Origin of the sequence: Kluyvera huaxiensis (assembly GCF_040149365.1) — a bacterium.
GTDB lineage: Bacteria > Pseudomonadota > Gammaproteobacteria > Enterobacterales > Enterobacteriaceae > Kluyvera > Kluyvera intermedia_A.
Genome location: NZ_JBEFLV010000007.1, coordinates 115343 through 230685 on the forward strand (window position 1 = coordinate 115343; position 115343 = coordinate 230685).

A 115343-nucleotide genomic window follows, 5' to 3' on the forward strand; every position below is an offset into this window, starting at 1 on the left:
TCTTAGCATTCCAGGTGGATGCTGCAGCTTCGATTTACCGACCCTGCATATGTGGCTGCACGCCAAGCAGAGCCAGCGCGATACGTTGGTGGAATCCTGGCTGGCAAGCCTTGAGCCGCTTAATCAGGCTCTGGCACTAATTCTCGATCTGGTGCGTAATTCCGCACAGTTCCGTAAGCAAACCAGCCTGAACGGTTTCTATCAGGACAACGGCGATGATGCCGATCTGTTGCGTTTGAAGCTGGAACTGGTATCGCAACTGTATCCGCAAATCTCTGGTCACAAGAGCCGCTTTGCCATCCGCTTTATGCCTCTGGATAGCGAGCACGGTAGCGTACCTGAGCGTCTCGATTTTGAACTGGCATGCTGCTAAGGAGCGATGATGTCTGACGTAATGACGGTAAATTGTCCAACCTGCAACAAACCGGTTATCTGGAACGAGCAAAGTCCATATCGCCCATTTTGTTCCAAACGCTGCCAGCTGATTGACCTCGGCGAATGGGCGGCTGAAGAGAAACGGATCCCAAGCAGCGGCGATCTCTCCGACAGCGATGGCTGGAGCGAAGAACAGCAATAGCCGGTCGCTTGGTTGAAAAAGCCGACGCCGAGATCTTCCCGGCGTCGGCTTTATGTTTTTATCGGTGTGACATTAACCGGCAATTAGCTTTTCGATAATCGGCGCATTGGCCGGTGGAAACTCATCGGCCACTAAATCCTGTTGCGCAATCCAACGCCCCGGCTGCCCTTCTTTACCCCACGGCTCACCTTCCCAACCGTCAACCAGCCAGAACCACAGAGTGATATGGCGATCGGGGAATTGATATTCCAGCTTATCAAACTGCTGCAATGACCTAACGGCAATCCCCACCTCTTCCTGCAGTTCACGAATCACCGCTTGTTCAGCCGATTCATCCGCTTCAATCTTACCGCCGGGAAACTCCCACTTGTTCGCCATGTGTGCGTCGGCAGCGCGCTGGGTGATATAGATTTCACCAGCCGCGTTGCGAATGATGCCGACGGAAATTTGCAGTTTTTTCATATTGTTTCACCCATAAAAAAGGCGCAGTAATCTGCGCCTTTTGTCTTCTTATTTGTCCTTAGCTCAGGCGGCCATGACACTGTTTGAATTTTTTACCGGAACCGCATGGGCATGGATCGTTACGTCCCACTTTGCGTTCGCCAGTTTGTGCAGCCAGGTCTTGTGCGGCGACGGCGTCGTCGCTCTGATGGCTCAACTGCTGCATCTGCGCCAGACGCTCAGCTTCCTGACGGCGCTGCTGTTCCATCTCTTCCACTTCTTCCGGCATACGAACCTGAACCTTGCTCAGGGTGCTGATCACTTCATATTTCAGCGATTCCAGCATTGAGGCAAACATCGCGAAGGACTCACGTTTGTACTCCTGCTTAGGATCTTTCTGCGCATAGCCACGCAGGTGGATACCCTGACGCAGGTAATCCATCGCCGCCAGGTGCTCTTTCCACAGGGAGTCCAGAGTCTGCAACATCACGCCTTTTTCGAAGTGACGCATCATCTCGGTGCCGACCACTTCTTCTTTGCGCTTGTAGACTTCAATCGCGCTTTCCAGAATACGCTCACGCAGCGTCTCTTCATGCAGCTCCGGCTCTTTATCCAGCCATTCGGAGATTGGCAGTTCCAGATCGAAATCGTTTTTCAGACGTTCCTGCAGGCCAGGGATATCCCACATTTCTTCCAGCGACTGCGGAGGAATATGCGCATCGATAGTGGCTTTAAACACATCTTCACGGATGCTATTGATGGTTTCGCTAACGTCGGATACATCGAGCAGTTCGTTGCGCTGAGTATAGATAGCGCGACGCTGGTCATTAGCAACATCATCATATTCCAACAGCTGCTTACGAATATCGAAGTTACGGCTTTCTACTTTACGCTGGGCGTTAGCAATTGCCTTTGTCACCCATGGGTGTTCGATAGCTTCACCTGGTTTCATACCCAGTTTACGCATCATGCCGGACACACGGTCAGAGGCAAAGATACGCATCAGGGCATCTTCCATGGACAGGTAGAAACGGGAAGAACCCGCATCACCCTGACGACCGGAACGGCCGCGCAGCTGGTTATCGATACGACGAGATTCGTGACGCTCGGTACCAATGATGTGCAGGCCACCTGCTGCCAGCACAGCATCATGGCGCACCTGCCAGTCAGCTTTGATCTGCGCGATCTGCTCCGGCGTAGGTTCTTCAAGCTGGGCCACTTCTGCCTGCCAGCTGCCACCGAGCATAATATCGGTACCACGACCCGCCATGTTGGTGGCGATGGTAACTGCGGCTGGGTAGCCCGCTTGCGCAACGATATCCGCTTCGCTGGCGTGGAACTTGGCGTTCAGCACGTTATGCTTGATACCCGCTTTAACAAGTTCATTCGAAACGACTTCCGATTTCTCGATAGAGATTGTCCCCACCAGAACCGGCTGGCCGTTGGCGGTACGTTCTCTGATATCTTCGATGATCGCCTGAATTTTTTCCGCTTCGGTCATGTAGACCAGATCCGGCATATCTTTACGGATCATTGGGCGGTTGGTTGGAACAACGACGGTATCCAGTTTGTAGATAGAGCTAAATTCGAATGCTTCGGTATCAGCAGTACCGGTCATCCCCGCCAGTTTTTCGTACAGACGGAAGTAGTTCTGGAAGGTTATCGATGCCAGCGTCTGGTTTTCGTTCTGAATATCCACGCCTTCTTTGGCTTCAACCGCCTGGTGCAGACCGTCAGACCAGCGACGCCCCTGCATGGTACGACCGGTGTGCTCATCGACGATAATCACTTCGCCATCTTTAACGATGTAGTCAACGTCGCGGGTGAACAGCACGTGCGCGCGCAGTGCGGCCGTCACGTGGTGCATCAGCATAATGTTCGCAGGGGAGTACAGAGACTCGCCCTCTTCCATGATGCCTTCCTGCACCAGCAGTTCTTCCACCAGCACCAGACCACGTTCGGTGATGTTTACCTGGCGTGCTTTTTCATCTACGGAGAAGTGACCTTCACCCTGGAAGGTGTCGGAATCTTCTTTTTCCTGACGCACCAGGTGTGGGATGATTTTGTTCACTTTTTTATACATTTCCGAGCTGTCTTCAGCCGGGCCGGAAATGATCAGCGGAGTACGTGCTTCATCGATGAGGATGGAGTCGACCTCATCCACCAACGCATAGTGCAGTTTACGCTGAACGCGCTCTTCAGGGCTAAACGCCATGTTGTCGCGCAGGTAGTCAAAGCCGTATTCGTTGTTGGTACCGTAGGTAATATCCGCGTTGTAGGCTTCACGCTTAGCAGGAGCCGGAAGGCCAGACATGTTGATGCCGACGGTCATGCCAAGGAATTCGAACAGCGGGCGGTTGTTTTCGGCGTCACGTTGCGCCAGATAGTCGTTGACGGTAACGACGTGTACGCCCTTACCGGACAGCGCATTCAGGTAAGCCGGCAGCGTTGCGGTCAGAGTTTTACCTTCACCAGTACGCATTTCGGCGATGCAGCGGTCGTTCAGAACCATACCGCCCAGTAACTGCACGTCGAAGTGACGCATGCCAAACACACGCTTACTCGCTTCACGCACTACGGCGAATGCTTCTGGAATCAGGCTTTCTACGCTTTCGCCTTTTTCAATGCGCGCGCGGAATTCGTTGGTTTTGGCTTTTAGCTCGTCATCGGAGAGTTTTTCCATCTCCGGTTCCATCGAGTTGATGATGGTGACAGCTTTGCGCATACGACGCAGAGTACGGTCGTTACGACTGCCAAAAACTTTGGTCAATAATTTGATTAACATAATAAAATCTCAAACGCCCCGACATTTCGGAGTCAGAAAAATAAAAGAATAAAAACGGTTATTTTCAGACGAGGCGCTGCGGCCCGGCGCGGATCCCATGCGCCTGGCTTATCCAGGAAGGAATATTAAAAACTAAAGGAGGTAAAGCGGGCAACACCGCCGCCTGTGCAATGACAAGCGACGGCTGGCTCTCTACGTTAAGTAACGCATTTAGCGAATCAAGTAACGCCAGATGCTGCGCCTGCAGCGGCGATGCGGTTTCCGCAACCGGCAGCGCGGTAGGCACCATGGCAAAAGAGAGGTGACGAATAACCGTACGGATAGCATGTTGATGCCAGTAATCGACGTTGAAAGAGGGACGGCGATTGTTTTCCAGCCGTGCCAATTGCGTAAAGTCGATTTTCTGCGACGGGCTATGGTTGCTGGTCGTTGTACGGGCAGGCGAGGCGGTCTCGGTATTATTCGCAAGTGCAGGCAGGCCAAATCCAGCAGCAACCATCCCCAACAGGAGATGCGGCCAGAAGTAGCGTCTACCAAACTGTCGCCAGCGCGTCAGCATTCCACTCACGTAATGTTCCACCTTCGGTTTTACTGTCATTATTCTATTTTAGCGCCCAGATATTACCATTAATGCAGCACTACAGCAGCAGTAATGACGAAATCATCAGCGAAAAATGGTTCAAGAAATCAGCGGTTGCGCAGGAGTGTGATCTTTGCAGAGACACCGATGGCAGAATAGGAAAAAGGATGAGGGCAAAAAGAAAAAACGACTGGTTCCCTGACCGGAGAGAGTGCCAGGTTGCCAGTCGAATTTACGTAATGGTCAGGCTTACGCCAGAACCATTGTCGGTGCTTTGAACGCCAGCGGCAGTTCTGCGTCGTCTTCGAAGGTCACATATTCCCAGGCTTCCTGTTTTGCCAGGACCGCCTGCAGAAGTTTGTTATTCAGCGCATGACCGGATTTAAACGCGGTAAATGCACCAATAATGTTGTGACCACACATGAACAAGTCACCGATAGCATCCAGCATTTTGTGACGAACGAATTCATCTTCAAAACGCAGGCCGTCTTCGTTCAGTACGCGATAATCGTCAACAACGATGGCACAATCGAAGCTGCCGCCCAGGCACAGGCCGCGGGACTGCAGATATTCGATATCACGCATGAAACCGAAAGTACGTGCACGGCTGATCTGGCGCATAAATGCGTCTGCGGAGAAGTTCATCGCATAACGCTGGGTGCTTGCATCAATCGCCGGATGGTTAAAGTCGATGGTAAAGTCCAACGAAAAACCATTGTACGGTTTGAATTCAGCCCATTTATCGCCATCTTCAACACGAACGGTGTCTTTAATCCGGACGAATTTCTTCGCGCAGTTCAGTTCATCAATGCCAGCATCCATCAGCAGATAAACGAATGGCGCAGCACTACCGTCCATGATCGGGATTTCCGGTGCATCAACTTCAATAACGATGTTGTCGATACCCAGACCCGCCAGCGCGGCATTAAGGTGCTCTACGGTCGAAATCCGCACGTCATGCTCGTTGACCAGACAAGTACAGAGCATTGTATCACGCACAGATTTGGCATCGGCCGGAAAATCTACCGGTGGATTCAAGTCGGTGCGACGATAGATGACCCCGGTATTTGCCGGCGCAGGGCGTAGCGTCAGTGTGACTTTTTTGCCGGTATGTAAACCGACGCCAGTCGCCTGAACGATACGTTTAAGTGTCCTTTGTTTGATCATCGTATAATCTCGCCAAATTAACTATCCAACCGAAGTGTACTATACATTCGGTGGGCCAGTTTAGCACAAAGAGCGCAGATTCCCTAATTCCAGCTAATTCTTAATCAGCTTGCTTACGCAGGAACGCAGGGATATCCAGGTAATCCGGTTCTTTGGTGGTCTGCGCCGTATTGTCGTTTACCACTTTAGCGGCCGGTTTCTGCTCTTGCGTCAACGGTGCCATACCGTGCTGCTGATAGCGATCCAGCACCGGTTGTTGCGCCTGTTTGTTAGCGACAAGGGTAATCTCTGGACGTTTGTCCATGCCAATACCGGTCGCAACAACGGTCACGCGCAGTTCGTCGTTCATATCCGGGTCAAGGGAAGTACCGATAACCACGGTCGCGTTATCCGATGCAAATGCACGGATGGTGTTGCCGACGGTTTCGAACTCATCCAGACGCAGGTCGAAGCCAGCGGTAATGTTGACCAGAACGCCGCGAGCGCCGGACAGGTCGATATCTTCCAGCAGCGGAGAAGAGATAGCCATTTCAGCTGCTTCTTCTGCACGGTCTTCACCGCTCGCAATGCCGGAGCCCATCATCGCATAGCCCATTTCGGACATCACGGTACGTACGTCCGCAAAGTCGACGTTCATCAGGCCAGGACGGGTGATCAGTTCGGCGATACCCTGCACCGCGCCTTTCAGCACGTCGTTCGCCGCGCCAAACGCGTCGAGCAGAGAAATACCACGACCCAGCACTTTCAGCAGCTTGTCGTTAGGAATGGTGATCAGGGAATCCACGTGTTTGGACAGCTCGGTGATACCCTGCTCCGCAAACGCCATACGCTTTTTGCCTTCAAAGTTGAAAGGCTTAGTCACGACAGCAACGGTCAGAATACCTAAATCTTTAGCTACTTCAGCAACCACTGGCGCCGCACCGGTACCGGTACCACCACCCATGCCTGCTGCGATGAAGACCATATCTGCACCTTCCAGTGCCGCGCGCAGCGCTTCACGGTCTTCGTCAGCCGCGTTGCGGCCTACTTCCGGGTTAGCTCCAGCACCCAGACCTTTGGTAATACCGTTACCAATCTGGATAGTCTGGCCAACGGCCGTTTTACGCAGTGCCTGCGCATCGGTGTTAACTGCAAAAAACTCAACACCTTCAATGCGTTCGCGCACCATGTGTTCAACGGCATTACCGCCGCCGCCACCGACGCCGATGACTTTAATCACCGCGTCGTTGGTCAGTTCCATAGGTTCAAACATAGTTTCTCTCCGTTTTGTGCCTGTCGCCTGAGACCGCTAACCTGCCCCGGTCTCTTTAAAAATTAAAACTCTTTCCGTAACCAGCTATTCAGTCGTTTGATCCACGATCCAACCGATGCGGTTACGCGCTTTTCTACTTCTGCTTCACCACTTAAGTGGGACTCTTTCCCGTAGTGCAGCAGGCCCACCGCCGTTGAATAATACGGCTCCTGGGCATAGTCCGTCAGACCAGTAATGTTCAGCGGTGCACCGATACGAACCTGCGTATGGAACACGCGCTGTGCGCAGGCAGCTAACCCTTCAATTTGCGCCGCGCCGCCGGTCAATACAATCCCCGCCGCCAGGTGGTGTTTCACCCCTTGCTGACGCAGTTGCTCTTGTAACTGTAAAATCTCTTCATTGACGAGGTTCAAAAGCTCGGTATAACGCGGCTCAATAACCTCAGCCAATGTCTGGCGCTGCAGGCTACGCGGTGGACGTCCACCCACGCTTGGCACTTCAACGCTCTCATCTTTGCCCACAATAGAGCCTAATGCGCAGCCGTGGCGCACTTTAATCGCTTCGGCGTCGCTTGGCGGCGTACCGAAGGCGTAAGCGATATCGCTGGTCACCACGTTCCCTGCATAAGGGATCACTTTGGTGTGACGCAGCGCGCCGCCGGTGTATACCGCGATATCCATTGTACCGCCACCGATATCCACGACGCAGACACCCAGCTCACGTTCGTCTTCCGTCAATACAGAATAACTGGACGCCAGCCCGGCGAAAATCAGCTGATCAACCTTCATACCACAACGTTCAACCGCTTTGACAATGTTTTTTGCCATATCGTTGTGGCAGGTAATCAAATGTACCTTGGCCTGCATGCGCACGCCGGACAAGCCTACCGGGTTTTTGATCCCTTCCTGGTAATCAATGGCGTATTCCTGCGGAATGACGTGCAAAACACGATGCTCATCACGAACGCGAACTGACTTCGCCGTGTGCACCACGTTCTCAACATCTTCCAGCGTGACCTCTTCTTCTGAGATAGGCACCATTCCTATCTCATTTTGACAGCTAATGTGCTTACCGGAAAGCGCCAGATACACAGAAGAGATCTGGCAATCCGCCATTAGTTCGGCCTGGTCGATAGCGCGCTGTACGCATTTCACTACCGACTCAAGGTCGTTCACACCGCCTTTGTCCATCCCTCGGGATGGGCAACTGCCGACCCCAATGATATTAATCACTCCGTCGGGCAGAACTTCCCCTACTAAAGCGGCTACTTTTGCAGTGCCAATCTCCAGTCCAACTACCAGTTTTCTGTCCGTCGCCTTGATCATTGTTATTCTGCCTGTGCCTGATTCTGTTGTTGATTGGTGTCCGCCGCAGGTGCAGGTTCCCAGCCTACTGCCGCCCCTGAGTCATAACGCAAATCAACATAGCTAATCCGATTACCCTCTGTTTGCGCCTGCTGCAACAGAACTGGATACAGTTCCATAAAACGCGCCAGCCGCTTCATCGTATCGCCCCGTCCCAGATTCAGCTTGATACCGTTATCAAGCGTCAACTGCCATGAACGGCGCGCGGTCATCGCCGCAACCTTCAACGAGAATTTCCCTTTCGCGAGCACCGCCCCCATGTCGTGATAACCCTGTAAAACTTCGCTTGCGCTACCTTCAGGGCCATAGAGCATAGGTAAATTTTGCTTGTTGGCGCGATCCGCCGGTACGCTAAAGGCCGTGCCTTCTGCGTCCACCATGTGCTGATCATTCCAACGCGCAATGGGCACATATTCAACCAGATGAATCTTCAATTCGTCCGGCCACTGCTTTCTTACGCTTGCCTGTTTAATCCACGGCAGACGTTCAATCTGGCTCTGAACGATGTTCACGTCCTGAGTCATAAAGGTTCCCGGCGATCCCAGTGCCAGAATGGACTGACGGATATCATCGTTACGCGTGTAATGACGATCGCCCGTTACCACCAGTTTAGAGATAGGCAAACGTTGCGCATCTTCCATCCAGCCCAGCACTACCCAGCCGCTAACAAACACGGTACACAACACGGCCAGCAGGAAGAAAATACCTACTAGCTGTGTTCCATTATTGCGCCGTGAAGAGGCATACTCCTCTTCTTCACGGTTCCGCGTATTCAGCGCAGCCTGCGACATATCACCCCGCCAGGTCCAGAATTCGTACTACCAGCTGCGAGAAGCTCATTCCCGCCTGTCGCGCCGCCATCGGCACCAGACTATGACTGGTCATCCCTGGAGAGGTGTTTGCCTCCAGCAGATAATATTGCCCGTCGTTGTCCTGCATAACGTCAATGCGCCCCCAGCCACGGCAGCCTAATACTTTCCAGGCTTTCAGTACCAGAGACTGCATTGCAGCTTCCTGGCTTGGTTCCTCACAACCAGGGCAGAAATATTTTGTCTCATCAGAGAGATACTTCGCCTCATAATCATAGAAGGTTCCAGCAGGTTGGATGCGAACTGAGGGTAAAATTTCTTCACCGAGCACGGCTACGGTAAATTCCGGCCCACTCAGCCATTTTTCCACCAGAACTTCGTCATCATGTTGAAACGCCTGCGTTAACGCTGCGGCAAGTTGGTCACTCTCAGTGACTTTCGACATGCCGACGCTGGAGCCTTCACGGCTTGGCTTCACGATAAGCGGTAAACCCAGCTCCGCGACCTGCGCTAAAACCTCGTCAGACAGGCCATCAGCAAACATTTCACGCGTTATCGCCACCCACGGCGCAACCGGTAATCCCGCACCCTGCCACAGCAACTTGCTGCGCAGTTTATCCATGGAGATGGCCGATGCCATCACGCCGCTGCCGGTATAAGGCAACGAAATCAGCTCGAGAAGCCCTTGCAGCGTACCATCTTCCCCGCCGCGACCATGCAGCGCAATAAACGCTTTCTTAAAACCCATATTTTTCAGTTGGGTAACATCGGTCTCTTTCGGGTCTACCGCATGTGCGTCAACGCCTGCTTCACGCAGACCTGCCAGCACCGCAGCCCCGGAGTTGAGCGAGACTTCACGTTCGGCTGAGGTTCCCCCCAAAAGAACCGCGATTTTATCAGCCATGGCGCGGTTCCTCCTGAGTTTGCGGCTTGAGTTTGATTTCAGCTAAGTTACGCGCGATTTTACCGATATTTCCCGCGCCCTGAATCAAGACCAGATCATTACCCGTCAGTACCGATGCCAGCATTTCCGGAACCTGGGCCGGATCGGAAATTAAAATCGGGTCAACTTTGCCACGCCCGCGAATGGTACGGCACAGCGAACGGCTGTCCGCGCCAGGGATTGGTGCTTCCCCTGCCGGATAAACATCCAGCATTAGTAGCGCATCCACCTGCGTCAGCACGTGGGCAAAATCATCATACAGATCGCGTGTACGGGTATAGCGGTGCGGCTGGAATACCATCACCAGTTTTTTATCTGGCCAGCCCGCGCGTGCAGCTTTGATTGTCGCATCCACTTCCGTTGGGTGATGACCGTAGTCGTCCACCAGCATTGCGGAGCCGTCTTTACCGTTAACATCAGCCAGCGGGAATTCACCCAGGAAATCAAAGCGGCGACCGGTGCCCTGGAAACTTTCCAGCGCGCGCAGAATCGCGTCGTCTTCAATGCCTTCCTCGGTCGCTACCGCTACCGCCGCCGCCGCATTCAGGGCGTTGTGACGGCCCGGCGCATTCAGCGTTACGCGTAGATTTTCTTTATCCTGGCGCACCAGCGTGAAGTGCCCCTGTGGGCCAATCTGCTGGTAGTCTTCGACGCGTACATCGGCGTCATCGCTAAAACCGTAGGTGGTTGTCTGACGGCCTACGCGCGGCAGCAACTCACGAATCACCGGATCGTCAACACACATCACCGCACGGCCATAAAACGGCAAATTGTGCAGGAAATTAATAAATGTTTGCTTTAAATTTTCGAAGTCGCCCTGGTAGGTGTCCATATGGTCAGCTTCGATATTGGTGACGATAGCCACCATCGGCTGCAAATGCAGGAACGACGCATCGCTCTCATCGGCTTCCGCAATCAGATAACGACTGTGGCCCAGACGCGCATGCACACCCGCCGCCTTCACCAGACCGCCGTTAACAAACGTGGGGTCCAGCCCGGCTTCAGCATAAATACTGGATACCATCGCCGTGGTGGTGGTTTTGCCGTGTGTCCCGGCAATCGCGATACCGTGACGAAAACGCATCAGCTCCGCCAGCATCTCCGCACGACGAATCACCGGAATACGCGCTTCATGTGCCGCAACGATTTCTGGGTTATCGGCAGAAATGGCCGTTGAGACCACAACCACGCTCGCATCGCGAACATTTTCCGGGCGATGGTTGAAATAAATTGTGGCGCCCAATTGAGCCAACTGCTGCGTCACCGGGTTCGGCGCGAGATCGGAACCGCTAATCTGATACCCTTCATTAGCCAATACTTCAGCAATACCGCCCATACCGGCGCCGCCGATGCCAACAAAGTGAATGTGCCGGACGCGACGCATCTCGGGCACGATAGAACGCAGTTTCGCCAGTTGTTGTGTATTCATTCTCTAAACGCCATCACTTCTACAAATTCGGGCGACGCAAATGCGCCGCGATGATTAAGCCTTTGCCGCCAGGCTCACTTCTTTTGCTACCCTCTCGGTAGCGTCCGGGATAGCCGCTGCGCGAGCGCGTTCGGCCATCTCTAATAAGGTTGCGCGATCCCAGCCAGCCAACGTGTCGGCGACCGCTTGCGCGGTAAACTGAGGCTGTTCAAAAATCTTTGCCGCGCCCGCTTTTTCCAGCGGTAATGCATTCCAGTACTGCTGTCGGTCTTTATGCTGGAACGGTACGAAAATCGCCGGCAAACCTGCCGCGGCAATTTCACTGACCGTCAGCGCGCCGGAGCGGCACACCACCACGTCGGCCCATGCATAAGCCGCCGCCATGTCATCAATAAATTCCGTCACTTTGTGCTGCGGCTGGCCGGCATCGGCGTAAGCTTGCTCAACGGTCTGCTGCCCGCCTTTACCGCTCTGATGCCAGATAGTGACTGCATCGCCCAGCAGCGCCGCAACCTGCGGCACGGTCTGGTTTAACACACGTGCTCCCTGCGAACCGCCCACCACCAGCACACGAATCGGACCATCGCGGCCGATCAGACGTTGTTCCGGCAGCGGCAGCGCCAGTACGTCAACGCGTACCGGATTACCGACAACTTCCGCATCGGCAAATGCGCCAGGGAATGCCTGCATCACTTTGCTGGCGATTTTCGCCAGCCATTTGTTGGTCAGGCCAGCAATACCGTTCTGCTCATGCAGCACTACCGGAATACCCAGCGACCACGCCGCCAGGCCACCCGGCCCGGAAACATAACCGCCCATCCCCAGCACCACATCTGGCTTAAAGCGCTTCATGATGGCGCGCGCCTGACGCCAGGCGTTAAAAATACGCATGGGTGCCAACAGCAGCGCCTTCAGACCTTTTCCACGCAGCCCTGAAATATGAATGAAGTCGATCTCGATGCCGTGTTTCGGCACCAGGTCAGCTTCCATACGATCTGCGGTTCCCAGCCAGCGTACCTGCCAGCCTTGATCCATTAAATGGTGCGCAACCGCCAGTCCTGGGAACACATGTCCACCAGTACCGCCTGCCATCACCATTAACCGCTTTGTTTGACCGCTCATCGGGAACCTCGGGTAAACGCCTGCGCTTTCTCCAGACGTGTTTCATAATCAATACGTAATAAGAACGTAATCGCAGTCGACATAATCAGAAGACTGGAGCCACCGTAGCTTATCAACGGCAGGGTCAGACCTTTAGTCGGTAACATACCGGCCGCCGCCCCTACGTTGACCAACGCCTGGAAACTGAACCATACGCCGATTGCGCAAGCCAGGAAGCCAGAAAAACGTTGGTTGATCTCCAGCGCTTTACGGCCGATGGACATGGCGCGGAAAGCGACGAAGAATACCATTAAAAGGGCCAGTACCACACCGATATAACCCAATTCCTCGCCGATGATAGCGAAGATGAAGTCGGTATGTGCCTCCGGCAGATACTCCAGTTTCTGTACCGAGTTGCCGAGGCCCTGCCCCCACATCTCGCCGCGGCCGAAAGCCATCAGCGACTGCGTCAGCTGGTAGCCGCTGCCGAATGGGTCTTCCCACGGGTTCCAGAAGGAGGTCACGCGGCGAATACGGTACGGCTCGGCAAGGATCAGCAGCACCACGGCTGAAATCCCCATGCCGATAATGGCGATGAATTGCCACAGCTTAGCGCCCGCCAGGAACAGCATCGCCAGCGTAGTGACGAACAACACCACTACGGTACCTAAGTCAGGCTGCGCCAGCAGTAAAATAGCCAGTACGAAAATCACGCCCATCGGTTTTAAGAAGCCGCGCAGGTTGTTGCGCACTTCATCGGCTTTACGCACCAAATAGTTGGCGATATAGCAAAACAGCGACAGCTTGGTCAGCTCGGCCGGCTGAATACGCAGCGGGCCGAAAGCAATCCAACGTGATGCCCCGTTAACTGAACTACCGACAACCAATACAATCAATAGCATGGCAATGGAGGCAATCAGCATGAAGGTACTGTGCCTCTGCCAGAACGCCATCGGCAGACGCAAGGTAATCAGCGATAACCCGAGCGCCAACAGCAGATACAGCCCATCACGCTTGGCGAACAGGAAAGGATCGTTCGCCAGACGCTGTCCGACCGGCATTGACGCCGAAGTGACCATGATAAAACCAATTGCCGCAAGGCCCAGCGTCAGCCACAACAGCATGCGGTCGTACATTATCAGGCTGTCGGAATCTTTATCCCGGGACCCCATCACCCAGCCTTTCAGCGCAGCAAACAGCCATGCGAAAATGCGCATGCCCGGCAAACGCGGCAGCCTCAGTTGAGGCAGTCTCAGGCGCGGGAGCGAAACACGCATCAACCTAACTCCTTCGCCAGACGAGCAAACACGTCGCCGCGTTGTTCAAAGCTTTTAAACTGATCGAGGCTGGCGCAGGCAGGTGACAGCAGAACCATATCGCCGTTTTTCACCATCGGTGCGAGCAGACGCATCGCCTGTTCCATGGTTTCAGTCTGCGTCGCGATTTCCGGACGCAGCGCGGCCAGTTCTCCGCCATCACGGCCAAAGCAGTACAGTCGAATGTTGTCGCCGGTCAGGTAACGCTGCAGCGGCGCGAAGTCAGCTGATTTTCCGTCGCCGCCCAGCAGCAGGTGCAATGTCCCTGCCACGTGCAAACCGTTTAACGCCGCTTCGGTACTGCCGACGTTGGTCGCCTTAGAGTCGTTAATCCAGCGTACGCCGTTATGGTCGAGCACAATCTGGAAGCGGTGTGCCAGCCCGGTAAAGGTGGTCAACGCTTTCAGGTTCGTCGCGCGCGGCAGGCCAACGGCATCCGCCAGCGCCAGCGCCGCAAGGGCGTTGCTGTAGTTATGTTGTCCGGTGAGCGGCATCTCTTTGACGTTCAGCACCTTTTCACCCTTCACGCGCAGCCAGGTTTCCCCCTGCTGGCGGTTAAGGTGATAGTCGCCCACGTCAACGCCAAAGCTGACGCAGCGTTCGTCCGCGCCGCGTACCGGCATGGTCAGACCGTCATCGGCATTGACCACGCAAACTTTGGCATTCTCATAGACGCGCAGTTTCGCTGCCCGGTACTGCTGCAAGCCCAGTGGGTAGCGATCCATGTGATCTTCAGTCACGTTGAGGATCGTAGCGGCTGCGGCATGCAGGCTGGAGGTGGTTTCCAGCTGGAAGCTGGAAAGCTCAAGTACATACAGCTCGCGGGATGGGTCCAACAGCATTAATGCTGGCAGGCCTATGTTGCCACCCACGCCAACGTTCACGCCTGCCGCTTTCGCCATTTCCCCGACCAGCGTGGTGACGGTGCTTTTACCGTTCGAGCCGGTAATGGCCACAATCGGTGCCTGCGCTTCACGGCAGAACAATTCGATATCGCCAACGATTTCAATGCCGGCATCCGCTGCGCGGGAAAGCGCCGGGTGCGCCAGGGCGATACCAGGGCTGGCGACGATAAGGTCAGCCGCCATCAGCCAGTCTTCATTCAGGCTACCAACGTAACGCTCTACCGTTTCCGGCAGTTTATCCAGACCGGGTGGCGTCGCTCGGGTGTCCATCACGCGCGGCGTGACGTTCTGCGCAAGGAAGAAATCCACGCAGGAAAGCCCGGTCAATCCAAGACCAATAATGACGACGTTTTTACCCAGATAATCTGCCATGATTAACGTACCTTCAGCGTTGCCAGGCCAATCAGCACCAGCATCAGCGAAATAATCCAGAAGCGCACAATGACGCGCGGTTCCGGCCAGCCTTTCAGTTCATAGTGGTGATGAATCGGTGCCATACGGAAGATGCGCTGTCCGCGCAGCTTGAAGGAGCCGACCTGCAAAATCACCGACAGGGTTTCAACCACGAAGACACCGCCCATGATGACCAGCAGGAACTCCTGACGCAGCAGCACGGCGATAATACCCAGCGCGCCGCCCAGAGCCAGAGAGCCGACATCACCCATGAAGACCTGCGCCGGATAGGTGTTGAACCACAGGAAGCCTAAACCCGCACCGACGATTGCCGTACAGACGATCACCAGCTCACCCGCGTGTCGCAGATAAGGGATATGCAGGTAGCTAGCAAAATTCATGTTCCCGCTCGCCCATGCCACCAGCGCAAAGCCCGCCGCCACGAACACGGTCGGCATAATCGCCAGGCCATCTAAGCCATCGGTCAGGTTGACCGCGTTGCCAGTACCAACGATAACGAAATAGGCAAGCAGGATATAGAACAGGCCCAGCTGCGGCATGACGTCTTTAAAGAATGGCACCACCAGCTCGGTGGCCGGCGTGTCTTTACCCGCAAGGTACAGCGCAAAGGCCACGCCCAGCGCAATCACCGACATCCAGAAATATTTCCAGCGAGCAATCAGACCTTTGGTGTCTTTGCGAACCACTTTGCGGTAGTCATCGACGAAACCGATAATGCCGTAGCCGATAAGCACCGTCAGCACGCACCAGACGTAAGGGTTAGATGGGTAAGCCCAAAGCAGCACGGAAACAACAATCGCGGTGAGGATCATGATCCCGCCCATTGTTGGGGTGCCGCGTTTGCTAAAGTGGGATTCCGGGCCGTCGTTACGCACGACCTGACCAAAGGACATTTTTTGCAGACGGGCGATCATGCGCGGGCCCATCCACAAAGAGATGAACAGCGCGGTCAGCAGGCTGACGATGGCGCGAAACGTCAGGTAGGAAAAGACGTTAAAGCCAGAATAATATTTGACCAGATGTTCGGCCAGCCATACTAACATGTCCCGTTCTCCTGTAATGCGCGTACAACCTCTTCCATGGCGGCACTGCGTGATCCTTTCACCAGAATGGTGATAGTTTTATGTTCTTTAATCAGCGTATTAAGACGAGCAATCGCCGATGCTTTATCGGTAAAGTGCTCCCCTGCCCCGCTGGCGTCACTGATAGCCTGACTTAAATTACCAACGCTCAGTACGCTGTCGATGCCCGCCGTTTTCGCAGCCTCACCAACCTGGACGTGACAAGCTTCGCTTTCCGCACCCAGTTCTGCCATATCGCCGACAACCAGCACACGGTAGCCCGGCATCTCAGACAGCACCTGCACCGCCGCGGTCATTGAACCGACGTTAGCGTTGTAGGAGTCGTCCAGCAGAAGCTGGGTTTCCGACAGATGAACCGGGAACAGACGCCCCGGTACCGCTTTAAGCTGTGACAATCCGGCTTTCACCGCATTTAAGTCAGCACCTACCGCCGTCGCCAGCGCAGTTGCCGCTAGGGCATTGGCGATATTGTGACGGCCCGGCAGCGGCAGGAGAACTTCTGCATTGCCATTTGGCGTGTTCAACGTGAATACGGTGCCTTGCGCGGTAATCCGAATGTCAGACGCGCTAAAATCGCTGTCAGACGCATTCGGCGAAAAGCGCCAAACGGTGCGATCGCCAATAATCTGCTGCCAGTTTTCCCAGTCGTTATTGTCAGCATTGAGGATGGCAATACCGCTGCCCGACAGACCGGAGAAGATTTCCCCTTTGGCCTTCGCCACGCCTGCTAATGAACCAAACCCTTCCAGATGCGCGGCGGCTAAATTATTCACCAGCGCGGCTTCCGGGCGGGTCAGCCCAACGGTCCAGGCGATTTCACCCTGGTGGTTTGCCCCTAACTCAATGACCGCAAACTGATGTTCTGGCGTCAGGCGAAGTAATGTCATCGGCACGCCGATGTCATTATTTAGATTACCCGCGGTATACAGTGTGTTGCCGCACTGCGCCAGAATGGCGGCGGTCATCTCTTTGACTGACGTTTTACCGGATGAACCGGTGAGCGCCACCACGCGAGCAGGAACTTGCTTACGCACCCAGGCCGCCAGTTCGCCAAATGCCAGACGGGTATCATTCACCACTAGCTGTGGCAGGTCGATAGCCAGTTTACGGCTGACCAGCAGCGCACCGGCACCAGCGTCTTTCGCCGTTTGCGCAAAATCATGCGCGTCAAAACGTTCGCCTTTCAGCGCCACAAACAGGCAGCCCGGAGTTATTTTTCGGGTGTCGGTCGTGACTTCGTCAATCAGCAAATCATCACCCTGGAGCTCACCGTTCAGTACGCCGGAAAGCTGGCTAAGCGTTACGCCAATCATGCCACCACTCCCAGCAGACGCGCTGCGGTAATACGGTCTGAGTAATCCAGACGACGGTTGCCTACAATTTGATAATCTTCATGACCTTTACCGGCCAGCAGCACGACATCGTTGTCTTTCGCCTGCATGATGGCGTTAGTGACCGCTTCGGCGCGGCCTTCCATTACCTTCACGTGCCCGGCGTCAACCATGCCAGCCAGAATGTCGTTAATAATGGCTCGCGGCTCTTCGGTACGCGGGTTGTCGTCGGTGACGACCACAATGTCGGAGAACTCTTCGGCAATCGCGCCCATCAGCGGACGTTTACCTTTATCGCGATCTCCGCCGCAGCCAAAGACGCACCACAGCTTGCCGACACAGTGCAGACGCGCTGCCTGCAGCGCTTTTTCCAGCGCATCCGGGGTATGAGCGTAATCCACCACCACCGTTGGTTTACCCGGTGCGCTGAACACTTCCATACGCCCACAAACTGGCTGCAGGCGGGCTGCTGTTTTCAGCAACTCCGCCAGCGGATAGCCCAGCGCCAGCAGCGTGGCTAGCGCCAGCAACAGGTTGCTGACGTTAAATGCGCCCATCAGGCGGCTTTCAATTTCGCCTTCGCCCCAGCTCGACTCGAAGCGAATCGTCGCGCCGCTGTCGTGATAATTCACCTCGACGGCTTTCAGCCATCGCCCGTGACAGTTTGGATTGATATGGTCTTCCATCGATACAGCCACGGCGTCCGGCAGACGACCTAGCCAGCGACGCCCCACTTCATCATCGGCGTTCACAATCGCCTGACCGCAATGGTGAGTGGAGTAAAGCAACCATTTTGCGGCTTCGTAATGTTCCATATCACCATGATAATCAAGGTGATCGCGGCTGAGATTGGTGAACACGGAGGCGGCAAACTTAAGCGCGGCCACGCGATGCTGCACCAGGCCATGGGAAGAAACTTCCATCGCTGCCATGGTCGCGCCTTGCGCCACCAGACCAGACAGCACGTGCTGGACGTCAACCGCCGAACCGGTGGTATTTTCTGTAGGAATCACTTTGTCCAGCAGACCATTACCGACGGTACCCATCACCGCGCTGGTTTCGCCCAGCAGCTGGCACCACTGCGCAATCAGCTGTGTGGTAGTGGTTTTGCCGTTAGTACCGGTCACGCCAATCAGGCGCAGACTATCGGACGGTTCAGCATAAAAACGCCCGGCCAGCGCCGATAAGCGTTCATTTAACTGGCTGAGGTAAATAACCGGCACGCCGTGCATCTCGCGGATTTCACCGTCGGTCGCTTCATCTTTTGCCTCGGCGACAATCGCAGCGACACCCTGCGCAATTGCCTGCGGGATATACCGACGCCCGTCCGCCTGATGACCTACTACCGCTACGAACAGATCGCCCGATGCAGCCACACGGCTGTCGAGCGTCATCTCCCGCAGTACTCGCTCCGGCGCATTTGGCACCCACGGAGCAAGAAGGTCGCGCAAATTACGATCTGCCACCTGAACCCTCGCCTTGATTTGTCACAAATTCACTTTTATCGCCCGTTGCCAGTGCATCCGGTTCAATGTTCATCGTGCGCAGTACGCCGCCCATGATGGCCCCAAAGACCGGCGCGGAAACGGCGCCACCGTAGTATTTACCCGCCTGCGGGTCGTTGATGACCACCACCAGCGCAAAACGCGGCTGGCTGGCTGGCGCAACGCCCGCGGTGTAAGCAATGTATTTATTGATATAGCGCCCGTCCGGACCGACCTTTTTCGCCGTACCGGTTTTAATCGCGATACGGTAGCCTTTAATCGCCGCCTTCACGCCGCCGCCGCCAGGCAGCGCCACGCTTTCCATCATATGAACGACGGTGCGAACGATAGATTCCGGGAAGATGCGCTCGCCGGGTACCGGCGGGTCAACTTTGGTAATCGACAGAGGACGGTAGATGCCGTAGCTGCCAATCGTTGCATAGACTCGCGCTAACTGTAACGGCGTTACCATTAGCCCGTAGCCGAAAGAGAAGGTGGCCCTCTCTATGTCAGACCACCGTTGTTTTTGAGGGTATAAGCCACTGCGTTCCCCGACCAACCCCAAATTGGTCGCTTTTCCCAGTCCAAAACGTGAGTAAGTATCTACTAACGCTGAGGAGGGCATCGCTAACGCCAGCTTGGAGACACCGACGTTACTCGACTTCTGTAGTACCCCGGTTAGGGTCAATTCGCTGTAACGTGCCACGTCTTTGATTTCGTGACCGTTAATTCGATATGGGATGGTGTTCAGTACGGTATTTTCACGCACCACACCGCGCTGTAGCGCGGTCATCACGACCATCGGTTTTACCGTTGAACCCGGCTCGAACACGTCGGTGATCGCCCGGTTACGCATGGTGTCTTTCGCCGTGCCGGTAAAGTTATTCGGGTTGTAAGACGGGCTGTTGGCCATCGCCAGCACTTCGCCGGTGCTGACGTCAACCAGCACGGCACTGCCGGATTCCGCTTTGTTAAACGCCACGGCGTTGTTCAGTTCGCGGTAAACCAGTGCCTGCAGGCGTTCGTCGATGCTCAGCGCAAGGTTGTGCGCTGCCTGGCTATCGGTCGAGGAGATATCCTCGATAACCCGGCCATAGCGGTCTTTACGCACAATACGTTCGCCCGGCTGGCCGGTGAGCCACTTGTCGAAGCTTTTCTCAACCCCTTCAATCCCCTGACTGTCGACGTTGGTAAAACCGATTAAGTGAGCGGTCACTTCGCCAGAAGGATAATAACGGCGAGACTCTTCGCGCAGGTAAATCCCTGGAAGCTTGAGTTTTTTGATGTAGTCGGCCATATCAGGGTTCACCTGACGAGCCAGATAGATGAAGCGCATCCGTGGGTTGGTGTTAATGCGTGATGCCAGCTGATCGAGCGGCATATTGAGCGCATCCGCCAGCGCCTTCCAGCGGTTGTTCAGCACCACACCACCCGCTTCGTGCAGCTCTTTTGGGTCCGCCCAGATGGCTTTTACCGGCACGCTCACCGCCAGGGGGCGACCGGAACGGTCAGTGATCAGCCCGCGAGAAGTGGAGACTTCCTGCACGCGCAGAGAACGCATGTCACCCTGACGCACCAGCATGTCCGGTGCGATGATCTGTAGCCAGGCCACACGGCCCAGCAGGAAACCCAATGCAATCAGAATACAGCCGCAAAGCAACGCAAAACGCCAACTGATAAAGTTGGCCTGTTCTTCCTGACGTTTCGGTTTAAGCGTTTTTGCCGCCGGTTTCATGCGTTGCAATAATCCTTATTTCTGTACAACAATGTTTTCTTTTGACGGATCAACATGTTGCATCTGCAACTTATCTGTAGCGATACGTTCGACACGGCTATGATCGCCAAGAGCATTCTCTTCGAGGATCAGGTTTCGCCATTCAATGTCCAGCGCATCGCGCTCCAGCACCAACTGTTCACGTTGGGCCGTTAACAGGCGAGTATGGTGAGCGGTCGTCACCACCGTTACCGCCGTAACAATAATGCAAATGAACAGACAGAGTGGCAGCTTCCCGTACTGCAAAAGGTCGTCGCGAATAACGCCAGGCAAGGCATGACGTTCGCCATTTCCTAACGACCCGGTAATTTTGCTTAGGGTTTCTGTCACTCTGCCGATCATGCGTTCGTCCTCTCTGCAATACGCAGCACTGAACTACGAGCACGTGGATTCTCAGCCACTTCTTCTTCGCCCGGCATCAACTTGCCTAGCGCTCGTAAATGACGGCCACCCAGTTTCCTGAGTTGCTCTTCAGTCATCGGGATCCCCGCCGGAACCTGAGGACCGCGACTTTGTTCGCGCATAAAGCGTTTCACAATGCGGTCTTCCAGCGAATGGAAGCTGATGATTGACAGCCGCCCACCCGGGGCCAGCACGCCAAGCGAGCTTTTTAGCGCCTGCTCTATCTCTTCCAGCTCACTATTCACCCAAATACGCACCGCCTGGAAGGTACGGGTTGCGGGGTGTTTGAATTTGTCTTTCACCGGCATCGCGGCGGCGATCACTTCCGCCAGCTCTTTGGTCCGCGTCATCGGTTCAATACGGTTGCGATCAACAATCGCGCGGGCAATACGTTTGCCAAAACGCTCTTCGCCGAAGGTTTTAATCACCCAGGCGATATCTGCTTCTTCAGCCGTTTGCAGCCATTCCGCCGCCGACTGACCGCGCGTTGGGTCCATACGCATATCCAGCGGACCGTCGCGCATAAAGGAGAAGCCGCGTTCGGCGTCATCAAGCTGCGGTGAGGAAACGCCAAGATCGAGAAGAATACCGTCGATCTTGCCGACAAGATCGCGCTCGGCGACGTAGTCCGCCAGCGCAGAGAAAGGGCCATGCACGATGGAAAAACGCGGATCGTCAATGGTCTTTGCTACCGCAATCGCTTCAGGATCGCGGTCGATCGCGATAAGGCGTCCCTGCTCGCCAAGCTGCGAGAGAATGAGACGCGAGTGACCACCGCGGCCAAAGGTGCCATCAATATAGATACCATCTGGACGAATATTCAGGCCGTTAACGGCCTCATCCAGCAGTACAGAAGTATGTTTAAAATTTTCCATCATATTTATAAGGACAAATCCTGCAATCGCTCCGACAGCGCCCCTGAAGCAGATTGCTCAGCGTCGATATCTTCCTTGACCCGTTGATACCAGGCCGTTTCATCCCACAGTTCAAATTTGTTGAACTGCCCGACCAGCATCACTTCTTTGGTCAACCCGGCATGTTGCCGTAAAACCGGCGCAATCAATAATCGCCCGGCATTATCCATCTGACATTCGCTGGCATGTCCCAACAGCAACCGCTGTACGCGGCGCTCAACGGGATTCATGCTCGACAAACGCGATAACTTTTGCTCGATAATTTCCCACTCGGGCAGAGGATAAAGCAGCAGGCAGGGGTGATGGATGTCAATGGTACAAACCATTTGACCGGTAGCGCTCTCGAGCAGCATGTCCCGATATCGGACAGGGACGGCTAGACGCCCTTTGCTGTCAAGATTGACTAACGTTGCCCCTCGGAACATGCCAGCCTCTCCCCTAATTACCACTTTGCCCCACAAATTCCCACTTTAAGGAGTTTACGGAGCAGAGGAAAAGCTTGTCAAGCCAGCATGAATGCCAACAGAGTCCAAAATAGCGTTATTTACGGACGACAATAGCCCTGATTAAAATTTATCCAACCGACGAGGCAAATTAACGTCATGAATACCCGCAAGAAAAATACAGACAGATTCACAACGTGTTAACGCGACTTAATATCATCAAAAGAATTTATAAAGTGTCAGTTTGCGACGCGAGCGGCATTTTAGGACATTCTGCGGTTCGTTAACAGTCCTTGTGGCGCGCCCTTGCGAGGATTTCAAATGCGACAGTGACCCCATTCTGGTAGGTCAGCGAAGAAGTGTTTGTTATTTCGGCGATCTGCCGGGAGAATGTAACAAAATAATACACAAATAATATAATTTTACTTTGCGTTCACAATAATAAACGTCTGAAAACCGAAAAAGAGGGGAATTAAATAGAAGGCTAAGAAAAAATAAGGAATTATCTGAATATCCACACTGGAATAATGTTTTGCACGATGAAGGCAGCCTATTGCCACCTTCATCGCGAAATGATTACCGACGGCTCAAACTCCCGCGACGATAAAGATTACGGCGAATACGACTTAATCCAGGCTTTGGTTTACGCGGTTCATCGAGGCTCGCCAGCACAATTTCCAGCACGCGTTCAGCAACATCGCGGTGGCGCTGTGCAACCGCCAGCACCGGGCACTGTAAGAAATCGAGCAGCTCATGATCGCCGAAGGTCGCAATAGCAAGGTCGGTCGGCAACTTGCCTTCACGACGCAGCGTCACATCCATAACCCCCTGCAACAGCGCAAACGAGGTAGTGAATAATGCCTGCGGCATCGGGTGCGTTTCCAGCCACTTCTCAAACAGCACCGCCGACGCTTCGCGTTCGTAGCTGTTGGCGTAGAGGAAATTAACCTCGCGCGGATCGTCTTTCCAGGCAGTACGGAAGCCCTGTTCGCGCAGATAGCTCACCGACAACTCCGGCAACGCGCCAAGATAAAGTACGGTTTCAGCCGGGAAGGTGCGCAGCTCGGCGGCGAGCATTTCCGCATCGTCCTGATCGGCACCCACCACGCTGGTGAAGTGTTCACGATCGAGAGCACGGTCAAGCGCGACGATTGGGAACGTGTCGTTGGCCCAGCGCTGGTAGAAAGGATGTTCCGGCGGCAGAGAGGTAGAAACGATAATGGCATCGACCTGGCGTTGCAGCAGATGCTCGATGCAGCGCATTTCGTTATCCGGCTGGTCTTCCGAACAGGCGATCAGCAGCTGATAACCACGCTGGCGCGCCTGCCGCTCAAGATAGTTGGCGATGCGGGTATAGCTGGTATTCTCCAGGTCTGGAATCACTAAACCAATAGAACGCGTGCGTCCTGCACGCAGACCGGCGGCAACCGCGTTAGGGTGGTAGTTGTGCTCACGCACCACCGCCATCACTTTTTCGACAGTCTTATCGCTCACGCGATACTGTTTCGCTTTGCCGTTAATCACATAGCTGGCGGTGGTTCGGGAAACACCGGCAAGCCGGGCGATCTCATCCAGTTTCACAATTGCCCCTTGCTTTATAAGTATAATCCGTAACATCTAAACGCAGAATGATCTCATCGGCAATAGCTTTTCTTCGCACTTCATGCTGATTTCGCAAAAAAAAGCCCGACGTCTTGCCGGGCTACGATAAAGCGATGAGATCCAGGCTAACGCATAATCTTGTCGCCGCGTGATAATCCCACCACCCCGGAGCGTGCCACTTCCACAATTCTGGCGACGTCACGCAGCGAAGCGAGGAATGCATCCAGCTTGTCGCTGGTACCGACCAACTGCACGGTATAGAGCGATGGCGTAACGTCGATTATCTGCCCACGGAAGATCTCCGTGTTGCGTTTCACCTCGTCACGGCCATAACCACTGGCCTGAACCTTCACCAGCATAATTTCGCGCTCAACGTGCCCGCCCTGCCCAAGCTCAGTGACCCGCAGTACATCCACCAGCTTGTGCAGCTGTTTTTCAATTTGCTCAATGGTCTTTTCATCGCCAACCGTCTGGATGGTCATGCGTGAAAGCGTGGGGTCATCCGTGGGCGCAACCGTCAGACTTTCAATGTTGTAACCACGTTGTGAAAAAAGCCCAATCACGCGCGACAGCGCACCGGACTCGTTTTCCAGCAATACAGATAATATCCGGCGCATAATTAGGTTCTCTCCGTTTTACTCAGCCACATCTCGTCCATCGATCCCCCGCGAATCTGCATAGGGTAGACGTGCTCGCTCCCGTCGACGCAAACGTCAACGAACACCAGGCGATTGTTGTGCACCTGTTCCAGCGCCTCCGCCAACTTGATCTCAAGCTCCGACGGTTCTGTGATACGGATCCCCACATGGCCGTAGGCTTCCGCAAGACGGACAAAATCCGGCAGTGATTGCATATAAGACTGCGAGTGGCGACCAGAATAGATCATGTCCTGCCACTGCTTGACCATCCCCAGATAGCCGTTGTTGAGATTCAGCACCAGCACCGGCAGCTCGTACTGCAACGCAGTAGAGAGTTCCTGAATATTCATCTGAATACTGCCGTCGCCGGTCACGCAAACCACGGTAGCTTCCGGCAGCGCCATTTTGACGCCGAGCGCCGCAGGCAGGCCGAAGCCCATCGTGCCAAGGCCACCGGAGTTTATCCAGCGACGCGGCTTATCAAACGGATAGTACAGCGCGGCAAACATCTGATGCTGGCCGACATCCGAGGTCACGTAGGCATCGCCGTGAGTGAGCTTCCAGATCGTTTCCACCACCGCCTGAGGTTTAATCTGCCCGCTCTGGGTGTCATATTTCAGGCACTGGCGTGCGCGCCACTGTTCAATCTGCTGCCACCAGTCGCGGATATCATCGAGCGGCTGGGCGGCACTCTCTTGATCCAGCAGCTCCAGCATTTGATCGAGAACCCGCCCCGCATCGCCGACTATTGGAATATCCGCCGGTACCGTTTTAGAGATCGAAGTAGGATCGATATCGATATGCAACACGGTGGCATCCGGGCAGTACTTCGCCAGGTTGTTGGTCGTGCGGTCATCAAAACGAACACCGACGGCAAAAATCACATCAGAGTGATGCATGGTCATGTTCGCTTCATAGGTGCCATGCATGCCCAGCATACCCAGCGCCTGTCGATGGGTGGCAGGAAAGCCGCCCAGCCCCATCAGTGATGAAGCGACCGGTAAGTTGAGTTTTTCGATTAACGTGCGCAGTTGTTCATGGCATTCGGCATTCACCACGCCGCCGCCGACGTACACCACCGGTTTTTTCGCCGCGATAAGCGTCTGTAGCGCGCGCTTAATCTGCCCTTTATGCCCTGAGGTGGTTGGATTATAAGAGCGCATACTGACCGCATCCGGCCAGACATAAGGCATTTTATTGGCCGCATTGAGAATATCTTTCGGTAGGTCGACAACCACCGGGCCTGGACGACCGCTGGCCGCTAACCAGAATGCCTTTTTCAGGACGCCGGGGATATCTTCGGTCTGCTTGACCAGGAAACTGTGCTTCACCACCGGGCGTGAAATCCCGACCATGTCGCACTCCTGGAACGCATCGTAGCCAATCAGCGAAGTTGCCACCTGTCCGGATAGCACTACCAACGGAATAGAGTCCATATAGGCCGTCGCAATTCCGGTAATGGCATTCGTCGCGCCTGGGCCGGATGTTACCAGTACGACCCCTACTTCACCCGTCGCTCTCGCCAGGCCATCGGCCATATGCACCGCCGCCTGCTCATGACGCACCAGCACGTGGTCAATACCACCAACCGTATGAAGTGCATCATAAATATCGAGGACCGCGCCTCCCGGGTAGCCAAATACCTGCTTTACGCCCTGATCGATTAACGATCGGACGACCATCTCGGCTCCAGACAACATCTCCATGGTTTGCCTCCAGGCTTGTATTGCGTCTTGATGGTCGAGGAACTCATTTTCCTGCGGCCATGTGCCGACGGCGCGTAACTCATCCGCCAACGCTACATTATCGATAAAGACCTAACATAACCGCTCGCCACAAGGCAGGCAATTCGCACATCCAGAGTAGAACCGGTACTAATAAGTGAAAAAATAAGGGGAAAAGTAAAAATGATGGATGATTGCTTCAGCGATAAGCAAAGAATAGCGTGGATACTCGGGTGAAACGCACCATTACAGCAAAACGTGCATTTTTCACTTTATCGTCGGTCAGGCCGACCTTTAACAACAGAATAATATTTTGCATTACTAAAAATTAGCCAAATAAATAGGATGCCGTGGCACCCTATTTATTTATCCGTCTTACTGCTGACGACAGGCATTAATCAGCAGTTCTTCCATCCACTGATGACCTTTATCCCGGCCAGCGGCCTCATGCCAGGAAAGATAGCAGGTACGGCTATTTAGCTTCATTGGCAACGGTAGAATCTGTAGGCCTAGCTGTTCAGAGAACTCTTCTGCCAGACGGCGCGGAGCAACGGCTACCAGATGCGTTTGAGAAACAACATTCAATACGCTAATTAACGCCATACCCTGATAAGCAATACGATTTTGTTTATCCACCGTGTCATACCACGGCTGGCTGAATGATGCATAGCGATCCAGAGAAACGACTGCATGTTCTTCCTGATAAACGCTGGCTTCTGACACCGGGCCATTAATGCGTGGATGTTTTTTACTGGCGACCAGTACCATTTCATCATTAAATAATGGCACGCAAGCAAACTCAGGTCGGCGGAACTCTTCATAACCCAGAACGAATTCAATTTCCTGGTAGCGAAGCTGATGTTCGGTATTTTGGTTTAACGCTGATTTAAATACCATATGAATATGTGGCGCAACGTTATGTACTTTATTGAGAACAATTGACGTTAAATAATTATCCAGCGGACTGCATACGCAAAGATTAAACACGCGCTCGCTGCTCAGCGGTTCAAAACCAGAGCCAGGAAGTTCATTTTGTACTAACTGCAGCGCCTGGCGAACCGAGCCAAACAGCTGGAATGCACGGGCTGTAGGCTGAATACCGCGTCCGTAACGCACAAATAACTCATCATTAAACATGACCTTAAGACGAGCTACAGCATTACTCACCGCAGGCTGTGACATCCCTAGCACATGCGCCGCACGCGTTATATTTTGTTCCTGCATCACCGCATCAAATACGGTCAGCAAATTTAAATCGACCATCCGGAGCTGCGGCTTCGTCCCTTCATTAGCGGATGCCTGCTTTTGCTCTGGTGCGCTAATTACGCTATCAGACCCCAATGTCATACAAAACTCCCTTTGCAAAATAGCATAAATATATTGTGTCTATATGATTTACCATGCATATGAAATCCAAAGAAGATAATTTAATAAAAATAGGAATATATAAAGATGCAAAAAGCACAGCTTATGAAGGTTAAAGCGGCTCTTATTTATATCACCAAGTTGATAGCACGCAGTTTACCCATAGATCAGACGAATAAACAACATACCGAAATCGGAATGATAAATTTAGATTTATTAAAGTGTTTTATTGGAGAATAGCCATAATTAACATTCTTGTATCAGATAGTTCGCTTTTAACTATACAAAATACGATATATTAAAAATAAATCACATGACTATCATGACGATACAAACAACGTCAGCACATGACAAACTCATGTTTGGATGCAATAAAAGATGTTCAAATGCGACAAAATATTAAAACTATGAATTAGCCTAAAAATGATTCTCTATAAACTGAGACATTCATCAGCACAATTAGCTAATCCAACCGTTTCGTTTACCCATTCATTATGCTTTCTCATCTTCATTCAGGGTTGACATCAGAAGTCATATCCAGTACCACTAATAGCATATCGAATTCATCTGGAGAATGATGACAATGTTTCGTATCACTCGCATCAACGGTCTACTACTACTAAACGCCTCTTCTGTGCGCGGTAGACTGGTGTGCGACGTATTACGTTAAGTCATCATCAGTAAAACGAAAACCCGCGCCGCTGCGCGGGTTTTTTTATGCTCGTAGCAAGGCGCCCAAGTAAACCAAGGACCTAAACCATGAGCCAGCAAGTCATTATTTTTGATACGACCTTACGTGATGGTGAACAGGCATTACAGGCAAGCCTGAGCGTGAAAGAGAAGCTGCAGATTGCCTTCGCCCTCGAACGTATGGGCGTTGACGTAATGGAAGTCGGCTTCCCGGTCTCTTCTCCGGGCGATTTCGAGTCTGTACAGACTATCGCTCGCAATATTAAAAACAGCCGCGTTTGTGCATTGGCGCGCTGCGTCGAGCAGGACATTGATGTTGCCGCCGAGTCGCTGAAGGTCGCTGAAGCATTCCGCATTCATACCTTTATCGCCACCTCACCAATGCATATCGCCACCAAGCTGCGCAGCACGCTGGAAGAAGTGATTGAACGCGCGGTCTATATGGTGAAACGGGCGCGCAATTACACCGACGATGTTGAGTTCTCTTGTGAAGATGCGGGCCGTACGCCAATCGATCAGTTGTCTCGTGTGGTTGAAGCCGCCATCAATGCCGGTGCGACCACCATTAATATTCCCGATACCGTCGGCTACACCCTGCCATTTGAATTCTCCAACATCATCACCGGCCTGTATGAGCGTGTACCGAATATCGACAAAGCAATTATCTCCGTTCACACCCACGACGATTTAGGCATGGCGGTCGGAAACTCGCTGGCGGCAGTTCATGCGGGCGCTCGCCAGGTTGAAGGCGCCATGAACGGCATCGGTGAACGCGCGGGTAACTGTTCTTTAGAAGAAGTCATCATGGCGATTAAAGTGCGCAAAGACATCATGAAAGTGCACACCGCCATCAACCACAATGAAATCTGGCGTACCAGCCAGACCGTTAGCCAGATCTGCAACATGCCGATTCCTGCCAACAAAGCTATCGTCGGCACCGGTGCCTTCGCTCACTCTTCCGGCATCCACCAGGATGGCGTCCTGAAGAACCGCGAAAACTACGAAATCATGACCCCGGAATCCATCGGTCTGAATCAGGTTCAGCTGAACTTGACCTCTCGCTCCGGCCGCGCTGCCGTGAAGCACCGCATGGAAGAGATGGGTTACAAAGACACCGACTACAACATGGACCACCTGTACGACGCCTTCCTGAAGTTGGCGGACAAAAAAGGCCAGGTCTTTGATTACGATTTGGAAGCGCTGGCGTTCATTAACAAGCAGCAGGAAGAACCCGAACATTTCCGTCTGGATTACTTCAGCGTGCAGTCCGGCTCCAGCGATATCGCCACCGCCTCCGTCAAACTGGCCTGCGGCGAAGAGAGCAAAGCCGAAGCCGCTAACGGCAATGGCCCGGTTGACGCGATTTATCAGGCAATTAACCGCATCACCGGCTATGACGTTGAGCTGGTCAAATATGACCTGAATGCCAAAGGCCAGGGGAAAGATGCGCTGGGCCAGGTCGATATCGTCGTGACCTACAACGGTCGTCGTTTCCACGGTGTGGGCCTGGCGACGGATATCGTCGAGTCTTCCGCAAAAGCGATGGTCCACGTTCTGAACAATATCTGGCGCGCCGCCGAAGTCGAAAAAGAATTGCAACGCAAAATTAAGAATAACGAGAACAACAAGGAAACCGTGTAATGTCGAAGAATTATCATATTGCTGTGTTACCAGGTGACGGTATTGGCCCGGAAGTCATGACACAGGCATTGAAAGTACTGGAAGCCGTGCGCCAGCGTTTTGATATGCGTATTACCACCAGCCACTATGATGTCGGCGGTATCGCCATCGACCGTCACGGCGAGCCGTTACCTCAGACAACCGTCGATGGCTGCGATCAGGCTGATGCGATTCTGTTTGGTTCAGTAGGTGGCCCAAAATGGGAAAACCTGCCGCCAGCCCAGCAGCCAGAGCGCGGTGCCCTGCTGCCGCTGCGTAAGCATTTCAAGTTGTTCAGCAACCTGCGTCCAGCGAAGCTGTATCAGGGGCTGGAAGAGTTCTGCCCGCTGCGCGCCGATATCGCCGCTAACGGCTTCGACATTCTGTGCGTCCGCGAACTGACCGGCGGCATCTACTTCGGCCAGCCGAAAGGCCGCGAAGGCAGCGGTCAGCACGAAAAAGCGTTCGATACCGAAGTGTATTACCGTTTCGAAATTGAGCGTATTGCGCGCATTGCCTTTGAATCTGCGCGCAAACGTCGTCACAAAGTGACCTCTATCGACAAATCCAACGTGCTGCAGTCTTCTATTATGTGGCGCGAGATCGTCAGTGAAATCAGCAAAGAGTATCCGGACGTTGCGCTGGCACACATGTACATCGATAACGCCACTATGCAGCTGATTAAAGACCCGTCCCAGTTTGACGTGCTGCTGTGTTCTAACCTGTTCGGCGACATTCTCTCCGACGAATGCGCGATGATCACCGGTTCCATGGGGATGCTGCCGTCCGCCAGCCTGAACGAAGAAGGTTTCGGTCTGTACGAACCGGCCGGTGGCTCCGCCCCGGATATCGCCGGTAAAAATATTGCCAACCCGATCGCGCAAATTCTGTCATTGGCGCTGTTACTGCGCTATAGCCTGGACGCCAACGACGCCGCTTCCGCGATTGAAGCCGCGATCAACCGCGCGCTGGAAGAAGGCGTGCGCACCAGCGATTTAGCCCGCGGCGGCGCGGCTGTCAGTACCGATGAAATGGGCGACATCATTGCCCGCTACGTTGCCGAAGGGGTGTAACCATGGCGAAGACCTTATACGAAAAATTGTTTGATGCTCACGTGGTGTTTGAAGCGCCAAACGAAACGCCGCTGCTGTACATCGATCGCCACCTGGTGCACGAAGTGACTTCACCACAGGCGTTCGACGGCCTGCGCGCGCACAAGCGTCCGGTTCGTCAGCCGGGCAAAACCTTCGCCACCATGGATCACAACGTCTCCACGCAGACCAAAGACATCAACGCCTCCGGCGAGATGGCGCGTATCCAGATGCAGGAGTTGATTAAGAACTGTAACGAGTTCGGCGTTGAACTGTATGACCTGAACCACCCTTATCAGGGCATTGTGCACGTGATGGGGCCGGAACAGGGCGTTACTCTGCCGGGGATGACCATTGTTTGCGGCGACTCCCATACCGCCACTCATGGCGCATTCGGTGCGCTGGCGTTCGGTATCGGCACCTCAGAAGTAGAACACGTGCTGGCGACCCAGACCCTGAAACAGGGTCGCGCGAAAACCATGAAGATTGAAGTTAACGGCAAAGCAGCGCCGGGCATCACCGCCAAAGATATCGTGCTGGCGATTATCGGTAAAACCGGCAGCGCCGGCGGTACCGGCTATGTGGTGGAATTCTGCGGCCAGGCCATTCGTGACCTGACCATGGAAGGCCGTATGACCCTGTGTAACATGGCCATCGAATTAGGCGCAAAAGCGGGCCTGGTGGCGCCTGACGAAACCACCTTCAACTACGTAGAAGGCCGTCTGCACGCGCCGAAAGGCAAAGATTTTGACGACGCGGTGAACTACTGGAAAACCCTGAAGACCGACGACGGTGCGACCTTTGATAATGTTGTCACCCTGCAAGCCGAAGAGATTGCGCCGCAGGTGACCTGGGGCACCAACCCGGGCCAGGTGATTTCGGTGAATGACAATATTCCGGATCCCGCTTCCTTTAGCGATCCGGTCGAGCGCGCCAGCGCCGAGAAAGCGTTGGCCTATATGGGCCTCAAGCCGGGTATTCCGCTGACCGATGTCGCTATCGACAAAGTGTTTATTGGTTCCTGCACCAACTCGCGCATTGAAGATTTACGTGCGGCGGCTGAAATCGCCAAAGGCCGCAAAGTGGCTCCGGGCGTACAGGCGCTGGTTGTGCCAGGCTCCGGTCCGGTGAAAGCGCAGGCGGAAGCGGAAGGTCTGGATAAGATCTTTATTGAAGCCGGTTTTGAATGGCGTCTGCCGGGTTGCTCCATGTGTCTGGCGATGAACAACGACCGTCTGAACCCGGGCGAACGCTGTGCTTCCACCAGCAACCGTAACTTTGAAGGCCGTCAGGGCCGCGGTGGCCGTACTCACCTGGTCAGCCCGGCAATGGCCGCAGCGGCCGCGGTAAGCGGTCATTTCGCCGATATTCGTAGCATGAAATAAGGAAACCATCATGGCAGAGAAATTTACCCAACATACGGGACTGGTGGTGCCTCTGGATGCCGCGAACGTCGATACCGATGCGATTATCCCGAAACAGTTTTTGCAGAAAGTCACCCGTACCGGCTTTGGTGCGCACCTGTTTAACGATTGGCGTTTCCTCGACGATAAAGGCGAGCAGCCAAACCCTGAATTCGTGCTGAACTTCCCTGAGTACAAAGGCGCTTCCATTCTGCTGGCACGTGAAAACTTCGGCTGCGGTTCCTCACGGGAACACGCGCCGTGGGCGCTGACCGACTACGGTTTTAAAGTGGTGATTGCCCCAAGTTTTGCCGACATCTTCTATGGCAACAGCTTTAACAACCAGCTGCTGCCGGTGACGTTGAGCGATGCGCAGGTCGATGAACTGTTTGCCCTGGTGAAGGCAAACCCAGGTATTAAATTTGAAGTGGATCTGGAAGCGCAGATAGTGAAAGCGGGCGATAAGTCTTATAGCTTTAAAATCGACGACTTCCGCCGCCACTGCATGATTAATGGCCTCGATAGCATCGGCCTGACGCTGCAGCACGAAGATTCCATTTCTGCTTATGAGAATAAACAGCCGGCGTTTATGCGTTAACCCCTCATATGCCGGATGCCCTGCGCATCCGGCATTATCATCTCACACGTCCTTCACCCGACAGGTCATTACCAGCGTCACCAGCGATATCCCCGCGATCATCCAGTACACCGAAAAGTGGCCGAAGCTTTGCGCCAGCGCGCCTTGCACAATACCGGCAAGGATCACTCCGGTTGAAATACTATTGGTAAACAGCGTGGTCGCCGCCCCTGCACGTCCCGGCATCAAATCCTGGAACCACAGCATACCAATCCCGGCGACGATACCGATAAACACGGCGTTGAATAGCTGCAATACCAGCAGCGACGTGTGGCTGTGGAAAAAGATAAGCCCCACATAGAACAGAACCCCCGCCGCGACCGCCGTGACCATCATCCGCCGCTTGCCAAAGCGCTTCACGTAGTAGCCCGCAAGGATCATTGCCGGAATTTCTAATCCGGCGGCGGTGCCCATCAGGATCCCCGCCAGACTATCAGGTAGCCCGAGATCGCTGCTGATCCACAGCGGCATATCGATGATATACATGGTGTTGCAGGTCCACATCAACGTCGAGGCGATAAACAGCATGCGGACGTTGCTATCTTTCCAGCCGCTGACCGGATTCTGCTCCGCGTCAGCGGGTTGCTCGACTCGCGCCACCGAAGGCAACGTCAGGGCAATCAGGGCGAGGCTCACGGCAAAAATGCCGGCGGCGATAGAGAACATAGTGGTAAAGCCGTAGTTCAGCGCCAGCATAAAGGCCAGCGGCGGGCCAATGACCCACGCCAGCGAGAGCTGCGCACGCATCACCGAGCTGAACATCACCACTTCACGCGCCGAACTGTCGGCATATTCGCGCGCCAGCGCAAACAGCTGCGGCATGGCGGCGTTGGCAATCGAGGCCAGCAGCACACCGCAGGTAATCAGCGTCAGATAATGGCGATTGAAGGCGAACAATAGCGCGTTGCCTACCGCCATCAGACAGCAGAACATGATGAGCTTACGCCTGTCTCCCCGGCTATCGGATCGCTTTGCCAGCGCAAGGCTAACCACGATCCCGGCGACCGCGTTGACGGTGTAGAACAGGCCAACCCAGAACGGCTGCACGCCGACCTCACGGCTGAGATACAGGCTCAACGTCGGCGCCTGCAGCGCTCCCGCAATCCCCATCATAAACGCCACCATCATAAAGGCGGCATACACACCGTTGAGACGTCGTCCCATCGTCATTAACCAGAGCATCAGAAATCCTTTGTGCACACGAAAGAATAAAAAAAAGCCAGCAGATGATACCTGCTGGCAAATACTCAGTCACACATGATTAGGCGAATTAATGCTCAGAGGTCGGGTTCGTAACTTCCCATTGCATCAGAGCGTTCAGCACTTCAAGCCGCTGCGCGGTTGCCTGACGGGCCAGCCAGGAAACATTTTTGGTAGCAGAAAAATAACGCTGGTAGAACTGATACATAGTGACCTCCTCATCTACCCTATGGATTTCGAGTTGCTGGAAAACCGCAAGCCTGTTAGCCCCCATTCACATACCACGATGTGGTCGGGACGAGCAGGCGCAGCCAATGTATCTGCAACTTGAAAGACGACGGGTAGACACCTCCTCGCTTCATCGAAAGCTATTATTGGCTTAATATAGGGATTAATAAATTGCTGAGTTTTTAGCGGGAGTTCCTCTTTTATGCCTTCAGGTCGACTGCAACAACAATTCATCCGCTTATGGCAGTGCTGCGAAGGGAAATCGCAGGAAACCACGCTGAATAATCTGGCCGAACTGCTGAGCTGTTCCCGCCGCCATATGCGTACCTTATTGAACACGATGGAGGCGCGCGGCTGGCTCACCTGGGAGGCGGAAGTCGGGCGCGGCAAGCGCTCCAGGCTCACCTTCCTCTACACCGGGCTGGCATTGCAGCAGCAACGCGCGGAGGATCTGCTGGAGCAAGACCGGATCGATCAGCTGGTACAACTGGTTGGCGATAAAGCGGCGGTACGCCAGATGCTGGTGTCGCATTTAGGCCGCAGTTTCCGTCAGGGGCGGCATATCTTACGCGTGCTTTACTACCGCCCGATGCACAATTTACTGCCCGGAACGGCACTACGACGCTCGGAAACCCACATTGCACGGCAAATATTTAGCGCGTTGACCCGGGTAAATGAGGCAAATGGGGAACTGGAAGCCGATATTGCGCACCATTGGCAGGCTATTTCCTCATTACACTGGCGGTTTTATTTGCGTCCTGGCATTCATTTCCATCACGGACGCGAACTGGAGATGGACGACGTCATCGCTTCGCTGCACCGCAGCATGACGCTGCCGCTGTTCTCCAATATTGCGCGCATCGACTCCCCGACCGCGTGGACGCTGGATGTGCATCTGCATGAGCCCGACCGCTGGCTGCCTTTGTTGTTAGGCCAGGTATCGGCAATGATCCTGCCGCGCGAGTGGCAATCGCTGCCCGATTTCTCCCGCATACCGGTCGGTACCGGCCCGTATGCAGTGGCACGCAACAACCTGAACCAGCTTAAGATCCACGCCTTTGATGACTACTTTGGCTTCCGTGCTTTAATTGATGAAGTTAACGTCTGGGTGCTACCGGAAATTGGGGAAGAGAATAACTGCGGTCTGACGCTCCAGGGCACCACGCAGAGCGAAAAAGCGATCGAGAGCCGGCTGGAAGAAGGCTGCTACTACCTGTTATTCGATGCCCGCAGCCCACGTGGTAGCAATCCGGCGGTGCGTCAGTGGCTGAGCCACATATTTCACCCCAACAATCTTCTCTACCACGCGGGCGATCAGCACCAAAGCCACTGGTTTCCAGCCTATGGACTGCTGCCGCGCTGGCACCATGCGCGCAGTCAAGCCTGCGAGAAACCGGCCGGACTGGAGTCAGTCACCCTGACCTATTACCGGGAGCACGTCGAACACAAAATCATCGGCCTCATCATGCAGCAGCTGCTGGCGGAACATCAGGTCACGCTGAACATTCAGGAAGTGGAATACGACGAATGGCATCGGGGCGAGGTGGTGAGCGATATCTGGCTTAACAGCGCCAACTTCACCTTGCCGCTGGATTTCTCGTTATTTGCCTATCTGTATGAAGTACCGCTAATTCGCCACTGCATTCCCATCGACTGGGAGCAGGATGCGGCGCGCTGGCGGGCGGACGATCTCCCGCAGGCCGACTGGTGCCAGCAATTGCTGGCAAATCAGTGCGTAGTACCGCTAATTCACCACTGGCTGATGATCCAGGGGCAGCGCAGTATGCGCGGCGTGCGCATGAACACTTTAGGCTGGTTTGACTTTAAGTCGGCCTGGTTTGCTCCCCCGGATCCGTAGAACCGGATAGGATCGCGCTTAAGGCTTTTGATTTATTCACGTAATCATTACAATGTGCCGTTCTCAACGGGGTGCTAAAAAAGCATACACGAAATCATTTGAGTTGCATCAAGGCGGCGAACGAGTGCTGCCAGCAGCTCGAAGGATGAAGTGTATGGGCTGAGATAATACCCGTCGAACCTGATCCGGATAATCCCGGCGAAGGGATTTGAGGCTCACTCAAAATCCTTTGCCACCAATATACTAAAGGTGCAAAGTGTTCAAAAAATTACTCCCCCTGCTGGTGCTGGTTGCCGCTCCGGCCTTCGCTAAACCGGTCCTGACGGTTTATACCTATGACTCCTTTGCTGCCGATTGGGGCCCGGGTCCTGCGGTGAAAAAAGCCTTTGAAGCCGACTGTAACTGCGAACTGAAGTTCGTGGCGCTGGAAGATGGCGTGTCGCTGCTGAACCGTCTGCGAATGGAAGGCAAAAACAGCAAGGCCGACGTGGTGTTAGGGCTGGACAATAACCTGCTGCAGGCCGCTACCGACACCAAACTGTTTGCCAAAAGCAACGTTCCTGCCAGCGCGGTGAGCGTCCCGGGCGGCTGGACTAACGACACCTTCGTGCCGTTCGATTACGGCTACTTCGCCTTCGTCTACGATAAAAACAAGCTGAAAAACCCGCCTAAGAGCCTGAAAGAGCTGGTTGAAAGCGACCAGAAATGGCGCGTGATTTATCAGGACCCGCGCACCAGCACGCCGGGCTTAGGCCTGCTGCTGTGGATGCAAAAAGTCTACGGTGACAAAGCGCCGGAAGCCTGGCAGAAACTGGCAGCCAAAACCGTCACCGTCACCAAAGGCTGGAGCGAAGCCTACGGTCTGTTCCTGAAAGGGGAAAGCGACCTGGTGCTGAGCTACACCACCTCTCCGGCGTATCACATTATCGAAGAGAAGAAAGATAACTACGCGGCAGCGGCCTTTACCGAAGGACATTATCTGCAGGTGGAAGTGGCCGCGAAAACCGCCGCCAGCAAACAGCAGAAACTGGCAGACGAGTTCCTGAACTTTATGGTCTCCCCGGCGTTCCAGAACGCCATCCCGACCGGCAACTGGATGTATCCGGTTACCCAAGTCACGCTGCCCGAAGGCTTTAACAGCCTGGTGAAACCACAAACCGCGCTGGAGTTCACCCCGCAGCAGGTTGCAACCGAACGTCAAAACTGGATTAACGCATGGCTTCGCGCAGCCAGCCGCTAATTCCACGCTGGCTGTACCCAGGGCTCACGGCCACCGCGTTGATGGTGGCCGTCGCCCTGGCGGCGTTTCTAGCGCTGTGGCTCAACGCGCCAGAATTTTCGTGGTCGGCGCTGCTCAGTGATAGCTATCTCTGGCACGTGGTGCGCCTCTCCTTCTGGCAGGCGTTTCTTTCGGCGCTGCTGTCGGTTATCCCAGCCATTTTCCTCGCGCGGGCGCTGTATCGACGCCGCTTCCCAGGCCGACAGCTATTGCTGCGGTTGTGCGCGATGACGCTGATCCTACCGGTACTGGTTGCCGTGTTCGGCATTCTCAGCGTTTACGGGCGCCAGGGTTGGCTGGCGCAGCTTTACGCGTGGCTCGGCTGGCAGTGGAATTTCTCGCCCTACGGCCTACAGGGCATCCTACTGGCGCACGTGTTCTTTAATATGCCGATGGCAACCCGTCTGCTGCTGCAAGCCCTGGAGCAAATTCCCGGCGAGCAGCGTCAGCTTGCCGCCCAGCTAGGCATGCGCGGCTATCCGTTCTTTCGTTACGTCGAATGGCCGTGGATGCGGCGGCAAATTCTGCCCATCGCCACCCTGATTTTTATGCTCTGCTTCGCCAGCTTCGCCACCGTGCTGTCGCTGGGCGGCGGGCCTTCCGCCACCACCATTGAGCTAGCCATTTATCAGGCGCTGAACTTCGATTACGACCCCGCGCGCGCGGCGATGCTGGCGATCATTCAAATGACCTGCTGTCTGGCGCTGGTGCTGTTAAGCCAGCGCTTAAGCCGCGCCATTGCCGTCGGTAATACGCAGGTCCACGGCTGGCGCGATCCCGATGACCGCTGGCACAGTCGGATTAGCGACGCGCTGCTGATTTTTGTCACGCTGTTACTGCTGCTGCCACCGCTGCTGGCGGTGGTGTTTGACGGCATCAACGCCAGCCTGTGGCAGGTGCTACAACAGCCGATTTTATGGCAAGCCATTGGCACCTCGCTGCGTATCGCCCTCGCCGCTGGCGTGCTGTGCGTAATCCTCACCATGATGCTACTGTGGAGCAGCCGCGAACTGCGGGCGCGCAATCGACCGCTGGCCGGGCAGGCGATGGAGCTAAGCGGGATGTTGATTCTGGCGATGCCGGGGATCGTGCTGGCCACCGGCTTCTTTCTGCTGCTGAACAATACCGTTGGCCTGCCGGAATCTGCCGACGGCATCGTGATTTTCACCAACGCGCTGATGGCGGTGCCTTACGCCATCAAAGTGCTGGAAACCCCGATGCGCGACATTACCGCCCGCTACACGATTCTGTGCGAATCGCTGGGACTGGCGGGTTTTAACCGGCTACGCGTGGTCGAACTGCGGGCGCTGAAGCGGCCGCTGGCGCTGGCGCTGGCATTCGCCTGCGTCCTGTCGATTGGTGATTTCGGCGTCGTGGCGCTGTTCGGCAACGAGAATTTCCGCACGCTACCGTTCTATCTCTACCAGCAAATTGGCGCCTATCGCAGCCAGGACGGTGCGGTGACCGCGCTGATTCTGCTGCTGCTGTGCTTTGCCCTGTTTACCGTTATTGAAAAATTACCCGGACGCCATGCTAAAACTCAATGATGTCACCTGGCTGTATCAGCACCTGCCAATGCGCTTCACCACTTCGATCACGCAGGGCGAAAAGGTGGCGATCCTCGGCCCTAGCGGGGCGGGTAAATCCACGCTGCTCAATCTGATCGCCGGTTTTCTGCCGCCAGCCAGCGGGACGATTATGCTGGAAGGCCGCATCCATACGGATACCCCGCCATCTAAGCGACCGGTGTCGATGCTGTTTCAGGAAAATAATCTGTTTAGCCACCTGACGGTGCGTCAAAACATTGCGCTGGGAATGACGCCGCACCTAAAGCTCTCAGCCGATCAACAACGTAAATTGCAGGTTATTGCCGGACAGATGGGCCTTGAGGCCATGTTGGACAGGCTTCCCGGCGAGCTTTCTGGCGGCCAGCGTCAACGCGCGGCGCTGGCGCGCTGTCTGGTGCGGGAACAGCCGATTTTGCTGCTGGATGAGCCCTTTTCCGCACTCGACCCGGCGCTTCGTCAGGAGATGCTGCAATTGGTTGACGATGTCTGTCAGCGCCAGCAATTGACGTTACTGATGGTGTCACACAGCGTAGAAGATGCCGCGCGCATTGCCACGCGGGCGATGGTGATTGCCGATGGGCGCATCGCCTGGGACGGCGACACGCAGGAACTGTTAAGCGGTAACGCCAGCGCTTCCGCCCTGTTGGGCATCACCGCGTGATACCCGCCGGATAAGCCTATGCCTTATCCGGCGCTCCCCTCATTACAGCCCGACCACTTTGCGTAAAATATCGATATACACCGGCATCAGCGGGTGACGAATCACGCTTACCAACGCTACCAGCGCCACGCCTGTCACCAGCGGAGCCAGCAGCAGCAAGCGTTGACGCGGTAAAAATGCACTCAAACGATCCTGACTCTGACTGGCGCTACGCCACAAACGCCAGCACAACCAGCCGCCAACCCACAGTAACAGCGCCGCGGCCAACAGCAGCCATTTAAAGCTCGCACTATTTTCATCGGCGGGAATATCGATAGCCGCCCCGGCCAGAATACCCGGCAGGAAGTACAGCGGCGGCCACAGCACGCAGCCGATGATATTGGGGGTAATAAATTTGGCGACCGGTAGATCAAGCATCCCGGCGACCATCGGTACCAGCGGACGCGTAGGACCGACAAAGCGGCCAATCAGAATGGTAATCATGCTGTGCTGATGCAAAGCGTGCTCGGTTTTATCCAGCAGCGCGCGGTTTTTCTTCATAAATGACCAGCGGTGCAGCGGCTTTTTAAAACGCCATCCCAGCCAGAAGGAGATCCAATCGCCGAGCAGACAGCCAACGATCCCCACCAACCACGCTTGCCAGAAATTCACTTCACCGCTGCCGATGAGCGCACCTAGCCCCGCCATCATCACGGTACCCGGCAGAATCAAGCCGACTAGCGCCAGTGATTCCAGAAACGCAACCAGCGCCACCGCAATCAGCGAATAGGTCGTGGATTGCGTAATAAAGTGTTCCAGCAGTTCTTGCATAGTGTGCCCGGTTTGAAAACGAAGCAGGGATTCTCCGGAGCGCCCCCCGCAACGTCAAGCCTTCAATTGTCTTTAGAGTTTACTGGTAAAGACAAAAGCCGACACAGTGCATTTCCTTTTCTTTACCTTTTATTCACATCCTGCGCGAAATTCACTCGGGCTGGCACCGGTGCATTTTTTAAATACCCGCGAGAAATAAAGCTGATCTTCAAAGCCGACGTTACGCCCTACGCTCGCGATAGGCATTCGCGTGGTGCTCAGCAGCAGCTTCGCCTGGCTGATACGCTGATCCTCGCGCCAGCTCAGCACGCTCACCCCAAGCTGTTGGCGGAACAAGTGCGATAAGCGCGACGGCGACAGGCAGACATGTTGAGCCACGCTGGCGATTTCAAAGTGGTTGTCCGCCAGATGATCGCTGATGTACTGACAGGCGTCGCGCACCCGGTTGTCCATTGGCGGATGCAACGATTCGTTAATCGCTTCCATACGACGCAACAATAATTGCTCCAACAGATTAATAGCCAGCAGCTCTGAGTAACGCCCAACTCCCTGTCCGGCGTCGATAATTTTGCCAAACAGGTTGGCAATCTCCGCCTGATGCGCTTCATCCGGACGATAAAAACCGGTTTGCGCCACGATAGCCGGCCAGTTCAGCCACTCGTGCCAGTAGGCACGCGGACGGAAGTAGACCCATTGGTGATACCACTCGCTGGCATCAGGATGGCGGCCATAATGATGAATTTCGCCCGGCGGAAAAAGCAACATATCGCCCTGACGGCAAACAAACTGCTTGCCCTGATTTTCAATCACTCCTTCACCGCGCACCGTCATATTCAGAATAAAACCCTTCATCCCGAGCGGTCGGTCGATGAAAAAATCCAGGTATCCCCCGGCTTCGATCGGCGTTAATCCCGCGACCAAATGGGCGTTAAACGAATAACCAGGCAGCAGGGGATCGTTTTGCATTTCAGCCATTTCAGCTCACCCTCATTGATATCTCAAGAAACCAATTATCCATACTCGGCTTTTTATCCTCTCGGCTGGTGCGCTAAATCAATAACAGAACCAGAGCCGCTGTCAACCCCGTTATTTCAAGGCACTTAGAGAATTAATCCAGGAATGATATGCGGTCAGGACCACAACTAAAGTGTCTATAAAGACGGCAGAAAAGTCCACATTGATTATTTGCACAGCGTCACACTTTGGCAGGTAACAGCAAGATCATCCATAAGATTAGCGGTTCCTGCCTGACGGTTTTTAGCGGAGATATCTACTGTTTCACTATCACGTTTTCTTTGAGATGGAGTAACACGATGGCAATCGCAATTGGCCTCGATTTTGGCAGTGACTCAGTACGCGCCCTGGCAGTTGATTGCGCGACGGGTGAAGAAATCGCTACCAGCGTCGAATGGTATCCGCGCTGGCAGGAAGGGCGTTTCTGCGACGCGCCGAATAACCGCTTCCGCCACCATCCACGCGACTATATTGAGTCGATGGAAGCCGCGCTGAAAGGCGTGTTGGCCGAACTTTCCAGCGCTCAGCGCGCGGATGTGGTCGGCATTGGCGTCGACAGCACTGGCTCAACGCCCGCCCCGATTGACGCCGACGGTAACGTGCTGGCGCTGAAAGAAGAGTTCGCCGACAACCCGAACGCCATGTTCGTGCTGTGGAAAGACCATACGGCAGTTGAAGAGGCCGAAGCCATCACCCGCCTGTGCCACCAGCCGGGTAAAGAAGACTACTCTCGCTACATTGGCGGCATTTATTCCAGCGAATGGTTCTGGGCCAAAATCCTCCATGTCACCCGCGAAGACCGCGCCGTCGCGCAGGCCGCCGCGTCGTGGATTGAACTCTGCGACTGGGTTCCGGCGCTGCTTTCCGGCACCACTCGCCCGCAGGATATTCGCCGTGGCCGTTGCAGCGCCGGGCACAAATCCCTGTGGCACGAAAGCTGGGGCGGATTGCCGCCAGCGTCATTCTTCGACGAACTTGACCCTATTCTCAATCAGCATCTGCCCTGCCCGTTGTTTAGCGAAACCTGGACGGCGGATGTTCCCGTCGGCACGCTGACCGCCGACTGGGCTGAGCGTCTGGGACTGTCAACCAAAGTGGTTATCTCCGGCGGCGCATTCGACTGCCACATGGGCGCTGTCGGTGCGGGCGCACAGCCCAACGCACTGGTGAAAGTGATTGGCACTTCTACCTGCGACATCCTTATCGCCGACAAATACAGCGTCGGCTCGCGCACGGTGAAAGGTATCTGCGGCCAGGTTGACGGTAGCGTGGTGCCAAACTTTATTGGTATGGAAGCGGGCCAGTCGGCCTTCGGCGATATCTACGCCTGGTTTGGCCGCGTGCTCGGCTGGCCGCTAGAACAGCTTGCCGCCCAGCATCCTGAACTTAAAGAGCAGATCAAAGCCAGCCAGAAACAGCTGCTGCCAGCGCTGACCGAAGCGTGGGCCAACAACCCGTCACTCGACCATCTACCGGTGGTGCTTGACTGGTTTAACGGTCGCCGTACGCCGAACGCTAATCAGCGCCTGAAGGGCGTGATCACCGATTTAAATCTGGCGACCGATGCCCCTGCGCTGTTTGGCGGGCTGATTGCCGCCACTGCGTTCGGCGCACGCGCCATTATGGAGTGCTTCACCGAACAGGGTATCCCGGTGAACAACGTGATGGCGCTGGGCGGCATCGCCCGTAAAAACCGCGTCATCATGCAGGCCTGCTGCGACGTGCTCAACCGTCCGCTGCAGATTGTGGCCTCCGATCAGTGCTGCGCGCTGGGGGCTGCGATTTTTGCCGCCGTCGCCGCTCGCGTTCATGACGATATTCCTGCGGCCCAGCAGCAAATGGCCAGCCGCGTTGAACACACGTTACAGCCGCAGCCTCTGCAAGCTCAACGCTTTGAACAGCTTTACCAGCGCTACCAGCAATGGGCCGTCAGCGCCGAACACCATTATCTTCCTGCTGCTTCGTCGGAAAAATCCGCGACCTCCCCTGCAGCGTTGACTCATTAAAGGATACGACTATGACCGTTTTTGATAATTATGAAGTGTGGTTTGTCATTGGCAGCCAGCATCTGTATGGCGCAGAAACGCTGCGTCAGGTGACACAAAACGCGGAGCACGTGGTTAATGCCTTAAATGCCGAAGCCAAGCTGCCGTGCAAGCTGGTGCTGAAACCGCTGGGGACGCGTCCGGATGAAATCACCGCGATTTGTCGTGATGCCAACTACGATAATAAATGCGCCGGCCTGGTTGTCTGGCTTCACACCTTCTCTCCTGCGAAGATGTGGATAAACGGCCTGATCCAACTCAATAAACCGCTGCTGCAATTCCACACCCAGTTCAACGCGTCCCTGCCGTGGGACAGCATCGACATGGACTTTATGAACCTCAACCAGACCGCACACGGCGGCCGCGAGTTCGGTTTCATCGGCGCCCGTATGCGTCAGCAGCACAGCGTTGTGACCGGCCATTGGCAGGAAAAACGCGCCCAGGAACGCATCGGCGACTGGATGCGCCAGGCCGTTTCTAAACAAGATACCCGCCAGCTGAAAGTGTGCCGCTTTGGCGACAACATGCGTGAAGTTGCCGTCACCGACGGCGATAAAGTTGCAGCGCAGATTAAGTTCGGCTTCTCGGTCAATACCTGGGCGGTGGGCGATCTCGTACAGGTGGTCAACGCCGTGACCGACGGTGAAATCAGCGCACTGGTTGATGAATATGAAAGCAGCTATCGCCTGACGCCTGCCGCGCAGATCCACGGCGACAAACGCCAGAACGTGTTAGACGCCGCGCGCATCGAGCTGGGGATGAAACGCTTCCTCGAAGAAGGCGGCTTCCACGCTTTCACCACCACCTTTGAAGATTTGCACGGCCTGAAGCAGCTCCCAGGCCTCGCCGTGCAGCGCCTGATGCAGCAAGGCTACGGCTTTGCGGGCGAAGGCGACTGGAAAACTGCCGCCCTGCTTCGCATTATGAAAGTGATGTCGACCGGTCTACAGGGCGGCACCTCATTTATGGAAGACTACACCTACCACTTCGACGGTGGGAACGATCTGGTGCTCGGTTCGCACATGCTGGAAGTCTGCCCGTCCATCGCGGTCGAAGACAAGCCGCTGCTCGACGTGCAGCATCTGGGCATCGGCGGCAAGGCCGATCCGGCGCGTCTGATCTTTAACACCCAGACCGGCCCGGCAATCGTCGCGAGCATGATCGATCTTGGCGATCGCTACCGCCTGCTGGTCAATACCATCGAAACGGTGAAAACCCCGCACAACCTGCCGAAACTGCCGGTGGCAAACGCTCTGTGGAAGGCACATCCAAATCTGGAAACCGCTTCTGAGGCGTGGATCATCGCCGGTGGCGCGCACCATACCGTGTTCAGCCACGCGTTGACGCTGGACGATATGCGCCAGTTCGCCGAGCTGCACGATATTGAAATCGCCGTCATTGATAACGACACCCATCTGCCAGCGTTTAAAGACGCGCTGCGCTGGAACGAGATGTATTTCGGTTCTAAACGCTAAGCCGCTTCCCCTCACCCTAACCCTCTCCCAAAGGGAGAGGGTACCGTTGAGTGCATATCCGCCTTTCCTCCTCTCCCTTTGGGAGAGGGCCGGGTGAGGGAAATCCAGACACGGAGCAAACCATGTTAGAAGATCTCAAACGTCAGGTGCTGGAAGCCAATCTGGCGCTTCCCCGGCATAATCTGGTCACGTTAACCTGGGGCAACGTCAGCGCCGTTGACCGCGAGCGCGGCGTGCTGGTGATCAAACCTTCCGGCGTCGACTACAGCGTGATGACCGCTGACGATATGGTGGTGGTGAGCCTCGAAACGGGTGAAGTGGTCGAGGGTAAGAAAAAGCCCTCATCGGATACCCCAACCCACCGCCTGCTGTATCAAGCATTTCCCACGCTCGGCGGTATCGTTCACACCCACTCGCGCCACGCGACCATCTGGGCGCAGGCCGGGCAATCTATTCCAGCAACCGGCACCACCCACGCCGACTATTTCTACGGTGCTGTCCCCTGTACCCGCCTGATGACCGACGCGGAAATCAACGGTGATTACGAATGGGAAACCGGCGCGGTGATCGTCGAAACCTTCCGGCAAAACGGCATTGACCCGGCGCAAATGCCCGGCGTACTGGTTCATTCCCACGGCCCGTTCGCCTGGGGAAAAAACGCCGAAGATGCGGTGCATAACGCCATCGTACTGGAAGAGATTGCCTATATGGGTATCTTCTGCCGCCAGCTAGCGCCAGAGCTACCGGATATGCAGCAGACGCTGCTGGATAAACACTATTTGCGTAAGCACGGGGCAAAGGCTTATTACGGGCAGTAAATTATGGCCGTCAGAGCAGGTTCTGACGGCATAACAATCTATTTTTAAATCCCTTCCCTACCTGATTCCTGGACTTATTTAGCACAGCTAAAGCGTCGTAAAATCAACTTAATATTTAAGTTGTTACGGCATACGCTCGCTTCATATGTCTAAATACTCATATTAAGGTCTCACACATGTCTGAAGTTATGGTCTCGGAAGGAATTATTGAATCTTACTGGCTGCTAAAGGATTATTGGACCCGGGTTCGATTTGCCTATCAAACCGAAAATGGAGGCTGGAGTGATATTGACGTTGTCGCCTACGATCCTGAAACGCGTCACCTGGTTATCGCCGAATCAAAAGTACGCGGCCCTAAAAAAGCTATCTATGCCTACACCGAGCTCACTCAAGACAAATACGGCTCGCTACTTGATTATGATGGCAATAATTACTTCTCCTTCCTTAAGAATCTGCCCCGCATTTGCAGCGATGGGATCCTCTTCAAAAATTTCTCTCGGATGGTAGACAAAATCACCGTTCAATTGGTTTCTAACTACGTTATTGATCAGGATGTTATGGAAGATGCCAAAGCCGCGGTGCTCGCGCAGGTGAAAAGCATTTTGCCCAAAATGAAGTGTGAGATCGAGGTTATGCTCAATTCCACCATGGATATCATGGTGCAGGTAATTGAGCAGGAAAATGAAATGACGAAAGGGCGCCGCTATGGCAATGCCATGCTGGATATTGCCCGCGAAATGAACCGCTATGCGCACCCTGATATCAAATATGCGGGCCGCGGCGACAAAGAGGCGCTAAGAGCACAGATGATTTCTCCCCTCATTGACACATTGAAAAGGAAGTAAATACAGCTTATAACCAACCTATAAATACTGTATATAACCCCATATCCCCTGTGGCATTCATGCTATACTTGGGTAGGGTTTACTGACAAAGAGCAGAGCGTGACGCAGGCACAAGAAGGTTTTCTATTGACCCGTCACTGGCGGGATACACCACAAGGCACAGAGCTGATTTTCTGGCTGGCGACCGATAACGGCCCGCTGCAGGTCACGTTGCCGCCGCAAGAATCCGTGGCGTTTATCCCCGAATCCCAGCGTGCGCAGGTTGAACGTCTGCTACATGGCGAAAATGGCCTGCGTTTCGCTTCGCTCACGCTCAAAGATTTTCATCGTCAGTCGGTTTTCGGCCTTTACTGTCGCGCGCATCGTCAACTGATGCGGCTGGAAAAGCTACTGCGCGAAAACGGCATTACCGTCTATGAAGCCGACGTCCGCCCGCCGGAACGCTTCCTGATGGAGCGCTTTATCACCGCGCCAGTATGGGTTGAAGGCGAAAGGCGCGGCACCTCCCTTCGCCAGGCGCGAATGAAGCCAAACCCGGACTACCGCCCACCGCTGAAATGGGTATCACTGGATATCGAAACCAGCCGTCACGGCGAGCTGTACTGCATCGGCCTTGAAGGCTGTGGCCAGCGCACCGTCTATATGCTCGGTTCCCCCCCGGAGCAGCAGCCACAGGTCGATTTTCATCTCGAATATGTTGCCAGCCGCCCGCTGCTGCTGGAAAAGCTCAACGCCTGGTTTGCCGAGCACGATCCAGATGTGCTGATCGGCTGGAACGTGGTGCAGTTTGATCTTCGCGTGCTGCAAAAAAGCGCCGAACGCTATCAGGTTCCGCTGCGTCTTGGACGCGGCGGCAGCGAACTGGAGTGGCGCGAGCACGGCTTTAAAAATGGCGTCTTCTTCGCCCAGGCCGCCGGGCGGTTAATTATCGATGGTATTGAGGCGCTGAAGTCCGCTTTCTGGAGCTTCTCTTCCTTTTCTCTGGAAAATGTCTCTCGTGAATTATTGGGCGAAGGCAAAGCCATTGATAATCCGTGGGACAGGATGGACGAAATTGACCGCCGTTTCGCCGAAGATAAACCCGCGCTTGCCACCTATAACCTGAAAGACTGCGAGCTGGTGACGCGCATTTTCCATAAAACGGAAATTATGCCGTTCCTGCTGGAGCGCGCCACGGTCAACGGCCTGGCAGTCGACAGACACGGCGGCTCGGTGGCCGCCTTTAGCCACCTCTATTTTCCGCGCATGCATCGCCTCGGCTATGTGGCACCCAACCTTGGCGAAGTCCCTCCGCAGGCCAGCCCCGGCGGCTACGTCATGGACTCGCGCCCCGGACTGTATGATTCAGTGCTGGTGCTCGACTACAAAAGCCTGTATCCGTCGATCATTCGCTCATTCCTGATAGACCCGGTTGGCCTAATTGAAGGGATGGCGCATCCTGAACAGCAACACAGCACGGAAGGCTTTCTCGACGCGTGGTTCTCCCGCGATAAACACTGCCTGCCAGGGATCGTCAGTCAGATTTGGCACGCTCGTGATGAAGCCAAACGCCAGCACAACAAGCCGTTATCGCAGGCGCTGAAGATCATCATGAACGCCTTCTACGGCGTACTGGGCACCAGCGCCTGCCGCTTTTTCGATCCTCGCCTGGCATCGTCGATAACCATGCGCGGGCATGCAATCATGCGCCAGACCAAAGCGCTGATCGAATCACAGGGTTATGACGTCATTTACGGCGATACCGACTCCACCTTCGTCTGGCTTAAACGCGCCCATGATGAAGATAAAGCCGCCGAAATTGGCCGTTCGCTGGTCGCGTTTGTGAACCAGTGGTGGGCCGATGAGCTACAAAAAAGCGGCCTAACCAGCGCGCTGGAGTTGGAATTTGAAACCCACTTTTGCCGCTTTCTGATGCCGACCATTCGTGGGGCCGATACCGGCAGTAAAAAACGCTACGCCGGGATGATTCAGGAAGGTGATAAACAGCGCATGCTGTACAAAGGGCTGGAGACCGTCCGTACCGACTGGACGCCGCTGGCGCAGCAGTTTCAGCAGGTGCTCTATTTACGCATTTTCCGCAATGAGCCGTACCGGGATTTCATTCGCGAAACCATCGATAAGCTGATGGCCGGTGAATTGGACGAACAGCTGGTTTATCGTAAGCAGCTTCGTCGCCCATTAGCGGAGTATCAGCGCAATATCCCACCGCACGTACGCGCCGCTCGCCTGGCTGACGAACACAACGTGCGGCTTGGCCGTCCGCAGCAGTACCAGCAGCGCGGCAGCATCCGCTATGTCTGGACCACTAACGGCCCGGAGCCGCTGGCATATCAGCAATCACCGCTGGATTACGATCACTACCTGACAAAACAATTAGCGCCCGTTGCCGAAGGAATTCTCCCCTTTGTCGACGACGATTTTGCTACAATAGTGACAGGGCAACTGGGTCTATTTTGACAGGTGACTAACGTCTCGCCATCCAGTACCATAGCGCCCTTTCCATTCCTGGACCTCATTCACTCGCCGCCTTCCTTTAGGTGGTGGATGAATATTGCCTGCAATTTATTAAAGATAGAGCCGAACGCATATGCCTTTTACACTTGGTCAACGCTGGATCAGCGATACAGAAAGCGAATTGGGACTTGGTACTGTTGTTGCAATGGATGCACGAACCGTCACCCTACTCTTTTCGGCAACCGGAGAGAACCGTCTGTACGCCCGTAGTGACTCCCCCGTGACCCGCGTGATGTTCAATCCCGGCGACACGATAACAAGCCATGAAGGCTGGCAGTTGCTCGTTGATGAAGTTAAAGAAGAAAATGGTCTGCTGGCGTACATCGGTACCCGTCAGGACACCGAAGAAGAAAACGTGATGCTGCGCGAAGTGCTGCTCGACAGCAAACTGGTGTTTAGCAAACCGCAGGACCGTCTCTTTGCCGGCCAGATTGACCGCATGGATCGTTTCGCGCTGCGCTACCGCGCGCGTAAATATCAAAGCGAACAGTACCGCATGCCGTGGAGCGGCCTGCGCGGCCAGCGCACCAGCCTTATCCCACATCAGCTCAACATCGCCCATGACGTTGGCCGTCGTCACGCCCCGCGCGTACTACTGGCGGACGAAGTTGGCCTGGGTAAAACCATTGAAGCCGGGATGATCCTGCACCAACAGCTGCTGTCCGGTGCGGCACAGCGCGTACTGATTATTGTGCCAGAAACCCTGCAGCATCAGTGGCTGGTTGAAATGCTGCGCCGCTTCAACCTGCGCTTTGCGCTGTTTGATGATGAACGCTACGCCGAAGCCCAGCACGATGCCTATAACCCATTCGAAACCGAACAGCTGGTGATCTGCTCGCTGGACTTCGTGCGCCGTAGCAAACAGCGCCTCGAACACCTGTGTGATGCCGAGTGGGATCTGATGGTGGTCGATGAAGCGCACCACCTGGTGTGGAGCGAAGAGGCGCCAAGCCGCGAGTATCAAGCTATTGAACAGCTGGCCGAGCGCGTGCCGGGCATCCTGCTGCTGACCGCAACGCCGGAGCAGCTGGGTATGGAAAGCCACTTCGCGCGTCTGCGTCTGCTTGACCCGAACCGTTTCCACGATTTCGCGCAGTTTGTTGAAGAACAAAACAATTATCGTCCGGTAGCAGACGCCGTCGCGCTGCTGCTGGCGGGCAACAAACTCAGCAATGATGATCTGAATATGCTGGGCGAACTGATTGGCGAGCAGGATATTGAAGCGCTGCTGCAAACCGCCAACAGCGATCGCGAAGGCGCAGAAGCCGCGCGCCAGGAGCTGGTCTCCATGCTGATGGACCGCCACGGCACCAGCCGCGTGCTGTTCCGTAACACCCGTAACGGGGTGAAAGGCTTCCCGAAACGCGAACTGCACACCATCAAGCTGCCGCTGCCGGCACAGTATCAGACGGCGATTAAAGTCTCCGGCATTATGGGTGCTCGTAAAGGTGCCGAAGAACGCGCTCGCGACATGCTGTATCCGGAGCAGATTTATCAAGAATTTGAAGGCGATACCGGTACCTGGTGGAACTTCGATCCGCGCGTTGAGTGGCTGATGGGCTACCTGACCGCACACCGTTCGCAGAAAGTCCTGGTGATTTGCGCCAAAGCCGCCACTGCGCTGCAGCTGGAGCAGGTTCTGCGCGAACGCGAAGGCATCCGCGCCGCGGTATTCCACGAAGGCATGTCAATTATCGAACGTGACCGCGCCGCCGCCTGGTTTGGCGAAGAAGATAGCGGTGCCCAGGTTCTGCTGTGCTCGGAAATCGGCTCAGAAGGCCGTAACTTCCAGTTCGCCAGCAACCTGGTGATGTTTGACCTGCCATTCAACCCGGACCTGCTGGAGCAGCGTATCGGCCGTCTGGACCGTATCGGTCAGGCGCACGATATTCAGATCCACGTGCCGTTCCTCGAAAAAACCGCCCAGTCGGTGCTGGTTCGCTGGTTCCATGAAGGTCTGGACGCATTCGAGCACACCTGCCCGACCGGCCGTACCATCTACGACAGCGTTCACGGTCAACTGATCAACTACCTGGCGACGCCGGAAAACACCGACGGTTTTGACGACCTGATTAAAGCCTGCCGCGAACAGCATGAAGCGCTGAAAACACAGCTGGAACAGGGCCGCGATCGCCTGCTGGAAATTCACTCCAACGGCGGCGAGAAAGCACAGCTTCTGGCTGAAAGCATCGAAGAGCAGGATGACGATACCAACCTCATCGCCTTTGCCATGAACCTGTTCGATATCGTCGGCATCAACCAGGACGATCGTGGTGAAAACCTGATCGTGTTGACGCCATCCGACCACATGCTGGTGCCAGACTTCCCGGGTCTGCCTGAAGATGGTTGTACCGTGACCTTCGAGCGTGATGTGGCTCTGTCCCGCGAAGATGCGCAGTTCCTCACCTGGGAACACCCGCTGATTCACAACGGTCTGGATCTGATCCTTTCCGGCGATACCGGGAGCAGCACCATTTCACTGTTGAAAAACAAGGCGCTGCCGGTCGGCACCCTGCTGGTTGAGCTGATTTATGTTGTGGAAGCGCAGGCACCAAAACAGCTGCAGCTTAACCGCTTCCTGCCGCCAACGCCGGTGCGTATGCTGCTGGATAAGAACGGTACCAACCTCGCCGCTCAGGTCGAGTTTGAAACCTTCAACCGCCAGCTTAGCGCGGTAAACCGTCACACCGGCAGCAAGCTGGTGAATGCGGTACAACAGGATGTGCACGCAATTCTGCAACTGGGCGAAGGGCAGATTGCCAAAGCTGCGCAGGCGCTGATTGATGGCGCACGTCAGGAAGCCGATGAGAAGCTCAGCGCTGAACTGTCGCGTCTGGAAGCATTGAAAGCGGTGAACCCGAACATTCGCGACGACGAACTCTCGGCGATTGAAAGCAACCGTCAGCAGGTGATGGAAAGCCTGTCACAGGCGGGATGGCGTCTGGACGCACTGCGTCTGATCGTCGTCACTCACCAGTAACAGGAGCCCGCTATGGGAATGGAAAACTATTTTCCGCCACAGGATCCATGGCTGGTCATCCTCTATCAGGATGAGCACATCATGGTGGTCAACAAGCCAAGCGGCTTGTTGTCCGTGCCCGGCCGTCAGGAAGAGCATAAAGACAGCGTCATGACGCGCGTCCAGCGCGACTTTCCGCAGGCGGAGTCGGTACACCGCCTCGATATGGCGACCAGCGGCGTAATCGTAGTGGCCCTGACCAAAGCGGCAGAGCGTGAGTTAAAACGTCAGTTCCGCGAACGCGAGCCAAAGAAACAGTACGTGGCTCGCGTATGGGGACATCCGCAGCCGCAGGAAGGTCTGGTGGACTTACCGCTGATTTGCGACTGGCCGAATCGGCCAAAGCAGAAGGTGTGTTATGAAACCGGGAAATCGGCGCAGACCGAGTATGAAGTGCTGGAGTACGCGGCGGATAACACCGCCCGCGTGCTGCTAAAACCAATTACCGGGCGTTCTCACCAGCTGCGCGTGCATATGCTGGCGCTGGGGCACCCGATTCTGGGCGACCGCTTCTACGCCACACCGGAAGCACTGGCGATGGCACCCCGTTTGCAGCTGCATGCGCAGACATTAACGATTACGCATCCCGAGTTTGGTACCAGCATGACGTTCAAGGCACCGGTCGATTTTTAACGATGCCCTCACCCTAACCCTCTTCCACAGGGAGAGGGGACCATTCGAGAACATTATCAGGGGTAGCGCGGTTTGCTCACTCCCGTCTGGAGAAAGAGAACCGCGCAAAACCATTGTCGAGGTCGGCACGGTTTTCTCCCTCTCCCCTGGGGAGAGGGACCCTGCGCGCAATGGAGCTTACTTAAACCCTTTCTGTTCTTTAATCATTTCGTACGCTTTCTGAATTTCCTGCGCTTTCTGCTTCGCCATTTCCATCATCTCTGGTGGTAGCCCTTTGGCGACCAGTTTATCCGGATGATGCTCACTCATTAACTTACGGTAAGCGCGTTTAATGGTCGTCGCATCGTCGTCAGGCTTCACGCCCAGCACATTGCAGGCATCTTCAAGCGTTGGGCCACGTTGCGCCTGCTGCCATCCGCCGCCGTTGCCGCCCTGCGACTGCTGATGATAGCCACCGCCAAACTGCGCACCGCCCTGCATCATGCGCAAGAACTGATCGAACTGGGCGTTGGAAATACCCAGCTCTTCGGCAATCACGTACAGCACATCGCGCTCGTTCGGATGCAATGAACCGTCGGCAAACGCCGCCTGAATCTGGATCTCAAGGAACATCCGGATCAGGTCAAAACGACCGAAACAGACGCTACGAAACTGACGCATTTTTTCGCGCAGTGGATAATTATCCGCCTTACCTACGCGAAATGCCTGTTGAGCCGCCGTGCGAGATTCACCATGCAGATTCATACGATCCATAAACAAACTGGCAATATGAATATCCGCTTCGGTTACACGCCCTTTCGATTTGGTCAGGTGGCCCATCACTTCAAACGTGGTGGCAAAAAACAGCGACTGACGCTGCTGTTGATTGGCAAACCAGTTCATGCGACGGCTGCGCGCCTTATCAAACATGTGACCCACGAGCAGCCCGAGGACAACGCCCCAAAACCCTCCGCCCATTAATAGAGCGATGGCCACACCAATCACTTTTCCCCAATACTGCATATACTCCCCAAATCGTCATGCCAGCGGCTAAAATATGCATTATCATACCTGTCATTCAATGCCGTGCATAACACCTCTGGCGAGAACGGGCAGGATAAAACTAGCGTGATAACGATGAGTACGTTAGTCTCTGACCGTTTGCAAGCCGCAATGCTATAGATGACGGAACAACAAATACAACGTATGAAAAAACGTATTCCCACTCTCCTCGCGACCATGATCGCCAGCGCCTTGTACAGTCAGCAGGGATTGGCTGCGGATCTCGCATCACAATGTATGCTTGGCGTCCCGAGTTACGATCGCCCGCTGGTAAGCGGCAAGACTAACGAGCAGCCCGTCACCATTACCGCCGATCACGCCGATGGCAACTACCCTGAAAACGCCGTTTTTAAAGGCAACGTTGATATTAATCAGGGCAATAGCCGCTTGCAGGCGGATGAAGTTCAGCTGCATCAGAAGCAGGCCGATGGTCAGCCTACGCCTGTTCGTACCGTTGATGCACTCGGTAACGTCCACTATGACGATAATCAGGTAATTCTGAAAGGGCCTAAAGCCTGGTCAAACCTGAATACCAAAGACACTAACGTCTGGAAAGGTGATTACCAGATGGTTGGCCGTCAGGGCCGTGGCAACGCGGACGTGATGAAGCAGCGCGGCGAAAACCGTTACACCATTCTGGAAAACGGCAGCTTTACCTCCTGTCTGCCAGGTTCTAACACCTGGAGCGTGGTCGGTAGCGAAGTGATCCACGATCGCGAAGAACAGGTCGCGGAAATCTGGAATGCGCGCTTTAAAATTGGCCCGGTGCCGGTTTTCTATAGCCCTTATCTGCAGCTGCCAGTGGGCGACAAGCGTCGCTCAGGTTTTCTGATTCCAAACGCTAAATACGGTAGCTCAAACCACTTTGAGTTCTCACTGCCGTACTATTGGAACATTGCGCCGAACATGGACGCAACCCTGACCCCGCACTATATGGACAAGCGTGGCGGCGTCATGTGGGAGAACGAATTCCGCTATCTGACTCAGGCCGGTGAAGGCCTGTTTGAGCTGGATTATCTGCCATCCGATAAGGTCTATTCAAACGATCACCCGAACGATGAAAACAGCCGTCGCTGGCTGTTCTACTGGCATCATGCCGGGGTCATGGATCAAGTGTGGCGCTTCAACGCCGATTACACCAAAGTCAGCGATCCGGACTATTTTAACGACTTTGACTCCAAATACGGTTCCAGTACCGATGGCTATGCGACGCAGAAGCTGAGCGTCGGCTATGTGGTGCAGAACTTCGATGCGACCGTGTCGTCAAAACAGTTCCAGGTCTTCGACCGCGCCAACAGCAACTCCTATTCTGCTGAGCCGCAGCTGGACGTGAACGCCTATCAGAACGACGTCGGGCCGTTTGATACGCACCTTTATGCGCAGGCGGTTAAGTTCGTCAACAGCAACAGCAGCCTGCCTGAAGCAACGCGTGTGCACATGGAGCCGACCATCAGTCTGCCATTGGGCAACCGTTGGGGTAGCATCAATACCGAAGCGAAGCTGCTGGCGACACACTATAACCAGAGCAATATCGACAGCTACAATCGCGATCCAGACAACGCTAATCAGCTGGCCAGTTCGGTCAACCGCACCATGCCGCAGCTGAAAGTTGACGGCAAAATGGTCTTTGAGCGCGATGTTGAGCTGACTCCGGGCTATACCCAGACTCTCGAACCGCGGATGCAATACCTGTACATCCCGTACCGCGATCAGAGCAAAATCAATAACTACGACTCAACTTTCCTGCAGTCTGACTACTCCGGTCTGTTCCGTGACCGCAGCTACAGCGGCCTTGATCGTATTGCATCAGCAAACCAAATCACGACCGGTGTCACATCACGTATTTATGATGACGCTGCCGTTGAACGTTTTAACGTTTCCGTTGGTCAAATCTACTATTTCACCGAGTCTCGTACCGGTGATGACAACGTAAACTGGGAGAAAGACGACAAAACGGGCTCGCTGGTTTGGGCAGGTGATACCTACTGGCGCATCAGCGACAAGTGGGGTTTACGCGGTGGGATTCAGTACGATACCCGTCTGAACAACATCTCCACCAGCAGTTCAGCAATTGAATACCGCCAGGATGACGAGCGTTTAGTGCAGTTAACCTATCGTTACGCCAGCCCTGAGTATATTCAGGCTACGTTGCCAACCTACTCCACGTCCGAGCAGTATCGGGAAGGGATTTCGCAGGTTGGCGCGACGGCAAGCTGGCCAATCGTCGACCGCTGGTCCGTGGTGGGTGCCTATTACTTTGACACCAACACCCATAGCTCGGCCGATCAGATGCTTGGCGTGCAGTATAACTCCTGCTGCTATGCGATCCGCGTAGGCTACGAGCGTAAGCTCAACGGCTGGGATTACAACAGCAGCAACACTGGCGGTCGGTCCAAATATGATAACTCCATTGGCTTCAGTATTGAGCTGCGTGGTCTGAGCTCTAACTACGGTCTGGGTACCCAGCAGATGCTGCGTTCCAACATCATGCCGTACCAAAGCTCGCTGTAATGTCACTGGTTAGACACATCATCCGCATTGCGGTTAATTGAAATGGAAAAAGTATGAAGAACTGGAAAACGCTGCTTCTCGGTATCGCCTTAGTTGCGAATACCAGCTTCGCTGCCCCGCAGGTTGTCGATAAAGTTGCAGCCGTTGTAAATAATGGCGTCGTACTCGAGAGCGACGTTGATGGCCTGATGCAGTCCGTCAAAATGAACTCTGGTCAGGCTGGCCAACAGCTGCCGGACGACGCAACCCTACGCCACCAGATTCTGGAGCGTCTGATCATGGATCAGATTATCCTGCAGATGGGGCAGAAAATGGGCGTGAAGGTTTCTGACGAGCAGGTCGATCAGGCGATCGCCAATATTGCTAAGCAGAACAACATGACGCTGGATCAGATGCGTAGCCGTCTGGCTTATGATGGGATGAACTACAACACCTATCGCAGCCAGATCCGCAAAGAGATGCTGATTTCCGAAGTGCGTAACAACGAAGTGCGCCGCCGCATTAGCGTGCTGCCGCAGGAAGTTGACGCCCTGGCGAACCAGATTGGCACCCAGAACGATGCCAGCACCGAGCTGAACCTCAGCCACATCCTGGTTCCGCTGCCGGAAAACCCAAGCTCCGATCAGGTCAACGAAGCGCAGAGTCAGGCTGAGTCTATCGTCGAGCAGGCGCGTAACGGCGCTGACTTCGGCAAACTCGCTATCACCTACTCTGCGGATCAGCAGGCGCTGAAAGGCGGCCAGATGGGCTGGGGTCGTATTCAGGAACTGCCAGCTATCTTTGCACAGGCGCTGAGCACGGCGAAAAAAGGCGATATCGTCGGTCCAATCCGTTCCGGCGTTGGTTTCCACATTCTGAAAATCAACGACATGCGCGGCCAGACTCAGAACATCTCTGTGACGGAAACTCATGCTCGCCACATTCTGCTGAAGCCATCGCCAGTCATGACCGACGATCAGGCTCGCGCTAAGCTGGAGCAGGTTGCAGCGGATATCCGCAGCGGCAAAACCACCTTTGAGAAAGCGGCCAAAGAACTGTCTCAGGATCCAGGCTCTGCTAACCAGGGTGGTGACTTAGGCTGGGCGACGCCGGATATCTACGATCCATCATTCCGCGATGCGCTGATGAAGCTGAACAAAGGCCAGATGAGCGGCCCGGTTCACTCTTCCTTCGGCTGGCACCTGATTCAGCTGCTGGATACGCGTAACGTCGACCGCACCGATGCGGCGCAGAAAGATCGTGCCTATCGTATGCTGATGAACCGTAAGTTCTCTGAAGAAGCGGCTACCTGGATGCAGGAACAGCGCGCCAGCGCCTACGTTAAAATTCTGAGCAACTAATGACACAACATCGCGTTGTTATCACTCCCGGCGAACCCGCCGGGATTGGCCCGGATCTCGTTATCCAACTGGCCCAGCGCGACTGGCCGCTCGAACTGGTCGTCTGTGCAGACGGCGGCCTGCTCATCGAGCGGGCCAGGCTCCTTGGCCTTCCCCTCACGCTTTTGCCCTACTCTCCCGACCAACCCGCAACACCACAACGCGCCGGTACGCTCACGCTGCTGCCCGTTGCGCTGCATGCTGACGTCCAGCCCGGCGTGCTGAACGTCGACAACGGGCGTTATGTCGTCGAGACGCTGGCGCGTGCCTGTGATGGCTGTCTGAACGGGGAGTTTGCTGCGCTGGTCACCGGGCCGGTACACAAAGGCATTATTAACGATGCAGGCGTCGCCTTTACCGGCCATACCGAGTTCTTCGAAGAGCGCGCGGGTGCCGAAAAAGTCGTGATGATGCTGGCCACCGAAGAGCTGCGCGTTGCGCTGGCGACCACGCACCTGCCGCTCAAAGCGGTGAGTGACGCCATCACGCCGGATCTGCTGCGGGAAGTCATTACCATCCTGCACGACGATTTACAGAACAAGTTCGGTATTGCCGAGCCCCACGTTCTGGTTTGCGGTCTGAATCCGCACGCTGGAGAAGGCGGCCATATGGGTACCGAAGAGATCGATACCATTATTCCGGTGCTGAATGAGATGCGGGCAAAAGGGATGAACCTAAGCGGGCCGCTGCCTGCCGATACCCTTTTTCAGCCAAAGTATCTGGACCATGCCGATGCCGTACTCGCAATGTTCCACGATCAGGGCCTACCCGTGCTAAAATACCAGGGATTTGGTCGCGGCGTGAATATTACGCTCGGCTTACCCTTTATTCGCACCTCCGTTGACCATGGCACCGCCCTTGAACTGGCTGGCCTTGGGAAAGCGGACGTCGGCAGTTTTATTACGGCGCTTAATCTCGCCATCAAAATGATTGTTAACTCTAATGAATAATCGAGTCCATCAGGGCCACTTAGCCCGTAAACGCTTCGGGCAAAACTTCTTAAACGACCAGTTCGTTATCGACAGCATTGTTGCGGCCATTAATCCGCAAAAAGGCCAGGCGATGGTTGAAATCGGCCCGGGCCTCGCTGCACTGACCGAACCGGTTGGCGAACGTCTTGACGAAATGACCGTTATCGAGCTGGACCGCGACCTCGCGGCACGTTTGCAAACTCACCCGTTCCTGGGGCCGAAGCTGACCATTTATCAGCAGGATGCCATGACCATGAACTTTGGCGAGCTGTCTGAAAAACTGGGTCAGCCGCTGCGCGTGTTCGGCAACCTGCCGTACAACATCTCCACGCCGTTGATGTTCCACCTGTTTAGCTATACTAATGCTATTGCGGACATGCACTTCATGCTGCAAAAAGAGGTGGTTAACCGTCTGGTTGCAGGACCAAACAGTAAAGCCTATGGTCGTTTGACCGTCATGGCACAATACTACTGTAATGTGATCCCGGTTCTTGAAGTTCCGCCGACCGCATTTACGCCACCGCCAAAAGTGGATTCCGCCGTTGTCCGTCTGGTGCCACATACCACCAAACCGCACCCGGTAAAAGATGTCCGCGTACTGAGCCGTATTACGACCGAAGCGTTTAACCAACGTCGTAAAACCATCCGTAACAGCCTGGGCAACCTGTTCAGCGTTGAGCTGTTGACGGAATTAGGTGTCGACCCAGCGATGCGTGCAGAAAATATCTCTGTTGCGCAGTACTGCCGGATGGCCAATTATCTGTCAGAGAATGCGCCCTCCAAGGAGAGCTAGACCATGATTGATTCGCCACGAGTTTGCGTCCAGGTTCAGAGCGTCTACATTGAGACGCACTCCATGCCGGAAGAGGAACGTTACGTTTTCGCTTATACGGTGACCATTCGCAATCTCGGGCGAACTGCGGTTCAGCTTCTTGGGCGTTACTGGGTTATCACCAACGGCCATGGCCGTGAAACCGAAGTACAGGGTGAAGGTGTCGTCGGCGTTCAGCCGCACATCGAACCCGGCGGTGAATATCAGTACACCAGCGGTGCCGTGCTGGAAACGCCGCTAGGCACCATGCAGGGCCACTATGACATGGTCGACGTCGACGGTGTGCCGTTCGCTATCGACATCCCCGTTTTCCGTCTCTTTGTTCCCACGCTGATTCATTAATTATGTCTACATACCTTATTGGCGACATTCACGGTTGCTACGATGAGTTAATTGCCCTGTTGCAACAGGTTGAGTTTACGCCAGGCAAAGATACCCTATGGCTGACGGGAGATTTGGTCGCGCGCGGCTCGGGTTCGTTAGAGGTGCTGCGCTACGTTAAATCGTTAGGCGACTGCGTCAAAATCGTGCTGGGAAATCATGACCTGCACCTGCTGGCCGTCTTCGCGGGTATCAGCCGCAACAAGCCGAAAGATCGCCTTAACCCGCTGCTCGAAGCACCGGATGCCGACGATCTGCTCAACTGGTTACGTCGTCAGCCGCTGATGCAGGTGGATGAAGATAAAAAATTAGTGATGGCGCATGCGGGTATTACGCCGCAGTGGGATATGGAAACTGCCAAACAGTGCGCGCGCGACGTTGAAGCCGTATTGTCCAGCGACTCCTATCCGTTCTTCCTCGACGCGATGTACGGCGATATGCCGAATAACTGGTCGGCGGATCTTAGCGGTCTGGCGCGTCTGCGCTTTATCACCAATGCTTTCACCCGGATGCGCTACTGCTTCCCGAACGGCCAGCTGGATATGTACAGCAAAGAGTCGCCGGAAGACGTACCCGCTCCGCTGAAGCCATGGTTTATGCTGCCAGGCCCGATTACCGAAGAGTACAGCGTGGCCTTTGGTCATTGGGCGTCGCTGGAAGGTAAAGGCACACCGGAAGGGATTTATGCGCTGGACACCGGCTGCTGCTGGGGCGGCGATCTCACCTGCCTGCGCTGGGAAGATAAAATGTACTTCGTGCAGCCATCGAATCGGCGTCTGAATCCGGGCGAGAGTGAGGCGGTTGCTTCGTAGTTTGAGGCATCCCCGGCCACAGGTCGGATACATCATGAAAATAAAAACGCCGGGTCCAACCCGGCGTTTTTGTTTTGGTAGCCCGGCCAAGCGAAGCGCCGCCGGGGAAAAGCTCGGTCTTAACGACGCTCCAACACTTCGAAGCAGTAACTATGGGAGTTCTGCTCATCCGCATCGTGGAATTCGCTGAATACGGATTCCCACTGGTCGGGATCGTAATCCGGGAAATGGGTATCGCCTTCAACTTCCGCATCGATGTGCGTCAGATACAGCTTCTGCGCTTTCGGCAGGAACTGCTCATACACGCGACCACCGCCAATGACCATAATCTCTTCCACATCACCGCAGGCAGCAATGGCTTCATCAACCGATTTCACCCACTGCACGCGATCGTCGGTGCCCGGCTGGCTGCTGATAACGATGTTTTTACGGCCCGGCAGCGGACGACCGATAGATTCCCAGGTCAGGCGTCCCATCACCACGGGTTTGTTTAATGTTGTGCGTTTAAACCAGGCCAGATCGGCCGGCAGGTCCCAGGGCATGGCGTTTTCCATACCGATAACGCGATCTACCGCTAGTGCAGCAATCAGACTGATCATTGAGTGTGTCCCAGATGCGAAAAAAATTGTCGCCACTATACGGAAAGCATAAACTTTCGTCGACTGGCAGCCAGGTAAAGAATAAGAAAATTTTTAGATTTGCTGGCAAGTCCACGAAGCTAAAGTGGACAGCCAGCATTACAGTTCAACCGTGCTTACAGCGTTGGCTTGGCCTCAGGTTCATCCTGTGGATTGCCGCTGTGCTTCCCCTCTTCCGTCCCCTGCCAGCCGTGACGCTGTACCACCGACAGATGATTACGGTCTTCATTGATAATTTCGGTCAGCATGGCGCTGGTGCGTTTAAACGCCGCCGCCCGTGAAGAGGCATCATTTTCCGCCATCATCACCATCTCTTCCATCAGCTGCGTATTGAAACGACGGAACAGATCGGCACGCTCACGGGCTTCATAAGCGCCAAGCCCCAACGATTCCAGCGCCAGTCGGCCAGACTTCAGCGCCCCTTCAAAGGTCTCACGCTCCGGTGCTTCAACCCCGGCTTGACGCAGCTGGATATAGTGCTCAACGTCACGCGCACGGGCAATCACCGTCAGATGCGGGAAATGCTCCTTCGCCAGCTCCGTCAGCTGCAGGCTGGCCTGCGGATCGTCGATAGCGTTAATCAACACTTCCGCTTTCGCCGCCCCGGCGGACTCCAGCAGGTCGACCCGGGTCGCATCGCCGTAGAACACCTTCATATCGAATTTACGCAGCGTATCGACGTGGTCCGGATCGTGATCGAGGATAACCATTTTCACGCCGCTGGAGAGCAGCAGACGGCCAGTAATCTGACCAAAGCGGCCGAAACCGGCGATAATCACCCGCGGCTGCTCTTCATCAATTTCATCCGCTTCACGAGAATCCCCGGAGCTGGCGCGTTTTTCCATACGCGTCAGCAGCACCAGCAGAATCGGTGTTGCCGCCATCGACAGCGCCACCGCCAGGGTTAATGCTTTTGCCCAGTCAGCGTCCAGCACATTCGCCATCTGCGCCGCGCCAAAGACCACGAAGGCAAATTCACTCCCCTGCCCCAGCAACGCCGCAAACCACAGACGCTGCGAACGCGGCACCTGCAACGGCTTGGCGATAAGCCACAGCAGGAACGATTTAATCACCAGGAAACCGACCAGCAGCGTAATAATACGCAGCGGGTTATGGATCAGCGTCCCGAAGTCGATAGACATCCCGACGCCAATAAAGAACAGCCCCAGCAGCAGCCCTTTAAACGGTTCGATATCGCTTTCCAGCGCGTGGCGGTATTCAGAGCTTGCCAGCAGCACCCCGGCCAAAAATGCCCCCATCGCCATCGACAAGCCAACTTCTTCCAGCAGCAGGCCGAAACCAAACACCAGGAACAGGGCCACGGCGCTGAATACCTCACGCAGCCCCGAACGAGCCACGAAACGTAACAGCGGTCGCGTAACATAACGCCCAAGAACTACCACCAGCGCCAGCGCCCCGGCGACCTTCAGCGCGGAGAAAGCAAATGCGCCAAGCGTTGTTGAACCGCCGCTGGTTGCCAGCAGCGGGATCATCGCCACCAGCGGAATTGCCGCGATATCCTGGAACAGCAGCACCGCAAAGGCGCTGCGTCCGACCTGAGTCACCGTCAGGTTACGTTCATTCATCGCCTGCATCGCAATGGCGGTCGAAGAGAGCGCCAGCGTCATACCGATTAATTCCGCCACCTGCCAGCGCAGGCCGAGGAAGATACAGAAAGCGCCAATCAGCGCGCCGCACAGCACCATCTGCAGCAGACCGCCGCCAAACACCGAGGCGCGGAGCTTCCACAGCCGCTGCGGGTCTAGCTCCAGGCCAATCACAAACAGCATCAGCACCACGCCAATTTCCGCGAAATGCAGAATCGCCTCAGCGTCAGTCACCAGCCGCAATCCCCACGGGCCGATAATGCAACCGGCAATCAGGTAGCCAAGCACCGACCCTAATCCCAGGCGAACGGCGATGGGAACAATCAACGCCGCCGATCCGAGATAAATCAGCGCCTGTATGAGCGTATGGCTATCCATTATTGTGCTCCTCCTGCCAGGCCAGCAGCCGTTGTTTATAGTGGCGCGCTTTCGCCTGCAGCGTCTCTTCATCGCAGATAAACGTGCAGTGCACCGCAAACGGCGGCAGCCATTTCATCCCGCAGTATGCAGTGGTCGCCTCCAGCGGTTGTCCCAGCACCTCAAACCCCGGATGCGAGCCAATCTCAAAGTGGCTTTCACCACCGCCGGTCGTTACCGCCCACATCACGCTTTTACCGTGCAGCGCCGTACCGCCGTGACCATATGCCCAACCATGGGACAGCACTTTATCCAGCCACAGCTTGAGCAGCGGCGGCGTGCTGTACCACTGCATCGGATGCTGCAGGATAACCAGATCGGCGCGAGACAGCGCCTCCTGTTCGGCGGCGACATCAATATTAAAATCGGGATAGAGGTGATAGAGGGAGCGGATTTCCACTCCGTCGAGCGTCCTTACCTGCTCAAGCATTCGCTTATTCGCATGCGAATGATGCGGATAAGGATGCGCATAAATAATCAGAATCATGATTCGCCTGTCTTACTTCATTATTTTGAGCCAATCCCAGTAGGCGCAATTGGCGTAGTCAGTTTGGACACGGACAGCGCAAAAAAACCGGAGCGTACACGGAGTACGTGAGGATTTTGAGCACTGCCCAGGGCCAAAGTGACAAGTGAAATAGCCTAGTGGGGTAGGCTCTTATCCCTGAGTTTAGACAGTTAATGACGACACTTACAGGATCAGTTGGCGTAACCGCAGGAATTGGGGGGCGACAAGCGCCCCCAGAGGAGGGTTCAGGAAGGTTGGTTGGCCGGTTTATCCGCCACCGGCGGGACATCAGGCGTATGGCTCAGGTCGCAGTTTTTCGGCAGGAAGAAGGTGATGGTCCCGGCAATGATTAACGAACCGGCTAGCGCACACACCGCCACGTTCTGGCCGTAGAAATAAATCATGACCCCGACCAGATACGGGCCGCAGAAGCCGCCGAGGTTCCCCAGGCCGTTAATCACGCCACGCGCGCTGCCCGCCACTTCCGGCATCGCGATACGTCCCGGAATCGACCAGAACGGGCTGGTTGCCGCTTTCAGGAAGAAACCACAAATCACCAGTGCGATATAGGCGGCGACCACATTGTCCCGCAGTACCACCGAGGCCAGCAGCGCGGCGGCAAAGCCATAGAGCGAGAAACGCACCCACAGGCGGCGCTTGCCGCTGCGATCGCTGAACAATGAAATGATGTAGATCCCGGCAAGGGTAGCGACAAAAGGCAGGATAGCCAGTACGCCGACGCTCGCCATATTGGCCCCGGTCAGGTTTTTCAGGATGGTCGGCAGCCATAGGGTGTAGCCGTAGTCTCCGGTCTGATAGAAGAAGTTCAGCAATACCAGCTTCATCAACCCGGAGTTGCGGAACACTTCTCGCACCGGGGCTTTGCTGACCGGCGCCTCCGAGCGACGAGCCTCCCGCTCGGCGTGGAGCGCCGTCAGCAGGTATTCACGTTCGCGAGCAGGCAGCCAGCGCGCTTCTTCCGGACGGTCGCTAATCATCAACCACCACACCAGCAGCACCACCAGCGACAGCAGACCTTCAATGATAAACAGCCAGCGCCAATCCAGTGCGGCAATAATCGCCCCGGAAACCGGCGCCGTTAACATCCCGCCCAGCGGAGCAAACATCATTACAAAGGCGTTCGCACGGCCAATCTCTTTTTCCGGGAACCAGTTGCTGATCATCGTCAGCACCACCGGTAGCATCCCGCCTTCTGAGACGCCGAGAATAAAGCGCAGCACCAGCAGCTGATATTCGTGGGTGACAAATCCGGTGGCTATCGACACCACCGCCCAGGCCATCAGCGACCAGGCGATAAAGCGTTTACCGCTGCCGTTAACGGCAATACGCCCACCCGGTATTTGCAGGAATAAATAACCAATAAAAAAGATGCCGCTGGCGACACCGGCCATTTGGCTGGTAATACCCAGGTCGGACTCCATACCGCCGGGTAGCGCAAAACTAATATTAACCCGGTCCATAAACGAAATAATGCACGCGATGAGAACAGGCGCAATGATGCGCAGCCAGCGGGTGCCAGGGATTTTCTCATTCATAATTCACACTCTCTATCGAGGGAAGGTCACGTTATTCAATGGCGAGAAAAGGTCACGCTTAATCGATGGCATTCGGTAATGGCGCGTGGTCAAAAAAGGCGGCGACATTATTAAAGACCACTTCGCTCATCCGCTGGCGGGTTTCATGAGTTGCGCTCGCCACATGCGGCTGTAAAACCACGTTATCCAGCGCCATCAGCGCCGACGGTACGTTCGGTTCGTCTTCATAAACGTCCAGCGCCGCCCCGGCAATCACCCCGTTTTGTAACGCGTGAATTAACGCTTTTTCATCCACCAGCGTGCCGCGGGCAATATTAATCAGCCACGCATGTTTCGGCATCACGTTAAACACGCTGGCGTCAATCAGCCCGCGGTTGGCGGCACCGCCCGAGGCGGCAATCACCAGGAAATCACTTTCATGGGCCAGCGTGTGCAGGTCGGCACACCACTGGTAATCGACATGGTTCAGTTTTTTACGGTCGGTGTAGAGAATGTCCATATCAAAGCCGCTGGCACGACGGGCGATGGCCTGGCCGATATTGCCCATGCCGAAAATACCGATTCGCTTACCGCTGACCTGGGTCGCCAGCGCTGGGGCCTGCTTGAGCCATTTGCCTTCGCGGACAAACTTGTCGCCCTGACAGAGCTGACGCGCGCCGGAGAGCAGCAGCCCCATTGCGAGGTCGGCCACATCATTGGTGAGCACGCCGGAGGTGATGGTTACGGCAATCTGATGCGCACGGGTGTAGTCGAGATCGACCGCGTCGGTACCCACGCCAAACACCGCTACCAGGCCCACATTCGGCAGTTGTTCAAGCACCGAACGGGTCACGCCAATATCGCCGCGGGTCACCACCGCCTGAACGTCGCCGCCAATCTGGCGTAAGAACGCCTGCGGGTCAGCCTGTTCATACAGACGATAGACCTGGAAGGCGGAAGAGAGTTTATCCAGCAAGCCGTCAACCACCGGAGCAATCAACAACACAGTATTCGGGTTTGCAGTATTCATCGTTTTACCTGTTTGAGAGTTCGTAGATTCGTTACGCCTATCAAACGGTTTTTCACTGCGTTGTTTTGCGATCTGCATCACGCTGGATCGTGTTAGAAATCCGTGTTACGGATGGCGTGATCGCTAAGGCAAAAGCCCGTGCTGGCGCGGGCTGGATGACAACAATCACGTAACACGAGTCATCAGGAGGGGCGTCGTTAGATGGTTTCACCCATCGACAGGCGATAGTGCAGGTCGACTTTCTCGATAGTCGGTAAACCTTTTATTTTCTTAATTAAAATCTCGGTAGCGACTTTACCCATTTCAAAGCGCGGCGTCAGTACGCTGGCCAGGCGCGGGTTAACTATCTGCCCAATCTCCAGCCCATGGAAGCCCGCAATCGCCATTTCCTGCGGTACCGTGATACCCGAAGCGAGACACTCCTGTAACACTCCAACCGCCAGATCGTCGTTCGTACACAAAATGGCATCCATCTCTTTATACATCTGTCGCGCCAGCGTCATCATCCCGGTGCCAATCGAGACCGAAGAGACTTTGTTCGGCGCAATCCGCCCAACCGTCAAACCGGCCTCTTCCATCGCTTTGCAGTAGCCCGCATAGCGCTGCTCATCGCGGATATCCGACATTGAACCAAAATAGATAATCTGCGTTTTGCCGCTGGCCAGCAGCATATTGGTCATATCGAATCCGGCACGGTAATTATCAAAACCGACGTTAATACGACCGGCGTTATCGGATAACCCCATCACTTCGGCAATCGGTATTTTCGCCGCCTTCAGGTATTTATCCGCGCGTAGCGTATGCACCGATTCAGTTAATAGCAGTGCCTTAACGTTCATCGCCAGTACGGTGGCAATTTGTTCCTCTTCGCGCTGGCTGTCGTAATCATAATTCACTACCAGCGTTTGATAACCGTGTGCAGTCGTCACGGATTCAATGCCTGCCAGTACATCGGCAAAAATTTGGTTATTAAAGGAGGGAATCAGTACGCCAATGCGTGGCGCAATATTACTGCTGATGGCGGGATTATCGGCATCGGGCTGATAGCCCACTTCGGCAATCACGCTGGCAATCCTTTCCGCCGTTTCCGGTTTCACCTTTTCCGGCGTGCGCAGATAACGGCTGACGGTCATTTTGGTTACGCCCGCGAGCGTGGCGATATCATCTAACGTTATCCGTTGTGCTTTCATTAACCCTGTCCGTCATGGCCGAATACTGTCCGGCTATTATGCCTGCTGACGCCCGAAAAGAGAATGCGCTAACGCAGGCAGGAAGCCGCATGCAGCGCGGTTTCCCCGACGATTTCCGCCCCTGGATCACACATGCTGTAACCCCTTTTTGTAACATAGTTGGGAGTGATCTTCATCACAGTTTCACCGCAGTAAAAACCGTGAGATAGACGGCATCTTCCCAGGGCGTATTCAGTCCGTGATACAGGAAACAGCGATGAACAATTTATTCAGCTTACAGGGCAAACGTATTTTAATTACCGGTTCAGGCCAGGGTATCGGCTACGTGATGGCGCAGGGGCTGGCGCAATACGGTGCGGAAATCATCATTAACGATATCTCCGCCGAGCGTGCAGAACAGGCGGCGATGAAATTACGTGATGAAGGCGCCACCGCCCATACCGCGGTCTTTAACGTCACCGACCCGGACTCCGTCGAAGCGGCTATCGCGCAGATTGAAGAGAACATTGGCGCTATCGATGTGCTGTTTAACAACGCCGGGATTCAGCGCCGCCATCCTTTCACCGAGTTTCCGGTCAAAGAGTGGAACGATGTCATTGCCGTGAATCAGACCGCCGTATTTCTCGTCTCGCAGGCCGTCGCCAAACGCATGATGACCCGCCAGTCCGGGAAAATCGTCAATATCTGTTCGATGCAAAGCGAGCTGGGACGCGACACCATCACCCCTTACGCCGCCGCCAAAGGCGCGGTCAAAATGCTGACACGCGGTATGTGCGTGGAGCTGGCACGACACAATATTCAGGTTAACGGCATTGCCCCCGGCTATTTCAAAACGGCGATGACCCAGGCGCTGGTTGACGATAAAGCCTTTACCGACTGGCTGTGCAAACGCACTCCGGCAGCGCGCTGGGGCGATCCGCAGGAGCTGGTTGGCGCGGCGGTCTTCTTATCGTCGAAAGCCTCCGATTTTGTTAACGGGCATTTGCTGTTTGTTGACGGCGGCATGCTGGTTGCGGTGTGAGTAAGGAGCAACTCATGGCAGGGCAATGCATTATTTTAATGGGCGTTTCCGGTACCGGAAAAACCACCGTTGGACTGGCGCTATCGCAGGCGCTAGGGGCAAAATTTATTGACGGTGACGATCTGCACCCGCGCCAAAACATCATCAAGATGGCTTCCGGACAACCGCTGGAAGACAGCGATCGCCAGCCGTGGCTGGAGCGAATTGGCGACGTTATTTTCAGCCTCGGGCAAAAAAATGAGTCCGGCGTACTGGTTTGCTCGGCGCTGAAAAAACGCTATCGCGACCAGCTGCGCGAAGGTAATCCACGTTTACGTTTTCTGTGGCTGACCGGCGATTACGACTGCATTTTGCAGCGTATGCAGGCGCGTAAAGGCCACTTTATGCCGGAAGCGCTGCTGCGTAGCCAGTTTGCGGCACTCGAAGTGCCGGACGCCAGCGAGCCGGATATTCAACCGGTCGATGTCTCAACCGATGTTTCCAGCATTGTCGCCCGCTCGTTAACCCTTTTAGCCCATCAACCCGCACAGGGAGTTCCGGCATGATTATCGATACTCTGACTCGCGCTGAAAAAAACGCGTTTTATCCCGCCGTCATCCGTAAAGCGCTGCGCGCCGTTATCCAGCAGGAGCCGCACTCGCTGCCGCCGGGAAAATACATCGTTGAAGGGGATAACCTGTTCTTTAACGTTGTCGAAGGCGAAACTAAACCGCTTGGCGAACAGCGTCCGGAATATCATCGGCAGTACATTGATATTCATATCGTGCTGGCGGGTGAGGAGATCATTGGCGCGGGTAACAAAGGACTGGAAATTATCGCCGACGGTGCGTTTAACGATGCGCACGATATCAGTTTTTGTACCCAAATCAGCAGCGAAACGCTGATTCACCTGCATCCCGAAGAGATTGCGATTCTGTTCCCAGGCGAACTTCACCGCCCGATGGCGAGCCTGGGTGCGGGAGCACCGCTGCGTAAGATTATCGTCAAAATCGATAGCGCACTGCTTTAAGCGTAATGCGCAGGCCCCGTACGGCTTACTACGGGGCCACATCAGTGTTTAATTATCGAGCTCGTTCATTTCCTTAACCTGATCGCGGTTAATCTGCTCGGTTTTCCCGGTTTCGGCATTTTTGTACGATACCAGGCCGGTGTCCTCATCCACCTGAGGTTTACCGTCGGTCACAATCGTTTTGCCATCGGTGGTTTTTAACGTCTGGTTGGAAGAACACCCGGCCACGGTAAAGAGTGCACCCGCGGTAAGAATCGCTACGGTCAATCGCTTATAGTTGGTCATGTTTCCCTCCTGCTTTTCAGCTAAATTCGTTATCACTCTAACCATTTTAGGTTAGTGGCTAAAAAACGTGAGCGAAACCAGAACACTCCGAAGCGTTGATCCTTGAGCGCGATCCCAACAATGCGGATGACCGTTTCCCACAGCGCCTGGTTTCTATGGTACAAAGTACCGGCTATTTATTTTCAGGGGCTTACCATGTCCGTTTCCATCGACATCATTTCCTGCATTACCGACCGATTTGTCGAACTGACCGCCACCGAGAAACGCATCGCGCAGTTTATTCTCGACGACGTTCAGGCCGCGACCACGTTACCCATCGCCGAAATGGCGCGTCTGACCCAAACCAGCCAGGCGTCAATCACCCGATTCGCACGGGCCATTGGCTGCAAAGACGTGCGTGAGCTGAAGGTCAAGCTGGCGCAGTCGCTGGCGGTAGGACAGCGCTTTATTCTCGATGTACCTGATCTCGAGGGTGTTCAGGGGATCTACGAAACGATCATCAACGTGCTGGAGATCAATCGCAGGGCGCTGAACCCACAGGCGCTGAAAAGCGCCGTCGAATGGCTTAGCGGTGCGCGGCAGATCCTTGCTATCGGGATGGGTGGTGGATCGACGATCTGCGCGCAGGAAGTTCAGTTCCGCCTGTTCCGCTTAGGGTTGCCGGTGGTGAGCCAAAGCGATGGCTTGCTGGTTCGCATGATGTGTTCATCGGTAGCATCCAATGACGTGGTACTCGCGCTATCGCTCGGCGGCTATACGCAAGAAGTGGTGGAAAGCGCAGCGATTGCCCGCCAGTACGGTGCGAAAGTGATTGCGATTACTCCCACCGATACGCCGCTGGCAAACAATGCCGATGTGGTGCTACCGCTTGTCGTGCGTGAAAACGATTATATCTTTAAGCCGAGCACCTCGCGTTACGCAATGCTGGCCATGGTAGACGTGCTGGCAACGGAACTGGCGATGGTGAATAAGACGCAGACTAAAAACCGTCTGCGCCGAATCAAGCTGGCGCTGGATAGCCATCGCGGCGGGATTGACCGGCAACCGCTGGGAGATTAGCGGTTTCCCCTCACCCAGGCTCGCTCCTGTTACTTCGCGCGCTCCGCGTTGTAACAGGTCAAATCAACCTCGACCTTACAGTCCACCACCAGATCCGCCACGCAGCAAACGCGGGCCGGCGGATGGTCGGCAAAGAACTCGCGGAACACTTTGTTGAACGACTGGAAGTAACGCGCATCGGTCAGGTAGACCTTAACGTGCACCACATCAGCCAGCGTATAACCCGCATCCAGCATAATATCGACGCAGTTTTGAATCGCCAGACGTGACTGTTCAATAATACCGCCTTCAACCACCTCACCGTCTTTCATCGGCGTTTGCCCGGAAACATACAGCCAACCACCGGCTTCTACCGCTTTCGCAAACGGCAGCGACTGCCCGCCGGTGCCGGTACTGCCGCCCACGCCATAACGTTTAATGCTCATTGTTGCTCCTTAAGTGTTGCGACCTACCGGCGCAGGAATCGCCCGGCACGCCCGATAACATTGTTAGTCTGACCATAGCTCATCACGCCGTTAACCATCACCGCATCGATACCGGCAGCAGGCTGCTGTGGGTCGCTAAAACTAGCAACATCGCGGACAGTTTGCGGATCAAACAGCACCAGATCGGCGAAATAACCGCATTTTACTAGCCCACGCTCAGCAAGCTGGAAACGTGCCGCCGACATGCCGGTCATCTTGTGTACCGCCTCGGTCAGCGGGAAAAGCTGCTCATCGCGGCTGTAGTGTCCCAGCACGCGCGGGAAAGCGCCCCACAGGCGCGGGTGTGGCATCGGATCGTTGGGTAATCCATCGGAACCGACCATGGTCAATGGGTAGCGCAGCACGCGCTGTACGTCCCGTTCATCCATGTTGTAGTAGATGGCCCCGGCAGGCATCAGGCGCTTGCCCGCCTCTTCCAGGCTTAACGACCAGCTATCGGCAATCTGCTGCAAGGTTTGCCCGGCCATTTCTGGATGCGGAGTTGACCAGGTGATGACGATGTCGAAATCAGCGGTAATTTGTTTCATGTCCAGCGTCGATGAACTGGCGGAATACGGATAGCAGTCGCAGGCAACATCCTGCTGCTCACGCACCTTATCAAACAGCGACAGCGTCTCCACCGTCCGTCCCCAGTTTTGCGCCCCGGCGCATTTGTGGTGTGAGACAACCACCGGGACTTTGGCGTGACGGCCAACGCGGAACGCCTCGTCGAGCGCCTCGAGAATAGGCTCAAATTCAGAACGCAGATGCGTGGTGTAAATGCCATTACCCGCCGCCAGTTCTTGCGTCAGCGCCATCACCTCTTCGGTGGTTGACTGGAAGGCGGAAGCATAGGCCAGCCCGGTACTCAGCCCTAACGCCCCTTGCTGTAAGGCTAGACGCAGTTGTTCCCGCATGGCCTGAATCTCCGCCTCGTTAGCAGCACGGAACAGTGAATCCATATGATTATTACGTAGCGCGGTATGGCCAATAAGCGTCCCGACGTTCACTGCGGGCCTTGCCTGAGTGACCGCATCGGCGTAAGCGTCCACAGTCGGATAGATAAAATGCCCAGCTTCACCCAGCAGGTTCATCGGATCGGGGACTTCACCTTTCATACTCGCCGCTGCCGCGCTAATGCCGCAGTTACCGACGATGACGGTCGTCACCCCCTGGCTGATTTTCGGCAAGTACTCGGGCATGCGAATCACGTTGATATCATCGTGGGTGTGAACATCAATAAACCCCGGCGCCAGAACACGACCACTGCCGTCAATCTCATGCAGGGCCGGGCCGTTGATGGCAGGCGCTATCTCAACAATGCGATCGCCTTTTACCGCCACATCGCCGCGATACTGCGGGCCGCCACTGCCGTCGATAACCGTGACGTTCCGGAACAGATAATCAAACTGCATCTCTTCATTACCCCCGTCGTTTTCTGGCCCAAAGTTGACCATTTACAAGCGCAGAAAACAGTGAAAGACTACGCAAAACAAGCATCGAATAATGATACTTTAATTCAAAATTCACGATAGTATTTTTAAATTTAGATTATTTACATATAGTTAAAACAAAAATGAGCCATGATATAAAATAAAACCTATAAGGAACAATGTTATGAAATACCAGAACAGCTTCCTCGTCCCTCATAAATCAGCTCCACTATTTACCCCTGCCAACATTGTCAATGAAGACGTATGCCTGCCGGCTGCGGTCATCAAAAAATCGGCGTTAGAAAACAATATTCAGTGGATGCAACGTTATGCCGACGCGCGCGGCGTATCGCTCGCACCGCACGGCAAAACCACGATGACGCCGTGGATCTTCCAGCAACAACAACGGGCGGGTGCCTGGGCGATTGGCGTCGGCAGCGCCTGGCAGGCCAGCGTAGCGATGACCAGCGGTATTCAGCGCGTATTGATGGTTAATCAGTTGGTTGGCAAGGCCAATATGCAGCTGATCTCCGAACTGAAAGCGCAATATCCGCAGGTCGATTACCTATGCTGCGTTGATAGCATCGACAATGCCCGCACGCTTTCGGCCTTCTTCGCGGGCAAAAACCAAACGCTGGATATCCTACTGGAGCTCGGCGTTCCGGGCGGCCGCTGCGGCTGCCGAACGGCGGAACAGACGCTGGCGCTCGCAGAAGAAATTTCACGCCTCCCGGCGCTACGCCAGCGGGGTCTTGAACTTTACGAAGGGGTACTACACGGCGACAACCCGCAGCCAAAAGTCGAAGCGCTGCTGCGCGACGCCGCCGCCCTTGCCTGCCAGCTTGAGCGCTACGTTGAGGGTGAATTTGTTCTGACCGGTGCGGGTTCGGTATGGTATGACGTGGTGTGTAACGTCTGGCTGGAGACAGCGAAACCGGCGAACTGCCGGATAGTTATCCGTCCGGGGTGCTATATCACCCACGATGCCGGGATCTATCTGGAGGCGCAGGACGCGATTGTCGCCCGCGATCGAACCGCCTGCGATCTCGGCGGCTGTCTGGTTTCGGCGCTGGAACTGGTGGCAATGGTGCAGTCGGTGCCGGAAAACGGTCGGGCAATCGTCAACTTTGGCAAGCGCGACAGCGCTTTTGACGCCGGGCTGCCACAGCCTATTGCGCATTACCGTGCAGGTAAGGTGCGAGAAATGGTGGCAAAAAGTATCGAAACTACCGGTATTATGGATCAACACGCAATGTTAAAACTGACTGCGGAGGCCGATGTGAAGGTGGGAGATATTCTGGTATTCAGTACTTCGCACCCTTGCCTGACGTTCGACAAGTGGAAAGCATTGCTATTGGTTGACGACAGCTACAAGGTGCTGGAAACGCTGGAAACCGCGTTCTGATAACAGTCCTCGCGCCAGACGAAAACGCCGCAATAAACACGTAGCCTGGCGAGGCGAAGCGCCGTCGGGCTACAGGGATGCTTACAATCAGATGCACCAAACAAAAACGCCGGGCTGATGCCCGGCGTTTTTTTATGCCTTACGCTTACTTCTTAATTTGCGCATGCATTTCCTGAACCGAAGTCACTTTTTCAGTCGCATCGGCATTCAGTGCCATCGCGGTGGCAAAGCCGCCGTTCAGGGTGGTGTCGTAATGCACCTTGTACTGCAGCGCGCTGCGGCGAATCAGCTTGGAATCCTGAATTGCCTGGCGACCCGCGGTGGTGTTGATGATGTAGGTGTATTCGCCATTCTTGATACGGTCCTGAATGTGCGGACGACCTTCATGCACCTTGTTCACCAGACGTGGGTTGATACCCGCTTCACCCAGCACGACTGCGGTACCGTGAGTTGCATCCAGTTCAAAGCCCTGTTTCAACAGCTTAGCGGCCAGGTCAACCACGCGCTCTTTGTCGCCTTCGCGAACGGAGAGCAGCGCACGGCCCTGTTTTTTCATGGTTGAGCTACTGCCCAACTGTGCCTTAGCGAACGCTTCTGCGAAGGTGCGACCGACGCCCATCACTTCCCCGGTAGAGCGCATTTCTGGCCCTAACAGTGGGTCAACGCCCGGGAATTTGTTGAACGGCAGCACCACTTCTTTCACCGAGTAGTACGGTGGGATGATTTCTTTGGTGACGCCCTGCTGTGCCAGCGTCTGGCCTGCCATCACGCGCGCCGCCACTTTCGCCAGTGGTACACCGGTCGCTTTAGAGACGAACGGTACGGTACGGGCCGCACGTGGGTTGACTTCAATCAGGTAGACTTCGTTGTCTTTCACCGCAAACTGCACGTTCATCAGACCGCGAACCTGCAGTTCGAAGGCCAGTTTCTGCACCTGCTGGCGCATCACGTCCTGGATTTCCTGGCTCAGCGTGTAAGCTGGCAGAGAACACGCGGAGTCACCGGAGTGAACGCCAGCCTGCTCGATGTGCTCCATGATGCCGCCAATCAGCACCATTTCGCCGTCGCAGATAGCGTCGACATCGACTTCAATGGCGTCGTCAAGGAAGCGGTCCAGCAGTACCGGCGCATCGTTGGAGACGCTGACGGCGGTCTGGAAGTAGCGACGCAGGTCGACTTCGTCGTAGACGATTTCCATCGCGCGACCGCCGAGTACGTAGGACGGACGAACTACCAGCGGGTAGCCGATATCTTTCGCTTTCTCAACAGCCATTTCGATGGCGGTGACGGTGGCGTTGGCCGGCTGTTTCAGCTTCAGACGGTCAACCGCATGCTGGAAGCGCTCGCGGTCTTCTGCACGGTCGATAGCATCCGGGCTGGTACCGATAACCGGTACGCCCGCGGCTTCCAGCGCACGCGCCAGCTTCAGCGGAGTCTGGCCGCCGTACTGCACGATAACGCCCTTCGGCTTCTCGATACGCACGATTTCCAGTACGTCTTCCAGCGTCACCGGCTCAAAGTACAGACGGTCAGAAGTGTCGTAGTCGGTCGAAACGGTTTCCGGGTTACAGTTGACCATGATGGTCTCGTAACCGTCTTCGCGCAGCGCCAGCGAGGCGTGTACGCAGCAGTAGTCGAATTCAATACCCTGGCCGATACGGTTCGGACCGCCGCCGAGAACCATGATTTTATCGCGGTCAACGGACGGGTTGGACTCACACTCATCTTCATAGGTGGAGTACATGTAGGCGGTGTCGGTGGCGAACTCTGCCGCACAGGTATCGACGCGCTTGTAGACCGGGTGCAGGTCATACTGGTCACGCAGTTTGCGGACTTCCGCTTCGCGGACGCCGGCCAGTTTAGCCAGACGCGCATCGGCAAAGCCTTTACGTTTCAGGTGGCGCAGGAAATCAGCGTTGAGGCCGGTGATACCGACTTCAGCCACTTTCTCTTCCAGACGAACCAGCTCTTCAATTTGCACCAGGAACCAGCGGTCGATGTTGGTCAGGTTGAAGACACCATCGACGGACAGGCCAGCACGGAAGGCATCGGCGATGTACCAGATACGCTCGGCACCCGCGTCTTTGAGTTCGCGGCGAATTTTGGTCAGGGCTTCCGGGTCGTCGAGGCTGACTTTAGGGTCAAAGCCGGTTGCACCGACTTCCAGACCGCGCAGCGCTTTCTGCAGGGATTCCTGCTGAGTGCGGCCAATCGCCATCACTTCACCGACAGATTTCATCTGGGTGGTCAGACGGTCGTTCGCACCGGCGAATTTTTCGAAGTTAAAGCGTGGAATCTTGGTAACAACGTAGTCGATGGACGGCTCGAAGGAGGCCGGAGTGCGGCCGCCGGTGATGTCGTTCATCAGTTCGTCGAGGGTGTAACCCACCGCCAGTTTCGCCGCTACTTTAGCAATCGGGAAGCCGGTTGCTTTAGACGCCAGCGCCGAGGAGCGGGAGACACGTGGGTTCATTTCGATAACGATCAGACGACCGTCTTTCGGGTTCACCGAGAACTGAACGTTAGAACCGCCGGTCTCAACGCCGATTTCACGCAGTACCGCCATCGAGGCGTTACGCATGATTTGGTATTCTTTGTCGGTCAGCGTCTGGGCTGGCGCTACGGTGATGGAGTCACCGGTGTGGATGCCCATGGCGTCGAAGTTTTCGATAGAGCAGACGATGATGCAGTTGTCGTTTTTATCACGCACCACTTCCATCTCGTACTCTTTCCAGCCAATCAGCGACTCATCAATCAGTAGCTCTTTGGTTGGGGAAAGATCCAGGCCGCGTTCGCAAATTTCTTCGAACTCTTCGCGGTTGTAAGCGATACCGCCGCCGGTGCCGCCCATGGTGAAGCTTGGACGGATGATGCACGGATAGCCCACGTCAGCGGCAACCGCCAGCGCTTCTTCCATGGTGTGCGCAATGCCGGAACGCGCGGTGTCGAGGCCGATTTTCTTCATCGCCACGTCGAAACGGCGGCGGTCTTCGGCTTTATCAATCGCATCAGCGGTAGCACCAATCATGGTGACGCCGAATTCTTCCAGCACACCCTGACGTTCCAGCTCCAGCGCGCAGTTCAGTGCGGTCTGGCCGCCCATGGTTGGCAGCACGGCGTCTGGACGTTCTTTCTCAATAATTTTGCGTACCACTTCCCAGTGAATCGGCTCGATATAGGTCGCATCGGCCATTTCCGGGTCGGTCATGATGGTCGCTGGGTTGGAGTTCACCAGGATGACGCGGTAGCCCTCTTCACGCAGCGCTTTACACGCCTGGGCACCGGAGTAGTCAAACTCACACGCCTGACCGATAACAATCGGGCCCGCGCCCAGAATCAGGATACTTTTTATGTCTGTACGTTTTGGCATGGCTCTATAACTCCTGATTATTTCGCGGACTGACGGTATTGCTCAATTAACTCGATAAAGTGGTCGAACAGCGGCGCAGCGTCGTGCGGACCCGGGCTCGCTTCAGGGTGGCCCTGGAAGCTGAATGCCGGTTTATCGGTGCGATGAATCCCCTGCAGGGTGCCATCGAACAGCGATTTGTGGGTCACGCGCAGGTTAGCAGGCAGCGTGGCTTCATCTACCGCAAAACCGTGGTTCTGCGCGGTAATCATCACCACGTTGTTATCGATATCTTTCACCGGGTGGTTGCCACCGTGGTGACCGAACTTCATCTTGATGGTTTTCGCACCGCTGGCCAGCGCTAGCAGCTGATGGCCCAGGCAGATACCAAACACCGGAACCTCGGTCTGGAGGAATTTTTCAATCGCTTCAATTGCGTAGTCACACGGAGCCGGGTCGCCGGGGCCGTTTGACAGGAAGATACCGTCTGGATTCATCTTCAGGACGTCTTCGGCAGAGGTTTTCGCCGGAACCACCGTCAGGCGGCAGCCACGGTCCACCAGCATGCGCAGAATGTTACGTTTCGCGCCAAAATCGTAGGCAACGACGTGGAACGGCAGCTCTTCTTCGGACTTCGCTTCCGGCAGTTCGCCTTCCAGCGTCCAGCTACCCTGGGTCCAGCCGTAGGTTTCAGCCGTGGTCACTTCTTTTGCCAGGTCCATCCCGTTCAGGCCCGGGAAGGCTTTGGCTTTTTCCAGCGCCAGCTGCGCATCGAGGTTATCACCGGCGATGATGCAGCCGTTCTGAGCGCCTTTCTCGCGCAGTAAACGGGTCAGCTTACGAGTATCGATATCGGCAATCGCCACGATGTTATGGCGTTTCAGGTAAGAAGAGAGGTCTTCGGTATTGCGGTAGTTGCTGGCAATCAGCGGCAGGTCACGAATAACCAGACCCTGAGCGTGAACCTGGGAGGACTCTTCATCAGCGGCGTTGGTGCCGACATTACCAATATGGGGATAAGTAAGAGTGACGATTTGGCGAGAATAGGAAGGATCAGTGAGGATTTCTTGATAACCGGTCATTGAAGTATTGAAAACGACTTCCCCAACCGCCGAACCCGTTGCCCCGATGGCCCGACCGTAAAACTGGGTTCCGTCTTCCAGAACCAATAGCGCTGACTTAATCAAAACACCCTCCAGAGAATATTTACTCGCTTTATTTGCATATTAATGCATAACAATGGCACAAATCAATGCAAATCTGCTTACCGACGTATTTCTGGCAAACGGCGGCATTCTAGAGACAGCCTAGGCAAAAGTCTACCTTAAAGGACAATTTTTATCATTATTTTGTGGCACTGGATAAATCAGCCGCCAAAAGAGGTCAAAAAGATCAGATAAGTCGTTGTGGAAAACGCTTGCGGACCAGGAAGAGTGTTAAATCGCATCAGGCAGAGTGAAAAAGTAGACCAGATGGTCAAAATTTACATTTAACCAACACATTATGGCAAGAAAACATATAAAAATAGCCAGTTTAGGCTTAATATTAAAAAATACAGATAAAATAAAGGGCGATAAAATATCGCCCTGCGTAATCAAGTAGTTATGATTACAACAACCACATCACGATGGGTAATAAACTCTTATAGATCATTCAAATTCAATACATCACGCATGTCAAAAAGACCATTTGATTTTGATTTAAGCCACAATGCCGATCTGACCGCGCCATTAGCAAACGTCATACGACTGGAAGCCTTGTGCGTAATCTCCACGCGCTCGCCAATATCAGCAAACATCGCAGTGTGTTCGCCCACAATGTCACCTGCACGAACGGTGGCAAAGCCAATGGTGCCCGGCACGCGTTCGCCGGTATAACCTTCGCGAGAATAGACCGCGCAATCTTTCAAATCTTTATCCAGCGCCCCGGCAATCGCCTCACCCATCGCCAGCGCGGTGCCTGAAGGCGCGTCCACTTTATGACGGTGGTGCGCTTCAATAATTTCAATATCGGTGTAGTCACCCATCACCTTCGCCGCTTTCTCCAGCAGCTTCAGCATCACGTTTACGCCGACGCTGAAGTTGGCCGCGAACACGATGGCAATCTGCTGCGACGCATCACGAATGGCCTGCTTTCCCGCATCATCGAAACCGGTGGTGCCGATGACCATGCCTTTACCGTGCTGACGGCAAAACGCCAGGTGCGTTAGCGTGCCTTCCGGGCGGGTAAAATCAATAAACACGTCAAAATCATCTTTTACCGCGTCGAGGCTGCTCTGAACGGTGACGCCTGATTTCCCAGCGCCCGCCAATTCACCGGCATCGCTGCCCAGTAAAGAGGAACCTTCGCGTTCCAGCGCAGCGCCCAGTTGAACGCCTTCCATCGCCATCGTGGCCTGAATTAACTGCCGTCCCATGCGGCCGCCAGCGCCCGCAATGGCAACGCGGATTTGTGCATCATGCATAGCTATTCTCTTTTGTTAATTTTGCGTAAATCGTTTTCAGAGTAACTAGCCCGCAGCAGGGTCGCCAGCCGAAAACGTCCATAATTAGAATTTAATGATAAACAGAGAGGAATATCAGTAAAAGACATGATTCATCCCGCAGGATGAATCATTGCCGCAGTGAGGGAAAGAAGTCAAACTTGCTCGCAATGACGCGGAGTGGTGGGAAAACAACCAGAAAAGCTCAGGCTGCCAGCCAATCAACGTAGCCCTATTGCAGATAAGGATTTCAGGGCAGCAACGAATAGCGAACGATCATTTCTCCCTTCTTGAGCTTCAACTGGGTTATCGTCACGTCGCCAATCTCAGATAAACAGGCGACGTGTGTCCCACCGCAGGGATAGGCCGGCAGCTCACCAAACGCCACCAGCCGCAGACCGCCTTCGAAAGCCATTCGACGCGGAAGAGCTTCTACCTGCCAGGCGCTAATAATCGCCAGTAAGGCCTCCGCTTCTGGCAGCACCGCCGATTCACCCGCCGCAAAGGTAATACGCCCTTCCCCCGGCCAGTGATGTGCTTTAACCGGCCGCCAGCCGCACTGCTCGCCCGCCATACCAATCAAATGTCCGGCAGAATGTAATCGCGCATGATACTGACGGGCAGCAGCATCAATGCGCAGCAGGGTTTCCCCCAGCGGTAATGCCTGCTCGACGATATGTACTACGTCATCACCACGAGAGATCACGCTTTGCACCGCGACATCGCCAATCCAGCCGCCGTCCGAAGGCTGCCCGCCGCCCTGCGGGTGAAATAGCGTACGGTCTAATGTAATGGCATAGCGTCCATCTGGCTCAGCTATGCAGGTCGTAACGTTAGCCTGCCCCATAGTGGCATCGCTGGTGTAATAAAGGCGTTCAGTCATGGTTGTTCTCCTCTTGATGAGCAGAGTATATTCACTTTAACTGCGCCGATAATCCCGCTTACGCTCAATGCATCTTTGCCTGGAACGCACAAATGAACCCTAATCTACTCCCCGACCTTGCGACCTTTGTGTTGATTATCGACCAGGGCAGTTTTTCTGCGGCCGCAAAAATCACGGGGGCGACGCCTTCGGCCATAAGTCGTAGCGTTTCGCGCCTTGAACAGGCGCTAGGCAGCAAACTACTGCACCGCACCACGCGTAAGCTGGCGCTGACCGCCACCGGTAAAATGGTGTATGAACACGCCCAGGAGATGCTGAGTGCGGCACAAATGGCTTTCGATTCCGGCAGCAGCCACAAAAGCGTCGCGCAGGGGAAGCTGACCGTCAGCGTACCTAAAGCCGTTGGGCGCTTTGTGGTTCACCCTCTGATGGCGGAGTTTTTCGCACGTTTCCCCGAGGTGGATGTCTGCCTAAGGCTGGAAGACCGCTACATGGACTTAATTGACGATGGCGTCGATCTAGCGCTGCGCATCAGCCAATCACCCTCGCCCGGCCTCTACGGCAAGCCGCTGATGCCGGTCAGCCACGTTATCTGCGCTACCCCGGAATATTTACGCCGTCACGGCACCCCGGAAAATCCACAGGCGCTGCGCGACCACAGCTGCATCAGCCTTGGCGAAACGCCCGCCGACTCGCGCTGGAAGTTTCGTCGTGGCGATAAGGTCGAAACCCTGCAAACGCGCGGGCGCTATGCCGCCAACCATACCGGCGTGCGGCTGGATGCGGTGAAGCATCATCTGGGGATTGGCAGTTTGCCGCTATTTACCGCGCGCGAAGCGCTGGCAAGCGGCGAGATTGTGCTGGTGCTGCCCGAGTGGGAGTTTATCAGCGACTACAGCGGTGACCTGTGGCTGCTGTGGACGCGCGACAAGCACATGCCTGCCAGAATGCGGGCAATGATTGATTATCTCAGTGAGAAACTCTCAGGCTCCGGTGTCTGACAGACGCTCAGCACCTGCTGTCGCAGCCAGCGATGCGCCGGGTCAACTTCCATTCGGGGATGCCACATCTGCGAGACGGTAATCGGCGGCGTGTCCACCGGTAGCGCAAACCCCTGAAATAACCCTTCACCAAAACGCATCTGCTGGCTAGCAAACCAGGAAGCGGGAACCTGAGCAATGAGGTCGGAGTGTTGAACGACCGACATTGCCGCCGAATATCCCGGCACGATAGCGGCAATTTTGCGCTGCAAGCCATGCTCAGCCAACGCGCTATCTACCGGCCCCTGGGCTTTACCCTGGCGCGATGACACCACATGCCCATAGGCCGCGTAGCGATCCGCACTCACTTCCTCCGTTTGCAACAGCGGATGTCCCTGCCGCACCACACCGACAAAACGGTCGCGGAAAAGCGCCTGCAGGCGGATCTCCGGCCCCATCCCACTAAGGACGCCAATCTCCAGATCGACCCGCCCTTCGCGCAGCGGCGCGGCATCTTTTTCGGCTTTCGGGACAAAACAGAGACACACGCCCGGTGCAACAGCCGCCACCGCGCTAATCAAACGTGGCCCGAAGGTTTCGATAAACCCTTCGTTAGTACGCAGCGTAAATGTTCTCTCCAATGCAGGTAACGTCAACGCTGATACGGCGGGGGTCAGAACCGAACGCGCCTCCATCGTGGCGCTATTCGCACGTTGCTGGATGGCCTGCGCGTGCGGCGTTAACACCATCCGCCTGCCCGCACGTACCAGCAATGGATCGCCTGTGGCGGTACGCAGCCGGGTTAAGGTCCGGCTCATCGCCGAAGCGCTCAATCCCAAACGGCGGGCAGCGCCGGCGACGCTGGCTTCGCTCAATAGCGCATCCAGCGCCAGCAGCAAATTGAAATCAGGTTCGTTCATCGTTGGCTCCGAATCAGATAAGGCGTCTGGTGCAGGTTATTACTGTAAATGTTGCGTCTTCCGCCATCTAATGTTTGCTTCTATATTTTCGACATCACGCGGCATTCGCGAACGGGAGAAAATCTTATGCACAGCAAAACTCTACTTTTGATTGGCGCATCACGCGGCCTCGGCCACGCCATGGCGGAAACCTTTGTTCACCACGGCTGGCAGGTGATCGGCACCGTCCGCGATATCACGCAACACACGCCGCTGCATGCGCTGACGCGCGTATACCCGCAGCAGATACGTATTGAGCAACTGGATATCTGCGAACCGGCGCAAATCAGTGCGCTACGCCAACGGCTCAGCGGCCAGGCGATTGATATGCTGTTTGTGAATGCCGGAACCACCAACCGCGACCCGTCGCAGACCATTGGCGAAATCACCACCGACGAGTTCATGCAGATCATGCTGACCAACGCGCTGTCGCCGATGCGGGTCATCGAGCAATTCGCGCCACGGATCGCCGCCGGCGGATTGATTGGCGTCATGTCTTCAGGACAGGGGAGTATCACTAACAACGAAAGCGGGCAGCGCGAACTTTACCGGGGAAGCAAAGCGGCGCTGAATATGTTTATGCGCAGCCTGGCGGCGCGTCCAGCTATGAAGGCACGACCGATGGTAACGATGGCACCAGGCTGGATAAAAACGGCGCTGGGCGGCCCTGATGCGCCCTACACCATTGAGGAAACCATCCCACTGTTGGTCGACGTACTGCTGGAAAAACAGCAGCGTCCAGGGCTTGAATATCTCGACTTTCGCGGTAATACGGTTCCCTGGTAATGATCACACCGCGCGTGACAGCACCTCAGCTACCCACTGCTGGAAGCCAGCAACATCTAGCCCCAGCGCCACTTGTGCATTCGCGGGGTGGCCGAGCCGTCCTTCGATATCCACAACGGTAGTGCCTGCGGTATATTGCCCCTGGGTTTCCACGGCGACAAAACACGATTGCAGCGTAAACAGCTCAGGGCGTACCAGCCATGCAATGGCGCACAGGTCGTGCATCCGCAAGCCGCTTTGCATGCTGCCGCTGCGATAGTGGCTAAACAGCGCGTGCAGCATATTGCCGGTTTTGTTGAGCGCAGGAAGGGAAGCGAGATAATCCGGCGCCAGCATCGCCTGATTGGTCACATCCAGCCCGCACATCACAATATCCAGCCCGCTGCGGAACACCAGCGCGGCGGCTTCCGGGTCGATAGCGATATTGAACTCCGCGTTTGGCGTAAAGTTACCGCGCCCGGCGGAGCCGCCCATAATCACCAGGCGGCGGATGTTAAAGCGGCATTCAGGATATTGCGTCAGCAGCAGAGCAATGTTGGTTAGCGGGCCAATCGCCACCAGCGTAACCGGCTCCGGTGCCAGCATCAGCGCATCGCGGATCGCCTGAAACGCCGGCTTTGCTAGCGGCTGTCGGTTATGTTCAACAAAGTCGTAGCCTTCCATACCGGATTCACCGTGCACGGAGGCGGCGTCGCGTAGCGGACGAACAAGCGGTGCCGCCGCGCCCTGCGCCAGCGGAATATCGGCATCCCAGAAGTGCAGCAGCTGTAGCGCATTACGCGTGGTTTTTTCGACGGAGACATTACCGGCGACGGTGGTCATTAACTGCAGATCCAGCTCGGGAGCAAAAATCGCGGCGGCAATAGCGGCGGCGTCATCAATACCGGGATCGGTGTCTAGAAATATTGGCAGGCGCATGATTTCTCCATAAAAAATGCCAGACGTTAAGCCTGGCATTTTTTCACATCTGCGGGAGATTTAATTTATTCGACTTCACGAACATCCATACGCAGCTCGCGTGGAACTTCAAAAACGATATTCTCTTCACGGCCTTCGAGGGTGATGGCTTCACCACCGCCCAGCGACTGCAGACGAGCAATCACGTTTTGCACCAGAATATCCGGCGCCGAAGCTCCGGCGGTTACGCCGACACAGGTGGCATCTTTTACCCAGGCTTCCTGAATATCCGTTGCGTCGTCAATCAGATAGGCGGCTTTACCCATCCGCTGCGCCAGTTCGGCCAGACGATTCGAGTTGGAGGAGTTTTTCGAACCAACTACCAGCACTACATCCGCCTGTAGGGCAAGCGAGCGCACAGCTTCCTGTCGGTTGGTGGTAGCGTAGCAAATATCATCTTTGCGCGGGCCGACGATTTTTGGGAAACGCTGGCGCAGTGCATCAATGACATCGGAAGTATCGTCCACCGAGAGCGTAGTCTGGGTCATAAACGACAGTTTATTTTCATCCTTCACCGCCAGCGACAGCACGTCTTCCGGCGATTCGACCAGATACATGCCCCCTTTAGGGTTGCTGTACTGACCCATGGTGCCTTCCACTTCCGGATGTCCGGCGTGGCCGATAAGAATCGACTCTTCGCCGCGACGACTGGCACGAGCAACTTCCATATGCACTTTAGTCACTAGCGGGCAGGTCGCATCAAACACCGTTAAATCACGGCCTTTGGCTTCATTACGCACGGCCTGAGAAACGCCATGAGCGGAGAAGATCAGGATCGCACCATCCGGCACTTCGCTAATCTGCTCGATAAAGATAGCCCCGCGTTCGCGCAGGCTGTCCACCACGTAGCGGTTATGTACCACTTCGTGGCGCACGTAGATTGGCGCGCCATAAATGGCGAGCGCATTTTCAACAATGCTGATAGCGCGGTCAACGCCTGCACAAAAGCCGCGTGGGTTGGCCAACAGGATCTGCATTTTACGCCTCCAGTACCGGATCGACTTCCAGTACTTCAATATCAAAGTGAACAGTATGACCGGCCAGCGGGTGGTTGAAATCAACCGTGATCGAATCACCGTTAATCTCGCGCACTACGCCCGGCATTTCGCTGCCATCCATTGCGGTGAACAGCATGATCGCGCCGATGGTTGGCTCGCCCGCATCCATAAATTCGCGGCGGGAAAAATACTGGATAAGGTCAGGCGTTGAAATACCAAACGCCGCATCCGGCTCCAGCGAGAACGCTTTTTTGTCTCCGGCTTTTAGGCCGAGAAGGTGCTGTTCCAGCCCTTCAGACAGCGTAGCATCACCCAGACGAAACAGCGCCGGTTTGCCGTTGCTACGGGTTGACTCGGCGGTAGAGCCATCGTCCAGTTTCAGCGTGAAGTGCACTAGCACCGCACTATTGCTTTGAATCGTTTTAGACATGCAGGGACAGCCTTTTATCTTACGACATTGGAATGACGATTATTGTTATCAGTATGGCACCGTATTTTGTGCTTTCTCTTCGCCTGTTTGCCCGGTGGCGCTACGCTTATCGGGCCTACAAGGATTGCCTTATACTGTAAGCCGGATAGCGCGAGCGCCATCCGGCATTTTTTATGCGGCTTTTTTCTCTTTAGAAGGTAAGAATCCTTCCAGCACAACCAGCGCCGCACCGATGCAAATGGCGGTATCGGCCAGGTTGAAGGTGGCAAAGTGCCAATCACCGACGTAGAAATCGATCATGTCGACGACGAAACCATGCCACAGACGGTCGAACAGGTTACCCAGCGCGCCGCCAATAATCAGCGCATAGGCGATGTTATTGAGTTTCTGCGTCGCTTTGGAGCGGTACATCAGCACCGCCAGGATAACGCAGATCCCCACCGCAATTCCGGCGAAGAACCAGCGTTGCCAGCCGCCGCTGTCAGCCAGGAAGCTGAATGCGGCGCCATAGTTACGCGCATAATGCAGATTAAGCGACGGGAACAGCGACACCGTATCCCCCAGAGCAAAGTTCTGGAGGATCAGGTATTTACTGCCCAGGTCGATAATCAGCACGACCACCACCAGCCATAGCCAGCGCAGCCCTGTTGAACAGACAGATTGACTCATCAGGCAAACTTACGTTTTTCGCCATCACCGGCGATGTTGCTTACACAGCGGCCACAGATTTCTTCGTGTTCCGCCACCTTGCCAACGTCCTGGGTGTAATGCCAGCAGCGCGGGCACTTCTCACCTTCGGCTTTATTCAGCGCCACTTTCAGGCCTTTCAGCAGTTCGCTCTGCTGGGCATCCGCAGTCGCCTGCGCATAATCCGCAACTTTCGCACCGGAGGTCAACAGGACAAATCGCAGTTCGTCACCCAGCGCGGTCAGTTTCGCCGCCAGCTCTGGTTCGGCGTACAGAGTCACCGCCGCTTCCAGCGAGCCACCAACTTTCTTGTCAGCACGCGCCTGCTCGATAACCTTGTTCACTTCGCCACGAACCTGCAGCAGAACGTCCCAGAAGCCGTCATTCATCGCTTCGCTTTCGTCCAGACCAAACAGACCTTCGTACCATTCGCCGGTAAAGACGTATTTCTCGCGAGAACCCGGCAGATAGCCCCAGATTTCATCCGCGGTGAAGGACATGATCGGTGCCATCCAGCGAACCAGCGCTTCTGCGATGTGATACAGCGCAGTCTGGCAGCTACGACGCGCCACGCTGTCCGCTTTCGCGGTGTACTGACGGTCTTTGATGATGTCGAGATAGAACGAACCCATTTCAACGGAGCAGAAGCGCATCAGACGCTGTACCACTTCGTGGAAATCATAGGATTCGTACGCTTTCAGGATGTCTTCCTGCGCTTCTTTCGCGCAGCCAACCGCCCAGCGATCCAGAACAACCATCTCTTCCGGTTTCACCATGTCTTTTACCGGATCGAAACCGTTAAGGTTCGCCAGCAGGAAGCGCGCGGTGTTACGGATACGACGATAGCTGTCGGCAGCACGTTTGAGGATTTCATCAGAAACGGCCATTTCGCCGGTGTAGTCGGTGGATGCCACCCACAGGCGCAGGATATCCGCACCCAGTTTGTTCATCACGTCCTGCGGAGAAACGGTGTTACCGATAGATTTGGACATCTTACGGCCCTGACCATCAACGGTGAAACCGTGGGTCAGTACCTGACGGTAAGGCGCTTTGCCTTTCATCGCCGTGGAAATCATCAGGGAGGACATGAACCAGCCGCGGTGCTGGTCAGAACCTTCCAGATACATATCCGGGGTGTGGCCGCCAAATTCTGGACGCGCATCAACCACGGAATAGCTGGTAGAACCGGAGTCAAACCACACATCCAGGGTATCCGGCACTTTCACGTAGTTATCAGCGTCGTCGCCGAGAATTTCACGCGGGTCGAGATCCCACCACGCCTGAATACCGTCTTTCTCAACGTATTTAGCGACTTCTTCAATCAGCTCGGTGGTACGCGGGTGCAGCTCTTCGGTGTCTTTATGCACGAACAGCGACATCGGCACGCCCCAGGTACGCTGACGGGAGATACACCAGTCAGGACGGTTGGCGACCATCGATTCGATACGCGCTTTACCCCATGCAGGGATCCAGCCGCTCAGATTTTCTTTCGTCAGACCATCCTGCTCGATACGGTCGATCTCTTTGAGCGACTGAATACGCAGGCCTTTCTGATCCATGCTGATAAACCACTGCGGCGTCGCACGGAAGATGATTGGCGTTTTGTGACGCCAGCAGCACGGATAGCTGTGCAGCATTTTCTCAACGTGCAGCAGCGCGCCTTTTTCGGTCAACAGCGCAACGATTTTATCGTTGGCTTTGAAGACGTTAACACCGTCTAATTCTGGGTAGGTGCCTGCCAGGTAAGCGCCGTCTGGGCCAACCGGGTTAGCAATCTCCAGACCGTATTTCTGGCTGATAACATAGTCATCAGGACCGTGGCCACCCGCGGTGTGTACCGCACCGGTACCAGCATCCAGGGTCACGTGATCGCCCAGAATCGCTGGCACGTCGAAGCCCATGAACGGATGGGTAAAGCGCATCAGTTCAAGATCAGCACCTTTAACGGTGCCCAGCACGGTGTAATCGGTCGCGCCGATACGCGCCATGACGCCATCGAGCAGATCTTTCGCCACGATGACGGCCTGACCGTCAATCTGCACCAGCGCGTATTCAAACTCAGAAGAGATAGAGATCGCGCGGTTCGCAGGTAGCGTCCACGGGGTGGTCGTCCAGATAACCAGGGAAACAGGGCCATTGACGTTGCTGGCACCAAATTTCGCTTTTACCGCGTCCGCATCAACGGCGTGGAATGCCACATCGATAGATGGGGAAGTTTTGTCGTAATACTCCACTTCCGCTTCTGCCAGCGCAGAACGGCAGTCAACGCACCAGTGAACAGGCTTAGCACCTTTCAACATGTGACCGTTGTGAATGATTTTACCGAGCGCACGAATGATGTTGGCTTCAGTTTTGAAGTCCATTGTCAGGTACGGGTGCTGCCAGTCGCCCAGCACGCCCAGACGGATAAAGTCGTTACGCTGACCATCAACCTGGCCTGCTGCGTATTCGCGGCATTTCGCGCGGAATTCCGCCGCCGTGAACTTCTCACCCGGCTTACCGAATTCTTGTTCAACCTTGAGTTCAATCGGCAGACCATGACAGTCCCAGCCTGGAACGTAAGGCGAGTCGTAGCCGGTCAGTCCTTTGGACTTAATAATAATGTCTTTGAGAATCTTGTTTACAGAGTGACCAATATGAATGCTGCCATTCGCATATGGAGGGCCATCATGCAGAATGAAGGTTTTTTTGCCCTTTTTCGCGTTACGAATGATGCCGTACAGGTCATCTTCGGTCCAACGCGCCAGCATTCCCGGTTCACGCTTGGCGAGATCGCCGCGCATCGGGAACCCTGTTTCCGGCAAATTCAGGGTTGATTTATAGTCACTCATCAGATTCTCGGTTCCGTATTTTTACGTAGGCATTTAAGCCGGGTTTGATAGCCCAAAAAACTCGCGGGCCGTTAATTCATCACGCGCAATCTGCGCCTTTAGTTCATCCAGCGACGCAAATCGCTGCTCATTGCGTATTTTCTTACGCAGCACTACATCTATGTGGAGACCATAAAGGTCCATTACAACGTCCAGCAAATGCACTTCCAGCTGCTGGCGAACGCCAGCAACCGTTGGGCGTGTGCCAATATTGGCCACGCCCGGCAGAGGCTTATCACCCAGCCCCATCACTTCTACCGCATACACCCCTTTTACCGGGGAGACCTGACGACGCAGCGGCAGGTTTGCCGTCGGGAAGCCAATAGTGCGGCCCAGCTCATCGCCGTGCACGACGCGACCGGAGATAATAAACGGATGGCCCAGCAGGTTTTCGGCTTGCTCAAGGTTATCCTCGGCCAGCGCCTGACGCACCGCAGTACTACTAATACGCACACCGCCGTGACAGAAGGTTTGCGTACTGGTGATGTCGAAGCCAAACTCCGAACCCGCCTTCTGTAATAACAAGAAATCGCCCTGACGACCAGCGCCAAAACGGAAATCATCCCCTACTGCAAGGAACTGGACGCCAAGACGTTTCACCAGCAGGTCGCTAATAAAAGCCTGGGCGGTCAGCGCGGCAAAGCGTCGGTCAAAGCGTAAGCAAACGACGTAGTCCACTCCACTTTCAGCCAGATAGCGCAGCTTTTCGCGCAGACGCGTCAGGCGCGCCGGGGCTTTATCAGCGGCGAAAAGTTCCAGCGGCTGCGGTTCAAAAATCATCACCACCACGGGCAAACCTCGCGCCCTGCCTTCAGCACGTAAGCCCTGCAGTAGCGCCTGATGCCCACGATGCACACCGTCGAAATTACCAATGGTCAGTACGCACCCATGTGGTGCCTGACTGAGATTATGTATGCCGCGTATCAGCTTCATGTCTGGCTCAAAAGAGTGAAAATCGTCAGAGTATACCTTGTACAGCTGCTCACGTTAACCCGCTATTGCACCTCGTTGCCGAAAGAGGGAATGATTTCATCGGCATCCGTCGGAATGGCAAGAAAATATAGCCGGGCCGGGTGATTTTTGTGCCAGAAAGACTGTATTCGTTGCCCACAAGCTGGTAGAATCCTGCGCCATCACTACGTAATGCAGCGTTGTCATTTTAGCGGCGCTTATTTGCACAAATCCATTGACAAAAGAAGGCTAAACGGGCATTCTCCTCGGCCTTTGAATTGTCCATATAGAACACATTTGGGAGTTGGACCTTGGCTAATATCAAATCAGCTAAGAAGCGCGCCGTTCAGTCTGAAAAGGCCCGCAAGCACAACGCTAGCCGTCGCTCTATGATGCGTACTTTCATCAAGAAAGTATACGCAGCTATCGAAGCTGGCGACAAAGCTACTGCACTGAAAGCATTTAACGAAATGCAACCAATCGTGGACCGTCAGGCTGCTAAAGGTCTGATCCACAAAAACAAAGCTGCACGTCATAAAGCAAACCTGACTGCACAGATCAACAAACTGGCTTAATCGCCCGCTTGTTATCAGCTTTGAAAAAAACCCGCTTTATGCGGGTTTTTTTACGTCTGTAATTTGGGATGTTTGACCTGATTGACGCAGGGGAAGGACAAAATGCAGGCCCGATAAACCGGAGCAATCATCGAGTGATGAGCTCCGGACTCGCTGCTCACACAGCGTCTATCAGGCAGATTTACCGCTTTCGCCTCTCAGCGAGTCACCTTTTCCGGCTCGGCAAAAAGCGCAGAATAATCGCGATGGCAGATACGCTGTACCGCCGGGTGCTGAATCATGCGTTCGGCAAATATCGCGTGATACTCCTCCATGACGCTGTCCATACGACCGATTTCCACGATGCTGTTATCCGCATAAAAATCATGCGCGTACAGCGTCGGTGCGACGAAAATAGCGTTATGCGCAGCCCCAAACGCCTTCATCAACGCGGCGTCGTCAAACTCGCCAAGAATCTCCACCTTCAGCCCCTGGACGTTAAACCAGTTCAGTAGTTTACGTCCCAGCATGGAACGGCGGCCGGGTACCAGCAGGCGGCGCTCTTCCAGACAGGCCGGGAAGGGTTTTTCCGGTGGCGGATTCATACACCAGAAGCTGACGCTGCACTCACCAATCTTCACCGAGAACAGCCCTTCCTGCTGCGTGGAGTCGATTGGGCAGTCGGAGATAATCATATCCAGCTTATGCTGGCTCAACTGCTCCAACAGCATCTCGTGCGTGGATTCGAAGCAGCGCAGATGAATTTGCTCATCCTCCACCACCGCAGCATCCAGCACGCCGCTCACCAGCCGTTTTGACAGCGCATCGGCCACGCCGACGTCAAACAGCAGGTTGGACTCTTTGCGATAGTTAACGATATCCAGCATTTCCTGGCTTAAGGTGAACATCTTATCCGCATAGCGGAACACCAACTCGCCCAGTTCACTCGGCTCAATCCCGCGCCCTTTACGTTTAAACAGCTTGCCCTGCAGACGCTCTTCCAGCGCCTTGATCTGCCCGGTAATAGTCTGAGGCGTGAGGTACAGCGCCTCCGCCGCCCCCACGACCGAACCTTCCTTGTAGACATGCCAAAAGTAGTACAGATGGTTGTAATTAATGTGCGACATGCCCTGTGCTCCCCTCTCCTTTAATTATCATTTTCGATACTTACGCCGTTTGCGGCTTTAAATACGCGCGCAACAAGCTATATCCCACCACTGCCGACAGCACGGAGCCGACCAGAATTCCCAGCTTCGCCCAGTTAATCAGCGACGGATCGACACTGCCAAAGGCCAGGCTGGCGATAAAGATAGACATGGTAAAGCCAATGCCGCACAGCAGGCCGACCGCCATAATCTGCGAGAAGTTCGCGCCTTCCGGCAGTTTGGCCAGCTTCAGCTTCAATGCCAGCCAGCAGAACAGGCTGATTCCCAGCGGCTTACCGATAAACAGGCCCGCGATAATGCCCAATGGCAGCATTGACGTCAGGCCGCTGAAAGTGACGCCCTCCAGCGAAACCCCGGCATTCGCAAAGGCAAACAGCGGCAGGATCATAAAGGCCACCCACGGATGCAGTACGTGCTCAAGCTGCTTCACCGGTGATTTCCCATCCTGCTCGCGCAGAGGAATAAAGAAGCCAACAATCACACCGGCCAATGTCGCATGTACGCCGGATTTCAGTACCGCTGTCCACAGTATCATGCCAACCAGAATATAGATCCCCGTGCGGCGAACTCCGCTGAGATTCAGAGCTGCCAGCACCACAATAGCGGCCGCGGCGACGCCCAGCGACAGTAACGACAGATCGTTGGTATAGAACAGAGCGATAATGACAATCGCCCCCAGATCGTCGATGATCGCCAATGCCATCAGGAAGATCTTCAGCGAGGCCGGTACCCTGCTGCCGAGCAGCGCCAGTACGCCTAATGCGAAGGCAATATCGGTGGCAGCCGGAATCGCCCAGCCGCTGCTGGCGATAGGGTCCTGAGCGTTAAAAGCCAGGTAAACCAGTGCCGGAACGACCATGCCGCCCAGCGCGGCGATCACCGGGAATATTGCCTGGCGACTCGTCGCCAGCGAGCCTTGCATCAGCTCGCGTTTGACCTCAAGGCCAATCAGCAGGAAAAAGACCGCCATCAACGCGTCGTTGATCCACAGCAGCATGTTTTTATTGATTTCCAGAGCGCCAACCCGCAACTGCACAGGCATTTCCAGGAAAGCATGATACAGACCGCTGGTTGCGCCCATATTAGCCATCAACATCGCTAATACCGCGGCAATAATCAGAAGAATGCCGCCGGAGGCATCGTTGTTAAAAAAGCGCTGAATATGTTTCACTTTTCATACTCTCTATCAAGTAAATACTTCGTGATAACTATCTTACATCGCTAAACACATCGTTAAAATTAGATTATACATGACAAACTGCTCGGTTTTACCGAACAAAAAAGCCCGATAAAATATCGGGCTTCAAGACAGGAGACCTTAATCAGTCATACAGCCCCATCTTATAAACACGGAAACTGGTAATGTCATAGCGATAGCCATCCCCATTCACGTCTGCATTTTTGTAATACCCAGATGTCATGGTCGCCTCAAAAAGCACCGATTTTGTCTCAGCATCAATCTCCTGTAGGAGCAAGTTACCCATTGCCTCCGTTCCCTCCTGCGGGTCAATAACGTCGCTATCCCCCGGCTGACACGAAATAGCCCGACCATTTTCATCAAATGTACAATCGCCAAAATGAACGACAATATTACCATTCGACTGGATCTCTTTAGCACTTACGCAGCTACTGTAACCACGGGATCCGAGTTCTTTACCATACTCAAATGGGCGTTTGACGGTCATGGCGTTCAGATCGATAACAAAATGGACCACTCGGCTGTAATTATCTGGAGGAAGTAGGCTGTTTTCATCATTTCGCGAACGGAAATTACCATTATCAAATACCATAAACTCCACGATACCTGGGTCATCATTAGCAATTTCGACAACGTTATGCTGCCCCCACGTCCAGAAATCACGGTTCGCAGCCTGAATATCCGCCGGGCGACTAAAGTCATAAAGCGGCATGCCATCGTTATCTACAGGCGTCAGTAAATAAGGCTGGTACTGCTCAGCCCAATCTTCATGGGTCGACATAATAAATTGCAGTGACTCATTCTCAAGAGAAACACCAAACACAGCGCTTTGATGACGCCCCGAAGAAATCAGCAAGTTATTCGTCGTATTTACGTAGCTTTGGTTGATATGAAGCCAATCTGACACAGTGGGATCTTCACCGGGTGCTGTGCCGGTCGGACGAGGTGTTCGCGATGGATCCAAAATCAATGCCATATCGTAATAAGCAATTTCCAGGCCTGTCGTCAGGTCAACCACCGAAACACCATCCTCGTTGCTTTTAAGCGCGTCGGGTCTACCAGAAGTATACTCAGAAGGGGCAATAACCGTGTTTGCATCCCACTGCCATATTGAATGATGGAATTGGTTATCCAGAACATAGAAGCGATGCAACTGCCCCATCATGTCAAACTCATACATATTCAGATAGGTAGCTTTCGCTTCTGATGTCGCAAGGAAATGGCCATTTGCAATACGGACAAAGTTAAATGAAGGGAAATCTTGCGTAACATACCAGCGGACAATCCCATTTTGATCGAGCGCGTAATTATAGCGATCAAAATGAGTGATGAAATAGAACCCAGGCGCCAGGCTTACAGTGTTCGTGACCGGTTGAGTGACATTGATAATTGGGAATCCCAACTGCACTTCGGCCGAATCGGTTGCAGGAAGTGGCTGTGTGGTTAGTAGATAATTAGCCACCTCCAGATCATCAATCAAAATAGCAACCCGATTATCTGTTGCAGGTACCAAACCAAGTACGGGTACAAGGTTCGCTCCTACCTCCAGTGTAATAGTCTGCTCAATAAGACTCGCACTTTTCGCCACATCCTGAATATGCAAAGTGATATCGCGAACTTCAAGACTCCAGACACCTATCCAGGCACTTAAGGGTGCCGTACCAAACGGATCAGGAATGATCAGCACATTCTCTAACGTATTCTCTCGCATAACTTGCGATAAGTAATCCTGATAAATATTAGTATGACTCATGACCATGGCATTATTATTATCGACACCCTGGTTAATCGCTGGACGTGGGGTTGGCAGTGTAATACCCCGTTGTTCTAAACTATTCATTATATATCTCCATTGAATTAAATGATTGCCCCTTGTTGGGAACGACATAATTAATACAATGAAGAAACCTTTTCGTGATAATAAAAACAGACTAAAACATATCAATCACATACAAATAAAAAACCTAAAATATATCACACCGTTGATTGTACTCATATTTAATATAATTCAATGCTGAAGTTACATTCTCAGGGGACAGATGACCTAGATGCGTAAAAAAAGGATGTTTATAGACATAATCAACAAATTTTGTTGCACTGATTAGCGTCGCATCCCCCAGAGTTCTCGATGATTTATTATCCTCTGTAAGGTTACATACCGCTATCGCATAGTCACGCGTTGAAAACGTACGCCAAATATTATTCCGAATGCCCCCGCCAGTAAATAAACGAGGGGGCATTCTTCTGTGTGGAGGGACGTGGCCTCTCTCTCGAACGAAAGATATATGGCAGCGCCCTTGGCGAATATGCAGCAAGTTTGCCGCCATACATCCTCCCAGGATAAAACACTCGTGTTCGAGAAAATGTTGCGCATGTAGCGACCGCTCGTCTGTTAGCATATGAACTAACTCGAAATGTCGATATGCCGTTAAAACTGGTTTCACAATCATCCCCGGATCATTTTTATATAAAAGTGCAGGTCCATAATCTACATCAAACAAAACCGGGCGCCGCATTGTCATGGCTTCTTTGCGCTGAACCATATGCGTCAGGGTATCCTGCGGCATGCGTTCTTCATATTTTGAGTGATACTGAAAACTTTCTTCTACCGGTCTGGCAGAGTAGTTTGAAGATATTGCGACAACTCGCCCATTCAGCTCTTCTGCGGTCACTAGTACATAAAGATAGCAGTCACCTTTATTGTACTTAACGCGAAAAGCTCTGGTACTAAGCACAATATCAAATGATGGAAAATCCCAATGACATTCAGCCTGATTGACACAGCGAGATAACTTAAAAAGTTCCCGGTTAAGCCCGGTACTGTCTAATCTCAATATAGAACGTAGCTCGCTGATTGAGGCACCTTCCTGAATCAACGTGGCGAGCGCATCGCGGCGATTATCATTATTAGCACTTGCGGCAAGGATAAACGTTTTAGAGCAATGGCAACAATACATTCGTTGACCACCCTGCGATGAAAATCCATGCTTTTTTAATTGGTTGCTACCACAACTCGGACACAGTTTTATCACACCTTTCCAGACCTGATTAGTCGCATGTCGATAAAGGTTCAGCGCCGTTGCTGAGATGACAGGAAACTGAAAACCACATTCCTGACAAAGAATAGACTCTCCTTGCAGAACATAATCAGGGCTATTGAGTATCCCCATATTTTTACATCCGAGAGTTTTACAGTAATCAACATTAATATTCGTAAACATTGACCTCTCCAGAGCTTTACTGAGTCAAACATCACAAAGCATTTCACTGATGAAAAGTTAACCTAAACCGTATCTTAAATTTTATTTCATCAATGGATTAATATAAGGTATGATAACCCGACAGATATTTTCACAGTCAATATTAAATATAACCACGTTTAGGTTAATGATTAGCTGTTCCCCTCGATTAACTTTATCATCACCAGAATAAAAGAACCTGACCCGGTGCATAATCATCGAGTCAGGTGGGCAAAGCCCGAAATGGCATAACATTTTTTTATTATTCGTTGATCAGCCCCAAGTCACTGGTGTTGGTTTATCACCACGGGCTTTCATTAGTGAATCACTATTTATTTCATTCTGATATTTCAGGAATTTATCATAAAGTTGCTTTTCAATCTCAGGCTGTTTTCCAATTTGATTCACAACTTCGGAACGATCATTTTTCAAATTATAAAGATACTTCGGTTTATTCTGCCGATCGATAATCATCTTCCAGTCACCATCTCGGATCGCCCACTCATCCGTCGGATCATCCTGGAATGGCATATCAATACCAAAGATCAATGGTTTCTCACGTTTAAGCTCTTTCTTCTCGAGCAGTGGCAGCAGCGACTGACCATCGTAAGCACGATCGGTTGGTAATTTGAAGCCCATCATTTTCGCAAGTGTCGGCATCCAGTCGAGACCGTAAACTGGAGTATCCGTGACCATTCCCTGTGGAAGATGATTCCCATACTTAATAATGGCTGGTACACGAATACCACCTTCCCAAAGGTTATCTTTGCGCCCACGTAAACCGTCGGTCTCACCCGCCATATTCAACTCATATATTTTTCGCGCTTCGCGAGTCACCGGCCCGTTGTCACTGGTAAAGATGACAATCGTATTATCTTCCTGCCCCATTGATTTAATTTTATCCATTACTTTACCGACCTGCTCATCCATATAGCTGATGTTGGCATAATACTCACCGGCCCCTCGCCACGGTTTATCAGCCCAGTCGCCATAGAAGAGATCGGGATGCTGCTTCTCATAGGCACTCATGTACTGCGAGTACATATCAAGGTATTTTTTAGGAGATGCCAGTGGAGTATGGACTTCGGTGAAAGCGACATATAAGAAAAATGGCTTATCATCCTTCTTATTATCCAGCCAGGTAACAGCTTCTGAACTAACAAACTCACCGCTCATTGTATCTGCGCGACCAATATGCTCCCCATTACGTATCCAGCCAGTCGGGTGAACCATCCCATAGCGAGGGCGTTCTTTGGCGTTATCTAACGTAGAGTCCGTGACAAATCCAGCAGGGTTAATCAGGCTGTAGTCAAACCCCATGTCTTTTGCCTGTGGCTGATCGGTACGGTCACCGCCCGCATTAAGGTGCAATTTCCCCATCATCGCCGTGTCATATCCCTGCTGCTTAAGCAAGTTCGCAATCGTCAGTTCATTGCGGCCCAATGCAACGTCTTTACCTTCAGGGATCCAGGAACGAACGCCGGTGCGGAATGGCATTCGCCCGGTTAATAATCCTGCGCGGGAGGGAGAACACAAAGGTGCTGGCGCATAATAATCAGTAAACTTAACGCCCTCTTCAGCCAGTCTGTCAATATTGGGAGTTTTTACAATCTGATGACCATAGGTCGCAAGGTCGCCATATCCTAAATCATCAGCTAATATGATAACCAGGTTTGGATGGTTAATATCAGCTGCATGAGCAATACCCGTTATTCCTCCTGTACACAGGGCCAATCCGATCATACTGGCTACTAATGTTCTTTTCATAATAAATCCTTTTTAAAATATACATTAAAATTCGTAACCCAACATATAAATCATCTGATCACCATACCCATCATAACCAAGCTTATTATCGAAATAGCGATAGGTGATAGTTGCTTTCCAGCGTGGATAAAACTTCCAGGCTAATGTGAGCCCGCCATTCAATCCATTATGTCCAGATTGTTGTTCGGCATAAGCATCATTCCTATCAAACTCTATTTCATTCCAGTCAGAAAGAACAAATCTCTCGCCAAATAGCGAAAAGTTATATGCAGCAGTCCAACCGATTACATACCCATTCCAGCCATTTGTTTGGCCATATTTTTTTGAAACATAATCGCCCGATTGGTTGTGTAATCCAATATAAGGTTTAAAAAAGCCCCACTTGCCATCCCAGCCGAGATATCCCATACCATAGAACATATCAAGATCATCCGACCACGAGTTATCCCATTGTCCATATAATTTACCAAAAAATGTATAATTTGAATCAAAAAGGCGAACATGAGTCATCGCTGAAACTGTATGGTTACGCCCGGCTACCGAATGATTTAGGACATTGCTTTCATAAAAAGAATAAAATTCAGCCTCTCTAAAATTAACACCAAAATCGGCTGTCACTTTCCAGACTTCACCGCGTTCAACATCGACAAATCCGCTATTCCAATCGGCATAGCCCGCGTTAATTGATCCAAAAGAATATTTATAGTCCAACGATGCCTGTGCTGGAAGGCAAATCCCACCCAATACGGCAAGTAAAGCACAACTTAATAGTGTATTAATTCTCCTAGGCATCTAAACTTTCCCTATTGTTATAATTTAATAAAAATTTATTACGAGGGAATTATTTTCAATTAAATATATAGACAGAATAGTGATATGAATCGCATAACTAGATTGAAAGTTAGCGCCATCGACAGTGTGTCACAATATGTTGTTTCGACGCTATAAAAACATTGTTTTTATGTACGAAAGATAAAAATATAGTTCATCATATTATGCGTTATTTTAAACACATCCCATAATAGGTTGAACTAAAATGTTTAGACGTATAGATGGCGTTGTAAAAAACCATCAAGATTCCAGCACTTCCTTCTGAGTTAAGTTTAATAATAAGTCAGAACAATCATATCATAAAAACATATAGCAAGCGTAATTCGGCTTATCAAACCCAGCCGAATTTCCATTGCAAAATGTATTCAAATTTTATCTTTGAAATAACTTTCATAAACATAACCTAATATGATATCAATTAAATAAGAAACATAAAACAAATTACAAAGCGCACATTGGATTATAATCTAACATTATTGATAAAAAACAATATTATGCCTTTACTTTATACAAAATCACTATCTATACTTGAACAAAGCATTCCCTCATGAATAATATCTTCAATCTTAAAGATAACGCTATAGATATAGGTAATAACTACGCCTTATGATTTTGTTTGTGCCTGGCAAAGAAATAACACCAATGCCATGTATAAATTAATGAGATATTTCAATCATAGTTACATCTTATTGTAACGACGATTTAAGAAACTCTTTCACATAAAACATATAATTTTTATTAAATATAATTATCGATGATTATTATATTTAAAAAATACAGTTTATTTTATTACCAATTTCCGTGCCAGAGAGCATCCTGAAAGTAACAGGACACATCTGCGATGCCTTACCGATGACCTAATGGAGTTTTTTGTGAAAAAATATAAAATAAACAATCAATTTATATACGATGAGTCTCTACGTGAGATACAGTCTCTACACAGTAACGAGATTATAAGAATAACGATTCTACGTGCCAGATGCCTAAGTTTTCTTATTGATAATGCTCAAAAAAACACAGTGACAAGGCAGACGATGATGGGGGCGATATGGGGCGTACGTGGACAATACATTAGTGATGCAAACTTAACGCAGTTGTTTTACCTACTGCGTCGAGATTTACGTAAGATAGGGCTGGAGGATTTTTTTACCACCCTTCCGAGAGAAGGAGTAATTATTAATAATAACATCTTCATTGACACCATTAGTACATCCCAAAAAAAAGAAAACAAACTAATGAACAACCATGCTAAAAATCTCCATATTATGTTTTTGCTGTTGGCTATAACAATTTGTGTTTTACTTTTAAAATATCCGCTCTAACCTCTTTATATCAACAACAGGCTCATGGATGAGCCTGAATAAAAAAACGATTCCTGTATTAATTCTAGCGTTCATTGTCAAAGTATTTTTTGATCCAATCGTTAAAAAATCGCAAAACCGGACCTGAAAACACTCCCCCTAAACCAGCAACTAATAGAACCATATTAAAACTAAACGCCTTCTCAATCGCAACTGTGCTTAAAAGAAAACTGGTAAAGCAAGATATTATTATTTGAGTTAAACAATATTTTAGACGTGTATTAAACTTGGTGTATTTACGTCTACTTTTCCTTAAAAGATAGCTAACTATGCCTCCCCATGCTCCAACTGTGATGATTGTAAGTAAGACATCCAGTTCGAGTAAAATAACCTTACTATTAGATATATGATTAGGAATTAACATTCAACCCTCTACAAAAGATATAATTGCAAGGGTAAAAGTTTATGCTAAAGAACCCATCAAAGAATAATATAAATACATAATAAAAAGCCCAGAGCTTCGCAACCCCGGGCTTTTATATGATATGACTGAAGTGATTAACGAGTTAAATCGTCAAAGAACTTTTTCACGCCGTCAAAGAAGCTTTTGGAGCGCGGACTGTTGTTTTCACCGGTTGGGCCGCCGAAGCTGTCCTGCAGATCTTTAAGCAACTGTTTCTGCTTCTCGTTCAGACTCACCGGCGTTTCAACAACCACACGGCACAGCAGGTCGCCCTGCGCACCACCGCGGACAGATTTCACGCCCTTGCCACGCATACGGAACAGTTTGCCGGTTTGCGTTTCGCCCGGGATTTTCAGCTTCACGCGACCATCGAGCGTCGGAACTTCAATCTCGCCGCCCAGTGCCGCCATGGTGAAGTTAATCGGCACTTCACAGTACAGGTTGTTACCTTCACGCTCGAAGATAGCATGCTGTTTCACCTGCACCTGAACGTACAGATCGCCCGCTGGTGCACCGTGTTCACCCGCTTCACCTTCACCAGAAAGACGAATACGATCGCCGGTGTCTACGCCTGCCGGAATCTTCACCGACAGCGTTTTGGTTTTCTCTACGCGACCATGACCGTGGCATTTGTTGCACGGATCTTTAATCAGCGTACCGCGGCCCTGACAGTGTGGACAGGTCTGCTGTACGGCGAAGAAGCCCTGGCGCATCTGCACCTGTCCTGCACCGTGACAGGTTGGACAGGTCTGCGGCTGTGAACCCGCTTTCGCACCGCTGCCGTGGCAAACGTCACACTCTTCCAGCGTTGGAATGCGGATCTCTTTGGTCACACCACGAACCGCTTCTTCCAGCGTCAGATCCATGTTGTAGCGCAGATCGGCGCCACGGGATGCACGCTGGCGACCACGGCCACCGCCGAAGATGTCACCGAATACGTCACCAAAGATATCACCAAAGTCTGCGCCGCCGCCGTAACCACCGCCGCCGCCACCCATGCCGCCCTGTTCAAAGGCTGCATGACCGTACTGATCGTAGGCCGCACGCTTCTGCGCATCGGTCAGGATCTCATACGCTTCTTTGATCTCTTTAAACTTGGCTTCGGCCTCTTTATCCCCCTGGTTGCGGTCCGGGTGGAATTTCATGGCCAGGCGTTTGTACGCCTTTTTGATTTCACGCTCTTCCGCTGTTTTGGAAACGCCCAAAATCTCGTAATAATCTTGCTTTGCCATTGTTGTTTTCGAGCCCCTTAACATACGAGCACGGGCGTGGAGAGATCTCCTACGCCCGTGCCAATTAACTACCCTGCATCAGGGCGATTATTTTTTGTCTTTCACTTCTTCGAACTCAGCGTCAACAACGTCGTCGTCTTTAGCATTGTTCGCGGAAGCGTCAGCGCCTGCTGCACCAGCCTGCTGCTGTGCGTGCTGCTGCTGAGCGATTTCCATCAGTTTCTGGGAAACCTGTGCCAGCGCCTGCATTTTCGCTTCGATGTCAGCTTTGTCTTCGCCTTTCAGAGACGCTTCCAGCGCAGTCAGTGCGGACTCGATAGCAGTTTTGTCTTCAGCTGGCAGCTGTTCGCCTGCTTCTTCAACCTGCTTACGGGTGCTGTGCAGCAGATGGTCGCCCTGGTTGCGGGTCTGAACCAGCTCTTCAAACTTACGGTCAGCTTCGGCGTTAGCTTCGGCTTCGCGAACCATTTTCTGAATTTCGTCTTCGTTCAGACCAGAAGAAGCCTTGATGGTGATCTTCTGCTCTTTACCGCTGTTTTTGTCTTTCGCAGACACGTGCAGGATACCATCAGCATCGATATCGAAGGTCACTTCGATCTGCGGCATGCCGCGCGGTGCTGGGCTGATACCGTCCAGGTTGAACTGGCCGAGATCTTTGTTATCGGAAGCACGTTTACGCTCACCCTGCAGCACATGGATGGTTACCGCAGACTGGTTGTCTTCAGCGGTAGAGAACACCTGGCTGTGTTTGGTCGGAATAGTGGTGTTTTTGTTGATGAGTGCAGTCATCACGCCGCCCATGGTTTCGATACCCAGAGACAGTGGGGTAACGTCCAGCAGCAATACGTCTTTCACTTCACCCGTCAATACACCACCCTGGACTGCAGCACCGATAGCAACGGCTTCGTCCGGGTTAACGTCTTTACGTGGCTCTTTACCGAAGAACTCAGCAACTTTCTTCTGAACCATTGGCATACGAGTCTGACCACCCACCAGGATAACGTCCTGGATATCGGATACAGACAGGCCAGCGTCCTGCAGTGCAACTTTCAGCGGCTCGATAGAACGGTTAACCAGGTCTTCTACCAAGCTTTCCAGTTTCGCACGAGTCACTTTGATGTTCATGTGTTTAGGACCAGACGCATCTGCAGTGATGTACGGCAGGTTAACGTCGGTCTGCTGAGCAGAAGACAGCTCGATTTTCGCTTTTTCTGCTGCTTCTTTCAGACGCTGCATCGCCAGCGGATCGTTACGCAGGTCGATGCCCTGGTCTTTCTTAAACTCATCAACGAGGTAGTTGATCATACGGCTATCGAAGTCTTCACCACCCAGGTGAGTATCACCGTTGGTAGCCAGTACTTCGAAGGTTTTTTCGCCGTCAACTTCGTCGATTTCGATAACGGAGATATCGAAAGTACCACCACCGAGGTCATAAACCGCGATAGTACGGTTGCCGACTTCTTTATCCAGACCGTATGCCAGTGCAGCGGCGGTTGGTTCGTTGATGATACGTTTTACTTCCAGACCTGCGATACGACCGGCATCTTTAGTTGCCTGACGCTGAGCATCGTTGAAGTAAGCAGGTACGGTGATAACCGCTTCAGTTACCGGTTCGCCCAGGTAATCTTCAGCCGTTTTCTTCATTTTTTTCAGCACTTCGGCAGAGATCTGTGGAGGCGCCATTTTCTGACCCTTCACATCGATCCATGCATCACCGTTGTCAGCACCGATGATTTTGTACGGCATGATGGCTTCATCACGCTGTACTTCTTCGTCCTGGAAGCGGCGACCAATCAGGCGTTTAATCGCAAACAGAGTATTTTGCGGGTTTGTCACTGCCTGACGTTTAGCCGGCTGACCAACCAGAGTTTCACCATCCTGGGTATATGCAATAATAGAAGGCGTGGTGCGATCGCCTTCGGCGTTCTCTAGCACGCGTGCAGTAGTGCCATCCATAATCGCTACACAAGAGTTGGTAGTACCCAGATCGATACCAATAATTTTACCCATCTAAACGTCTCCACTAAAAATTCATTCAACATGTGGTTGTGAGTCTGTAATAAGGGCGAAACCTACGGTTTCAACTGCCCTGAATCGTTTTTTTTCAGACTCATTCACTGCGGTTGAGTACAAGATGGGGGCTCAACGTCATCCATCAAGGGGGCAGGCTAAAAATTTTTTCATTCAGTGCGCTTTTAATTTAATTTCCCTCGCCCGTTTTATTCACGCCAATTATATAAAAAACAAAATACATTCAATAAATTACTGTCACACAAAGTCATAATTAAGCGCTGAAAGCCTTACCGGAGAGCGATAAAATTCGCCTTTCTGTTTCATGTCCTGAAACGGCCTTTTTCGGTAAGGAACACAATGAAAGCCATCGTAAGTCTCTCAGCCTGCCTGGCGTTCGGCCTGCTGCTGGCGGGATCCGCCTATGCCAACGACCATAAAACGCTGGGCGTCATTGCATTACCCCGCAATGAAACCAACGACCTGACGCTTAAGCTGCCGGTGTGCCGCGTGGTGAAACGCATCCAGCTCACGGTCGATCGCGGCGACGCTGCATTAAGCGGCGCATCCGTCTATTTTAAAGCGGACCGTAGCAGCAGCCAGAGCCTGAACGTACCGTCAACCCTCAAACAAGGCGTGACCACGGACTGGATTAATATCAACAGCGATAACGACAACAAACGCTGTGTCTCCAGAATTTCCTTCTCCGGACATACGGTGAACTCCTCCGATATGGCCTCGCTAAAAATCATCGGCGACGATTAACCCCGCCCTCAGACAAAAGCCGCATACCCAATGAAAGCCTTCTACCTGGATGACAACGACCTCGTTTTTCTTCAGCACTGTAGCGAAGAGCAACTGGCAAACTTAGCCCAATTGCTGACGCACAATGAAAAGGGAAAACGCCGTCTATCAAGCGCCCTCTTAAACAATGAATTGTATATGTCGATGGAAGGACATCCGGAACAACACCGTCGTAACTGGCAATTGATTGCCGGTGAACTGCAGCACTTTGGCGGCGACAGTATTGCCAATAAATTACGTGGTCACGGGAAACTGTATCGTGAAATTCTAATCGACGTAGCCAAACGTCTGAGCCTCAAAGCCGATAAAGAGATGCCAACGGCTAAGATTGAAAAAATCCTGCTTGAGCATTTTATCCGTCACGCCTGGCAGCGAATGGATGATGAGCAGAAAGCCCGCTTTCATGCCGCCGTCGAGCTGAAAGTAACGGAACTGGAAAAATTATTGCCTCAGCTAATCGATCACCACCGTCTGGAACATGGAGTATCGCATCTGCTGGCCGACCAGCTCAGCCACATTCTGCATAAGCATGCTGCGGTGAGCGTTATTGGCCATGGTTTGATACGTGGCGTAGGGCTTGGCGGGCCGGTGGGCGCGGCAGTCAACGGCGTGAAGGCGGTGAGCGGTAGCGCCTATCGGGTCACTATTCCCACCGTCCTGCGCATCGCTTGCCTGCGTCGCATGATGGCCATTGCCTCACTAAAACGCTTAGGTTAAGCGTAAAACGGGGAAAATAGTTTATTTTCCCCTCACGAGATCATAGACAGCCCGTTTACTCCTGATTATTATGCCGCGCCCCAACACTGGGGAGACTATTTCACCATTCAATGATGATTTGAGGAATTATGGGCAACACTAAGTTGGCTAACCCGGCACCGCTGGGCCTGATGGGCTTCGGCATGACCACCATTCTGCTTAACCTGCACAACGCGGGTTTCTTTGCTCTTGACGGTATTATTCTGGCAATGGGTATTTTCTACGGCGGTATCGCACAGATTTTTGCCGGCCTGCTGGAATACAAAAAAGGGAATACTTTTGGTCTGACCGCCTTCACCTCTTACGGCTCTTTCTGGCTGACTCTGGTCGCCATCCTGCTGATGCCGAAAATGGGCCTGACCGAAGCACCTAACGCGCAGTTCCTCGGCGCCTACCTGGGCCTGTGGGGCGTGTTCACGCTGTTCATGTTCTTCGGTACGCTGAAAGCGGCACGCATGCTGCAGTTCGTGTTCCTGAGCCTGACCGTGCTGTTCGCCCTGCTGGCGATTGGCAACATCAACGGCAACGAAGCGATCATCCACGTTGCAGGCTGGATTGGCCTCATCTGTGGTGCCAGCGCCATTTACCTGGCGATGGGCGAAGTGCTTAACGAGCAGTTCGGCCGCACCGTGCTGCCGATTGGTGAAAAACACTAATCCTCACCTCTCTTTAAAAGCGCTGGCCTGTCCGGCGCTTTTTTTTACCTACCAACTACCTATCCTGGGGTTATCGCCCGCTCGCTATTTACGTTATTTTCAACGGCTCCTCATCATTAAAAGGATTGTTGATAATGCGGCTTACGTCTGCCAGCTACGTGATTCTGGCCACCAGCGCCCTACTTCCTATCACCGGACATGCGCTATCAGCCAACGAAGTCACCGGCGTTGATTGGGATAAGGACAATACCGTTCGCACAGGCGACAGCATCAATACGGTTTATCGCATTATGATGGCGGGGGGAGCGCGTAACTCTCTTTGGCTGAATATTGATTGTGGCACCCAGGCTAAAACATTGCTGTATATGAACCTGCGGACCGCTGCTGGAAAAGATATGCGCGTCTATGGCAGCAGCTCTGTTGCCCGCTATATTCCCGGTATCCCTTTCGAACCCGATGCCGACAGCCTGATGAGTACCGACCCGGCGCTCAATATCTGCCAGCAAAAAATACCGCAGACCCGCTGGGTGGGGCTGTCTACAGCGGATAAAAATGGCGATCGGCCGTTTATCGATTTGAACCGCAGCTATCGTCAGGGCAACATGCTCAATCTGCGGCTGGGGATCGATTACGCCCGGATTCATCGTGACGCACAATATACCGCACCCTACGACTTTAAAATCAGCCAAATGCAGGTTAACTGCGGTAACAATCAGGCGCGTATTGAGCGGACTTTTTCGGTCAATGGAGCAGTTGTGACCGACAACAGCATCACGCCGAATGCCGTTTTCTCCCCTCTATCTCCGGCGCTCACACCGCCAATGAAAACGCTATGCGCCTTAAAAGACCTCAGTCAGTTTACCGGCCATGGTCCACTGGTCGAACGGCAGAAAACGGCTGCCGATGCACCGCTGGTGCTCCCTGATTTTGCCCAAAACGACCCCAGTGCATTAGCCCGCTACCCGCTACCAGAAACGGTCAATAATACGATTCACCAGACGCTGGAAGGCGAAAACCGCACCCCGAACTTTACCCGTCTCACGTTCACCCAGGTATGGCCGGGTGATGATGACAGCAGCGCGAAAACACGAATCGACCGCCTGCCGGACGGCAGCACGCTGACGCTTGACACTCTGATACTTAAAGGGGTGACCTTCTACATCCAGTACCAGCGTCTGTTCAATATGGTGAACCTGAAAGAGTGGGATTCCATGCAAAACAGTCCACTCATCGGCCAGACGCTGGAAACGGACTTTAGCGCCGAGCCGGTGGTCGGTAAGCCATATCGCTGGCATACGATGCTGAAAAATGAGCAAGACCCACAGAAGAGCAAATCCAAAAGTCAGGTTTGCAGCGTGGAAGCACCATGGCATGACGCCTCAATGCTGAATGAGAAATTCCCGGGACGCTATCTTGAACTGAGCTGCACCGACGACCGGGGCGACGGTCGCGCAATGAGTAGCGATTATGCCTGGCTCGAAGACCTACGCATCTTTATTCGTATTGGCTATCAGGAAGAGGGGCAGAAAAAGCGCTTTATGTTTAAGGACGTCAATATCATTCGCTAGCGAATAGCCCGGCGTGGCTACGCCGGGCACCAGACTCGACTACGACCGCTGTAGCTCACCGCCCACTGCCGCGGGTACTTCTTTACGTAACCAAATACCCAGAACCAGGCCCAACAACGACAGCGCCAATACGTACCAGGCAGGCGCCATTGGCGATACGCCCATCAGCATGGTCACGGCAATCGGCGTCAGGCCGCCGAAAATAGCGTAAGAAAGATTGTAGGAAAATGAAATACCGGTAAAGCGGACTTCCGCCGGGAAGGCTCGCACCATCACGTACGGCACCGCGCCGACCACCCCAACGCACAGCCCCACTAGCCCATACAACAGGAAAATTTGTTCTGGATGCGTTCCCGCCAGGTGATAGAAAAGCCAACTGGAACAGGCGAGTAAAATACTGCCAACGATAAAGGTTTTGCTGGCACCAACTTTATCCACAATCAATCCGGCCAGCAGGCATCCGACACAAAGCATTACCGTGGCCACACTGTTGGCCTGTAAGGTCAGCGCTGGGGCAAAACCGTACTGCTTTTGCAGCCAGACAGGAGACATCAGGATCACCACCACGATACCAGCCGATAACAGCCAGGTCAGCAACATCGAGACTACCACCGCTGGCTTATGCTTGAGCACAACCGATTTAATCGGCAACTCCTGCGCCAGCGCCTTACGCTGCTGCATCTCAAGGAAGATAGGCGTTTCCTGCAGCCAGCGACGCAGATACATCGCCACCAGGCCAAAGATCCCCCCCAGCAGGAAAGGAATACGCCAGCCACCGCTGTGAATCGCCTGTACCGTCAGTTGGGTGTTAATCAGAGTTGCCACCACCGAGCCCAGCAGGATCCCGACCGTCAGCCCTGCCGTCAACGTCCCACAGGCAATACCAATCCGACGCGCCGGAACGTGCTCGGCGACAAATACCCATGCCCCAGGCACTTCCCCGCCAATCGCCGCACCTTGCAAAATACGCATCATCAGCAGCAATAACGGCGCCGCCAGCCCGGCAGTGGCATAGGTTGGCAGCAGGCCAATCGCCAACGTCGGCACCGCCATCAGGAGAATGCTAAGGGTGAACATTTTCTTGCGCCCGACCAGATCGCCGAAGTGCGCCATAATAATGCCACCGAGAGGACGGGCCAGATAACCGGCGGCAAAGATGCCGAAAGTCTGCACCTGGCGCAGCCATTCGGGAATATCTGCCGGGAAAAAGAGCTCCCCTACCACGGCGGCAAAGAAGACGAAAATGATGAAGTCGTAAAACTCCAGCGCGCCGCCTAATGCCGCCAATGTCAGAGTTTTATAATCTTGTCGATTCAGAGGTCGGGTGTAATTTGACATAACGAACCATTCGCAAAGTTGAGCTGTCGATAAAAGCTTACGATTTATGTAAAGAAAAAATTACTATACCGTAAACTCTATCCCACTCCAGAGGAATGATAGGTTATGTCAGGAATGCATTACATTCAGGATAATGTCTCGCGACGTGCACTCTTAGGGCGAAAAGCTGCTACTACATCCGCATTGGTTTCAATGTACGGCCCCTCCAGCAATTGTACACAATACGGTACACTTGCAAAAATACCGTTGACCAACACTTTGCCTTCAGCGTCTTTAACCCCTTCCAGCGTCTCCTGAATCGCTTTCGGCTGACCCGGTAGATTCAGAATCAGCGCCTGTTTACGAATGACCCCAACCTGGCGGGAGAGAATCGCCGTCGGCACAAAATGCAGGCTGACCTGACGCATCTGCTCACCAAAACCCGGCATTACGCGATCGGCGATGGCCAGCGTCGCATCCGGCGTGACATCGCGACGCGCAGGGCCAGTGCCGCCGGTGGTCAGAACCAAATGGCAGCTCATCTCATCCACCAGCTCACACAGCGTTTGTTCAATGATGGTCTGCTCGTCAGGGATCAGGCGAGTTTCCACTTTAAAAGGAGTGGTCAGGGCAGATGCCAGCCACTCTTCGAGTGCCGGGATGCCTTTATCCTGATATACGCCGCTGGAAGCGCGGTCAGAGATAGAAACTAAGCCAATGCGTAAAGTATTCATGATTATTCCATTAAAACGGTGCTGTTAAGCGGAATGATACACGCGATTGTCCGGCAATACTAAATCCCCAAACGGGTTATCTGACCGCATTCCCCGAGGCGCTCCGCAAAATCAGCAGGCCGATTGATAATTCACTGTCATGCTGTTTGCCGGGGTGACAGACTCCGGCGAAAGATAACCACGGAAGGTGGAAAATGCATAAAAACCGGTCCCCTACACCTCATGATTTGGTGTTTAAAACGTTTCTCTCACGAATGGAAACGGCGCGAGATTTCATTGCTATTCATCTACCGTCGGCCTTGTTGCGTCTATGCGACCTGCAAACCCTGCATCTTGAGTCGGGGAGTTTTATTGAGGACGACTTACACCCCTATTTCAGTGACATGCTCTACTCATTAAAAACCGTCTGCGGCGACGGGTATATCCATGTGCTGATAGAACATCAGAGTTCACCTGATAAGCATATGGCCTTTCGTTTAATGCGCTACGCGATAGCGGCGATGCAGCGCCATCTGGAAGCCGGCCATAAAACCCTGCCGCTGGTTATCCCGATTCTGTTTTACCAGGGGCGAAGAAGCCCCTATCCCTATTCGATGAACTGGCTGGATAACTTTGTTGACCCACAGCTTGCGGGAAAAATTTACAGCCAAAATTTTCCCCTTGTGGATATCACCGTCATTGCTGATGATGAGATCATGCAGCACCGCAGCATGGCCGCGCTGACGCTGATTCAAAAGCATATCCGCCAGCGCGATCTGACCCGGCTATTTGATAAGCTTGCAGGACTATTAACCCGCAACCACATCAGCGGACAACAGGTTATTGCGCTGGTAAACTACATGCTGCAGGCGGGAAAGGCTCAGGATGCCCGCACATTACTGTTTGAGATGGCGCAGCATGCGCCTCAGTATGGAGACGAACTCATGACATTAGCAGAGCAATTGAAGCAAGAAGGACGTACCGAAGGTATCCAGCAGGGTATTCAGGAAGGCATTCTGGAAGGTATGCATACGGGCGAGCGTGAGGCATCTCGGAAAATCGCGCAGGCAATGCTCAAAAAAGGGATATCGGTGGCTGATGTCATCGAGATGACCGGTATTACGGCAGAAGAACTCCCTTCTCTCCAGCATTAAAAAAACGGCCCGCTCTCAGTAATGAGAAACGGGCCGTTGTCAGGCAACGACGCAGTCTTACAGCAGGTCGCCGATCATTTTTTCCAGTTTTTCCTGGTCGATGGCAAACTTACGGATACCTTCCGCCAGTTTATCAACAGCCATTGGATCCTGGTTGTGCTGCCACAGGAACTCGGACTCGGTGATGCGGTCTGGACGCGCTTTCACTTCACCGGTAAAGGTCAGTTTACGTTCCAGTGCGCCTTCGCTTTCTGCCAGCTCTTTCAGCAGTGCTGGAGCGATGGTCAGGCGGTCACAGCCGGCCAGTTCCAGGATTTCACCGATGTTACGGAAGCTTGCGCCCATAACGACAGTCTCGTAACCGTGCTGTTTGTAGTACTGGTAGATTTCGCTCACGGAAACCACACCTGGATCTTCTGCCGGAGCGTACTCTTTCTTGTCGGTATTGGCTTTGTACCAATCCAGAATACGGCCTACGAACGGGGAGATCAGGTATACGCCAGCTTCCGCACAAGCACGCGCCTGAGCGAAGGAGAACAGCAGCGTCAGGTTACAGTTGATGCCTTCTTTTTCCAGCTGCTCTGCCGCGCAGATACCCTGCCAGGTAGAGGCCAGTTTGATCAGAATACGATCGTTGCTGATACCAGCATCGTTGTACATTTTGATCAGGCGTTTCGCTTTTGCGATGGACGCTTTGGTGTCATAGGACAGACGCGCATCAACTTCCGTTGAGATACGGCCAGGGACCAGTTTCAGAATTTCCAGACCGATATTTACGGCCAGTTTGTCGGTAGCATCTACAACCTGCTGAGCACGATCGCTGCTCTGGCTGCGCGCCCACTCTACCGCATCATCAATCAGTTTACGGTACTCAGGGATCTGCGCTGCACCCAGAATCAGAGAAGGGTTGGTTGTCGCATCCTGAGGCTGATACAGCTTCATTGCTGCGATGTCTCCAGTGTCAGCCACTACGGTTGTGTACTGACGCAGAGATGTCAATTTATCCGTCATGATAGTGTTTCTCTTTAAACAGCTGTTAGGGGGATGTAACCGGTCTGCCCCGATAATATCACGCCGCACTCTCAGCGCAACCGCCGACGTCGCGAGAGCGCAGAGTATGATAAACTGCAATATCAAACTTTGAGGGTTGCGTTTCTGCGCCCTGATAGTGGTAGCGCTTACATTGGCTGAATCGAATCGTGTAAGGCAATCTGACCTTCCCGCGCTCAGCCCTCGATTTTGGCATAGACAAGAGGATGTTTAATGCCTGAGTTTCTCACCTTTATCAGCGAGATACTGTGGGGTTCGGTAATGATTTACCTACTCCTCGGCTGTGGCCTATGGTTCACATGGAGAACCGGCTATATCCAGTTTCGCTACATCCGTCAGTTTAGCAAAAGTCTGAAAAGAAGCCTGACGCCCCGTGAAGGCGGCCTGACCTCATTTCAGGTGTTATGCATTAGCCTTGCCGCCCGTGTGGGTAGCGGCAATCTGGCCGGTGTGGCATTAGCGATTACCGTCGGTGGTCCCGGTGCGGTGTTCTGGATGTGGGTTGCCGCCATTATCGGCATGGCCAGCAGCTTTGCCGAATGCTCGCTGGCGCAGTTGTTCAAAGAACGCGACGCCAGCGGCCAGTTCCGTGGCGGCCCAGCCTGGTACATGTCCCGTGGGCTGGGGATGCGCTGGATGGGCGTCATCTTTTCCCTGCTTCTGCTTCTGGCCTACGGGCTGATTTTCAATACCGTGCAGGCTAACTCAACCGCGCACGCGCTGGAGTATGCGTTCGATATTCCTAAAGCCGTGACCGGCGTGGTCATGGCCGTACTTGCGCTGCTGGTAATTATGCGCGGCATGAAAGGCGTGGCGAAGTTCAGTCAATGGGTCGTGCCCTTCATGGCCCTTCTGTGGGTCGCCGCGTGCCTGCTCATCAGCCTGTGGCATATCGTCGAGCTACCGGCCATTATCGAAATGATTATCCGTAGTGCCTTTGGCTGGCAGGAAGCGGCGGCGGGTGCCGTGGGCTATAGCGTGAGCCAGGCTATCACCAGCGGTTTCCAGCGCAGCATGTTCTCTAACGAAGCGGGTATGGGGTCAACACCAAACGCCTCGGCGGCGGCCTCCTCTTTCCCACCGCATCCGGCGGCGCAGGGGATCGTCCAGATGATTGGCGTGTTAATCGATACCCTTGTCATCTGTAGCGCCAGCGCCATGATCGTGTTACTGGCGGGCCACGGAACAAAAACCACCAGCTACGACGGCATTCAGCTGATTCAACACGCAATGAATGTGCTGGTCGGCGACTGGGGTGCGAGCTTCGTGGCGGTGGTGATGGTGTTGTTCGCTTTTACTTCGGTGGTGGCAAACTATGTCTACGCCGAAAATAACCTGATCTTCTTACGCTGGAATAATCCGTGGGCCATTTGGCTGCTGCGCCTTGCTACGCCGCTGATGGTGATAGCCGGTAGCTTGCTGAATCTGCCGGTAGTCTGGCAGATGGCAGACGTCATTATGGCGCTGATGGCCATCACCAACCTGACGGCGATTTTGCTGCTCTCGCCGGTGGTGAGAATTATTGCCACTGACTACCTGCGTCAGCGTAAATTGGGCGTGACGCCGGTATTCGACCCTGACTATTACCCGGAGGTAGCCCAGCAGCTGGCACCGGAGAGTTGGGATCAACCGCCGCGCCAATAGCAGCAATCGATCACCTGATGCCGTTTTTTTGTTAAAGTTGAGTGAAATTTTCTGCAAGGACTGGATATGCTGATTCTGATTTCTCCTGCTAAAACGCTCGATTACCAAAGCCCGCTGGCAACGACGCGCTATACCCAGCCCGCGCTACTGGAACAATCCCAGCAGTTGATAGGCGTTGCGCGTAAACTCTCCGCGCCGCAGATTAAGGCGCTGATGGGGATAAGCGACAAGCTGGCAGACCTGAACGCCACCCGTTTCCACGACTGGCATCCGGATTTCGCCCCAGATAATGCACGTCAGGCGATTCTGGCGTTTAAAGGCGATGTCTATACCGGGCTACAGGCGGAAACCTTCAGCGAGGCCGACTTCGACTTTGCTCAGAAACACCTGCGCATGTTGTCCGGCCTGTATGGCGTACTGCGCCCGCTGGATCTGATGCAGCCCTACCGTCTGGAAATGGGCATTCGCCTGGAAAACCCGCGCGGTAAAGATCTGTACCAGTTCTGGGGAGAGGAAATCACCCAAACGCTGAATGCGGCATTAGAGGCTCAGGGCGATGATGTGGTGGTGAATCTGGCCTCGGATGAATACTTCCGCTCGGTGAAACCGAAGGCGCTGAAGGGACAAATCATCAAGCCGGTGTTCCTCGATGAGAAGAACGGTAAATTTAAGGTCATCAGTTTCTACGCCAAAAAGGCACGCGGGTTGATGAGTCGCTTTATCATTGAAAATCGCCTGACCAAACCAGAGCAGTTAACCGGGTTTAACACT

101 protein-coding genes and 1 riboswitch (2 of these 102 running past the window's edge) are annotated in these 115343 nt (G+C 53.8%); of the genes, 40 read left to right on the plus strand and 61 right to left on the minus strand.

The features are described from left to right. Positions 1-373, plus strand: partial view of a cell division protein ZapD gene (zapD, locus tag ABOC97_RS09525; RefSeq protein WP_234505288.1) — the 3' portion only. It extends 371 nt beyond the left edge of the window; 373 of the gene's 744 nt are visible here — the last part of the coding sequence; its start codon lies beyond the left edge, outside the window; it ends in the stop codon at positions 371-373. Between the two features lie 9 nt (positions 374-382). Beyond that, on the plus strand, positions 383-577 hold the full coding sequence (gene yacG, locus ABOC97_RS09530; RefSeq protein WP_234505289.1) for a DNA gyrase inhibitor YacG: 195 nt from the start codon (positions 383-385) through the stop codon (positions 575-577). A 72-nt stretch (positions 578-649) separates the two neighbouring features. On the opposite strand, the gene mutT is transcribed toward yacG, so the two are convergent. The 23 genes from mutT to leuO all read right to left on the minus strand — a co-directional run bounded on the left by mutT (position 650) and on the right by leuO (position 27824). Further along, a complete protein-coding gene (gene mutT / locus ABOC97_RS09535; protein WP_349596753.1) occupies positions 650-1039 on the minus strand; it encodes an 8-oxo-dGTP diphosphatase MutT in 390 nt (129 codons plus the stop codon). A gap of 58 nt (positions 1040-1097) precedes the next feature. Then, on the minus strand, positions 1098-3803 hold the full coding sequence (secA, locus tag ABOC97_RS09540; protein WP_349596756.1) for a preprotein translocase subunit SecA: 2706 nt from the start codon (positions 3801-3803) through the stop codon (positions 1098-1100). A gap of 64 nt (positions 3804-3867) precedes the next feature. Then, complete coding sequence (secM, locus tag ABOC97_RS09545; RefSeq protein WP_349596759.1) at positions 3868-4371, minus strand: secA translation cis-regulator SecM; 504 nt, start codon at positions 4369-4371, stop codon at positions 3868-3870. A 261-nt stretch (positions 4372-4632) separates the two neighbouring features. Continuing rightward, positions 4633-5550 (minus strand): UDP-3-O-acyl-N-acetylglucosamine deacetylase, encoded by a 918-nt coding sequence (gene lpxC / locus ABOC97_RS09550; protein ID WP_234505293.1) that lies wholly within the window; start codon positions 5548-5550, stop codon positions 4633-4635. 100 nt (positions 5551-5650) lie between these two features. After that, a complete protein-coding gene (ftsZ, locus tag ABOC97_RS09555; protein WP_052283033.1) occupies positions 5651-6802 on the minus strand; it encodes a cell division protein FtsZ in 1152 nt (383 codons plus the stop codon). Positions 6803-6864: 62 nt separating this feature from the next. Then, complete coding sequence (ftsA, locus tag ABOC97_RS09560; protein WP_062771949.1) at positions 6865-8127, minus strand: cell division protein FtsA; 1263 nt, start codon at positions 8125-8127, stop codon at positions 6865-6867. 2 nt (positions 8128-8129) lie between these two features. Further along, a complete protein-coding gene (gene ftsQ / locus ABOC97_RS09565; RefSeq protein ID WP_349596763.1) occupies positions 8130-8957 on the minus strand; it encodes a cell division protein FtsQ in 828 nt (275 codons plus the stop codon). A 1-nt stretch (position 8958) separates the two neighbouring features. Next, complete coding sequence (locus ABOC97_RS09570; RefSeq protein WP_349596766.1) at positions 8959-9879, minus strand: D-alanine--D-alanine ligase; 921 nt, start codon at positions 9877-9879, stop codon at positions 8959-8961. Continuing rightward, positions 9872-11347 carry a UDP-N-acetylmuramate--L-alanine ligase gene (gene murC, locus ABOC97_RS09575; RefSeq protein ID WP_349596769.1) on the minus strand — a complete coding sequence of 492 codons (1476 nt, stop codon included), beginning with the start codon at positions 11345-11347 and terminating at the stop codon, positions 9872-9874. Before murC ends, ABOC97_RS09570 begins: the two co-directional genes overlap by 8 nt. Before the next feature lie 54 nt (positions 11348-11401). Then, positions 11402-12469: an undecaprenyldiphospho-muramoylpentapeptide beta-N-acetylglucosaminyltransferase gene (gene murG / locus ABOC97_RS09580; protein WP_349596772.1), complete on the minus strand. Its 1068-nt coding sequence runs from the start codon at positions 12467-12469 to the stop codon at positions 11402-11404. Then, positions 12466-13725: a cell division protein FtsW gene (ftsW, locus tag ABOC97_RS09585; RefSeq protein WP_234505303.1), complete on the minus strand. Its 1260-nt coding sequence runs from the start codon at positions 13723-13725 to the stop codon at positions 12466-12468. Before ftsW ends, murG begins: the two co-directional genes overlap by 4 nt. Continuing rightward, positions 13725-15041, minus strand: a complete 1317-nt coding sequence (gene murD / locus ABOC97_RS09590) for a UDP-N-acetylmuramoyl-L-alanine--D-glutamate ligase (protein WP_349596776.1) — start codon at positions 15039-15041, stop codon at positions 13725-13727. Before murD ends, ftsW begins: the two co-directional genes overlap by 1 nt. Positions 15042-15043: 2 nt before the next feature. Continuing rightward, positions 15044-16126: a phospho-N-acetylmuramoyl-pentapeptide-transferase gene (gene mraY, locus ABOC97_RS09595; protein ID WP_234505309.1), complete on the minus strand. Its 1083-nt coding sequence runs from the start codon at positions 16124-16126 to the stop codon at positions 15044-15046. Beyond that, the gene (gene murF, locus ABOC97_RS09600) at positions 16120-17478 is read right to left on the minus strand and encodes a UDP-N-acetylmuramoyl-tripeptide--D-alanyl-D-alanine ligase (protein WP_349596780.1); all 1359 of its coding nucleotides are present in this window, start codon (positions 17476-17478) and stop codon (positions 16120-16122) included. Before murF ends, mraY begins: the two co-directional genes overlap by 7 nt. Continuing rightward, positions 17475-18962: a UDP-N-acetylmuramoyl-L-alanyl-D-glutamate--2,6-diaminopimelate ligase gene (gene murE / locus ABOC97_RS09605; RefSeq protein ID WP_349596783.1), complete on the minus strand. Its 1488-nt coding sequence runs from the start codon at positions 18960-18962 to the stop codon at positions 17475-17477. Before murE ends, murF begins: the two co-directional genes overlap by 4 nt. Then, entirely contained in the window at positions 18949-20715 is a 1767-nt protein-coding gene (locus tag ABOC97_RS09610) for a peptidoglycan glycosyltransferase FtsI (protein ID WP_234505317.1), read from the minus strand. Before ABOC97_RS09610 ends, murE begins: the two co-directional genes overlap by 14 nt. 15 nt (positions 20716-20730) lie before the next feature. Then, positions 20731-21096, minus strand: a complete 366-nt coding sequence (gene ftsL / locus ABOC97_RS09615) for a cell division protein FtsL (protein ID WP_061282273.1) — start codon at positions 21094-21096, stop codon at positions 20731-20733. Then, entirely contained in the window at positions 21093-22034 is a 942-nt protein-coding gene (gene rsmH / locus ABOC97_RS09620; RefSeq protein ID WP_234505319.1) for a 16S rRNA (cytosine(1402)-N(4))-methyltransferase RsmH, read from the minus strand. The genes ftsL and rsmH overlap by 4 nt, the downstream gene beginning before the upstream one ends. Positions 22035-22036: 2 nt before the next feature. Further along, complete coding sequence (gene mraZ / locus ABOC97_RS09625) at positions 22037-22495, minus strand: division/cell wall cluster transcriptional repressor MraZ (protein ID WP_052283047.1); 459 nt, start codon at positions 22493-22495, stop codon at positions 22037-22039. Between the two features lie 594 nt (positions 22496-23089). Continuing rightward, the gene (gene cra / locus ABOC97_RS09630) at positions 23090-24094 is read right to left on the minus strand and encodes a catabolite repressor/activator (RefSeq protein WP_234505321.1); all 1005 of its coding nucleotides are present in this window, start codon (positions 24092-24094) and stop codon (positions 23090-23092) included. A 146-nt stretch (positions 24095-24240) separates the two neighbouring features. Next, on the minus strand, positions 24241-24732 hold the full coding sequence (gene ilvN, locus ABOC97_RS09635) for an acetolactate synthase small subunit (protein ID WP_061282266.1): 492 nt from the start codon (positions 24730-24732) through the stop codon (positions 24241-24243). Positions 24733-24734: 2 nt separating this feature from the next. After that, positions 24735-26459 carry an acetolactate synthase 3 large subunit gene (ilvI, locus tag ABOC97_RS09640; protein ID WP_349596791.1) on the minus strand — a complete coding sequence of 575 codons (1725 nt, stop codon included), beginning with the start codon at positions 26457-26459 and terminating at the stop codon, positions 24735-24737. Positions 26460-26852: 393 nt separating this feature from the next. Further along, on the minus strand, positions 26853-27824 hold the full coding sequence (gene leuO, locus ABOC97_RS09645; RefSeq protein ID WP_349596794.1) for a transcriptional regulator LeuO: 972 nt from the start codon (positions 27822-27824) through the stop codon (positions 26853-26855). 601 nt (positions 27825-28425) lie between these two features. On the opposite strand from leuO, the gene leuL reads away from it, so the two are divergent. From leuL to leuD, 5 genes are all read left to right on the plus strand, one after another. Beyond that, on the plus strand, positions 28426-28512 hold the full coding sequence (gene leuL, locus ABOC97_RS09650) for a leu operon leader peptide (protein WP_234504796.1): 87 nt from the start codon (positions 28426-28428) through the stop codon (positions 28510-28512). 89 nt (positions 28513-28601) lie between these two features. Further along, the gene (gene leuA, locus ABOC97_RS09655) at positions 28602-30173 is read left to right on the plus strand and encodes a 2-isopropylmalate synthase (protein WP_349596796.1); all 1572 of its coding nucleotides are present in this window, start codon (positions 28602-28604) and stop codon (positions 30171-30173) included. Continuing rightward, a complete protein-coding gene (leuB, locus tag ABOC97_RS09660; protein WP_349596799.1) occupies positions 30173-31264 on the plus strand; it encodes a 3-isopropylmalate dehydrogenase in 1092 nt (363 codons plus the stop codon). Before leuA ends, leuB begins: the two co-directional genes overlap by 1 nt. A 2-nt stretch (positions 31265-31266) precedes the next feature. Next, positions 31267-32667: a 3-isopropylmalate dehydratase large subunit gene (leuC, locus tag ABOC97_RS09665; protein WP_349596802.1), complete on the plus strand. Its 1401-nt coding sequence runs from the start codon at positions 31267-31269 to the stop codon at positions 32665-32667. A gap of 10 nt (positions 32668-32677) precedes the next feature. Continuing rightward, positions 32678-33283, plus strand: a complete 606-nt coding sequence (gene leuD, locus ABOC97_RS09670) for a 3-isopropylmalate dehydratase small subunit (protein ID WP_349596805.1) — start codon at positions 32678-32680, stop codon at positions 33281-33283. A 42-nt stretch (positions 33284-33325) separates the two neighbouring features. Here leuD and ABOC97_RS09675 read toward each other — a convergent pair whose 3' ends face one another. Both ABOC97_RS09675 and sgrT read right to left on the minus strand, forming a co-directional pair. Continuing rightward, on the minus strand, positions 33326-34504 hold the full coding sequence (locus tag ABOC97_RS09675) for a sugar efflux transporter (protein ID WP_349596808.1): 1179 nt from the start codon (positions 34502-34504) through the stop codon (positions 33326-33328). Between the two features lie 88 nt (positions 34505-34592). Continuing rightward, entirely contained in the window at positions 34593-34730 is a 138-nt protein-coding gene (gene sgrT / locus ABOC97_RS09680; RefSeq protein ID WP_234504683.1) for a glucose uptake inhibitor SgrT, read from the minus strand. A gap of 222 nt (positions 34731-34952) precedes the next feature. Here sgrT and sgrR point away from each other — a divergent pair, with 222 nt between their 5' ends. From sgrR to thiQ, 4 genes are all read left to right on the plus strand, one after another. Continuing rightward, entirely contained in the window at positions 34953-36608 is a 1656-nt protein-coding gene (sgrR, locus tag ABOC97_RS09685) for an HTH-type transcriptional regulator SgrR (RefSeq protein ID WP_349596812.1), read from the plus strand. A 57-nt stretch (positions 36609-36665) separates the two neighbouring features. Next, positions 36666-36833, plus strand: a riboswitch (TPP riboswitch). A gap of 31 nt (positions 36834-36864) precedes the next feature. Continuing rightward, positions 36865-37848: a thiamine ABC transporter substrate binding subunit gene (gene thiB / locus ABOC97_RS09690; RefSeq protein WP_349596815.1), complete on the plus strand. Its 984-nt coding sequence runs from the start codon at positions 36865-36867 to the stop codon at positions 37846-37848. Next, positions 37824-39434 (plus strand): thiamine/thiamine pyrophosphate ABC transporter permease ThiP, encoded by a 1611-nt coding sequence (thiP, locus tag ABOC97_RS09695; RefSeq protein ID WP_349596818.1) that lies wholly within the window; start codon positions 37824-37826, stop codon positions 39432-39434. The genes thiB and thiP overlap by 25 nt, the downstream gene beginning before the upstream one ends. Beyond that, positions 39418-40116 carry a thiamine ABC transporter ATP-binding protein ThiQ gene (gene thiQ, locus ABOC97_RS09700; RefSeq protein WP_349596821.1) on the plus strand — a complete coding sequence of 233 codons (699 nt, stop codon included), beginning with the start codon at positions 39418-39420 and terminating at the stop codon, positions 40114-40116. Before thiP ends, thiQ begins: the two co-directional genes overlap by 17 nt. Before the next feature lie 42 nt (positions 40117-40158). On the opposite strand, the gene ABOC97_RS09705 is transcribed toward thiQ, so the two are convergent. Continuing rightward, on the minus strand, positions 40159-40926 hold the full coding sequence (locus tag ABOC97_RS09705; RefSeq protein ID WP_234504692.1) for a DedA family protein: 768 nt from the start codon (positions 40924-40926) through the stop codon (positions 40159-40161). 129 nt (positions 40927-41055) lie between these two features. After that, complete coding sequence (araC, locus tag ABOC97_RS09710; RefSeq protein ID WP_234504694.1) at positions 41056-41901, minus strand: arabinose operon transcriptional regulator AraC; 846 nt, start codon at positions 41899-41901, stop codon at positions 41056-41058. A 338-nt stretch (positions 41902-42239) separates the two neighbouring features. Here araC and araB point away from each other — a divergent pair, with 338 nt between their 5' ends. The 7 genes from araB to rluA all read left to right on the plus strand — a co-directional run bounded on the left by araB (position 42240) and on the right by rluA (position 53289). Next, a complete protein-coding gene (araB, locus tag ABOC97_RS09715; protein WP_349596825.1) occupies positions 42240-43946 on the plus strand; it encodes a ribulokinase in 1707 nt (568 codons plus the stop codon). An 11-nt stretch (positions 43947-43957) separates the two neighbouring features. Further along, complete coding sequence (gene araA, locus ABOC97_RS09720) at positions 43958-45460, plus strand: L-arabinose isomerase (RefSeq protein WP_349596828.1); 1503 nt, start codon at positions 43958-43960, stop codon at positions 45458-45460. 122 nt (positions 45461-45582) lie between these two features. Beyond that, a complete protein-coding gene (gene araD, locus ABOC97_RS09725) occupies positions 45583-46278 on the plus strand; it encodes an L-ribulose-5-phosphate 4-epimerase (protein ID WP_349596831.1) in 696 nt (231 codons plus the stop codon). 176 nt (positions 46279-46454) lie between these two features. After that, positions 46455-47123: a hypothetical protein gene (locus ABOC97_RS09730; RefSeq protein WP_349596834.1), complete on the plus strand. Its 669-nt coding sequence runs from the start codon at positions 46455-46457 to the stop codon at positions 47121-47123. 99 nt (positions 47124-47222) lie between these two features. Beyond that, a complete protein-coding gene (polB, locus tag ABOC97_RS09735) occupies positions 47223-49580 on the plus strand; it encodes a DNA polymerase II (RefSeq protein ID WP_349596837.1) in 2358 nt (785 codons plus the stop codon). Between the two features lie 130 nt (positions 49581-49710). Next, positions 49711-52617, plus strand: coding sequence for an RNA polymerase-associated protein RapA (rapA, locus tag ABOC97_RS09740; protein WP_234504710.1), 2907 nt, complete (start codon positions 49711-49713; stop codon positions 52615-52617). 12 nt (positions 52618-52629) lie between these two features. Next, positions 52630-53289, plus strand: a complete 660-nt coding sequence (rluA, locus tag ABOC97_RS09745; RefSeq protein ID WP_052283068.1) for a bifunctional tRNA pseudouridine(32) synthase/23S rRNA pseudouridine(746) synthase RluA — start codon at positions 52630-52632, stop codon at positions 53287-53289. A 177-nt stretch (positions 53290-53466) separates the two neighbouring features. Here rluA and djlA read toward each other — a convergent pair whose 3' ends face one another. Then, positions 53467-54291 (minus strand): co-chaperone DjlA, encoded by an 825-nt coding sequence (djlA, locus tag ABOC97_RS09750; RefSeq protein ID WP_349596841.1) that lies wholly within the window; start codon positions 54289-54291, stop codon positions 53467-53469. A 183-nt stretch (positions 54292-54474) separates the two neighbouring features. Here djlA and lptD point away from each other — a divergent pair, with 183 nt between their 5' ends. Genes lptD through apaH form a run of 6 tightly spaced genes read left to right on the plus strand, consistent with a single transcriptional unit; the run spans position 54475 to position 61216 of the window. Then, entirely contained in the window at positions 54475-56841 is a 2367-nt protein-coding gene (gene lptD / locus ABOC97_RS09755) for an LPS assembly protein LptD (protein WP_349596844.1), read from the plus strand. A 53-nt stretch (positions 56842-56894) separates the two neighbouring features. Next, positions 56895-58181, plus strand: coding sequence for a peptidylprolyl isomerase SurA (gene surA / locus ABOC97_RS09760; RefSeq protein ID WP_349596847.1), 1287 nt, complete (start codon positions 56895-56897; stop codon positions 58179-58181). Continuing rightward, a complete protein-coding gene (pdxA, locus tag ABOC97_RS09765; protein WP_349596850.1) occupies positions 58181-59170 on the plus strand; it encodes a 4-hydroxythreonine-4-phosphate dehydrogenase PdxA in 990 nt (329 codons plus the stop codon). The genes surA and pdxA overlap by 1 nt, the downstream gene beginning before the upstream one ends. Further along, positions 59163-59984 carry a 16S rRNA (adenine(1518)-N(6)/adenine(1519)-N(6))-dimethyltransferase RsmA gene (gene rsmA / locus ABOC97_RS09770; protein ID WP_234504715.1) on the plus strand — a complete coding sequence of 274 codons (822 nt, stop codon included), beginning with the start codon at positions 59163-59165 and terminating at the stop codon, positions 59982-59984. Before pdxA ends, rsmA begins: the two co-directional genes overlap by 8 nt. Positions 59985-59987: 3 nt before the next feature. Beyond that, the gene (apaG, locus tag ABOC97_RS09775; protein ID WP_349596854.1) at positions 59988-60365 is read left to right on the plus strand and encodes a Co2+/Mg2+ efflux protein ApaG; all 378 of its coding nucleotides are present in this window, start codon (positions 59988-59990) and stop codon (positions 60363-60365) included. A gap of 2 nt (positions 60366-60367) precedes the next feature. Then, positions 60368-61216: a bis(5'-nucleosyl)-tetraphosphatase (symmetrical) ApaH gene (gene apaH / locus ABOC97_RS09780; RefSeq protein WP_349596856.1), complete on the plus strand. Its 849-nt coding sequence runs from the start codon at positions 60368-60370 to the stop codon at positions 61214-61216. Between the two features lie 119 nt (positions 61217-61335). On the opposite strand, the gene folA is transcribed toward apaH, so the two are convergent. The 6 genes from folA to ABOC97_RS09810 all read right to left on the minus strand — a co-directional run bounded on the left by folA (position 61336) and on the right by ABOC97_RS09810 (position 68141). Next, the gene (gene folA, locus ABOC97_RS09785) at positions 61336-61815 is read right to left on the minus strand and encodes a type 3 dihydrofolate reductase (protein ID WP_052283075.1); all 480 of its coding nucleotides are present in this window, start codon (positions 61813-61815) and stop codon (positions 61336-61338) included. 155 nt (positions 61816-61970) lie between these two features. Next, on the minus strand, positions 61971-63839 hold the full coding sequence (kefC, locus tag ABOC97_RS09790; protein WP_349596859.1) for a glutathione-regulated potassium-efflux system protein KefC: 1869 nt from the start codon (positions 63837-63839) through the stop codon (positions 61971-61973). Beyond that, on the minus strand, positions 63832-64365 hold the full coding sequence (gene kefF, locus ABOC97_RS09795; RefSeq protein ID WP_234504722.1) for a glutathione-regulated potassium-efflux system oxidoreductase KefF: 534 nt from the start codon (positions 64363-64365) through the stop codon (positions 63832-63834). Before kefF ends, kefC begins: the two co-directional genes overlap by 8 nt. Positions 64366-64631: 266 nt before the next feature. Further along, positions 64632-65942 (minus strand): MFS transporter, encoded by a 1311-nt coding sequence (locus ABOC97_RS09800; protein WP_234504725.1) that lies wholly within the window; start codon positions 65940-65942, stop codon positions 64632-64634. Positions 65943-66000: 58 nt separating this feature from the next. After that, the gene (locus tag ABOC97_RS09805; RefSeq protein ID WP_349596863.1) at positions 66001-66951 is read right to left on the minus strand and encodes a 2-hydroxyacid dehydrogenase; all 951 of its coding nucleotides are present in this window, start codon (positions 66949-66951) and stop codon (positions 66001-66003) included. 197 nt (positions 66952-67148) lie between these two features. Continuing rightward, positions 67149-68141, minus strand: a complete 993-nt coding sequence (locus ABOC97_RS09810; protein WP_349596865.1) for a LacI family DNA-binding transcriptional regulator — start codon at positions 68139-68141, stop codon at positions 67149-67151. Positions 68142-68397: 256 nt separating this feature from the next. On the opposite strand from ABOC97_RS09810, the gene idnO reads away from it, so the two are divergent. From idnO to ABOC97_RS09825, 3 genes are read left to right on the plus strand one after another with little or no spacing between them, the layout of a single operon-like run. Continuing rightward, the gene (gene idnO / locus ABOC97_RS09815; RefSeq protein WP_349596868.1) at positions 68398-69162 is read left to right on the plus strand and encodes a gluconate 5-dehydrogenase; all 765 of its coding nucleotides are present in this window, start codon (positions 68398-68400) and stop codon (positions 69160-69162) included. A gap of 14 nt (positions 69163-69176) precedes the next feature. After that, positions 69177-69707, plus strand: coding sequence for a gluconokinase (locus ABOC97_RS09820; protein WP_349596871.1), 531 nt, complete (start codon positions 69177-69179; stop codon positions 69705-69707). After that, entirely contained in the window at positions 69704-70171 is a 468-nt protein-coding gene (locus ABOC97_RS09825; RefSeq protein WP_349596874.1) for a YhcH/YjgK/YiaL family protein, read from the plus strand. Before ABOC97_RS09820 ends, ABOC97_RS09825 begins: the two co-directional genes overlap by 4 nt. A 48-nt stretch (positions 70172-70219) precedes the next feature. On the opposite strand, the gene ABOC97_RS09830 is transcribed toward ABOC97_RS09825, so the two are convergent. Then, entirely contained in the window at positions 70220-70456 is a 237-nt protein-coding gene (locus tag ABOC97_RS09830; RefSeq protein WP_061282191.1) for a YgdI/YgdR family lipoprotein, read from the minus strand. Between the two features lie 195 nt (positions 70457-70651). On the opposite strand from ABOC97_RS09830, the gene ABOC97_RS09835 reads away from it, so the two are divergent. Next, positions 70652-71515 (plus strand): MurR/RpiR family transcriptional regulator, encoded by an 864-nt coding sequence (locus tag ABOC97_RS09835; protein WP_349596877.1) that lies wholly within the window; start codon positions 70652-70654, stop codon positions 71513-71515. A 29-nt stretch (positions 71516-71544) separates the two neighbouring features. Here the strand turns inward: ABOC97_RS09835 and ABOC97_RS09840 are convergent, their stop codons facing one another. Continuing rightward, entirely contained in the window at positions 71545-71940 is a 396-nt protein-coding gene (locus tag ABOC97_RS09840) for a RidA family protein (protein ID WP_349596880.1), read from the minus strand. A 23-nt stretch (positions 71941-71963) separates the two neighbouring features. After that, positions 71964-73394, minus strand: coding sequence for an N-acyl-D-amino-acid deacylase family protein (locus ABOC97_RS09845; RefSeq protein WP_349596882.1), 1431 nt, complete (start codon positions 73392-73394; stop codon positions 71964-71966). 202 nt (positions 73395-73596) lie between these two features. On the opposite strand from ABOC97_RS09845, the gene ABOC97_RS09850 reads away from it, so the two are divergent. Then, positions 73597-74817 carry an amino acid deaminase gene (locus tag ABOC97_RS09850; RefSeq protein WP_349596885.1) on the plus strand — a complete coding sequence of 407 codons (1221 nt, stop codon included), beginning with the start codon at positions 73597-73599 and terminating at the stop codon, positions 74815-74817. A gap of 145 nt (positions 74818-74962) precedes the next feature. Here ABOC97_RS09850 and carB read toward each other — a convergent pair whose 3' ends face one another. The 4 genes from carB to ABOC97_RS09870 all read right to left on the minus strand — a co-directional run bounded on the left by carB (position 74963) and on the right by ABOC97_RS09870 (position 81531). Then, positions 74963-78187, minus strand: coding sequence for a carbamoyl-phosphate synthase large subunit (gene carB / locus ABOC97_RS09855; protein ID WP_234504756.1), 3225 nt, complete (start codon positions 78185-78187; stop codon positions 74963-74965). A gap of 17 nt (positions 78188-78204) precedes the next feature. Then, positions 78205-79353: a glutamine-hydrolyzing carbamoyl-phosphate synthase small subunit gene (gene carA, locus ABOC97_RS09860; protein WP_234504758.1), complete on the minus strand. Its 1149-nt coding sequence runs from the start codon at positions 79351-79353 to the stop codon at positions 78205-78207. Positions 79354-79808: 455 nt separating this feature from the next. After that, positions 79809-80630 carry a 4-hydroxy-tetrahydrodipicolinate reductase gene (gene dapB, locus ABOC97_RS09865; protein WP_349596889.1) on the minus strand — a complete coding sequence of 274 codons (822 nt, stop codon included), beginning with the start codon at positions 80628-80630 and terminating at the stop codon, positions 79809-79811. Positions 80631-80898: 268 nt separating this feature from the next. Further along, positions 80899-81531 (minus strand): alanyl-tRNA editing protein, encoded by a 633-nt coding sequence (locus ABOC97_RS09870; protein ID WP_349596892.1) that lies wholly within the window; start codon positions 81529-81531, stop codon positions 80899-80901. A 92-nt stretch (positions 81532-81623) separates the two neighbouring features. On the opposite strand from ABOC97_RS09870, the gene ABOC97_RS09875 reads away from it, so the two are divergent. Then, the gene (locus tag ABOC97_RS09875) at positions 81624-82532 is read left to right on the plus strand and encodes a LysR family transcriptional regulator (protein WP_349596895.1); all 909 of its coding nucleotides are present in this window, start codon (positions 81624-81626) and stop codon (positions 82530-82532) included. Here the strand turns inward: ABOC97_RS09875 and ABOC97_RS09880 are convergent. After that, positions 82496-83431 (minus strand): LysR family transcriptional regulator, encoded by a 936-nt coding sequence (locus tag ABOC97_RS09880; protein WP_349596898.1) that lies wholly within the window; start codon positions 83429-83431, stop codon positions 82496-82498. The genes ABOC97_RS09875 and ABOC97_RS09880 overlap by 37 nt on opposite strands. A 126-nt stretch (positions 83432-83557) precedes the next feature. On the opposite strand from ABOC97_RS09880, the gene ABOC97_RS09885 reads away from it, so the two are divergent. Then, positions 83558-84256 (plus strand): SDR family NAD(P)-dependent oxidoreductase, encoded by a 699-nt coding sequence (locus ABOC97_RS09885; RefSeq protein WP_349596901.1) that lies wholly within the window; start codon positions 83558-83560, stop codon positions 84254-84256. 3 nt (positions 84257-84259) lie between these two features. Here the strand turns inward: ABOC97_RS09885 and rihC are convergent, their stop codons facing one another. The 7 genes from rihC to ABOC97_RS09920 form a co-directional block, all read right to left on the minus strand. Next, positions 84260-85174, minus strand: coding sequence for a ribonucleoside hydrolase RihC (gene rihC / locus ABOC97_RS09890; protein ID WP_349596904.1), 915 nt, complete (start codon positions 85172-85174; stop codon positions 84260-84262). 65 nt (positions 85175-85239) lie between these two features. Continuing rightward, the gene (ispH, locus tag ABOC97_RS09895; protein WP_349596907.1) at positions 85240-86190 is read right to left on the minus strand and encodes a 4-hydroxy-3-methylbut-2-enyl diphosphate reductase; all 951 of its coding nucleotides are present in this window, start codon (positions 86188-86190) and stop codon (positions 85240-85242) included. Position 86191: 1 nt separating this feature from the next. Further along, complete coding sequence (fkpB, locus tag ABOC97_RS09900) at positions 86192-86641, minus strand: FKBP-type peptidyl-prolyl cis-trans isomerase (RefSeq protein ID WP_234504784.1); 450 nt, start codon at positions 86639-86641, stop codon at positions 86192-86194. 171 nt (positions 86642-86812) lie between these two features. Further along, a complete protein-coding gene (gene lspA, locus ABOC97_RS09905; protein ID WP_349596912.1) occupies positions 86813-87310 on the minus strand; it encodes a signal peptidase II in 498 nt (165 codons plus the stop codon). After that, positions 87310-90159, minus strand: coding sequence for an isoleucine--tRNA ligase (gene ileS / locus ABOC97_RS09910; RefSeq protein WP_349596915.1), 2850 nt, complete (start codon positions 90157-90159; stop codon positions 87310-87312). The genes lspA and ileS overlap by 1 nt, the downstream gene beginning before the upstream one ends. 33 nt (positions 90160-90192) lie before the next feature. After that, complete coding sequence (gene ribF / locus ABOC97_RS09915; protein WP_349596918.1) at positions 90193-91131, minus strand: bifunctional riboflavin kinase/FAD synthetase; 939 nt, start codon at positions 91129-91131, stop codon at positions 90193-90195. 49 nt (positions 91132-91180) lie between these two features. After that, entirely contained in the window at positions 91181-91309 is a 129-nt protein-coding gene (locus tag ABOC97_RS09920) for a hypothetical protein (protein ID WP_234504789.1), read from the minus strand. Positions 91310-91460: 151 nt separating this feature from the next. On the opposite strand from ABOC97_RS09920, the gene rpsT reads away from it, so the two are divergent. Next, positions 91461-91724: a 30S ribosomal protein S20 gene (gene rpsT / locus ABOC97_RS09925; protein WP_003018940.1), complete on the plus strand. Its 264-nt coding sequence runs from the start codon at positions 91461-91463 to the stop codon at positions 91722-91724. A 197-nt stretch (positions 91725-91921) separates the two neighbouring features. Here the strand turns inward: rpsT and nhaR are convergent, their stop codons facing one another. The 6 genes from nhaR to ABOC97_RS09955 all read right to left on the minus strand — a co-directional run bounded on the left by nhaR (position 91922) and on the right by ABOC97_RS09955 (position 99865). Continuing rightward, positions 91922-92830: a transcriptional activator NhaR gene (gene nhaR / locus ABOC97_RS09930; RefSeq protein ID WP_234504790.1), complete on the minus strand. Its 909-nt coding sequence runs from the start codon at positions 92828-92830 to the stop codon at positions 91922-91924. 40 nt (positions 92831-92870) lie between these two features. After that, a complete protein-coding gene (nhaA, locus tag ABOC97_RS09935) occupies positions 92871-94040 on the minus strand; it encodes a Na+/H+ antiporter NhaA (protein ID WP_349596923.1) in 1170 nt (389 codons plus the stop codon). A 151-nt stretch (positions 94041-94191) separates the two neighbouring features. Beyond that, a complete protein-coding gene (locus ABOC97_RS09940; RefSeq protein ID WP_349596926.1) occupies positions 94192-95907 on the minus strand; it encodes an aryl-sulfate sulfotransferase in 1716 nt (571 codons plus the stop codon). A gap of 124 nt (positions 95908-96031) precedes the next feature. Further along, a complete protein-coding gene (locus ABOC97_RS09945; RefSeq protein WP_349596929.1) occupies positions 96032-97288 on the minus strand; it encodes an IS1/IS1595 family N-terminal zinc-binding domain-containing protein in 1257 nt (418 codons plus the stop codon). Positions 97289-97579: 291 nt separating this feature from the next. After that, positions 97580-99073 (minus strand): sulfatase family protein, encoded by a 1494-nt coding sequence (locus ABOC97_RS09950; protein WP_349596932.1) that lies wholly within the window; start codon positions 99071-99073, stop codon positions 97580-97582. Between the two features lie 24 nt (positions 99074-99097). Further along, positions 99098-99865 (minus strand): outer membrane protein OmpK, encoded by a 768-nt coding sequence (locus ABOC97_RS09955; protein ID WP_349596935.1) that lies wholly within the window; start codon positions 99863-99865, stop codon positions 99098-99100. Positions 99866-100776: 911 nt separating this feature from the next. Here ABOC97_RS09955 and ABOC97_RS09960 point away from each other — a divergent pair. Continuing rightward, positions 100777-101226 carry a winged helix-turn-helix domain-containing protein gene (locus ABOC97_RS09960; RefSeq protein ID WP_349596938.1) on the plus strand — a complete coding sequence of 150 codons (450 nt, stop codon included), beginning with the start codon at positions 100777-100779 and terminating at the stop codon, positions 101224-101226. 64 nt (positions 101227-101290) lie between these two features. On the opposite strand, the gene ABOC97_RS09965 is transcribed toward ABOC97_RS09960, so the two are convergent. The 3 genes from ABOC97_RS09965 to dnaK form a co-directional block, all read right to left on the minus strand. Beyond that, on the minus strand, positions 101291-101629 hold the full coding sequence (locus tag ABOC97_RS09965) for a phage holin family protein (protein ID WP_349596941.1): 339 nt from the start codon (positions 101627-101629) through the stop codon (positions 101291-101293). Positions 101630-101763: 134 nt separating this feature from the next. Beyond that, positions 101764-102900 (minus strand): molecular chaperone DnaJ, encoded by a 1137-nt coding sequence (dnaJ, locus tag ABOC97_RS09970; RefSeq protein ID WP_234507346.1) that lies wholly within the window; start codon positions 102898-102900, stop codon positions 101764-101766. Positions 102901-102987: 87 nt separating this feature from the next. Beyond that, a complete protein-coding gene (dnaK, locus tag ABOC97_RS09975) occupies positions 102988-104910 on the minus strand; it encodes a molecular chaperone DnaK (protein WP_234507349.1) in 1923 nt (640 codons plus the stop codon). Between the two features lie 360 nt (positions 104911-105270). Here dnaK and ABOC97_RS09980 point away from each other — a divergent pair, with 360 nt between their 5' ends. The 4 genes from ABOC97_RS09980 to ABOC97_RS09995 all read left to right on the plus strand — a co-directional run bounded on the left by ABOC97_RS09980 (position 105271) and on the right by ABOC97_RS09995 (position 108694). Then, positions 105271-105675 carry a DUF2541 family protein gene (locus tag ABOC97_RS09980; RefSeq protein ID WP_234507352.1) on the plus strand — a complete coding sequence of 135 codons (405 nt, stop codon included), beginning with the start codon at positions 105271-105273 and terminating at the stop codon, positions 105673-105675. A 30-nt stretch (positions 105676-105705) separates the two neighbouring features. Beyond that, positions 105706-106431, plus strand: coding sequence for an acidic protein MsyB (msyB, locus tag ABOC97_RS09985; protein WP_349596946.1), 726 nt, complete (start codon positions 105706-105708; stop codon positions 106429-106431). A gap of 128 nt (positions 106432-106559) precedes the next feature. Further along, positions 106560-107126: an acetate uptake transporter gene (gene satP, locus ABOC97_RS09990; RefSeq protein WP_061283005.1), complete on the plus strand. Its 567-nt coding sequence runs from the start codon at positions 106560-106562 to the stop codon at positions 107124-107126. 134 nt (positions 107127-107260) lie between these two features. After that, entirely contained in the window at positions 107261-108694 is a 1434-nt protein-coding gene (locus ABOC97_RS09995) for a hypothetical protein (protein ID WP_349596951.1), read from the plus strand. A gap of 39 nt (positions 108695-108733) precedes the next feature. Here ABOC97_RS09995 and ABOC97_RS10000 read toward each other — a convergent pair whose 3' ends face one another. Both ABOC97_RS10000 and mog read right to left on the minus strand, forming a co-directional pair. Further along, positions 108734-110032, minus strand: coding sequence for an MFS transporter (locus tag ABOC97_RS10000; protein WP_349596954.1), 1299 nt, complete (start codon positions 110030-110032; stop codon positions 108734-108736). Between the two features lie 125 nt (positions 110033-110157). Further along, entirely contained in the window at positions 110158-110745 is a 588-nt protein-coding gene (mog, locus tag ABOC97_RS10005; RefSeq protein WP_062771696.1) for a molybdopterin adenylyltransferase, read from the minus strand. Between the two features lie 194 nt (positions 110746-110939). Between mog and ABOC97_RS10010 the strand changes: the two genes are divergently transcribed. After that, positions 110940-111878, plus strand: a complete 939-nt coding sequence (locus ABOC97_RS10010) for an Rpn family recombination-promoting nuclease/putative transposase (protein ID WP_349596957.1) — start codon at positions 110940-110942, stop codon at positions 111876-111878. Between the two features lie 57 nt (positions 111879-111935). On the opposite strand, the gene tal is transcribed toward ABOC97_RS10010, so the two are convergent. After that, a complete protein-coding gene (gene tal, locus ABOC97_RS10015) occupies positions 111936-112889 on the minus strand; it encodes a transaldolase (RefSeq protein ID WP_061283010.1) in 954 nt (317 codons plus the stop codon). Between the two features lie 252 nt (positions 112890-113141). Here tal and ABOC97_RS10020 point away from each other — a divergent pair, with 252 nt between their 5' ends. Beyond that, a complete protein-coding gene (locus tag ABOC97_RS10020; protein ID WP_349596960.1) occupies positions 113142-114572 on the plus strand; it encodes an alanine/glycine:cation symporter family protein in 1431 nt (476 codons plus the stop codon). Between the two features lie 66 nt (positions 114573-114638). Beyond that, positions 114639-115343: the 5' portion of a peroxide stress protein YaaA gene (gene yaaA, locus ABOC97_RS10025; RefSeq protein ID WP_349596963.1), read on the plus strand. The gene runs 69 nt beyond the window's last position; only the first 705 of its 774 coding nucleotides appear in the window; its start codon is at positions 114639-114641; the stop codon falls past the right edge of the window.

What these genes read in the sequence shown, in the direction of transcription:
- yacG (WP_234505289.1), top strand. Translation starts at nt 383, where the DNA reads ATGTCTGACGTAATGACGGTAAATTGTCCAACCTGCAACAAACCGGTT.
- mutT (WP_349596753.1), bottom strand. Translation starts at nt 1,039, where the DNA reads ATGAAAAAACTGCAAATTTCCGTCGGCATCATTCGCAACGCGGCTGGT.
- secA (WP_349596756.1), bottom strand. Translation starts at nt 3,803, where the DNA reads ATGTTAATCAAATTATTGACCAAAGTTTTTGGCAGTCGTAACGACCGT.
- lpxC (WP_234505293.1), bottom strand. Translation starts at nt 5,550, where the DNA reads ATGATCAAACAAAGGACACTTAAACGTATCGTTCAGGCGACTGGCGTC.
- ftsZ (WP_052283033.1), bottom strand. Translation starts at nt 6,802, where the DNA reads ATGTTTGAACCTATGGAACTGACCAACGACGCGGTGATTAAAGTCATC.
- ftsA (WP_062771949.1), bottom strand. Translation starts at nt 8,127, where the DNA reads ATGATCAAGGCGACGGACAGAAAACTGGTAGTTGGACTGGAGATTGGC.
- ftsQ (WP_349596763.1), bottom strand. Translation starts at nt 8,957, where the DNA reads ATGTCGCAGGCTGCGCTGAATACGCGGAACCGTGAAGAAGAGGAGTAT.
- ABOC97_RS09570 (WP_349596766.1), bottom strand. Translation starts at nt 9,879, where the DNA reads ATGGCTGATAAAATCGCGGTTCTTTTGGGGGGAACCTCAGCCGAACGT.
- murC (WP_349596769.1), bottom strand. Translation starts at nt 11,347, where the DNA reads ATGAATACACAACAACTGGCGAAACTGCGTTCTATCGTGCCCGAGATG.
- murG (WP_349596772.1), bottom strand. Translation starts at nt 12,469, where the DNA reads ATGAGCGGTCAAACAAAGCGGTTAATGGTGATGGCAGGCGGTACTGGT.
- ftsW (WP_234505303.1), bottom strand. Translation starts at nt 13,725, where the DNA reads ATGCGTGTTTCGCTCCCGCGCCTGAGACTGCCTCAACTGAGGCTGCCG.
- murD (WP_349596776.1), bottom strand. Translation starts at nt 15,041, where the DNA reads ATGGCAGATTATCTGGGTAAAAACGTCGTCATTATTGGTCTTGGATTG.
- mraY (WP_234505309.1), bottom strand. Translation starts at nt 16,126, where the DNA reads ATGTTAGTATGGCTGGCCGAACATCTGGTCAAATATTATTCTGGCTTT.
- murF (WP_349596780.1), bottom strand. Translation starts at nt 17,478, where the DNA reads ATGATTGGCGTAACGCTTAGCCAGCTTTCCGGCGTACTGAACGGTGAG.
- ABOC97_RS09610 (WP_234505317.1), bottom strand. Translation starts at nt 20,715, where the DNA reads ATGAAACCGGCGGCAAAAACGCTTAAACCGAAACGTCAGGAAGAACAG.
- ftsL (WP_061282273.1), bottom strand. Translation starts at nt 21,096, where the DNA reads ATGATCGGCAGAGTGACAGAAACCCTAAGCAAAATTACCGGGTCGTTA.
- rsmH (WP_234505319.1), bottom strand. Translation starts at nt 22,034, where the DNA reads ATGATGGAAAATTTTAAACATACTTCTGTACTGCTGGATGAGGCCGTT.
- mraZ (WP_052283047.1), bottom strand. Translation starts at nt 22,495, where the DNA reads ATGTTCCGAGGGGCAACGTTAGTCAATCTTGACAGCAAAGGGCGTCTA.
- ilvN (WP_061282266.1), bottom strand. Translation starts at nt 24,732, where the DNA reads ATGCGCCGGATATTATCTGTATTGCTGGAAAACGAGTCCGGTGCGCTG.
- ilvI (WP_349596791.1), bottom strand. Translation starts at nt 26,459, where the DNA reads ATGGAGATGTTGTCTGGAGCCGAGATGGTCGTCCGATCGTTAATCGAT.
- leuO (WP_349596794.1), bottom strand. Translation starts at nt 27,824, where the DNA reads ATGACATTGGGGTCTGATAGCGTAATTAGCGCACCAGAGCAAAAGCAG.
- leuL (WP_234504796.1), top strand. Translation starts at nt 28,426, where the DNA reads ATGTTTCGTATCACTCGCATCAACGGTCTACTACTACTAAACGCCTCT.
- leuA (WP_349596796.1), top strand. Translation starts at nt 28,602, where the DNA reads ATGAGCCAGCAAGTCATTATTTTTGATACGACCTTACGTGATGGTGAA.
- leuB (WP_349596799.1), top strand. Translation starts at nt 30,173, where the DNA reads ATGTCGAAGAATTATCATATTGCTGTGTTACCAGGTGACGGTATTGGC.
- leuC (WP_349596802.1), top strand. Translation starts at nt 31,267, where the DNA reads ATGGCGAAGACCTTATACGAAAAATTGTTTGATGCTCACGTGGTGTTT.
- leuD (WP_349596805.1), top strand. Translation starts at nt 32,678, where the DNA reads ATGGCAGAGAAATTTACCCAACATACGGGACTGGTGGTGCCTCTGGAT.
- ABOC97_RS09675 (WP_349596808.1), bottom strand. Translation starts at nt 34,504, where the DNA reads ATGCTCTGGTTAATGACGATGGGACGACGTCTCAACGGTGTGTATGCC.
- sgrT (WP_234504683.1), bottom strand. Translation starts at nt 34,730, where the DNA reads ATGTATCAGTTCTACCAGCGTTATTTTTCTGCTACCAAAAATGTTTCC.
- sgrR (WP_349596812.1), top strand. Translation starts at nt 34,953, where the DNA reads ATGCCTTCAGGTCGACTGCAACAACAATTCATCCGCTTATGGCAGTGC.
- thiP (WP_349596818.1), top strand. Translation starts at nt 37,824, where the DNA reads ATGGCTTCGCGCAGCCAGCCGCTAATTCCACGCTGGCTGTACCCAGGG.
- thiQ (WP_349596821.1), top strand. Translation starts at nt 39,418, where the DNA reads ATGCTAAAACTCAATGATGTCACCTGGCTGTATCAGCACCTGCCAATG.
- ABOC97_RS09705 (WP_234504692.1), bottom strand. Translation starts at nt 40,926, where the DNA reads ATGCAAGAACTGCTGGAACACTTTATTACGCAATCCACGACCTATTCG.
- araC (WP_234504694.1), bottom strand. Translation starts at nt 41,901, where the DNA reads ATGGCTGAAATGCAAAACGATCCCCTGCTGCCTGGTTATTCGTTTAAC.
- araB (WP_349596825.1), top strand. Translation starts at nt 42,240, where the DNA reads ATGGCAATCGCAATTGGCCTCGATTTTGGCAGTGACTCAGTACGCGCC.
- araA (WP_349596828.1), top strand. Translation starts at nt 43,958, where the DNA reads ATGACCGTTTTTGATAATTATGAAGTGTGGTTTGTCATTGGCAGCCAG.
- araD (WP_349596831.1), top strand. Translation starts at nt 45,583, where the DNA reads ATGTTAGAAGATCTCAAACGTCAGGTGCTGGAAGCCAATCTGGCGCTT.
- ABOC97_RS09730 (WP_349596834.1), top strand. Translation starts at nt 46,455, where the DNA reads ATGTCTGAAGTTATGGTCTCGGAAGGAATTATTGAATCTTACTGGCTG.
- rapA (WP_234504710.1), top strand. Translation starts at nt 49,711, where the DNA reads ATGCCTTTTACACTTGGTCAACGCTGGATCAGCGATACAGAAAGCGAA.
- rluA (WP_052283068.1), top strand. Translation starts at nt 52,630, where the DNA reads ATGGGAATGGAAAACTATTTTCCGCCACAGGATCCATGGCTGGTCATC.
- djlA (WP_349596841.1), bottom strand. Translation starts at nt 54,291, where the DNA reads ATGCAGTATTGGGGAAAAGTGATTGGTGTGGCCATCGCTCTATTAATG.
- lptD (WP_349596844.1), top strand. Translation starts at nt 54,475, where the DNA reads ATGAAAAAACGTATTCCCACTCTCCTCGCGACCATGATCGCCAGCGCC.
- surA (WP_349596847.1), top strand. Translation starts at nt 56,895, where the DNA reads ATGAAGAACTGGAAAACGCTGCTTCTCGGTATCGCCTTAGTTGCGAAT.
- pdxA (WP_349596850.1), top strand. Translation starts at nt 58,181, where the DNA reads ATGACACAACATCGCGTTGTTATCACTCCCGGCGAACCCGCCGGGATT.
- rsmA (WP_234504715.1), top strand. Translation starts at nt 59,163, where the DNA reads ATGAATAATCGAGTCCATCAGGGCCACTTAGCCCGTAAACGCTTCGGG.
- apaG (WP_349596854.1), top strand. Translation starts at nt 59,988, where the DNA reads ATGATTGATTCGCCACGAGTTTGCGTCCAGGTTCAGAGCGTCTACATT.
- apaH (WP_349596856.1), top strand. Translation starts at nt 60,368, where the DNA reads ATGTCTACATACCTTATTGGCGACATTCACGGTTGCTACGATGAGTTA.
- folA (WP_052283075.1), bottom strand. Translation starts at nt 61,815, where the DNA reads ATGATCAGTCTGATTGCTGCACTAGCGGTAGATCGCGTTATCGGTATG.
- kefC (WP_349596859.1), bottom strand. Translation starts at nt 63,839, where the DNA reads ATGGATAGCCATACGCTCATACAGGCGCTGATTTATCTCGGATCGGCG.
- kefF (WP_234504722.1), bottom strand. Translation starts at nt 64,365, where the DNA reads ATGATTCTGATTATTTATGCGCATCCTTATCCGCATCATTCGCATGCG.
- ABOC97_RS09800 (WP_234504725.1), bottom strand. Translation starts at nt 65,942, where the DNA reads ATGAATGAGAAAATCCCTGGCACCCGCTGGCTGCGCATCATTGCGCCT.
- ABOC97_RS09805 (WP_349596863.1), bottom strand. Translation starts at nt 66,951, where the DNA reads ATGAATACTGCAAACCCGAATACTGTGTTGTTGATTGCTCCGGTGGTT.
- ABOC97_RS09810 (WP_349596865.1), bottom strand. Translation starts at nt 68,141, where the DNA reads ATGAAAGCACAACGGATAACGTTAGATGATATCGCCACGCTCGCGGGC.
- idnO (WP_349596868.1), top strand. Translation starts at nt 68,398, where the DNA reads ATGAACAATTTATTCAGCTTACAGGGCAAACGTATTTTAATTACCGGT.
- ABOC97_RS09820 (WP_349596871.1), top strand. Translation starts at nt 69,177, where the DNA reads ATGGCAGGGCAATGCATTATTTTAATGGGCGTTTCCGGTACCGGAAAA.
- ABOC97_RS09825 (WP_349596874.1), top strand. Translation starts at nt 69,704, where the DNA reads ATGATTATCGATACTCTGACTCGCGCTGAAAAAAACGCGTTTTATCCC.
- ABOC97_RS09830 (WP_061282191.1), bottom strand. Translation starts at nt 70,456, where the DNA reads ATGACCAACTATAAGCGATTGACCGTAGCGATTCTTACCGCGGGTGCA.
- ABOC97_RS09835 (WP_349596877.1), top strand. Translation starts at nt 70,652, where the DNA reads ATGTCCGTTTCCATCGACATCATTTCCTGCATTACCGACCGATTTGTC.
- ABOC97_RS09840 (WP_349596880.1), bottom strand. Translation starts at nt 71,940, where the DNA reads ATGAGCATTAAACGTTATGGCGTGGGCGGCAGTACCGGCACCGGCGGG.
- ABOC97_RS09845 (WP_349596882.1), bottom strand. Translation starts at nt 73,394, where the DNA reads ATGCAGTTTGATTATCTGTTCCGGAACGTCACGGTTATCGACGGCAGT.
- ABOC97_RS09850 (WP_349596885.1), top strand. Translation starts at nt 73,597, where the DNA reads ATGAAATACCAGAACAGCTTCCTCGTCCCTCATAAATCAGCTCCACTA.
- carB (WP_234504756.1), bottom strand. Translation starts at nt 78,187, where the DNA reads ATGCCAAAACGTACAGACATAAAAAGTATCCTGATTCTGGGCGCGGGC.
- dapB (WP_349596889.1), bottom strand. Translation starts at nt 80,630, where the DNA reads ATGCATGATGCACAAATCCGCGTTGCCATTGCGGGCGCTGGCGGCCGC.
- ABOC97_RS09870 (WP_349596892.1), bottom strand. Translation starts at nt 81,531, where the DNA reads ATGACTGAACGCCTTTATTACACCAGCGATGCCACTATGGGGCAGGCT.
- ABOC97_RS09875 (WP_349596895.1), top strand. Translation starts at nt 81,624, where the DNA reads ATGAACCCTAATCTACTCCCCGACCTTGCGACCTTTGTGTTGATTATC.
- ABOC97_RS09880 (WP_349596898.1), bottom strand. Translation starts at nt 83,431, where the DNA reads ATGAACGAACCTGATTTCAATTTGCTGCTGGCGCTGGATGCGCTATTG.
- ABOC97_RS09885 (WP_349596901.1), top strand. Translation starts at nt 83,558, where the DNA reads ATGCACAGCAAAACTCTACTTTTGATTGGCGCATCACGCGGCCTCGGC.
- rihC (WP_349596904.1), bottom strand. Translation starts at nt 85,174, where the DNA reads ATGCGCCTGCCAATATTTCTAGACACCGATCCCGGTATTGATGACGCC.
- ispH (WP_349596907.1), bottom strand. Translation starts at nt 86,190, where the DNA reads ATGCAGATCCTGTTGGCCAACCCACGCGGCTTTTGTGCAGGCGTTGAC.
- fkpB (WP_234504784.1), bottom strand. Translation starts at nt 86,641, where the DNA reads ATGTCTAAAACGATTCAAAGCAATAGTGCGGTGCTAGTGCACTTCACG.
- lspA (WP_349596912.1), bottom strand. Translation starts at nt 87,310, where the DNA reads ATGAGTCAATCTGTCTGTTCAACAGGGCTGCGCTGGCTATGGCTGGTG.
- ileS (WP_349596915.1), bottom strand. Translation starts at nt 90,159, where the DNA reads ATGAGTGACTATAAATCAACCCTGAATTTGCCGGAAACAGGGTTCCCG.
- ribF (WP_349596918.1), bottom strand. Translation starts at nt 91,131, where the DNA reads ATGAAGCTGATACGCGGCATACATAATCTCAGTCAGGCACCACATGGG.
- nhaR (WP_234504790.1), bottom strand. Translation starts at nt 92,830, where the DNA reads ATGTCGCACATTAATTACAACCATCTGTACTACTTTTGGCATGTCTAC.
- ABOC97_RS09940 (WP_349596926.1), bottom strand. Translation starts at nt 95,907, where the DNA reads ATGAATAGTTTAGAACAACGGGGTATTACACTGCCAACCCCACGTCCA.
- ABOC97_RS09945 (WP_349596929.1), bottom strand. Translation starts at nt 97,288, where the DNA reads ATGTTTACGAATATTAATGTTGATTACTGTAAAACTCTCGGATGTAAA.
- ABOC97_RS09950 (WP_349596932.1), bottom strand. Translation starts at nt 99,073, where the DNA reads ATGAAAAGAACATTAGTAGCCAGTATGATCGGATTGGCCCTGTGTACA.
- ABOC97_RS09955 (WP_349596935.1), bottom strand. Translation starts at nt 99,865, where the DNA reads ATGCCTAGGAGAATTAATACACTATTAAGTTGTGCTTTACTTGCCGTA.
- ABOC97_RS09965 (WP_349596941.1), bottom strand. Translation starts at nt 101,629, where the DNA reads ATGTTAATTCCTAATCATATATCTAATAGTAAGGTTATTTTACTCGAA.
- dnaJ (WP_234507346.1), bottom strand. Translation starts at nt 102,900, where the DNA reads ATGGCAAAGCAAGATTATTACGAGATTTTGGGCGTTTCCAAAACAGCG.
- dnaK (WP_234507349.1), bottom strand. Translation starts at nt 104,910, where the DNA reads ATGGGTAAAATTATTGGTATCGATCTGGGTACTACCAACTCTTGTGTA.
- ABOC97_RS09980 (WP_234507352.1), top strand. Translation starts at nt 105,271, where the DNA reads ATGAAAGCCATCGTAAGTCTCTCAGCCTGCCTGGCGTTCGGCCTGCTG.
- msyB (WP_349596946.1), top strand. Translation starts at nt 105,706, where the DNA reads ATGAAAGCCTTCTACCTGGATGACAACGACCTCGTTTTTCTTCAGCAC.
- satP (WP_061283005.1), top strand. Translation starts at nt 106,560, where the DNA reads ATGGGCAACACTAAGTTGGCTAACCCGGCACCGCTGGGCCTGATGGGC.
- ABOC97_RS09995 (WP_349596951.1), top strand. Translation starts at nt 107,261, where the DNA reads ATGCGGCTTACGTCTGCCAGCTACGTGATTCTGGCCACCAGCGCCCTA.
- ABOC97_RS10000 (WP_349596954.1), bottom strand. Translation starts at nt 110,032, where the DNA reads ATGTCAAATTACACCCGACCTCTGAATCGACAAGATTATAAAACTCTG.
- mog (WP_062771696.1), bottom strand. Translation starts at nt 110,745, where the DNA reads ATGAATACTTTACGCATTGGCTTAGTTTCTATCTCTGACCGCGCTTCC.
- ABOC97_RS10010 (WP_349596957.1), top strand. Translation starts at nt 110,940, where the DNA reads ATGCATAAAAACCGGTCCCCTACACCTCATGATTTGGTGTTTAAAACG.
- tal (WP_061283010.1), bottom strand. Translation starts at nt 112,889, where the DNA reads ATGACGGATAAATTGACATCTCTGCGTCAGTACACAACCGTAGTGGCT.
- ABOC97_RS10020 (WP_349596960.1), top strand. Translation starts at nt 113,142, where the DNA reads ATGCCTGAGTTTCTCACCTTTATCAGCGAGATACTGTGGGGTTCGGTA.